Annotated in this window: 101 protein-coding genes, 1 tRNA gene and 1 pseudogene (2 of these 103 running past the window's edge); 45 read left to right on the top strand and 58 right to left on the bottom strand. The window is 72.3% G+C overall.

Going from position 1 to position 112,610, the window contains the following annotated elements; translation table 11 throughout:
* From ACIRDU_RS01055 to ACIRDU_RS01065, 3 genes are all read left to right on the top strand, one after another.
* Positions 1–479: the 3' portion of a DUF2293 domain-containing protein gene (locus ACIRDU_RS01055; protein WP_403572611.1), read on the top strand. It extends 220 nt beyond the left edge of the window; the window shows 479 of its 699 coding nt (coding positions 221–699); the start codon falls outside the window, past its left edge; its stop codon occupies positions 477–479.
* A 174-nt stretch (positions 480–653) separates the two neighbouring features.
* Positions 654–1,133, top strand: a complete 480-nt coding sequence (locus ACIRDU_RS01060; protein WP_403572614.1) for a DUF1772 domain-containing protein — start codon at positions 654–656, stop codon at positions 1,131–1,133.
* A gap of 132 nt (positions 1,134–1,265) precedes the next feature.
* Entirely contained in the window at positions 1,266–2,756 is a 1,491-nt protein-coding gene (locus tag ACIRDU_RS01065) for a glutamate synthase subunit beta (RefSeq protein WP_403572616.1), read from the top strand.
* 46 nt (positions 2,757–2,802) lie between these two features.
* Here ACIRDU_RS01065 and ACIRDU_RS01070 read toward each other — a convergent pair whose 3' ends face one another.
* A complete protein-coding gene (locus ACIRDU_RS01070) occupies positions 2,803–3,288 on the bottom strand; it encodes a carboxymuconolactone decarboxylase family protein (RefSeq protein ID WP_403572619.1) in 486 nt (161 codons plus the stop codon).
* A gap of 47 nt (positions 3,289–3,335) precedes the next feature.
* Here ACIRDU_RS01070 and ACIRDU_RS01075 point away from each other — a divergent pair, with 47 nt between their 5' ends.
* Positions 3,336–4,748 carry a PLP-dependent aminotransferase family protein gene (locus ACIRDU_RS01075; RefSeq protein WP_403572621.1) on the top strand — a complete coding sequence of 471 codons (1,413 nt, stop codon included), beginning with the start codon at positions 3,336–3,338 and terminating at the stop codon, positions 4,746–4,748.
* A 21-nt stretch (positions 4,749–4,769) separates the two neighbouring features.
* On the opposite strand, the gene ACIRDU_RS01080 is transcribed toward ACIRDU_RS01075, so the two are convergent.
* The 4 genes from ACIRDU_RS01080 to ACIRDU_RS01095 form a co-directional block, all read right to left on the bottom strand.
* Entirely contained in the window at positions 4,770–5,582 is an 813-nt protein-coding gene (locus tag ACIRDU_RS01080; protein ID WP_403572623.1) for an SAM-dependent methyltransferase, read from the bottom strand.
* 100 nt (positions 5,583–5,682) lie between these two features.
* Positions 5,683–5,937, bottom strand: coding sequence for a DUF397 domain-containing protein (locus ACIRDU_RS01085; protein WP_030852880.1), 255 nt, complete (start codon positions 5,935–5,937; stop codon positions 5,683–5,685).
* Positions 5,938–6,798, bottom strand: a complete 861-nt coding sequence (locus ACIRDU_RS01090; protein WP_403572626.1) for a helix-turn-helix transcriptional regulator — start codon at positions 6,796–6,798, stop codon at positions 5,938–5,940. It lies immediately after the preceding gene.
* Positions 6,791–6,994: a hypothetical protein gene (locus ACIRDU_RS01095; RefSeq protein WP_403572628.1), complete on the bottom strand. Its 204-nt coding sequence runs from the start codon at positions 6,992–6,994 to the stop codon at positions 6,791–6,793. Before ACIRDU_RS01095 ends, ACIRDU_RS01090 begins: the two co-directional genes overlap by 8 nt.
* Positions 6,995–7,043: 49 nt before the next feature.
* On the opposite strand from ACIRDU_RS01095, the gene ACIRDU_RS01100 reads away from it, so the two are divergent.
* The 3 genes from ACIRDU_RS01100 to ACIRDU_RS01110 all read left to right on the top strand — a co-directional run bounded on the left by ACIRDU_RS01100 (position 7,044) and on the right by ACIRDU_RS01110 (position 10,487).
* Positions 7,044–7,706 (top strand): ATP-binding protein, encoded by a 663-nt coding sequence (locus ACIRDU_RS01100; RefSeq protein ID WP_403572631.1) that lies wholly within the window; start codon positions 7,044–7,046, stop codon positions 7,704–7,706.
* On the top strand, positions 7,703–8,137 hold the full coding sequence (locus tag ACIRDU_RS01105; RefSeq protein WP_403572635.1) for a hypothetical protein: 435 nt from the start codon (positions 7,703–7,705) through the stop codon (positions 8,135–8,137). The genes ACIRDU_RS01100 and ACIRDU_RS01105 overlap by 4 nt, the downstream gene beginning before the upstream one ends.
* Positions 8,138–8,531: 394 nt before the next feature.
* The gene (locus ACIRDU_RS01110) at positions 8,532–10,487 is read left to right on the top strand and encodes an ABC transporter ATP-binding protein (protein ID WP_403572638.1); all 1,956 of its coding nucleotides are present in this window, start codon (positions 8,532–8,534) and stop codon (positions 10,485–10,487) included.
* Between the two features lie 9 nt (positions 10,488–10,496).
* Here ACIRDU_RS01110 and ACIRDU_RS01115 read toward each other — a convergent pair whose 3' ends face one another.
* Positions 10,497–10,679 (bottom strand): hypothetical protein, encoded by a 183-nt coding sequence (locus ACIRDU_RS01115; protein ID WP_184912631.1) that lies wholly within the window; start codon positions 10,677–10,679, stop codon positions 10,497–10,499.
* Positions 10,680–10,928: 249 nt separating this feature from the next.
* The gene (locus ACIRDU_RS01120) at positions 10,929–12,293 is read right to left on the bottom strand and encodes an amidohydrolase (RefSeq protein WP_403572641.1); all 1,365 of its coding nucleotides are present in this window, start codon (positions 12,291–12,293) and stop codon (positions 10,929–10,931) included.
* Positions 12,294–12,427: 134 nt separating this feature from the next.
* Between ACIRDU_RS01120 and ACIRDU_RS01125 the strand changes: the two genes are divergently transcribed.
* A complete protein-coding gene (locus tag ACIRDU_RS01125) occupies positions 12,428–13,381 on the top strand; it encodes an endonuclease/exonuclease/phosphatase family protein (RefSeq protein ID WP_403572644.1) in 954 nt (317 codons plus the stop codon).
* Between the two features lie 68 nt (positions 13,382–13,449).
* Here the strand turns inward: ACIRDU_RS01125 and ACIRDU_RS01130 are convergent, their stop codons facing one another.
* Positions 13,450–15,342: an FUSC family protein gene (locus ACIRDU_RS01130; RefSeq protein WP_403572647.1), complete on the bottom strand. Its 1,893-nt coding sequence runs from the start codon at positions 15,340–15,342 to the stop codon at positions 13,450–13,452.
* Positions 15,343–15,594: 252 nt separating this feature from the next.
* Here ACIRDU_RS01130 and ACIRDU_RS01135 point away from each other — a divergent pair, with 252 nt between their 5' ends.
* A complete protein-coding gene (locus ACIRDU_RS01135) occupies positions 15,595–16,545 on the top strand; it encodes an expansin EXLX1 family cellulose-binding protein (RefSeq protein WP_403572650.1) in 951 nt (316 codons plus the stop codon).
* On the opposite strand, the gene ACIRDU_RS01140 is transcribed toward ACIRDU_RS01135, so the two are convergent.
* A complete protein-coding gene (locus ACIRDU_RS01140) occupies positions 16,532–17,311 on the bottom strand; it encodes a nucleotidyltransferase domain-containing protein (protein WP_403572653.1) in 780 nt (259 codons plus the stop codon). The two genes, ACIRDU_RS01135 and ACIRDU_RS01140, sit on opposite strands and share 14 nt — an antisense overlap.
* A 142-nt stretch (positions 17,312–17,453) precedes the next feature.
* Here ACIRDU_RS01140 and ACIRDU_RS01145 point away from each other — a divergent pair, with 142 nt between their 5' ends.
* Together ACIRDU_RS01145 and ACIRDU_RS01150 are read left to right on the top strand one after the other, a co-directional pair.
* Positions 17,454–17,867 carry a RidA family protein gene (locus tag ACIRDU_RS01145; RefSeq protein WP_403572656.1) on the top strand — a complete coding sequence of 138 codons (414 nt, stop codon included), beginning with the start codon at positions 17,454–17,456 and terminating at the stop codon, positions 17,865–17,867.
* Between the two features lie 10 nt (positions 17,868–17,877).
* The gene (locus ACIRDU_RS01150; protein ID WP_403572659.1) at positions 17,878–18,483 is read left to right on the top strand and encodes a gamma carbonic anhydrase family protein; all 606 of its coding nucleotides are present in this window, start codon (positions 17,878–17,880) and stop codon (positions 18,481–18,483) included.
* A 1-nt stretch (position 18,484) separates the two neighbouring features.
* Here ACIRDU_RS01150 and ACIRDU_RS01155 read toward each other — a convergent pair whose 3' ends face one another.
* Complete coding sequence (locus ACIRDU_RS01155) at positions 18,485–19,207, bottom strand: aspartate/glutamate racemase family protein (RefSeq protein ID WP_403572662.1); 723 nt, start codon at positions 19,205–19,207, stop codon at positions 18,485–18,487.
* 5 nt (positions 19,208–19,212) lie between these two features.
* Positions 19,213–20,664 carry an NCS1 family nucleobase:cation symporter-1 gene (locus tag ACIRDU_RS01160; RefSeq protein ID WP_403572665.1) on the bottom strand — a complete coding sequence of 484 codons (1,452 nt, stop codon included), beginning with the start codon at positions 20,662–20,664 and terminating at the stop codon, positions 19,213–19,215.
* A gap of 176 nt (positions 20,665–20,840) precedes the next feature.
* On the opposite strand from ACIRDU_RS01160, the gene ACIRDU_RS01165 reads away from it, so the two are divergent.
* Positions 20,841–21,494 carry a GntR family transcriptional regulator gene (locus ACIRDU_RS01165; protein ID WP_403572667.1) on the top strand — a complete coding sequence of 218 codons (654 nt, stop codon included), beginning with the start codon at positions 20,841–20,843 and terminating at the stop codon, positions 21,492–21,494.
* On the opposite strand, the gene ACIRDU_RS01170 is transcribed toward ACIRDU_RS01165, so the two are convergent.
* The 3 genes and pseudogenes from ACIRDU_RS01170 to ACIRDU_RS01180 all read right to left on the bottom strand — a co-directional run bounded on the left by ACIRDU_RS01170 (position 21,491) and on the right by ACIRDU_RS01180 (position 24,264).
* On the bottom strand, positions 21,491–22,195 hold the full coding sequence (locus ACIRDU_RS01170; RefSeq protein ID WP_403575080.1) for a uracil-DNA glycosylase: 705 nt from the start codon (positions 22,193–22,195) through the stop codon (positions 21,491–21,493). The two genes, ACIRDU_RS01165 and ACIRDU_RS01170, sit on opposite strands and share 4 nt — an antisense overlap.
* 267 nt (positions 22,196–22,462) lie before the next feature.
* Positions 22,463–23,572, bottom strand: a pseudogene (locus ACIRDU_RS01175) (MFS transporter); the annotation flags it as partial.
* Positions 23,573–23,580: 8 nt separating this feature from the next.
* The gene (locus ACIRDU_RS01180; RefSeq protein WP_403572670.1) at positions 23,581–24,264 is read right to left on the bottom strand and encodes a helix-turn-helix domain-containing protein; all 684 of its coding nucleotides are present in this window, start codon (positions 24,262–24,264) and stop codon (positions 23,581–23,583) included.
* 122 nt (positions 24,265–24,386) lie between these two features.
* On the opposite strand from ACIRDU_RS01180, the gene ACIRDU_RS01185 reads away from it, so the two are divergent.
* The gene (locus tag ACIRDU_RS01185) at positions 24,387–24,995 is read left to right on the top strand and encodes an RNA-binding S4 domain-containing protein (RefSeq protein WP_403572673.1); all 609 of its coding nucleotides are present in this window, start codon (positions 24,387–24,389) and stop codon (positions 24,993–24,995) included.
* Positions 24,996–25,110: 115 nt separating this feature from the next.
* Here ACIRDU_RS01185 and ACIRDU_RS01190 read toward each other — a convergent pair whose 3' ends face one another.
* The 3 genes from ACIRDU_RS01190 to ACIRDU_RS01200 form a co-directional block, all read right to left on the bottom strand.
* The gene (locus ACIRDU_RS01190) at positions 25,111–25,563 is read right to left on the bottom strand and encodes a DoxX family protein (protein WP_403572676.1); all 453 of its coding nucleotides are present in this window, start codon (positions 25,561–25,563) and stop codon (positions 25,111–25,113) included.
* A 122-nt stretch (positions 25,564–25,685) separates the two neighbouring features.
* A complete protein-coding gene (locus tag ACIRDU_RS01195) occupies positions 25,686–26,366 on the bottom strand; it encodes a class I SAM-dependent methyltransferase (protein ID WP_403572678.1) in 681 nt (226 codons plus the stop codon).
* 115 nt (positions 26,367–26,481) lie between these two features.
* Positions 26,482–27,393 carry an acyltransferase domain-containing protein gene (locus ACIRDU_RS01200; protein ID WP_403572681.1) on the bottom strand — a complete coding sequence of 304 codons (912 nt, stop codon included), beginning with the start codon at positions 27,391–27,393 and terminating at the stop codon, positions 26,482–26,484.
* 73 nt (positions 27,394–27,466) lie between these two features.
* Between ACIRDU_RS01200 and ACIRDU_RS01205 the strand changes: the two genes are divergently transcribed.
* Positions 27,467–27,730, top strand: a complete 264-nt coding sequence (locus ACIRDU_RS01205) for a DUF6343 family protein (protein ID WP_403572684.1) — start codon at positions 27,467–27,469, stop codon at positions 27,728–27,730.
* 19 nt (positions 27,731–27,749) lie between these two features.
* On the opposite strand, the gene ACIRDU_RS01210 is transcribed toward ACIRDU_RS01205, so the two are convergent.
* From ACIRDU_RS01210 to rpsA, 4 genes are all read right to left on the bottom strand, one after another.
* On the bottom strand, positions 27,750–28,130 hold the full coding sequence (locus ACIRDU_RS01210) for a tetratricopeptide repeat protein (protein WP_352116715.1): 381 nt from the start codon (positions 28,128–28,130) through the stop codon (positions 27,750–27,752).
* 49 nt (positions 28,131–28,179) lie between these two features.
* Positions 28,180–28,800: a dephospho-CoA kinase gene (gene coaE / locus ACIRDU_RS01215; RefSeq protein WP_403572688.1), complete on the bottom strand. Its 621-nt coding sequence runs from the start codon at positions 28,798–28,800 to the stop codon at positions 28,180–28,182.
* A 54-nt stretch (positions 28,801–28,854) separates the two neighbouring features.
* Complete coding sequence (locus ACIRDU_RS01220) at positions 28,855–29,793, bottom strand: PAC2 family protein (RefSeq protein ID WP_403572691.1); 939 nt, start codon at positions 29,791–29,793, stop codon at positions 28,855–28,857.
* 161 nt (positions 29,794–29,954) lie between these two features.
* Entirely contained in the window at positions 29,955–31,454 is a 1,500-nt protein-coding gene (gene rpsA, locus ACIRDU_RS01225) for a 30S ribosomal protein S1 (protein ID WP_403572694.1), read from the bottom strand.
* A gap of 223 nt (positions 31,455–31,677) precedes the next feature.
* On the opposite strand from rpsA, the gene ACIRDU_RS01230 reads away from it, so the two are divergent.
* Positions 31,678–32,670, top strand: a complete 993-nt coding sequence (locus ACIRDU_RS01230; RefSeq protein WP_403572696.1) for a class I SAM-dependent methyltransferase — start codon at positions 31,678–31,680, stop codon at positions 32,668–32,670.
* Positions 32,671–32,715: 45 nt separating this feature from the next.
* The gene (hrpB, locus tag ACIRDU_RS01235; RefSeq protein ID WP_403572699.1) at positions 32,716–35,238 is read left to right on the top strand and encodes an ATP-dependent helicase HrpB; all 2,523 of its coding nucleotides are present in this window, start codon (positions 32,716–32,718) and stop codon (positions 35,236–35,238) included.
* Here the strand turns inward: hrpB and ACIRDU_RS01240 are convergent.
* The 3 genes from ACIRDU_RS01240 to ACIRDU_RS01250 form a co-directional block, all read right to left on the bottom strand.
* Entirely contained in the window at positions 35,228–36,220 is a 993-nt protein-coding gene (locus ACIRDU_RS01240) for a DUF3068 domain-containing protein (protein WP_403572701.1), read from the bottom strand. The two genes, hrpB and ACIRDU_RS01240, sit on opposite strands and share 11 nt — an antisense overlap.
* A 25-nt stretch (positions 36,221–36,245) precedes the next feature.
* Positions 36,246–36,380 carry an SPW_0924 family protein gene (locus ACIRDU_RS01245; protein WP_114251457.1) on the bottom strand — a complete coding sequence of 45 codons (135 nt, stop codon included), beginning with the start codon at positions 36,378–36,380 and terminating at the stop codon, positions 36,246–36,248.
* A 148-nt stretch (positions 36,381–36,528) separates the two neighbouring features.
* The gene (locus tag ACIRDU_RS01250) at positions 36,529–38,283 is read right to left on the bottom strand and encodes a lytic transglycosylase domain-containing protein (RefSeq protein WP_403572704.1); all 1,755 of its coding nucleotides are present in this window, start codon (positions 38,281–38,283) and stop codon (positions 36,529–36,531) included.
* A 337-nt stretch (positions 38,284–38,620) separates the two neighbouring features.
* Between ACIRDU_RS01250 and ACIRDU_RS01255 the strand changes: the two genes are divergently transcribed.
* A complete protein-coding gene (locus tag ACIRDU_RS01255) occupies positions 38,621–39,478 on the top strand; it encodes a DUF4184 family protein (protein WP_403572707.1) in 858 nt (285 codons plus the stop codon).
* Here the strand turns inward: ACIRDU_RS01255 and ACIRDU_RS01260 are convergent.
* Positions 39,396–39,890, bottom strand: a complete 495-nt coding sequence (locus ACIRDU_RS01260; RefSeq protein WP_403572711.1) for a hypothetical protein — start codon at positions 39,888–39,890, stop codon at positions 39,396–39,398. The genes ACIRDU_RS01255 and ACIRDU_RS01260 overlap by 83 nt on opposite strands.
* A gap of 359 nt (positions 39,891–40,249) precedes the next feature.
* On the bottom strand, positions 40,250–42,976 hold the full coding sequence (gene polA, locus ACIRDU_RS01265; protein WP_403572714.1) for a DNA polymerase I: 2,727 nt from the start codon (positions 42,974–42,976) through the stop codon (positions 40,250–40,252).
* A 192-nt stretch (positions 42,977–43,168) separates the two neighbouring features.
* Between polA and ACIRDU_RS01270 the strand changes: the two genes are divergently transcribed.
* The 8 genes from ACIRDU_RS01270 (at position 43,169) to ACIRDU_RS01305 (ending at position 53,557) form a co-directional block, all read left to right on the top strand.
* Positions 43,169–45,448, top strand: coding sequence for an FdhF/YdeP family oxidoreductase (locus ACIRDU_RS01270; RefSeq protein ID WP_403572717.1), 2,280 nt, complete (start codon positions 43,169–43,171; stop codon positions 45,446–45,448).
* Between the two features lie 56 nt (positions 45,449–45,504).
* Complete coding sequence (locus ACIRDU_RS01275; RefSeq protein WP_403572720.1) at positions 45,505–45,993, top strand: PaaI family thioesterase; 489 nt, start codon at positions 45,505–45,507, stop codon at positions 45,991–45,993.
* Positions 45,994–46,129: 136 nt separating this feature from the next.
* Positions 46,130–47,002, top strand: coding sequence for a trypsin-like serine protease (locus tag ACIRDU_RS01280; protein WP_403572723.1), 873 nt, complete (start codon positions 46,130–46,132; stop codon positions 47,000–47,002).
* Between the two features lie 835 nt (positions 47,003–47,837).
* Positions 47,838–49,067, top strand: coding sequence for a branched-chain amino acid ABC transporter substrate-binding protein (locus tag ACIRDU_RS01285; RefSeq protein ID WP_403575082.1), 1,230 nt, complete (start codon positions 47,838–47,840; stop codon positions 49,065–49,067).
* A 138-nt stretch (positions 49,068–49,205) separates the two neighbouring features.
* On the top strand, positions 49,206–50,135 hold the full coding sequence (locus tag ACIRDU_RS01290; protein ID WP_403572726.1) for a branched-chain amino acid ABC transporter permease: 930 nt from the start codon (positions 49,206–49,208) through the stop codon (positions 50,133–50,135).
* A gap of 4 nt (positions 50,136–50,139) precedes the next feature.
* The gene (locus ACIRDU_RS01295; RefSeq protein ID WP_403572729.1) at positions 50,140–51,957 is read left to right on the top strand and encodes a branched-chain amino acid ABC transporter permease; all 1,818 of its coding nucleotides are present in this window, start codon (positions 50,140–50,142) and stop codon (positions 51,955–51,957) included.
* A 5-nt stretch (positions 51,958–51,962) separates the two neighbouring features.
* The gene (locus tag ACIRDU_RS01300; protein WP_403572732.1) at positions 51,963–52,844 is read left to right on the top strand and encodes an ABC transporter ATP-binding protein; all 882 of its coding nucleotides are present in this window, start codon (positions 51,963–51,965) and stop codon (positions 52,842–52,844) included.
* Positions 52,841–53,557, top strand: a complete 717-nt coding sequence (locus tag ACIRDU_RS01305; protein ID WP_403572735.1) for an ABC transporter ATP-binding protein — start codon at positions 52,841–52,843, stop codon at positions 53,555–53,557. The genes ACIRDU_RS01300 and ACIRDU_RS01305 overlap by 4 nt, the downstream gene beginning before the upstream one ends.
* 70 nt (positions 53,558–53,627) lie before the next feature.
* On the opposite strand, the gene ACIRDU_RS01310 is transcribed toward ACIRDU_RS01305, so the two are convergent.
* Complete coding sequence (locus tag ACIRDU_RS01310; RefSeq protein ID WP_403572738.1) at positions 53,628–54,284, bottom strand: ANTAR domain-containing response regulator; 657 nt, start codon at positions 54,282–54,284, stop codon at positions 53,628–53,630.
* Positions 54,285–54,386: 102 nt separating this feature from the next.
* Between ACIRDU_RS01310 and ACIRDU_RS01315 the strand changes: the two genes are divergently transcribed.
* Together ACIRDU_RS01315 and ACIRDU_RS01320 are read left to right on the top strand one after the other, a co-directional pair.
* Positions 54,387–54,473: transfer RNA gene (locus ACIRDU_RS01315), tRNA-Leu, on the top strand.
* Positions 54,474–54,557: 84 nt separating this feature from the next.
* A complete protein-coding gene (locus ACIRDU_RS01320; RefSeq protein WP_403572741.1) occupies positions 54,558–55,346 on the top strand; it encodes a helix-turn-helix domain-containing protein in 789 nt (262 codons plus the stop codon).
* Positions 55,347–55,351: 5 nt separating this feature from the next.
* On the opposite strand, the gene pyk is transcribed toward ACIRDU_RS01320, so the two are convergent.
* Positions 55,352–56,773 (bottom strand): pyruvate kinase, encoded by a 1,422-nt coding sequence (gene pyk / locus ACIRDU_RS01325; RefSeq protein WP_403572744.1) that lies wholly within the window; start codon positions 56,771–56,773, stop codon positions 55,352–55,354.
* A 164-nt stretch (positions 56,774–56,937) separates the two neighbouring features.
* Positions 56,938–57,654, bottom strand: a complete 717-nt coding sequence (locus ACIRDU_RS01330; RefSeq protein WP_403572747.1) for an SIMPL domain-containing protein — start codon at positions 57,652–57,654, stop codon at positions 56,938–56,940.
* Positions 57,655–57,815: 161 nt separating this feature from the next.
* Here ACIRDU_RS01330 and ACIRDU_RS01335 point away from each other — a divergent pair, with 161 nt between their 5' ends.
* Positions 57,816–59,612 carry a bifunctional metallophosphatase/5'-nucleotidase gene (locus ACIRDU_RS01335; RefSeq protein ID WP_403572750.1) on the top strand — a complete coding sequence of 599 codons (1,797 nt, stop codon included), beginning with the start codon at positions 57,816–57,818 and terminating at the stop codon, positions 59,610–59,612.
* Positions 59,613–59,625: 13 nt separating this feature from the next.
* On the opposite strand, the gene ACIRDU_RS01340 is transcribed toward ACIRDU_RS01335, so the two are convergent.
* The 6 genes from ACIRDU_RS01340 to ACIRDU_RS01365 all read right to left on the bottom strand — a co-directional run bounded on the left by ACIRDU_RS01340 (position 59,626) and on the right by ACIRDU_RS01365 (position 66,770).
* On the bottom strand, positions 59,626–61,038 hold the full coding sequence (locus ACIRDU_RS01340; protein ID WP_403572753.1) for a lysine N(6)-hydroxylase/L-ornithine N(5)-oxygenase family protein: 1,413 nt from the start codon (positions 61,036–61,038) through the stop codon (positions 59,626–59,628).
* Positions 61,035–62,435 carry a pyridoxal phosphate-dependent decarboxylase family protein gene (locus ACIRDU_RS01345; RefSeq protein ID WP_403572756.1) on the bottom strand — a complete coding sequence of 467 codons (1,401 nt, stop codon included), beginning with the start codon at positions 62,433–62,435 and terminating at the stop codon, positions 61,035–61,037. The genes ACIRDU_RS01340 and ACIRDU_RS01345 overlap by 4 nt, the downstream gene beginning before the upstream one ends.
* Positions 62,436–62,672: 237 nt before the next feature.
* Positions 62,673–65,165 (bottom strand): aminopeptidase N, encoded by a 2,493-nt coding sequence (pepN, locus tag ACIRDU_RS01350; protein ID WP_403572759.1) that lies wholly within the window; start codon positions 65,163–65,165, stop codon positions 62,673–62,675.
* Between the two features lie 67 nt (positions 65,166–65,232).
* On the bottom strand, positions 65,233–65,784 hold the full coding sequence (locus tag ACIRDU_RS01355) for a two-component system response regulator (protein ID WP_403572762.1): 552 nt from the start codon (positions 65,782–65,784) through the stop codon (positions 65,233–65,235).
* Positions 65,785–65,922: 138 nt separating this feature from the next.
* Positions 65,923–66,273 (bottom strand): chorismate mutase, encoded by a 351-nt coding sequence (locus tag ACIRDU_RS01360; protein ID WP_403572765.1) that lies wholly within the window; start codon positions 66,271–66,273, stop codon positions 65,923–65,925.
* A 20-nt stretch (positions 66,274–66,293) separates the two neighbouring features.
* Positions 66,294–66,770, bottom strand: a complete 477-nt coding sequence (locus ACIRDU_RS01365) for a GNAT family N-acetyltransferase (RefSeq protein WP_403572768.1) — start codon at positions 66,768–66,770, stop codon at positions 66,294–66,296.
* Between the two features lie 123 nt (positions 66,771–66,893).
* Here ACIRDU_RS01365 and ACIRDU_RS01370 point away from each other — a divergent pair, with 123 nt between their 5' ends.
* On the top strand, positions 66,894–67,781 hold the full coding sequence (locus ACIRDU_RS01370; RefSeq protein WP_403572771.1) for a hypothetical protein: 888 nt from the start codon (positions 66,894–66,896) through the stop codon (positions 67,779–67,781).
* A 35-nt stretch (positions 67,782–67,816) separates the two neighbouring features.
* Here the strand turns inward: ACIRDU_RS01370 and ACIRDU_RS01375 are convergent, their stop codons facing one another.
* Complete coding sequence (locus ACIRDU_RS01375; RefSeq protein WP_403572774.1) at positions 67,817–68,722, bottom strand: SDR family oxidoreductase; 906 nt, start codon at positions 68,720–68,722, stop codon at positions 67,817–67,819.
* A 1-nt stretch (position 68,723) separates the two neighbouring features.
* Positions 68,724–69,482 carry an SDR family oxidoreductase gene (locus ACIRDU_RS01380; RefSeq protein ID WP_403572777.1) on the bottom strand — a complete coding sequence of 253 codons (759 nt, stop codon included), beginning with the start codon at positions 69,480–69,482 and terminating at the stop codon, positions 68,724–68,726.
* A gap of 55 nt (positions 69,483–69,537) precedes the next feature.
* Between ACIRDU_RS01380 and ACIRDU_RS01385 the strand changes: the two genes are divergently transcribed.
* Genes ACIRDU_RS01385 through ACIRDU_RS01400 form a run of 4 tightly spaced genes read left to right on the top strand, consistent with a single transcriptional unit; the run spans position 69,538 to position 72,948 of the window.
* Positions 69,538–70,299, top strand: a complete 762-nt coding sequence (locus tag ACIRDU_RS01385; RefSeq protein ID WP_403572780.1) for an enoyl-CoA hydratase family protein — start codon at positions 69,538–69,540, stop codon at positions 70,297–70,299.
* The gene (locus ACIRDU_RS01390; RefSeq protein ID WP_403572782.1) at positions 70,296–71,132 is read left to right on the top strand and encodes a CoA transferase subunit A; all 837 of its coding nucleotides are present in this window, start codon (positions 70,296–70,298) and stop codon (positions 71,130–71,132) included. Before ACIRDU_RS01385 ends, ACIRDU_RS01390 begins: the two co-directional genes overlap by 4 nt.
* Positions 71,129–71,848 (top strand): CoA-transferase subunit beta, encoded by a 720-nt coding sequence (locus tag ACIRDU_RS01395; protein WP_403572785.1) that lies wholly within the window; start codon positions 71,129–71,131, stop codon positions 71,846–71,848. The genes ACIRDU_RS01390 and ACIRDU_RS01395 overlap by 4 nt, the downstream gene beginning before the upstream one ends.
* Before the next feature lie 47 nt (positions 71,849–71,895).
* Complete coding sequence (locus tag ACIRDU_RS01400) at positions 71,896–72,948, top strand: NAD(P)H-dependent flavin oxidoreductase (RefSeq protein WP_403572788.1); 1,053 nt, start codon at positions 71,896–71,898, stop codon at positions 72,946–72,948.
* Here the strand turns inward: ACIRDU_RS01400 and ACIRDU_RS01405 are convergent.
* Genes ACIRDU_RS01405 through ACIRDU_RS01415 form a run of 3 tightly spaced genes read right to left on the bottom strand, consistent with a single transcriptional unit; the run spans position 72,932 to position 75,555 of the window.
* Complete coding sequence (locus tag ACIRDU_RS01405) at positions 72,932–74,089, bottom strand: acetyl-CoA C-acetyltransferase (protein WP_403572790.1); 1,158 nt, start codon at positions 74,087–74,089, stop codon at positions 72,932–72,934. The two genes, ACIRDU_RS01400 and ACIRDU_RS01405, sit on opposite strands and share 17 nt — an antisense overlap.
* Positions 74,090–74,103: 14 nt before the next feature.
* The gene (locus ACIRDU_RS01410) at positions 74,104–74,724 is read right to left on the bottom strand and encodes a TetR/AcrR family transcriptional regulator (RefSeq protein WP_403572792.1); all 621 of its coding nucleotides are present in this window, start codon (positions 74,722–74,724) and stop codon (positions 74,104–74,106) included.
* A gap of 42 nt (positions 74,725–74,766) precedes the next feature.
* On the bottom strand, positions 74,767–75,555 hold the full coding sequence (locus tag ACIRDU_RS01415) for an SDR family oxidoreductase (protein ID WP_403572794.1): 789 nt from the start codon (positions 75,553–75,555) through the stop codon (positions 74,767–74,769).
* A 49-nt stretch (positions 75,556–75,604) separates the two neighbouring features.
* Here ACIRDU_RS01415 and ACIRDU_RS01420 point away from each other — a divergent pair, with 49 nt between their 5' ends.
* Both ACIRDU_RS01420 and ACIRDU_RS01425 read left to right on the top strand, forming a co-directional pair.
* Positions 75,605–76,744, top strand: a complete 1,140-nt coding sequence (locus tag ACIRDU_RS01420) for an acyl-CoA dehydrogenase family protein (protein WP_403572797.1) — start codon at positions 75,605–75,607, stop codon at positions 76,742–76,744.
* The gene (locus ACIRDU_RS01425) at positions 76,744–77,703 is read left to right on the top strand and encodes an acyl-CoA dehydrogenase family protein (RefSeq protein ID WP_403572800.1); all 960 of its coding nucleotides are present in this window, start codon (positions 76,744–76,746) and stop codon (positions 77,701–77,703) included. Before ACIRDU_RS01420 ends, ACIRDU_RS01425 begins: the two co-directional genes overlap by 1 nt.
* Here the strand turns inward: ACIRDU_RS01425 and ACIRDU_RS01430 are convergent.
* The 3 genes from ACIRDU_RS01430 to ACIRDU_RS01440 all read right to left on the bottom strand — a co-directional run bounded on the left by ACIRDU_RS01430 (position 77,678) and on the right by ACIRDU_RS01440 (position 80,913).
* Positions 77,678–79,333: a cytochrome bc complex cytochrome b subunit gene (locus ACIRDU_RS01430; RefSeq protein WP_403572803.1), complete on the bottom strand. Its 1,656-nt coding sequence runs from the start codon at positions 79,331–79,333 to the stop codon at positions 77,678–77,680. The genes ACIRDU_RS01425 and ACIRDU_RS01430 overlap by 26 nt on opposite strands.
* Positions 79,334–79,433: 100 nt before the next feature.
* A complete protein-coding gene (locus ACIRDU_RS01435; protein ID WP_403572805.1) occupies positions 79,434–80,168 on the bottom strand; it encodes a vWA domain-containing protein in 735 nt (244 codons plus the stop codon).
* 13 nt (positions 80,169–80,181) lie between these two features.
* Positions 80,182–80,913 (bottom strand): ABC transporter ATP-binding protein, encoded by a 732-nt coding sequence (locus tag ACIRDU_RS01440; RefSeq protein WP_403572808.1) that lies wholly within the window; start codon positions 80,911–80,913, stop codon positions 80,182–80,184.
* Positions 80,914–81,050: 137 nt separating this feature from the next.
* On the opposite strand from ACIRDU_RS01440, the gene ACIRDU_RS01445 reads away from it, so the two are divergent.
* The 3 genes from ACIRDU_RS01445 to ACIRDU_RS01455 are packed head-to-tail and all read left to right on the top strand — an operon-like array spanning position 81,051 to position 88,106.
* Positions 81,051–84,386, top strand: coding sequence for an FtsX-like permease family protein (locus tag ACIRDU_RS01445; protein WP_403572810.1), 3,336 nt, complete (start codon positions 81,051–81,053; stop codon positions 84,384–84,386).
* Between the two features lies 1 nt (position 84,387).
* The gene (locus tag ACIRDU_RS01450; protein WP_403572813.1) at positions 84,388–87,117 is read left to right on the top strand and encodes an ABC transporter permease; all 2,730 of its coding nucleotides are present in this window, start codon (positions 84,388–84,390) and stop codon (positions 87,115–87,117) included.
* Positions 87,114–88,106, top strand: a complete 993-nt coding sequence (locus ACIRDU_RS01455; RefSeq protein ID WP_403572816.1) for an ABC transporter ATP-binding protein — start codon at positions 87,114–87,116, stop codon at positions 88,104–88,106. Before ACIRDU_RS01450 ends, ACIRDU_RS01455 begins: the two co-directional genes overlap by 4 nt.
* Before the next feature lie 101 nt (positions 88,107–88,207).
* Here ACIRDU_RS01455 and ACIRDU_RS01460 read toward each other — a convergent pair whose 3' ends face one another.
* The 3 genes from ACIRDU_RS01460 to ACIRDU_RS01470 all read right to left on the bottom strand — a co-directional run bounded on the left by ACIRDU_RS01460 (position 88,208) and on the right by ACIRDU_RS01470 (position 95,408).
* Positions 88,208–89,671 (bottom strand): glutamate synthase subunit beta, encoded by a 1,464-nt coding sequence (locus tag ACIRDU_RS01460; RefSeq protein WP_403572818.1) that lies wholly within the window; start codon positions 89,669–89,671, stop codon positions 88,208–88,210.
* Entirely contained in the window at positions 89,664–94,262 is a 4,599-nt protein-coding gene (gltB, locus tag ACIRDU_RS01465; RefSeq protein ID WP_403572820.1) for a glutamate synthase large subunit, read from the bottom strand. Before gltB ends, ACIRDU_RS01460 begins: the two co-directional genes overlap by 8 nt.
* Before the next feature lie 414 nt (positions 94,263–94,676).
* Complete coding sequence (locus ACIRDU_RS01470) at positions 94,677–95,408, bottom strand: VIT1/CCC1 transporter family protein (RefSeq protein ID WP_403572822.1); 732 nt, start codon at positions 95,406–95,408, stop codon at positions 94,677–94,679.
* Between the two features lie 215 nt (positions 95,409–95,623).
* On the opposite strand from ACIRDU_RS01470, the gene ACIRDU_RS01475 reads away from it, so the two are divergent.
* From ACIRDU_RS01475 to ACIRDU_RS01500, 6 genes are read left to right on the top strand one after another with little or no spacing between them, the layout of a single operon-like run.
* Positions 95,624–96,631, top strand: coding sequence for an ADP-ribosylglycohydrolase family protein (locus ACIRDU_RS01475; protein WP_403572824.1), 1,008 nt, complete (start codon positions 95,624–95,626; stop codon positions 96,629–96,631).
* Complete coding sequence (locus tag ACIRDU_RS01480) at positions 96,628–97,866, top strand: ADP-ribosylglycohydrolase family protein (protein WP_403572826.1); 1,239 nt, start codon at positions 96,628–96,630, stop codon at positions 97,864–97,866. Before ACIRDU_RS01475 ends, ACIRDU_RS01480 begins: the two co-directional genes overlap by 4 nt.
* 7 nt (positions 97,867–97,873) lie before the next feature.
* The gene (locus ACIRDU_RS01485) at positions 97,874–99,043 is read left to right on the top strand and encodes an ADP-ribosylglycohydrolase family protein (protein WP_403572829.1); all 1,170 of its coding nucleotides are present in this window, start codon (positions 97,874–97,876) and stop codon (positions 99,041–99,043) included.
* Positions 99,031–100,389 carry an ADP-ribosylglycohydrolase family protein gene (locus ACIRDU_RS01490; RefSeq protein ID WP_403572831.1) on the top strand — a complete coding sequence of 453 codons (1,359 nt, stop codon included), beginning with the start codon at positions 99,031–99,033 and terminating at the stop codon, positions 100,387–100,389. The genes ACIRDU_RS01485 and ACIRDU_RS01490 overlap by 13 nt, the downstream gene beginning before the upstream one ends.
* Positions 100,386–101,585 (top strand): CaiB/BaiF CoA transferase family protein, encoded by a 1,200-nt coding sequence (locus ACIRDU_RS01495; RefSeq protein WP_403572834.1) that lies wholly within the window; start codon positions 100,386–100,388, stop codon positions 101,583–101,585. The genes ACIRDU_RS01490 and ACIRDU_RS01495 overlap by 4 nt, the downstream gene beginning before the upstream one ends.
* Positions 101,582–102,397: an HpcH/HpaI aldolase/citrate lyase family protein gene (locus ACIRDU_RS01500; RefSeq protein ID WP_403572836.1), complete on the top strand. Its 816-nt coding sequence runs from the start codon at positions 101,582–101,584 to the stop codon at positions 102,395–102,397. The genes ACIRDU_RS01495 and ACIRDU_RS01500 overlap by 4 nt, the downstream gene beginning before the upstream one ends.
* Positions 102,398–102,458: 61 nt before the next feature.
* On the opposite strand, the gene lgt is transcribed toward ACIRDU_RS01500, so the two are convergent.
* The 11 genes from lgt to hisI all read right to left on the bottom strand — a co-directional run bounded on the left by lgt (position 102,459) and on the right by hisI (position 111,179).
* On the bottom strand, positions 102,459–103,406 hold the full coding sequence (lgt, locus tag ACIRDU_RS01505; protein WP_403572838.1) for a prolipoprotein diacylglyceryl transferase: 948 nt from the start codon (positions 103,404–103,406) through the stop codon (positions 102,459–102,461).
* Between the two features lie 84 nt (positions 103,407–103,490).
* Entirely contained in the window at positions 103,491–104,267 is a 777-nt protein-coding gene (locus tag ACIRDU_RS01510; protein ID WP_403572841.1) for a DsbA family protein, read from the bottom strand.
* An 86-nt stretch (positions 104,268–104,353) separates the two neighbouring features.
* Positions 104,354–105,172: a tryptophan synthase subunit alpha gene (gene trpA / locus ACIRDU_RS01515; protein WP_403572844.1), complete on the bottom strand. Its 819-nt coding sequence runs from the start codon at positions 105,170–105,172 to the stop codon at positions 104,354–104,356.
* Complete coding sequence (trpB, locus tag ACIRDU_RS01520) at positions 105,169–106,452, bottom strand: tryptophan synthase subunit beta (RefSeq protein WP_403572847.1); 1,284 nt, start codon at positions 106,450–106,452, stop codon at positions 105,169–105,171. The genes trpA and trpB overlap by 4 nt, the downstream gene beginning before the upstream one ends.
* Before the next feature lie 77 nt (positions 106,453–106,529).
* Positions 106,530–106,757 carry a tryptophan biosynthesis modulator TrpM gene (gene trpM, locus ACIRDU_RS01525; protein WP_403572850.1) on the bottom strand — a complete coding sequence of 76 codons (228 nt, stop codon included), beginning with the start codon at positions 106,755–106,757 and terminating at the stop codon, positions 106,530–106,532.
* 21 nt (positions 106,758–106,778) lie between these two features.
* Positions 106,779–107,588 (bottom strand): indole-3-glycerol phosphate synthase TrpC, encoded by an 810-nt coding sequence (gene trpC, locus ACIRDU_RS01530; protein ID WP_030848367.1) that lies wholly within the window; start codon positions 107,586–107,588, stop codon positions 106,779–106,781.
* A 139-nt stretch (positions 107,589–107,727) separates the two neighbouring features.
* A complete protein-coding gene (locus ACIRDU_RS01535) occupies positions 107,728–108,162 on the bottom strand; it encodes a DUF2752 domain-containing protein (protein ID WP_403572854.1) in 435 nt (144 codons plus the stop codon).
* 83 nt (positions 108,163–108,245) lie between these two features.
* Positions 108,246–108,497 carry an HGxxPAAW family protein gene (locus ACIRDU_RS01540; protein ID WP_403572857.1) on the bottom strand — a complete coding sequence of 84 codons (252 nt, stop codon included), beginning with the start codon at positions 108,495–108,497 and terminating at the stop codon, positions 108,246–108,248.
* 110 nt (positions 108,498–108,607) lie between these two features.
* Positions 108,608–109,249 carry a TIGR02234 family membrane protein gene (locus ACIRDU_RS01545; RefSeq protein ID WP_403572859.1) on the bottom strand — a complete coding sequence of 214 codons (642 nt, stop codon included), beginning with the start codon at positions 109,247–109,249 and terminating at the stop codon, positions 108,608–108,610.
* 41 nt (positions 109,250–109,290) lie between these two features.
* Entirely contained in the window at positions 109,291–110,772 is a 1,482-nt protein-coding gene (locus ACIRDU_RS01550; RefSeq protein WP_403572862.1) for an anthranilate synthase component I, read from the bottom strand.
* A gap of 11 nt (positions 110,773–110,783) precedes the next feature.
* The gene (gene hisI / locus ACIRDU_RS01555) at positions 110,784–111,179 is read right to left on the bottom strand and encodes a phosphoribosyl-AMP cyclohydrolase (protein ID WP_403575085.1); all 396 of its coding nucleotides are present in this window, start codon (positions 111,177–111,179) and stop codon (positions 110,784–110,786) included.
* A 75-nt stretch (positions 111,180–111,254) separates the two neighbouring features.
* Here hisI and ACIRDU_RS01560 point away from each other — a divergent pair, with 75 nt between their 5' ends.
* Positions 111,255–111,890 (top strand): TIGR03085 family metal-binding protein, encoded by a 636-nt coding sequence (locus ACIRDU_RS01560; RefSeq protein ID WP_403572864.1) that lies wholly within the window; start codon positions 111,255–111,257, stop codon positions 111,888–111,890.
* A gap of 55 nt (positions 111,891–111,945) precedes the next feature.
* Here the strand turns inward: ACIRDU_RS01560 and hisF are convergent, their stop codons facing one another.
* Positions 111,946–112,610: the 3' portion of an imidazole glycerol phosphate synthase subunit HisF gene (gene hisF, locus ACIRDU_RS01565; protein ID WP_403572867.1), read on the bottom strand. It continues 91 nt past the right edge of the window; 665 of the gene's 756 nt are visible here — the last part of the coding sequence; its start codon lies beyond the right edge, outside the window — the gene reads right to left on this strand; it ends in the stop codon at positions 111,946–111,948.

A 112,610-nucleotide genomic window follows, 5' to 3' on the forward strand; every position in this document is an offset into this window, starting at 1 on the left:
CGGCGGTGGTCGTGCGGTTCAACCGGCGCAAGGGCCGGTACGAGCGGCAGGGCGTGCTGGTCGAGGAGGCGGCACTCGCGAGGGCCGAGCAGCGCTGTCTGGCCGACGCCGAGGCGAGACGGCGGCGCCGGGTGCGGGACGCGCGGCGACGGGCGGCTCAGGACGCCCTGTTCGCCCAGGCGTTCGCGAAGGAGATACTGCGGCTGTTTCCCGGGTGCCCGGCCGATCGGGCGCGGACCATCGCCCTGCACGCCTCGGAGCGGGGCAGCGGGCGGGTGGGCCGCAGCGCGGCGGGGCGTGCGCTGACCGAGGGGGCGGTGACCTCGGCGGTCGTGGCGTCCGTACGGCATCTCGACACGCCGTACGACCGGCTGCTGATGAGCGGCGTGCCGAGACACGAGGCGCGGCGGCGGATCGCGGCGACGGTGGCGACGGTGCTGAGGGGGTGGACCGAGGCGGGGCTCGGTTCCGCGGGGTGACGTGAGGTCCCGGGCGTCGAGCCGTCATGCCGTCGACACGGCCGTTCGACGGGCCGTGGACGTTCGCTTATGGCGCCGCGCCCCTCGGCCATGGTCACTGCGGTCGTACGGGAATTCACTGGTGGCGAGGAAGGGTGCCGGGCCCGGACCCCGGCTCGACGGCGGGAGAGGGACATGATCGACGGACCGTACTTCGTGCTGACGGTGCTGGGTGTGCTCGGGACCGGCCTGGTGGCCGGGGTGTTCTGCGGGTTCTCGACCTTCGTGATGCGGGGCCTCGGCATGCTGCCGCCCGCCCAGGGGGTCGCCGCGATGAAGGCGATCAACGTGGCGGCGGTGACGTTGCCCTTCATGATCGTGTTCCTGGGGTCGGCGGTGCTGTGCGCGGTGATCGCCGTGGTGACGTTCGTGCTGTGGCCGGACGAAGGGACGGTGGAGCTTCTGGTGGGCAGCGCGCTGTACCTGTTCGGCGCGTTCGGGCTGACCATGGTCGCGAACGTGCCGCGCAACGACGCGCTGGCCGAGCTGGAGCCGGGCACCCCGGAGGCGGCGGAGTACTGGCCGGCGTATGTGCGCGAGTGGACGATGTGGAACCACGTCCGCACGGCCGCCTCGGCCGGGGCGGCGCTGGCGTACCTGCTGGCGCTCACCTGACACCCACGCCACGCGGCGACAGGCACCGGCCGGGAGGCGGACGTATCGTGGCGAGAAGAGTGCCGCACGACGAGTGAGAAGAGTGCCGCCCGACGCGCACGGCCTGTCACAGCGCACGCAAGGAAGACGGCCATGGCCGATCCCAAGGGTTTCATGACCACGCCCCGCCAGGACTGGCCGCGCAGGCCGGTCGCGGAGCGGGCGCGGGACTGGGACGAGGTCTATGTCCCCGGGGCGCTGCTGCCGATCATCAGCAAGCAGGCCGACCGGTGCATGGACTGCGGCGTCCCCTTCTGTCACGACGCCTGCCCGCTGGGAAACCTGATTCCCGAGTGGAACGACCTGGTGTCCAGGGAGGACTGGCGGGCGGCCGCCGACCGGCTGCACGCCACGAACAACTTCCCGGAGTTCACCGGCCGGTTGTGTCCGGCACCGTGCGAGGCGGGCTGCGTGCTGGCGATCAACCAGCCGGCCGTCACCATCAAGAACGTCGAGTGCGCGATCGCCGACCGCGCCTGGGAGGAGGGCTTCGCGCCGCCGAGGCCACCCGAGCGGCTGTCCGGCAAGACCGTCGCGGTGATCGGTTCGGGCCCGACCGGGCTGGCCGCGGCCCAGCAGCTGACCCGGGCCGGGCACACGGTCGCCGTGTACGAGAGGGACGACCGGCTCGGCGGGCTGATGCGGTACGGCATCCCCGCGTTCAAGATGGAGAAGCGCCATCTGGAGCGGCGGCTGGAGCAGATGCGGGCCGAGGGGACGAAGTTCCGGACCTCGACGGCGGTCGGACGGGACATCGGAGCCGACGGGCTGCGGACCCGCTACGACGCCGTGGTGCTCGCCACCGGGGCGACCGCATGGCGTGAACTTCCGGTGCCGGGGCGGGAGCTGACGGGCATTCACCAGGCGATGGAGTACCTGCCGCTGGCCAACCGGGTGCGCGAGGGTGATCTGGAGACGTCTCCGCTGTCGGCCGCGGGGAAGCACGTCGTCATCATCGGCGGCGGCGACACCGGGGCGGACTGTCTGGGCACGGCCGTCCGCGAGGGTGCCGCGTCCGTGACCCAGCTGGACATCTACGCGCTGCCGGACGCGGAGCGCGACGAGGACTCCGAGCCCTGGCCGACGTACCCGATGCGGGTCTACCGGCTGTCCGCCGCCCATGAAGAGGCCCGGGACCTGCGGACCGCCCCGGTCGCCGACGCGGACGCGCGGCTGTTCGCGGCGTCCACACTGCGCTTCGACGGTGACGCGCGGGGGCATGTGCGGTCGCTGCACCTGGTCGAGGTGGACGCGCGGCGCCGCCCGGTGGAAGGCACCGGGCGCACGCTCCCCGCCGACCTCGTGCTGCTCGCCCTCGGCTTCTCCGGGCCCGACCGGGAGGACGGGCTCGTCGACCAGCTGGGGCTGGAGATGGAGTCCCGCGGGACGATCGCGCGGGACTCCGGTTTCGCCACGAACGTGCCCGGGGTGTTCGCCGCGGGGGACGCCGCCCGGGGGCAGTCGCTCATCGTGTGGGCGATCGCCGAGGGGCGGGCGGTGGCGGCGGCCGTCGACCGTCATCTGACGGGCGGTTCGAGGCTGCCGGCACCGATAGGGCCGTACGACCGGCCCATGGCGGTGTAGGCCGTGGACCCGCTCGACGGACGGTCACCGCCCACCCGAAGGACGATCACCGCTCGTCGGTCCCCGCCACCTTCCCCGTCGACAGCGCCACCCGGTTCCATGTGTTGATCGTGCAGATCAGGGCGAGGACCTGGGCCAGTTCCCGCTCGTCGAACCGTGCGGCGGCCTGCGCGTAGACGTCGTCCGGGACGCCGGCGTCGGCGATGAGGGTCATCGCGTCCGTGAGGGCCAGGGCCGCCTGCTCCCGCTCGGTGAAGAAGTGGCGGGCCTCGCGCCACACGGCGACCATGTGCAGCCGGTCCTCGCTCTCGCCGGCTTTGCGGGCGTCGTTGGTGTGCATGTGCAGGCAGTACGCGCAGTGGTTGAGGTGCGAGGAGCGGATCTGGATCAGCTCCACGAGGGCCGGGTCGATGCCCTCACGGGCGGCGGCGTCGAAGGCGATGAGGGCCCGGAAGGCCTTCGGGGCCGACTTGCCGAACTCCAGGCGGGCCGCGGTCCCGTGGGTGCTGTTCGTGTTCGTGTGCGTCGTCATGTCCTTCAACCTACGAGCCCGAAAGACCCGCTGTAGGGTGCATTTCCATGGCGACATCGTGGGTCAATTCCGCAGAACGAATCGGGTCCGACCTGCATCTGGAGCTCACCGGCCCGGGCGGCCGGAGGGCGGCCCTGACCCGGGCCCTGCGGGAGGCCGTACGCAGCGGGCGGCTCGCTCCGGGGACGCGGCTGCCCCCGTACCGCTCGCTCGCGGCGGACCTCGGCGTCGCCCGCAACACGGTGGCGGACGCGTACGCGGAGCTCGTCGCGGAGGGCTGGCTCATCGCCCGGCAGGGCTCGGGCACCCGGGTCGCGGAGCGCGCCGAGCCGCTGAGGCCCGCCGCTCGCGTGCCCAAGAAGGCACCTCCCCGCGCGCGTGGACCCCGGCACGACCTCATGCAGGGCACGCCGGACGCCTCGGCGTTCCCGCGCACCGCCTGGCTGGCCTCCTACCGGCGGGCCCTCCAGCAGGCGCCCAACGAGGTGTTCGGGCCGGGCGACCCCGCCGGGCGACCGGAACTGCGGGAGGCACTCACGGAGTACCTGGCCCGCGCGCGCGGCGTGCGGACCGAGCCGGGCCGCATCGTCATCTGCTCCGGCTTCGCCCACGCCCTGCGGCTGCTGTTCGGGGGCGGCGTCCTGCGCGGGCCGCTGGCGGTGGAGGCGTACGGGCTCGGGTTCCACCGGGAGGTCCTGGCCGCGGCCGGGGTGCGCACGGTGCCGCTCCCCCTCGACGAAGACGGCGCACGGGTCGACCGGTTGGGGCGCGAGCGGGCGGTGCTCCTCACGCCCGCGCACCAGTTCCCGACCGGTGGCCCGCTGCATCCCGCGCGCCGCGCCGCCGTGATCGACTGGGCACGCGCGCGTGACGGACTGGTCCTGGAGGACGACTACGACGGGGAGTTCCGCTACGACCGCAAACCGGTCGGTGCCGTCCAGGGGCTCGATCCCGAGCGGGTGATCCACATCGGCTCGGTCAGCAAGAGCCTGTCGCCGGCGGTGCGGCTGGGCTGGATGGTGCTCCCGGAGCGGTACGTCGGCGCCGTCCTGGCCGCCAAGGGCGAGCGCGAGGCGTGGGCGAGCGTCCTCGACCAGTTGGGCCTGGCGGACTTCATCGCCTCGGGATCGTACGACCGGCACGTGCGGCGGATGCGGCTGCGGTACCGCGGCCGCCGGGACCGGCTCGTCACGGCGCTCGCCGAGCACGCGCCGCACATCGAGGTCACTGGCATCGCGGCCGGGCTGCACGCGGTGCTGCGGCTGCCGCCCGGTACCGAGGCGTCCGCGGTCAAGGCCGCCGCCTGGCAGGGCATCGCCCTCGACGGCCTCGCCGCGTTCCGGCACCCCGAGACGGACATGCCGGCGGGCGACGGCCTCGTCGTGGGGTACGCGACCCCCTCCGAGCACGCCTACGGACCGGCCCTGGAGGCGCTGTGCGGTGCGCTGCCGCCGCCGTGACCGGCCCGTGAAGCAAGGTGGCTACGGCTTGCGTCCCACCGCCCCGTACCCGGGGATCACCCCGTCGTCCTGCCCGGGCACGGGCTCGCCGAGTTCGGGGTGCCAGCGGTGGGGTACCTCGACGCCGGGGTCGACGAGGTCGAGGCCGTCGAAGAAGCGGGTGAACTCCTCGCGGGAGCGCAGGGCCAGGGTGACGCCTGCGGCGCGCAGCTTCTCGGTGGCCGCCTTCGACTCCTCCGGGGTGAAGTCTGCGGTCGCGTGGGTCATCACCAGGTGGCTGCCGGAGGGCAGTTCGTCGAGCAGCCGGCGGACCAGGTCGTGGGCCCCGTCCTCGTCGGAGACGAAGTGCAGCAGCGCGACGAGCGAGAGTGCGACGGGCCGGGTGAGGTCCAGGACCTTCCTCGCGCCCTCCAGGATGGCGTCCGGGTCGCGCACGTCGGCCTGGAGGTACTCTGTCGCGCCCTCGTCCGTGCCGCGCAGCAGGGCCGCCGCGTGGGCCAGCACGATGGGGTCGTTGTCGCAGTAGACGACCCGGGCGTCGGGGGCGGTCTCCTGGGCGATCTGGTGAAGGTTGGGCACGGTCGGTATGCCGGTGCCGATGTCCAGGAACTGCCGCACACCGCTCCGGGCCAGCCATCGCGTGGCCCGGTGCATGAACGCGCGGTTGACCCGCGCCATCACCGGCACCCTCGGGTCGAGGGTGAGCATCTGCCGCCCCATCTCCTCGTCGACCGGATAGTTGTCCTTGCCGCCGAGGTACCAGTCGTACATCCGCGCGGGATGAGGTCGGGTCGTGTCGATCTGGACGGCCGACGTGGGGTCCTGCCCGGTCATGAGGCACTCCATAAGGCGCGGCGGGTGGTCAGTTCAGCACCAGCGATTCAGTGACAACGTGAGGAACGGAAGGTATCGAGCGACAGCAACGGCAATCACGTCAGGACAGCAGGAAGTCCGCCTCCCCCGCCTTCGCTCCCTCGATGAAGGCCGTCATCTCGTCCGTGGTGTAGATCAGCGCCGGACCGTCCGGGTCGGTGGACTGCCGGAGGGCGATCCGGCCGTCGGCGAGCTTCATCGCCTCCAGGCAGTTGCCTCCGTTTCCGCCGCTCCACGGCTTGTGCCAGCCTTCGCTGCCCAAGTCACGCGCGGGCATGCCGTTGTAGACGTGTTTGCGCGGCTTGATGCGATCCATTCACAGCTCCTTGCGGAGATCGCGGAGGATCTCCTTCGTGCGATGTGCCGAGGCGGCCTGCGCCGCCATGCGGTCCATGACCTCGAGGTGGGTCGCCACCTCGGTGCGCGCGTCGAGATAGACCGCGCCGGTCAGGTACTCGCTGTAGACCATGTCCGGCAGTTCGGCCACGGCGAATCGGAACAGCACGAACGGCCCGTACGTGCCCGGGTGCGGCCCATTGGCGAACGGGGCGATCTGCAGCGTCACGTTGGGCAGCTTCGTGGCGTCGAGCAGTTTGTCGATCTGGGCACGCATCACCTCCGGGCCGCCGACCGGGCGCCGCAGCGCGGTCTCGTCCATCACGACCCACAGCCGGGGCGCGTCCTCGCGGGTGAGCAGGTCCTGGCGCCGCATGCGCAGGGCGACATGACGCTCGATGTCCTCGGGCCGGGTCTGGCCGATGGCGCCGGATTGCAGCACCCCGCGCGCGTAGTCCTCGGTCTGGAGCAGTCCGGGGACGAAATGGGGCTCGTAACTGCGGATGACGCCGGCCGCGCCCTCCAGGCTCACGTACATCGAGAACCAGCCGGGCAGGATGTCGTGGAAACGCTGCCACCAGCCGGGCCTGTTGGCATCCTCGGCCAGCCGGACGAAGGCTTCGGCCTCCTCGTCGGAGATTCCGTACGCCTTGAGGAGCAGTTGCAGGTAAGGGATTTTGAGCGCGACCTCGGCCATTTCCATACGGCGGACCGTGGCGGGGGCGACGCGGAGGATGCGCGCGGCCTCCTCGCGCTTCATCCCGGCGCGTTCCCTCAGGTCCAACAGGCGTCGGCCGAGTACGACCTGACCGACCGTCGGCGCGGACCGCGGTTCACTCACGCTCCACCTCCACGAAGAGTTCTGACGAGCCGGCCACGAAAAAGACGCTGACAGCCCGGCGGCGCCATTCGAAGACCTTTTCGAAGAGCTGATCCGAACAAAGCGTTTCGAACGAATCTTCGACGATCTCAACTGGCGCCGCGCGGAGTGCTGTTGCGAGCAGTGTGCCACGGCCTTCCAGACCGTCACACGGCACTCTGCAATTTTCAGAGTGACACTTGCCAAGTGTTCACGGCGGGGCGATAGTGGCAAGCGTGATTCCGTCCGCGCCCTTAGGAACAGATGCCGCCGCAGGCCCCCTCGGGCTTGGCGCCGCCACGGGAGAGGCCCCCCTCGGGGTCGCTGCCGAGCGCCGGTTCCGTTTCGAGCTGGCCGCACATCCGGGTTCTCCCGCTCGGGCCAGACGCCTGACGCAGGCCCGGCTGACCGGCTGGTCGGTGTGCGAGGACACGTGCGACAGCGCGGCCCTGGTGGTTTCCGAGCTGGTCACCAACGCCATCGTGCACACGGCGAGCACCCACATAGTGTGCGAGCTGCACGACGGCGACGACCTGGTGCGGATAGCCGTACGTGACGAGGGCTGCGCCCCGGGCCAGCCCCACGCCGCCGGCCGGACACGGCCCGAGGAGGAGCACGGGAGGGGACTGCTTCTCGTCGACGCCCTCTGCCGTGCCTGGGGTGCCCATGAGGACGGCCCCGGGCTGCTGGTCTGGGCCGAGCTGCCGCGCACGGCGGACACCCCGCAGGATCCGGCCGAACCCCGCAGCGACCTGGGCTGGGGCGCCCGCCCGAAGCGGGGCCCGTCCGACGACCCGGGCGACGGGGACGGAACCCATCAGGCACGCCACGTACGGGGTACCCCGGAGGTTCCCCAGCAGGAGCGCCGCCGAGAGCGGGGGCGCGCATGAGCCCCGTGCACGGAGGCGGCGTGCTGAACCTCGACACGCTGGTCCGCGTCCGGCGCGGACTGCGCACGCCCGGCCCGGCGCTGCGTCTGCCCGTGCCCGACGGCATGACCGCCCCGCTCGGCTGCGACGCGGTCGCGGTTCCCGCCCGCTTCGGCCCGCTGGTGATGCCCCGGCTGCCCCGAGTGGGCTGCGTCTACGCCGACGAGACGCACTGGTGGTGGCTGGTGCCGTCCGACTCCGACCACGCCCTGGAGTGGCCCGCCCCGGCGCACTACGTCACCGGCGCGATCGTCCCGGACCTGCTGGTGATCCCCGACCTGATCCACCGCCCGGACGGCACGTTTCCGTACACCCCGCCGATACCCCTCTACCTGGCGCTGTGCCGCGTGACGGGGACGGCCCCGTCCTGGTCACGCCCGGTCAGCGCGTAGGCCGGACCCGGCAGACCTCCACGCGAGTCCCTCCGCACGATCGCCCACGGCACGGCCGGCCCAGCGCGAGCGCCCTTCGCACGACCGCTCGACCGCTCGACGCACGATCAGCCCGCACACGGCAGACCCCCGCACGATCAGCCCGCCCACGGCAGACCCCCGCGCACGACCGCCACCCCCCGCGAACCCTCGCCCCGCCTCCCCCTTCCCCCCGGCGCAGCCCCCTCGCCCCCGCACCACCCCACACCCCCGCGCCGCCACCCACCTCTCCCCGGTCGCGTCGTGCGCCCGCGCGCATCCGGCGCCCCGGGCTGCGCCCTGCCCGGGCGAGCGCCCGCCCGGCGATAGTGGCCGTTCGGTCACGAGCGGGCCCGAGCTGGGAGGTCGGTGGACGGTGGGGAAGAAGCGGACCGCGCCGGAGGTGTCCGAGTCGGAGCGGCTGCTCTTCGGCGGGCCGCTGCGCTACGACATGGGCTGGAACCAGCACGCCGACGCGTTCCTGGAGCTGAACTTCCGCGCCATGATCACCCGGCTGCCGTCCCTGCTGGCGTCCAGCCTCCGGCTCGCTCGGCAGGCCGACAGGGGCGCCGCACGGATCGTGCTGGCCGCCGAGGCGGGCCGGGGCGCGGCGCAGGCGGTGAGTCTGCTCGCGGTCAACAGTGTGCTGGCCCGGCTGATGGGCGGCGGCCCGATCGACGACCGTCTGCGCGGAGCCGTCCCCGCCCTGGTCACGGTGGCCGTCGTGATGTTCCTCGCGGCCCTGCTGCGAGCCGCGAGCACCTACGCCACCGGCCGGCTGGAGCCCAAGGTGGAGCGAGTGGCGACCGAGCGGTACCTGGAGCGGGCCGCGGCCGTCGAGCTGGCCGCGATCGAGGACCACGCCTTCCACAAGCTGCTGGACACCGCGCAGTACGGCGCCGCCTCCGCACGCCGGATGATCTCCTACGGCACGCGTGTGATCAACGCGATGATCTCGCTGGTCGCGGCGGCGGGCGTGCTGACCGTGCTGCACCCCGCCCTGCTGCCGCTGCTGGTCACGATGACCCTGCCGAGCGCCTGGAGCGCGCTGACCGTCGCCCGGCGGCGCTACGAGTCCTTCCACGCCTGGGTGCAGCACGCCCGCGCGGGCCGGCTGCTCGGCAGCCTGCTGATCGAGCCCGAGGCGGCCCCCGAGATCCGGGTGCACGGGGTGGGCTCCTTCCTGCTGCGGCACTTCCGCGCGATGTCGGAGACGGCCGAGGCCGAGCAGGCCCGCCTGGCCGGGCTCGCGGCGCGCACGGGCCTGATCGCGGCGGCATGGACGGGCCTGGCGACGGTGGCGACGTACGCGACGCTGGGCGGGCTGCTGCTGGCGGGGGCGATGGCCCTGTCCGTCGCGGGCACGGCCGTGATCGCGATCCGGACCGGCTCGCAGAGCCTCGACACGCTCGTGGTGGAGGTCAACGCGCTGCACGAGGAGGCGCTCTTCGTCGGCGACCTGCATCGGCTGTACACCGAGGCGGACCAGTGGGCGATCCCGGCGGGAGGGGTGCCGCTGCCGGAGGATCCGCGCGAGATCCGCTTCGAGAACGTCACGTTCCGCTACCCCGGCGACTCGGCCCGGCCCGCCCTCGACGACGTGACGCTCAGCCTGCCGCTGGGCCGGATCGTGGCACTGGTCGGCGAGAACGGCTCCGGCAAGACCACCCTGGTCAAGCTGCTCGCCGGGCTGTACACACCGGAGCGGGGCCGGATCCTGTGGGACGGCGTGGACGCGGCGACCGCCGACCGGCACCGGCTGGCCGAGCGGATCGCGATGGTGGCGCAGGACTTCAAGCGGTGGCCGTTCACGGCCCGGGTGAACGTCGCCCTGGGGCGCCCCTCGGTGCCGGTGTGCGAGGACCGGCTGGCCGCGTCGGTCGCCGACGCCGGGGCGGAGGCGGTGGTCGCGGACCTGCCGCGCGGGCTGGACACGCTGCTCGCCCGCAATTTCAGCGGCGGGCACGAACTGTCGGGCGGCCAGTGGCAGCGGCTGGGCATCGCCCGGGCGGCCTACCGCAGGGGCCGCATCCTCATCGTGGACGAGCCGACGGCGGCCCTGGACGCCCGGGCCGAGCTGGAGGTCTTCGAGCGGATCCGCGCCCTGGCCGACAGCGGCCAGACGGTCGTGCTGATCACGCACCGGCTGGCGTCCGTACGGCACGCGGACCTCGTGCACGTCCTGGACCACGGCCGGGTCGTGGAGTCCGGGACGCCGGACGAGCTGCTGGCCACCGGCGGGCTCTACGCCGAGCTGTACGCGCTCCAGGCGGAGCAGTTCGCCTCGTCCCCCGCACCGGTCAGGAAGGTGCCGGCGCCGAAGGCGGGCTGAGGGCACACGTCAGGCCGTGGCGTCGGCCACGTCCCCGCTGCGCACGATCACCAGGAACATGTCCGTGGCGAGGTCCATGACCACCTCGGCGGGCAGGCCTTCCCGACGCCGCGCCTGCGCGAACTCCTCCGCAGGCCAGGACCCGCGCGGCCCACCTGCGGGAAAGCGCTCGAGCACCGTTCGCCCGTTCACCCTGCACCTCCATGTAGCGCTGTACTCGTAGAGTTAAACGCCAACCATGGGGTGAACGGCTCGCGAAGTGACGGTTCTGAGACGTAGTTGACACGCGTTCACCGCCAAGTGTGACCAACCTCTCAGCCCCTTGGCGTATGTGTTCACTTTCCGTATCAGTCGTCGCACTCGTCGTGATACCGCATGCGCTCACTTCGCACAGGCGCACCAAAGGCCGACGCGCGCCCCTTGGGCTCCCTCCGCGTGCCGTCAGGTGTCGTACCGCTGGACGCGCCGGCCGTGGCTGCGGTCGACCAGGGCGGGCAGCCGCTCCTGAAGCTCCCCCACCACCGCCGGGACGTCGACGGTCAGCAGTTCGCGGTCGCGCATCAGGATCCGTCCGTCGACGATCGTGGTGCGGACGTCGGCGGAGCGGGCGCTGTGCACGAGGGTGGCGGCGAGGTCGTGGACGGGCTGGGTGTGCGGCCCGGTGAGGTCGACCAGGACGATGTCGGCCCGCCGGCCGGGGGCGATGCTCCCGGCGCTGTCCCCGAGGCCGACGGCACGGGCGCTCTGCAGGGTGGCGTGGTGCAGGGCCTGGCGGGAGGTCAGCCAGCGCGGGTCGCCCTCGGCCGACTTCTGGACCAGTGAGGTGAGGGCCATGGCCTCCCACACGTCGAGGGAGTTGTTGGAGGCGGCGCCGTCGGTGGCGAGTCCGACGTCGACGCCGATGTCGCCGAGGGCGCGGACGGGTGTGGTGTCGGGCCAGGCGAACTTGAGGTAGCCGCGGGGCGCGCTGGCGACGGCCGTACGACCGCCCGCCCGCCGCAGGACGGGCAGGTCCCCGTCGGTGATGCCGGTGCCGTGGGCGAGGAGCACGTCCGCGTCGAGGATGCCGGTGCGTTCCAGCACCTCGATCGGGGTGACGCCGTGGCGGGCGAGGCTGGTGTCGGTCTGGTCGCGGTTCTCGGCGGCGTGCAGGTGCACGGGCAGGCCGTGCTCGCGGGCGAGCCGGGCGGTGGCGGCGAGGTCGGTGTCGTCGACCGTGTAGGGGGCGTGGGGCGCGAGCGCGGTGGTGATCCGGCCGTCGGCCGCGCCGCGGTGCCGCAGCGCGAACTCCAGTGACCGCTCGCGGCCTTCGGGGCCCTGCGAGGAGAAGAAGGCCTCGCCGAGCAGCGCCCGCATGCCGGTTTCCGCGACCACTTGGGCCACCGCGTCCATGGCGAAGTAGTGGTCGGCGAAGCAGGTGACGCCCGCGCGGATCATCTCGGCGCAGGCGAGCCGCGCCCCCAACTCGACGTCCCGTGCCGTGAGGTTGGACTCGACCGGCCAGACGACGTCGTTGAACCACTCCTCGGTGGGGAGGTCCTCGGCGAGGCCGCGCAGCGCGACCATCGGCGCGTGCGTGTGACAGTTGATCAGGCCGGGCAGGGCGACCTGGCCGGGGGCGTCGATGCGCTCGGCGGCGGGCAGCTCCGCGACCTCGGCGGAGGTCGTGACCGCCTCGACGACGCCGTGCCGTACGACGATCGCGGCGTCCTGCGCGAACCCGATCCGCTCTTGATCGTCGTGCACGAGGACCGTACATGCGCTGATGATGAGGTCGGCGGGACTGTTCGCGGCAGAAGGCGTCACCACGCCAACGTACGACGGCGTCGTAGGGCGGCATGACCCGGACCGCACATCCCGTCACGGCTCTGTCGCGGGGCGGGCCGGGCGCGCACCCTGGCCTCACCACCCCGTCTGTCGGCTTCTGAAAGGAGCCCGGCATGCTCCTCGGCACCTGGAATCTGGAGAACCTCTACCGGCCCGGCGGCCCCTACGGCCCGAAGGACGAGGCCGGGTACGCGGCGAAGCTCGCCTCGCTCGCCGCCGTGATCACGGAACTCGATCCGACGCTGCTCGGCGTGCAGGAGGTCGGGGACCCCGAGGCCCTGAAGGACCTGGCAGGGATGCTCGACGACGACTGGCACGTCGCCCTGTCCGAGCATGCGGACAGCCGGGGCATACGGGTCGGGTTCCTGAGCCGTACGGCCGTCACGGTGGTGGCCGACACGCGGGCGTTCCCGGCGGAGCTGCGCCCGGTCCAGGCGGACGATTCGGGGCTGACGGCGGGGCAGGCCGGGCGGGGCGTCCTGGCGGTCGAGGTCGAGAGCGGGGACGGACCGCTGCGGGTGGCGGTCTGTCATCTGAAGTCGAAGCTGCTGACGTATCCCGACGGCCGGTTCCAGCCGCGCGACGAGGGCGAGCGGGCCCGCTACGGTGCCTACGCCCTGTACCGGCGGGCGGCCGAGGCGACGGCCCTGCGCGCCCTCGCGGACGAGCTGCTGGCCGGTGACGGACAGGGGCGGGACGTGGCGATACTGGGCGACCTGAACGACGAGGTGCGGGCGGCGACCACGCAGATCCTGCTCGGCCCGCCCGGCTCGGAGATCGGCACACCGGGCTACGACCGGTCCGACCGGGGCGACGCGACGCGGCTGTGGGACGTGGCCCCGCTCATCCCGCCCGGGCAGCGCTGGTCCCGGGTGAACTCCGGGCGGCGCGAGCTGATCGACCACGTGCTGCTGAGCCACCGCCTGGTGCACCGGGTGACGGCGGCGGGCACGGGTCTGCCCGGCGAGGGCCCGCCCGGTCTGCCGTCGGTCGGCCCGGATCCGGCGGAACGCCGGGGCGAGCCCGGCTCGGACCACGCTCCGGTGTGGGTACGGGTCGGCGGCTGAGCACGCTGCCGTGCCCGGGCGCCCGCTGTGGCCAGGGGCGGAGGGGCGGCAGCCCGGTGCCGGGCGTCCTACCCGGCGAGGGGTGTCCGGGGCGGCCGTAGTCCCACCCGGTTTCCGTGGTCGGCGAGTTCGGCGAGGACGGCCGCGAGGCGTTCCTCGTGGCGGGGCCCGATCCGGCCCGTGTCGTCGAGGTGCACGGCGCACGCGGTCGTGGTGTCGACGAGGCGTTCGAGGAGGTCGGCCACCTCGTCCGCGCCCTCGGTGTGCCGGGCGAGGGCGGGCAGTTCGTGCGCGGCGAGGGAGATGGCCGAACGGGCCTCGGCGAGGGTGCGATAGGCCTCGCGGCGCAGGGTCCAGCGGGTGGTGCGGTGGTCGGAGGGGGTGCCGGAGGTTCCGATGCGGGGGGCGTCGGCCTCGTCGAGGACGTGCGTCAGGTAGGCGTAGGCGGCCTCGGTCGCCGTCGCGAGCCGGGCCCGTACGCCCCCGCCGCGCTGGCCGGGCATCGGCAGGTGCCCGACGATCAGCACGATCGCGCAGGCCAGCAGCGTCTCGCCGATCCGGCCCGCGGAGGCCTGGGCTTCGCCGCCGACCATGACGAGCGCGAGGACGAGGACGGTGGCGACGGCGGTCTGGGCGGCGAAGTGCCGGGTGGCGACGGGTATGAGCGCTCCGCTGAGGGCGACGAGCGCGATGAGCCCTTCCGGACGGGGCAGGACGGCGGCCAACCCGGCGAACAGCAGCGCCCCGAGGACGGTCCCGGCGGCCCGGTTCAGCACCCGTGACGCCAGCGGCCCCAGGTCCGGCTTGACGAGGAAGACGGCCGTGGCGGGCAGCCAGTACCAGTGCTCGTGCTGCCCGTACCACTGGCTCTGGTGCAGGGCCTGGGCCACCGCCGAGCTGGCCCCGAAGCAGAGGGCGACGCGCAGCCCGTACTCACGTCCGGCACTGCCGAACGCGGCGCGCAGCCGGTCCCCGGCGCTGCGGGGCCGGGTGTGCAGATCGCCGCCCCGGCCCCGGTCGAAGACCTCGGCGGCGTGCAGGAGGGCGTCGTCGAGGGCGCGCAGGGCGGGCGCCGAGCGGGACGGCGCGGGCAGCGGCCCGGTGTGGGTGTTGCCGCGTACGGCGGCGGCGAGCCGCCGGGGGCCTTCGGAGGCGCGTTCGGCGACGGCCTCCTCGGCCCAGGCGAGAGCGGTGGCGGCCTCGGCCAGGGGCAGGGCCGCGGCGTACTGCGCGTGCAGCCGCCGCTCGGTGGAGGAGGAGGCGTACCGGCGCAGCCGCGGCCCGGCGAGGGCGTCCTGGGCGTGGTCGAGGGCGGCGGTCAGCGCGGCCCGGCGGCGGATGGCGTCCGGCCCGCCGACGGCGTCGAGCAGTTCGGCGACGGCCTCGTACACACCGGCCACGGCCTCCCGCTCCCCGTCGAAGCGGAAGTCACCGGCGAGGGAGCCGGGCGTGGGCAGGACGAGCCGCAGCGCGAGCAGCCACCCCGCCCCGGCGAGATAGGCGAGCGCCCGCTCCCATCCCGGCTCCGGCAGGGGCATCCCGGCGCCGATCGCCGCGCCGACGAGCAACTGCGTCCCGACGGCGGACGCGACGGGCCCGACGGCGCTCATCCCTCCGGCGACGAGCCCGACGATCGTGAGCACCACGGTGAGCACGACCGCCCCTGTCCCCTGCCCGGTGTACGTCCCGACCACGAGCCCCACGGCACCGCCCAGGGCGGGCACTCCGATCCGCTGGACCGAGACGCGGCGGCTGCCGGGCCGGTCGTTGATCCCGGCGAGCATGGCGGCGACGGCGGCGACGACGCCGAGGGAGGTGAGACCGCTCTGCACGGCCACGAGCAGCAGGGGTCCGGCGGACAGGGCCCCCCGCGTCACCGCGCTCCAGGGCACGGGCCCCCGCTGGGCACGCAGGGCGTGCGCGAGCCAGGGCGGAAGGTGCGGGGCGATGCGGCGGGACACGGGGCTCCTGTCGTCTCGACGAGGGCAGGGGAAGCCTTCGGGCGACGGTGGCCGGGGCGGGGCGGGGCTGTCCACGCTAGGTGGGGTTCCTGGAGGATAGGTGTCCGGAACGTGTCGGGCGGCTCGAAACCGGCGTTCTTTATGTACGCAATCAAGAACCGAGACCCCGGCAACCTTTTCGGCCACGGCGACCACTGGTGGGTCGTGAGCGCGCGTTCTCCTGAACCACGCAAGGACTCGAAGGACTCATCCGTGGCATCCGCATCCCACCGCCGTCCCCTCCGCAAGCGGCGCACGGCCCTCGTCTGGGCCGTCGCCGTGGCAGCGGTGGGACTTCTCGTCTCCCTCGTGATCGCCCTGCGCCCCGGCAGCGAACCGGACACGGTGCGGACGGCGGCCGCGACCGCCACCGGCACCCGGCCGAGCGCCCCGCCGACGACACACAAGCCCACACCGGCGCCGAAGCCCTCCGCGGACTCCCCGGCCTCGTCGACTCCGACACCCGCGCCGGCCACCACGTCGGCGCGGCCCTCGCCCGCCGCCACCCGGTCGTCCGCACCGCGTCCGGCGTCCGGCACGGCAGCCCTGGCCGGACGGATCAAGCCCGGAACCACCTACAACGGCGTCGCCACCCACTACGACGCCAAGGACGGTGACGGCGCCTGCCTGTACGGCCCGAGCCCCGACCTGATGGTCGCGGCGATGAACCACGCCGACTACGAGACGTCCCAGGCGTGCGGGGCGTACATCCTCGTCCGCGCGGCGAGCGGCGCCTCCGTCACCGTCCGGATCACCAACGAATGCCCCCTGCCCTGCGCCCCCGGCCAGCTCGACCTCAGCAAGGAGGCGTTCGCGAAGCTCGCCGGCCTCTCCGTGGGCCGGACAGCGGTCACCTGGAGCCTGCTGAGCCCCGGCACGTCCGAGAAGATCTCGATCCGCTACAAGACCGGTTCCAGCCGCCACTGGTGCGGCATCCAGGCACTGGGCCACCGCAACCCGCTGGCCCGGCTGGAGGTCAGGACCGGCAGCGGCTGGAGCCGACTGACCCGTACGGAGTACAACTACTTCCTCTCCCCCGACGGCACCGGCTGCGGCGGCTCCCTCAGGCTCACCGACATCTACGGCGAACAGCTCACCGTCGACGGCATCGCGGTCCGCCCGGACGCCGTCCAGCCGACGCGCGTCCAGTTCACCCGTCGGTGACGGCGTTCACGGCACGGGCGAGGAGCGTCTCGGCGTCGGTGACGGTCCGGGCGAGGGCGGCCGGATCGTCGGTGAGGTTCCGTACGACCGCGTCCACCTCCCGCAACCCCGCACGTGCCACCAGCCCCTTGTCGTTGGTGACCCATTCGCCGCGCGCCGCCAGCACCGCGTGCGCCGTCTGTGTCGCGGCGAGGGCGATCGCGCCCGCGACCTGGGTGACGGCGCTCTTGGGGGCGTGGCCGGCCTTGGCGTAGGCGAGGGTGGCCGTGGCCATGCCGTGCCAGTGCGCCGGGGCACTCGCGCGCAGCGCCCGCGGATAGGACCCCGGACGCGGCAGTTCGCCCCGCAGCACCTGGTTGATCGCGAGTTCGGCGACGAGGAGGTACGTCGGGATGCCCGCCAGGTGGAACATCAGGGGCTCCACACGGAAGCGGCCCTGCTCCGCCTCGGCCAGCTCGTGTTCGACCACGTCCAGATCGCGGTAGTGGACGTCCACCTTCCTGCCCTCGATCGTCAGCCAGGCGCCTGAGTCGAAGACGCCGCCGCCCCACGCGCCGATCTCGCAGACCTCGCCCTCCCAGCCGACCGCGCGGAGATCGGCCGGGTCGAAGGCGCCGCGGTAGTAGACCGCCAGGTCCCAGTCGCTGTCGGGCCGTTCGGTGCCCTGGGCGCGGGAGCCGCCGAGGGTGACGGCTCGAACGGCGGGGAGGGCGGCGAGGCGGTCGGCGGTGGTGTCGAGGAAGGTGTGGTCCGGGACGGCGGGCACGGCGGGCTCCTGGGCAGGCGGGGTCCAGGGAAGCGTAGGGGGACGGTCCGGCCGCCGGGAACCGAAATACGGGTGCGTGCGCGTGCCGGGCCCCTCATGATCGGGGGTTGTCCTGTCGCCGCCCGCAGATCGGAGACCTCACGTGATCCGCCGCGTCACCGTCCCGAGCCTCTTCCCGCCGCCCGCCTACTCCCATGCGTCCGTCGTCGAGGCCGGCACGCGGCTGGCGTTCCTCGCCGGGTCCGTGCCGCTGGGCCCGGACGGCACACTCGTCGGGCCCGGAGATCCCGTGCGGCAGGCCGAGCAGGTCATCGGCAACCTGCGGGAGCAACTGGCCGCCGTGGGGAGCGATCTGGCGCACGTCGTGGCGACCGACGTGTACGTGGTGAGCGATGAACCAGCCGTGCTGTCCGCCGTCTGGAGTGTGGTCGAGGCGTCCGGCCTCAGTGCGGGCCCGCACTCGTCGACGCTGATCGGCGTGGCGTGTCTCGGATACGCGGGACAGCTGGTGGAGATTACGGCGACAGCCGTCGTGCCCGACGGGCCGCCTGCCTGAGGAGGACTCCATGTTGATCGAGCACCGCGGGCAGCGCCCTGTCGTCCCCGAGTCCGCGTACGTCGCTCCGACGGCCGTCGTGTGCGGGGCCGTCGTCCTCGGGGAGCGCAGCCGGGTGCTGCACGGGGCCGTGCTCACCGCGGAGGACGGGGAGGTGCGGGTCGGCTCGGACGTCGTCGTCATGGAGAACGCGCTGGTGCGGGGGCGGTCCGCGCACCCGGCCGTGATCGGTGACGCGGTGCTCGTCGGCCCGCACGCCCATGTCAACGGGGCGACCCTGGAGGACGAGGTCTTCGTGGCCACCGGCGCCTGCGTCTTCCCGGGGGCCGTCGCGGGCGTCGGCTCGGAGCTGCGGATCCACAGCGTGCTGCACGTCAACTCGGTGCTGCCGCCCGGCACCGTCCTGCCCATCGGCTGGATCGCGGCGGGCGCACCCCGGGCCCGGCTCTTCGCACCCGGGGAGCACGACGAACTCTGGCAGATCCAGGAGGCGCTGGACTTCCCGGGCACGGTCTACGGCATCCCGCGCGGCACCTCCATGCGCGAGGTCATGGCCCGGCAGGCGGAGCTCTACGGGGCCCACCGCGACGACGTCACCCTCGACGGCCCGGCATGAGCTACCGCCCTCCGGGCCTGCCCCACACCCTCCGTTTCGGCAGCGGCTCGGCGTAGCTCCCCACCCGGCTCGTGGTCAGGCCCAGCGCCACCAGCGACTCCGCCAGTCTGACCGCCGCGGCGACCCCGTCCACGACCGGCAGGCCCAGCTTCTCCCCGACCACCCGCTGCAGCCCGGTCATGCCGGCGCAGCCCAGCACCAGGACCTCCGCCCCGGCCGCGCAGGCCCGTTCCGCGGCGGCCAGGAACGCCGTCTCGGTCCGCTCGTCGTCGCCGAGGTCGAGCACGTTCAGGCCCGTGCCGACGATCGCCGCACAGTTGCGTGCCACACCCGCCGTCTCCAGGCTGTCCTCGATCTGGCCGCGCGAGCGCTCCAGCGTGGTCACCACGCCGTAGCGGCGGCCCAGCAGGCAGGCGAGATGTGCCGCGGCCTCGGTGATGTCGACGACCGGCACGCCCACCAGCTCCCGTGCGCCCTCCCGCCCGTGCTCCCCGAATCCGGCCATGACCACGGCGTCGTACGGCGGTCCGTCGTAGGTCCGCAGCGTGTCCAGGACGGCCGCGGCGGACAGGTAGCTGTCGAGCCAGCCCTCCGCGGACGCCGGTCCCCAGTCGGGGGTCAGTCCGGTCACGGTGGTGCCCGGGCCTGCGGCGGCCCGGGCACCTCGCACGATCTCCTCGGTCATCTCCTGCGTGGTGTTGCAGTTGGTGACGACGATCCGCACGTCTCTCAGACCTCCGCGGTGGCGCGCTCGGGACGGCACAGGGCGGCGTAGATCGCGGCGGCGAGCGCCGTGCCGATGAACCAGGAGTACGGGGCGACGTCGCTGAAGGTCTTCACCAGCGCGAGCACCGCCGCGACACCGGCCGCCGGCAGGAACGCCCACAGCGCCTTGGGGTTGAAGCCCCTGCGGTAGTGGTAGCGGGCGCCGGGCGAGGCGTCGAACAGCTCGTCCACGTTCACGCGGCCGCGCTTGACCCAGTAGTAGTCGACCATGATCACGCCGAACAGCGGGCCGAGGAAGGCGCCGAGGCCGCCGAGGAAGTAGTTGACGACGGTCGGGTTGGAGAAGAGGTTCCAGGGGGTGACGAGCAGCGCCGCGACCGTGCTGATCATGCCTCCGACCTTGAAGGTGATCTTCTGCGGCCAGACGTTGGCCAGGTCGTACGCCGGTGAGACGAAGTTGGCGACGATGTTGACGCCCATGGTGGCGATGGCGAAGGTCAGCGCGCCCAGCACCAGCACCCAGGTGTTGCCGATCTCGGCGACGAGGTAGGCCGGGTCGGTGATCTCCTTGCCGAAGACCTCGAAGGCTCCCGCGGTGACGATGACCGACACGATCACGAAGGCCGTGGAGTTGACGGGCAGACCCCAGAAGTTGCCGCGCCGGACCGCCTTGTAGTCGGGCGCGAAGCGGGAGAAGTCGCAGAAGTTGAGCATCAGGGTGCCGTACGTGGCGAGGACCAGGCCGATCGCGCCGAACCACTGACGCCACTGCTCACCGACGGAGACCGGGTGCGGGGTGGAGGTGAGCGAGATCGTCCAGCCGGCCTTGGCGAGAATCCACACGGCCAGCGCGATCATCACGAGCCAGATCGCCGGGCCGCAGAAGTCCTGGAACTTACGGACGGACTCCATGCCCCGGCTGATGATCGCCGCCTGGACCAGCCACAGCGCGACGAAGGAGAACCAGCCGAGCGCGTCCAGGCCCAGGAAGGAGTGGTGCGTCCACGACTCCAGGCCCGGCCAGGCCGCCAGCAGCATCACGTTGACGGCGACGGAGGCGAGGTAGGTCTGGATGCCGTACCACATGATGGCGATCACGGCTCTGATCAGCGCGGGGATGTTGGCGCCCCAGACGCCGAACGCGATCCGGCTGACCACCGGGAAGGGCACGCCGTGGCGCTGGCCGATCTTCCCCATCCAGTTCATGCCGATGTAGATGATCACGAACCCGACGAGCAGGGACGTGAAGATCTGCCAGACGTTCATGCCCAGGAAGAGCAGCCCGGCGGCGAAGGTGTAGTTGCCGAGGTTGTGGACGTCGGACATCCACATGGCGAAGAGGTCGAAGACCTTCCAGTTGCGCTTCTCGGCGGGCGCCAGGTCCTCGTTGGTGAGCCGGGGGTCTGGGACGAACGCTGGGGTGCCGGTGGTTGCGGCACGGTCGGCGAGGGACACGGGGGCCTCCAGAGCAAGGGGACGACGGAGGACTGCTCGGCAGGACTGCGGACGGCCGCCCCGCGAGGCGTTTGGTATACCAAACTGCGTCATGGTCTCCCCGTCAACCGTTCCGACCGATGTCGCTCTTGTTAACGCTGCGTAAAAGACACCTCGCGTCGACGAAGATGGGCTTCATGACGAAGATCGAACCCCTCGGAGCGGTACGCGAACGCGTCACGGCCGATCTGCGCCAGGAGATCATCGCGGGCAGCCTCCGTCCCGGAGACCGCCTGGTCGAACGCGAGCTGGCGGAACGTTTCGGTGTCTCGCGCGTGCCGGTCCGGGAGGCGATCCGGGCCCTGGTGGCCGAGGGCTTCGTCCACTTCGAGACACCCCGCCGGACGGTAGTACGCCGCCTCACCCCGACCGACGTCAAGGAACTGTTCGAACTGCGAGAAGCCCTGGAGGTCTACGCCGCCGGACTCGCCGCGTCCCGCGCGACCCGGGAGGAGCTGGCCGAGGTCCGGGAGCTGATCGACCGCGCGGCCGCCGCCACGGAGGCCGGGGACGCCGAGGCGATCACCGACGTCAACAGCCGGCTGCACGACCGCATCGTGGCGATGGCCGGCAACAGCCTGCTGACCGAGGCCCTGGAACCGGTCGCCGGCCGGCTGCGCTGGATGACCCGGCGCAACGAGGAGTGGCCCCAGCTCCTCGTGGAACACCGCGAGTTGTACGAGGCCATCGCCTCGGGCGACCCGGAGCGGGCCCGCGCGCACGCGCTGACGCACGTACGGACCAACTACCGTTCCACCGTCCGTCACCTGTTCGGCGACGAGGCTCCCTAGTCGCTTCGGGCCGGCAGCTCCGCCGCCCGCCCGGCCGTCCGCAGGACGTCGCGCAGCATGGCGGGGGTGAGCCGGCCGGTGAAGGTGTTGCGCTGGCTGACGTGGAAGCAGCCGAACAGCTCCAGGCCGTCGAGGGCGAACCGTGCGCCGTGGGAGAAGGCGGGACGCGGCCGGGGCACCGGCCAGCCGGCCTCGGCGAACGCGGGCAGCGCGGCCTGCCAGCCGAAGCCGCCGAGCACGACCACGGCCCGCAGCGTCGGTCGCAGCAGCCGCAGTTCCTGCACGAGCCAGGGGCGGCAGGTGTCCCGCTCCTCGGGGGTGGGCTTGTTGGCGGGCGGGGCGCAGTGCACGGGCGAGGTGACGCGCACTCCGTACAGCTCCAGACCGTCGTGGGCGTGCACGGCGGTCGGCTGGGAGGCGAGACCGACGTCGTACAGCGCCTCGAAGAGGACGTCCCCGGAGCGGTCGCCGGTGAACATCCGGCCGGTGCGGTTGCCGCCGTGGGCGGCGGGGGCGAGTCCCACGATCAGCAGCCGGGCGTCCGCCGGCCCGAAACCGGGCACCGGCCGGCCCCAGTACGTCCAGTCCGCGAAGGCGGCTCGCTTGGCGCGTGCCGCCTCCTCGCGCCAGGAGACCAGCCGCGGGCAGGCCCGGCAGTCCGCTATGCGCCGGTCGAGGAGGGGAAGGCCGCTCGCATCCATCACTCCACGGTAGGGGCAGGTGGGGGGTCGTAGTCGTCGCGGGGGCGAGATCGGCGGGGACCGCTCCCCACACGTCGGTACGCCGGTGACCCGCACGGCCCGTTCATCGCTCCGCCGCAGCCAGAGCAGGGCCCCGGCCAGCAGCACGGCACCCGTCAGCAGCCAGGGCAGCGGGCCGGGGCGCAGCACCCCGACGGCCAGGCCGGTGAGCGCGCCGGCCAGTTGCTGGGCGAGGGACTGGACGGACAGGGCGGTGGCTCGGCCCGGGCCGGCGACCCGGCGGTGCAGGAGGTCGTTCTCGTTCGGGCCCGCCGCGCCGAAACCGAGGTAGACCAGTCCGAAGCCGACGACCGCGAGGGCCGTGGCCGCCGGATGGGCCGACGACGCGGTGACCCCGAGCAGCAGCAGGCCGCCCGCACCGGCCGCGAGACCGACCAGCACGGCCCGTTCGCCGCTGCCCGCGACCCGGGCGGTGAGCGGCGCGAGGTGGCTGCCGGCACCGGAACAGACGAAGCCCGCGCAGGACAGCCCGGCGTAGACCATCGCTGCGGAGCCGGCCGCGCCGGTCAGTGCGGCGGCACGGCCCGGTACGAGCAGTTCGATGGCGGCCAGGGCGCTGCCGGCGGCCGCGGAGGCGAGCAGGATCCGGCGGACAAGCGCGTCCCGGCCGCCCAGCCGCAGCCCGTCCAGCACTGTGGCGGGAACGCCGCGCAGCACGGAACGCAGGGTGGCAGGCGGTCGCGGGGGTTCCCGCAGAGCGGCCGGCACGTACACCACGAAGACGATCCTCAGCGCGGCTCCCAGCAGCAGGGGAACGGACAGGGGCAGCACCGCCCCGGACGTCGCCTGGCTCAGCCGGGCACCGAGGTCGGGTCCCAGGCCGAGCAGCCAGGGCAGGGCGCCGCCGAGCAGGATGCCGGCCGCCAGCGCGGCGGAGGTCGCGGAGCCGCCACGGGCCAGGCCCGTGCGCAGTTCGGCGTCGAAACCGGAGCATGCCTGGACGGTGTCGACGTACCAGGCCTCGGCGGTACCGCTGGCCAGGGCCCGGGCCGCGCCCATGAGCACCATGCCGGCGGTGAGCGAACAGGCGGTGGTGCCGAGGCCGACCAGAACGAAGGCGACCGCGCCGAGCGCACCGGCCGCGGCGAGGACCGGCCGGCGTCCGAGGACGTCCGAGAGCCCTCCGGTGGGTAGCTCCAGCGCCGCCACGGTGAGCGAGTGCGCGGCGAACAGCCCCGCGATCGCGGCGAGGGACATGCCACGCTCACTGAACAGCAGGACCATCGTGGCCATACTCAGGCCCGGCGGCAGCCAGAGGAGCGCGCAGACGGTGACGTACCGGCGGCGGGCGGCCTGTGTCCCGGGCGGCTCGGTCATCAGCCGCGTCACGAGGCGCCTTCGCTGCCGGGGTTCTCGGGGTTCTCGGGGTCCTTGCGGTCTTCGGGGTCGGAATCCTCGGAGTCTTCGGGGGCGGGGCCGGCAGCTTCGTGCGGGGCGAGCGGCAGCCCGGCGGTGAGGAACACGACGTGTTCGGCGCGCGGATCGTCCGCGTCCCGGGCGGTCAGCTCCGCCAGCTTCCCGGCGACGGTGTCGAAGAGCTCGGTGAGCGACGCCGCCGTCAGCCGGGGCATGAGGTCGCTGATCCCGGACGGCTCCACCCACTCCTGGCCGAGGCGCCCGGCGGCCATGTCCGCTTCGTGCCGGGCGAGGGATCTCTCCAGGTGCTCGATCTGCCGCCGCCGCGCCAGGCTGACGAAGGCCCGGCCCGCCGCGGTGGCCTCCATCGTCTCGTTGCTCCAGGAGGTGACGGTGTGCAGTGCCCGCCAGCGCCGCTCCCGCCCGTCGCGGTGCTCGGCCTCGGCGATGAACGCGTACTTCGCCAGCACGCGAAGGTGGTAGCTCGTCGACGCCGAGGACTCCCCCGTCCGCGCGGCCAGTTCACTCGCCGTGGCGGGCCCGTCCTGCCGCAGCAGCCCGAGCAACTGGATCCGCAGGGGGTGGGTGAGGGCCTTCAGGGCGGCGGTGTCGTGCTCGGGATCGAGTACGCGCTTGTGCTCGTCGCTGTCCATGCCGGGAGGTTAGGCCCCCATGCCACTTAGCAAAAGAGTTTTTGCAAAACTTGTTTGGCAGAGTTGGTTCGGAGGGCGATATCCCGCCCGGGAGGGCGACGCGGAGGACTAAGGTCGGGGACATGGCTTCTCAAGGTGCGGAGAACGAGGGGACGGACGGGGTCGAAGTCGCGGTGCCCGAGTCCCCGGAGGCCGCGGCCGGCTCCCGGAGCGGCGCCGCGCAGCCCCTGGACCCGAAGGTCGCCTCGGCGATCGCCGCTGCCGAGGCCGCAGGCCCGCAGGGCGGCACGACCGTCCGCGTCGACAGCTGGATCTGGTCCGTACGCCTCGTCAAGACCCGCTCCATGGGAGCCACCGCCTGCCGGGGCGGCCACGTGCGCGTCAACGGCGAGCGGGTGAAGCCCGCTCACGCCGTCCGCGTCGGTGACGAGGTGCGTCTACGGCACGAGGGCCGCGATCGGGTCGTCGTCGTCACGCGGCTGATCCGCAAGCGGGTCGGGGCGCCCGTGGCCACCCAGTGCTACATCGACAACTCCCCGCCGCCCCCGCCCCGCGAGGCCGTCGCACCCGCCGGTGTCCGCGACCGCGGCGCGGGCCGCCCGACGAAGCGCGACCGCCGGGAAATGGAACGCCTCCGCGGCGTGACGGCCCCGGGCAGCATGCCCGGGCCTGGCCCCGGCCCTGGTCCCGGCGGAGGCTTCGGCAGCGGCTCGGGCAGACCGAGGCCGTGAGCAGCCCGAGGAGTCCGCGTCACCGAACGGACGGACCGGACCGGACCGGCGCCCGGGACGGGCCCCTGGGCCCTCCCGGACGCCGCCGGAGCCATGAGCGACAGGTCGCACCCGGTCACGCCCGTCGCCGAAGCAGCCGGAGCAGATCCGCGTTGTGCCCCCGCCGCGCCCACGCAATGAGGGCGAGCGGCACGATCAGGATCAGCGGCGTCGCCGCGTACTCCCCGTCGAAAGCGGCTGTCTGCACGATGAACGCGCCCACCATCAACGCGCTCAGCGCCATCGCCGCCACCGACTGGAGCAGCGGTGTCAACAGGGCGACGGCCCCGGCCAGTTCGAGCGCGCCGATGGTGTACATCCCCGCACTGCCCCAGCCGAGCTGCTCGAAGGACTCGGCAGCCGACGCGTGCCCGATCAGCTTGGGCAGAGCACTCGCGATCGCGTAGAAGAGCGCGAGCAGCACCTGAAGAGCGCGCAGCACGATCCGGGCACGCCGCCCTCGAACGGTCGCGGACTCGGCGACGACGCCGGCCGGGGCGGAGGCGGTGGGGGCGGTGGTCTCGGACATGGAGGTCTCCTGGGGGAAGCGGTCCGTGGTGGTGTCGCAGGGGTAGACCGCCCCTCGCCCTCGAACTCATCGCCGGACGCCGGACGACTTCGGCCTGGCCGATGTCCCGCCGGTGCCGGTGCCTAGAGCGCCGGCACCGCCCGCACCCATATCCGGTCCTCCGTCAGGTACCGGTCCACCTTCAGGCCCGCCTCCCCCAGCGCCTCCTCGAACTGTTCCTTCGTCAGCGGGCGGGCGCGGAACGTCTGGGTCCAGACCGCGTCCGGGAACTCGTACTCCGCGCGCACCGAGTTGACTCCGTCGCCGGCCGGCTCCGACGACGCGATCCGCACGGTGAAGCCGCTGGGATCCTTGCGCTCGCGCGGCACGTTCTCGTGGTAGTCCTCGCCCTCACGCTGGATCAGTACGCAGCCGCCCTCCGCGACATGCCGTACGCACGTGCGCAGCATGCCGCGCCGCACCTCGACGTCTCCCGCATGTACGAGGAACGACGCGAGCAGCACCACGTCGAACGTCTCGCCCAGGTCCAGTTCCTCGATCGGGCCGCATATCGTCCGCGCGCCGCGCACACGCTCCAGCATCGGGGCGGACTCGTCCACCGCCGTGACCGTGAACCCGCGGTCCACAAGGGCGTGGGTCATGCGTCCGACCCCACTGCCGAGCTCCAGGATGTGCGCGCCCCGGGGCACCGCGGCGGCGATCACATCCGGTTCGTCTCCGACGGGCAGCCGTGAGTAGAGCTCCACCGCGCAGCCGTCCGGGGTGATGGCCCCGGGTCCCGTCCCCTCGTACCCCTCACGCATTTTCATCTCCATGCCCGTCCAACGGGCCGCATCCGCACGGCCGTTCCCCTGACAACCGTCTTCACTCGACCGAGTGAACAGGGGGGCGGGGCGCCGGAGTCGAGGACCGCGGAGGTCACAGCGGGAACCAGCCGTGCCCGATGTACCAATGGCCACCCGCCCGCAGATGGTCCCCCACCGCCCGCTCCACCGATGTGCGCCTCGGCAGACCGCCGACCGGCAGGTCCGGGTCTCCGAAGACGAAACGGACGGGCTCGGTGTCCGCCGGTTCCGGCTCCTCACCGGCGTCGCGGCCGGGCTCGAAGCGCTCCTGGAACCGGACGATGTTGGAGTCCGGGTCGAGATGGCGCTTCAGCTGTGGGTCGAGCAGCCAGGAATGGCACACCGCCACCCGGTACCGCTCGTGCGGAAAACAGCGGGCGAAGAACTCCCGCGCCAGGTCCAGGGAACGGTCGCAGGCAGCCGGTGACAGCGACCCATAGAAGTCCGGAATGTGCAGGTTCAAGCAGGGCTCCGCCGGCATGGCCTCCAGGCCGGTCACCGCCACCGCCCGCCCGGTCCGCCGCCCGAGGCGGGCCCGCTCGAACTGGAGCCGTCCCAGCTGGTACAGCTCGCCCCGGAAGTGGTGCGTGAGCCACTGTGGGACCTCCACCCCTCCCGTGCCGTGCCGACGTCGGTGGAACGCCATGTTCCGCCCGAGGTCGGCGAGGGTGCGGCGGCTGACGTCGGCCGTGACACCCCGCTCGCGGTGGTACGCCCGCGTGTGCGGCAACGCCGCGACGAACACGTACACGGTGAAGTACGGGCCCAGCGCGGCCGGGGCTTCGGCGACGCGCTCGTGGAGCGGAACCTCGACACCGACCTCCCCGATGTCCCGTATCAGCTCCTCGACGCACTCCTCCAGGAGCCTCACGACCCCGGTGTCCGCGGTGACCGTCCGCCGCAGGGCGACCAGATCGTTGATGTCCTGGTGCGGCACCGCCAGGTCGAGCAGGATCTCGGGCAGTGTGTCGGCGTCCGGCAGCATGCGCGGCTCCCCTGTCGACCTTGGTGAACACTCGCCACGAAGAGTACGTTGCAAGCAGGAGCGGTGATCGAACATGCGGACAGGCAGTGAACCGCGGACCGCGCGCAGTGCCCTGCGGGCGCGCTTCTGGCTGGGCCTGTGGGGGCTGGTCTGGGCCCTCTTCGGGACGGTCGCGTTCGTGATCGCCGGGCGGACCGGGTGGGCCATCGCCTGCGGTGTGCTGCTGCTGATCGTCACGATCGACCTGGCCGTCGTCCTGCGGCACATCCGGCAGGGCCCGCACTACCAGCCGGGCCCCGACATCCCGCCCTACCGGCCGCCGGACGAACGCCCTTGAAGCAGACCTGAGCGGCCGGTCACGCGTCGAAGCGCGCGGCTTTCAGGAACTCCGGATTCGGGTCCAGCGCGGCCGCCAGGCGGAAGTGGCGCTTCGCCTGGTCGGGACGGCCCTGCCGCTCATACGTACGGGCGAGCGCGAAGTGCGCGAACGCGTTGTCCGGCTCCCGCTCCAGGACGATCTGGAACTCGAGCTCCGCCGGCCTCAGCTGTGCCGCCGCGAAGAAGGCACGCGCCCGCAGCAGCCGCGCCGCGGTGTTCTCCGGGTGCGTGGCGATGACGCCGTCCAGCAGCTTCACCGCGCCCCGCGGGTCCCGCGCGGCGAGCAGTTGCTCGGCGGCACGGAAGTCGATGACATGCGTCTCCGGGGTACGTCCGGTCGAACCGCTGGTCTCGGGCACGGCAGAGTCCTTCCCTCACTGCGGTGGTTCAACGCCCCACGGGGTGCCGCTATTCCGCGGGAGACGGCCGGGATGCCTGCGACCTGCGCAGCAGCTCGGCCCATACGTCCTGCACACGCTGCTCCAGCTCGCCCAGCGGGACGTCGTTGTCGATCACGATGTCGGCGATCTCCCGGCGCTGCTCGCGCGTCGCCTGGGCGGCCATCCGCGCGCGGGCGTCCCCCTCGGTCATGCCGCGCAGTCGCACCAGCCGGTCGAGCTGGGTCTCGGGGGCCGCGTCGACGACGATCACCAGGTCGTAGAGAGGCGCCAGGCCGTTCTCCGTGAGGAGGGGGACGTCGTGGATGACGACCGCGTCCTCGGCGGCGGCCTCCTCCAGCTCGCGCGATCGGGCGCCCACCAAGGGGTGCACGATCGAGTTGAGGGTGGCGAGTTTCTCCGCGTCGGCGAAGACGATGGCGCCGAGGCGGGGCCGGTCCAGGCTGCCGTCGGCGGCGAGGATCTCCTCGCCGAAGGCCTCGACGACCGAGGCCAGCCCCGGCGTCCCTGGGGCGACGACCTCCCGCGCGATGCGGTCCGCGTCGATCAGCACGGCTCCGCACGCGACGAGCAGCCGTGACACCTCACTCTTGCCGGCACCGATGCCGCCGGTCAGGCCCACCTTCAGCATGTCCCGCAGCTTAGGCCCTGCCCGGGCAGGGCCTTCGCCCAGGCCCTGCCGTGATCAGTTGTCGCCTTCTCGTTCCGCCAGGAACTTCTCGAACTCCAGGCCGATCTCGTCCGCCGACGGGATGTCCACCGGCTCGGCGAGCATGTTGCCCCGGGTCTCGGCGCCCGCGACGGCGTCGTACTGGTGCTCGAGGCCCTCGATGAGCGCGGTGAGGTCCTCGTCGCCCTCGCGGATCTGCCGGTCGATCTCCGTCTGGGTGCGGTGGGCGTCCGAGCGCAGGGCGTGGGCGATGCCCGGCAGGACCAGTCCCGTCCCCGCCGTGATGGCCTCCAGGACCGTCAGAGCCGCGTCCGGGTACGGGGAGCGGGCGATGTAGTGCGGGACGTGGGCGGCGACGCCCAAGACGTCGTGCCCGGCTTGGAGCAGGCGGTACTCGACGAGGGACTCGGCGCTGCCGGGCACCTGCGCCTCCTCGAAGGGGCTGAGGTGGCCCGGGACGAGGTCGGTGCGGTTGCCGTGCGGGGTGAGGCCGACGGGCCGGGTGTGCGGGACGCCCATGGGGATGCCGTGGAAGTTCACGGAGAGGCGGACGCCGAGCCGCTCCACGATCTGCCTCACCGCGGCGGCAAAGCGCTCCCACTCCACGTCCGGCTCGGGGCCGGACAGCAGCAGGAAGGGCGCGCCGGTGGCGTCCTGCACGAGCCGCACCTCGAGGGCGGGGTCCTCGTAGTCGCTCCAGCGGTCGCGCTTGAACGTCAGCAGCGGGCGGCGGGCGCGGTAGTCCACGAGCCGGTCGTGGTCGAAGCGGGCGACGACCTGGTGGGGCAGGGTGTCCAGCACCCGGTCGACGATCTGGTCGCCCGTCTCGCCCGCGTCGATGTATCCGTCGAAGTGGTAGAGCATGACAAGTCCGGCCGACTCCTGGGCGAGCGCCATGTCGACGACGGCCAGCCCCTTCGGCTCCCAGGCGTACAAATCCTGCGGATCAAGCACAGTGACCGCTCCTCCTCGTGTTCACACTCCACAACGCCGTTGCGGGCGTGGGCATTCCCGGAGAAGGAGATTCATGATCTTGGCAGCGACACGACTGAGGGGCCGCACCCCGAAAGGTACGGCCCCTCAAGCCTTCAACTGCCCTCAGCTAGAAGCCGACGTCAGCTCTGACCACCGGCCAGCTTCTCCCGCAGAGCGGCAAGCGCCTCGTCCGAGGCCAGCGCACCGGAGTTGTCCGGGCCCTCGGAGGAGTACGAACCGCCACCGCCGCCGGACGCGGCCGGAGCGGCGGCCTCGCCACCCTCGGCGGCAGCCTTCTCGTCCGCCTCGCGGGACTTGATGACCTGCGCCTGGTGCTGCTCGAAGCGCTGCTGCGCCTCGGCGTACTGGGTCTCCCAGGCCTCGCGCTGGGTCTCGTAGCCCTCGAGCCAGTCGTTGGTCTCGGGGTCGAAGCCCTCGGGGTAGATGTAGTTGCCCTGGTCGTCGTAGGACGCGGCCATGCCGTACAGGGTCGGGTCGAACTCGACCGCCGACGGGTCGGCACCGAAGGACTCGTTGGCCTGCTTCAGCGAGAGGCTGATGCGACGGCGCTCGAGGTCGATGTCGATGACCTTGACGAAGATCTCGTCGTTGACCTGGACGACCTGCTCCGGGATCTCCACGTGGCGCTCGGCCAGCTCGGAGATGTGGACCAGACCCTCGATGCCCTCGTCCACGCGGACGAACGCACCGAACGGAACCAGCTTCGTGACCTTGCCGGGCACGACCTGGCCGATCTGGTGGGTGCGGGCGAACTGCTGCCACGGGTCTTCCTGGGTCGCCTTCAGCGACAGGGAGACACGCTCGCGGTCCATGTCGACGTCGAGGACCTCGACGGTGACTTCCTGGCCGACCTCGACAACCTCGGACGGGTGGTCGATGTGCTTCCAGGAGAGCTCGGAGACGTGGACCAGACCGTCGACGCCACCCAGGTCCACGAAGGCACCGAAGTTGACGATCGAGGAGACGACGCCGGAACGGACCTGACCCTTCTGGAGGGTGGTGAGGAACGTCTGGCGGACCTCGGACTGGGTCTGCTCCAGCCAGGCACGGCGGGACAGGACCACGTTGTTGCGGTTCTTGTCCAGCTCGATGATCTTGGCCTCGAGCTCCTTGCCCACGTAGGGCTGGAGGTCGCGAACGCGGCGCATCTCGACCAGGGAGGCCGGGAGGAAGCCACGGAGGCCGATGTCGAGGATGAGACCACCCTTGACGACCTCGATGACGGTACCGGTGACGATCCCGTCCTCTTCCTTGATCTTCTCGATGGTGCCCCAGGCACGCTCGTACTGGGCGCGCTTCTTCGAGAGGATCAGGCGGCCTTCCTTGTCCTCCTTCTGGAGAACAAGGGCCTCGATCTCGTCACCCACGGCGACGACCTCGTTCGGGTCGACGTCGTGCTTGATCGAGAGCTCGCGGCTCGGGATCACACCTTCGGTCTTGTAACCGATGTCGAGCAGGACCTCGTCCCGGTCGACCTTCACGATGACGCCGTCGACGATGTCGCCGTCGTTGAAGTACTTGATCGTCTCGTCGATCGCGGCGAGGAAGGCTTCCTCGTTACCGATGTCGTTGACCGCTACCTGCGGGGTGGTGGCGGTGGTCTCGGTGCTGCTCGTCATGTGGGAAAGGGCTCCGGTACGGACATTGAAGTCGTAGGTACTGCTACGCCGGGAGCCCGTTTCGCTCTGCAGAAGCCGGACAGCCAAGGAAGCGCCACGCAAAAACGGTGGCGCCTCGACAACCGAGGGGACATACATACAGATGCGAGCGCAGCCTGCTACGTCTGAGGTGCGCAGGCCCGCAGCGCAACTTGTAGCATACGGGGGCAGCCGGGCGGGGTCAATGCGCGAAGCCGCCCACGCGGGGCGGATCGCCGCATTCCCGGCACAAGTCGTGTCGTCCGAGGCCACGCGGGCCGTACGACGTCCCCTTTGTGACACACCGCCGGGACCGGCTGAACGGAAGAGTACGACGAGGGAGCCGATCATCCAAGAGTCCGAAGCGTCCGAACCCGAGGCCACCCGGCGTGACGCCGGGGCCACGGAGAGCTCCCGCGCCAATCGTGGCTGGTGGGACCGCAACGCGGACGAGTACCAGATCGAGCACGGCACGTTCCTCGGCGACGACCGCTTCGTGTGGGGCCCCGAGGGTCTGGACGAGGTGGAGGCCGAGCTGCTCGGCCCGCCGGAGGGGCTGAAGGGCCGGGACGTCCTGGAGCTCGGTGCCGGCGCCGCCCAGTGCTCGCGCTGGCTGACCGCCCAGGGGGCGCGACCGGTCGCCCTGGACATCTCGCACCGGCAGCTCCAGCACGCGCTGCGGATCGGTGGTTCCTTCCCCTTGGTGTGCGCCGACGCCGGCGCGCTCCCCTTCGCGGACGGCTCGTTCGACCTGGCCTGCTCGGCGTACGGGGCGCTGCCCTTCGTCGCCGACCCGCGTCAGGTCCTGCGGGAGGTGCGCCGGGTGCTGCGGCCCGGGGGCCGGCTCGTCTTCTCGGTGACGCATCCGATCCGCTGGGCCTTCCCGGACGAGCCGGGCCCGGAGGGCCTGTCGGTGTCGGCCTCCTATTTCGACCGCACTCCTTATGTCGAGCAGGACGACGAGGGCCGCGCGGTCTACGTCGAGCACCACCGCACGCTCGGCGACCGCGTCCGGGACGTCGTCGCGTCGGGCTTCCGCCTGGTCGACCTGGTGGAGCCGGAGTGGCCCGTCTGGAACACGTCCGAGTGGGGCGGCTGGTCGCCGTTGCGCGGGAACCTGATCCCGGGGACGGCGATCTTCGTGTGCGAGCGAAGCGAGATGGGGGCACCCCCGGCCGAAGGCTGCGGGAGGGACTGACCCACGCGCGCGGGGCCCTCTTCCCGGGCGTACGACACTGATGACGTGATCCGTTACGACGCCCTGGAAGCCCTGCCCGTACGCGGTGCCCTGCCCGCCCTGGACGACGCCCTGGAGGGGCACGGCACCGCCGTCCTCGTGGCGCCGCCCGGCACCGGCAAGACGACCCTGGTGCCACTGGCACTGGCGGGACTGCTCGGGGAGGGGTCCGGGCGGCGGGTGATCGTGGCCGAGCCGCGGCGGATCGCCGCCCGGGCCGCGGCACGCCGGATGGCCTGGCTGCTGGGCGAGAAGCCCGGCGGGAGCGTCGGCTACACCGTGCGCGGGGAACGGGTCGTCGGGCGGCACACGCGCGTGGAGGTCGTCACGACCGGTGTGCTCCTCCAGCGGCTGCAGCGGGACCAGGAGCTGGCCGGTGCCGACGTGGTGGTGCTCGACGAGTGCCACGAGCGGCACCTGGACGCGGACACGGCTGCGGCGTTCCTGTGGGACGTACGCCAGACCCTGCGGCCGGAGCTGCGGCTGGTGGCCGCCTCGGCGACGACGGACGCGCGGGGATGGGCGCAGTTGCTGGGCGGGGCGCCGGTGATCGAGGCGCAGGGGGCGGCGTACCCGGTCGAGACCGTGTGGGCGCCGCCGGTGCGTCCGGTACGGCCGCCGCACGGGATGCGGGTCGACCCCGCGCTGCTGGCGCATGTGGCGTCCGTGGTCCGGCGGGCGCTGGCCGAGCGGGACGGCGACGTGCTGTGTTTCCTGCCGGGCGTGGGCGAGATCGCCCGGGTCGCCGGGCAGCTCGGTGAGCTCGGTGACGTCGAGGTGCTCCAGGTGCACGGGCGGGCGCCGGCGGCCGTGCAGGACGCGGTGCTGGCGCCCGGGGAGCGGCGGCGGGTCGTGCTGGCCACGTCCGTCGCGGAGTCGTCGCTGACGGTGCCGGGGGTCCGGGTCGTCGTGGACTCGGGGCTGGCGCGCGAGCCGCGGGTGGACCACGCGCGCGGGCTGAGCGCGCTGACCACCGTCCGGGCGTCACAGGCGGCCGGACGGCAGCGGGCCGGACGGGCCGGGCGGGAGGCGCCGGGGGCGGTGTACCGCTGCTGGACGGAGGCCGAGGACACGCGGCTGCCGAGGTATCCGTCGCCGGAGATCAAGGTGGCCGACCTGACGGCGTTCGCCTTGCAGGTGGCGTGCTGGGGGGATCCGGACGCGTCCGGGCTGGCGCTGCTGGACGGGCCGCCGGGCGGGGCCATGGCGGCGGCGCGGGAAGCCCTGGTGGCGGTGGGGGCGGTGGACTCCGCCGGACGGGCCACCGAGCGGGGAGTGCGGCTGAGCCGGATGGGCGTGCATCCCCGGCTCGGGCGGGCGCTCCTGGACGGGTCCGGCTCGCTCGGGGCGGAGAGGGCCGCTGAGGTCATCGCGTTGCTCAGTGAGGAGGCTCCGCGGGAGTACGGGGACGATCTGGCGGGTGCGTTGCGTCGTGCCCGGCGCGGGGGTGACGCCTATTCCTCCCGGTGGCGGGCGGAGGTTCGGCGCCTGCGGGCCGTCGTCTCCGGGGTTCCCCACACGGCAGGAAAAGAAGTCGAGGGGCGGGAGAGCCTCTCCCCGGAGCAGCAGGCCGGGCTCGTCGCCGCTCTCGCCTTTCCCGAGCGGGTCGCCAAGGCCGACGGCGGGTCGTATCTCATGGCGTCCGGAACCCGTGCCGAGACCGGCGACGGGAGCGCGCTGCGCGGTTCCCCCTGGATCGCTGTGGCCATGGCCGACCGGCCCGTCGGCAAGGGGCACGCGCGCGTGCGGCTCGGGGCCGCCGTCGACGAGGAGACGGCCCGGCTCGCGGCCGGCGCGTTGCTGGAGGAGCGGGACGAGGTCGGGTGGGACGACGGGGACGTCGTGGCGCGGCGGGTGCAGCGGCTGGGGGCCGTGGAGCTGGCGGTGCGGGCGCTGAAGGACGCCGACCCCGGGCTCGTGCGCGACGCGCTGCTCGACGGGCTGCGGCGGGAGGGGTTCGGGCTGCTGCGGTGGTCGGCGGAGGCCGGCGTCCTGCGGCAGCGGCTCGCGTTCCTGCGGTTGCATCTCGGGGAGCCCTGGCCGGACGTGTCCGACGACGCGCTGCACGCGCGCGTGGAGGAGTGGCTGGAGCCTGAGCTCGGCCGGGCGCGGCGGCGGGCCGATCTGGCGCGGATCGACGCCGGGGACGCGCTCGCCCGGCTCCTGCCCTGGGCCTCGGGAGAGGCGGGGCGGCTCGACGAACTGGCCCCGGAGCGGATGACCGTGCCGAGCGGGTCGAGGATCCGGATCGACTACTCCCGGCCCGAGCAGCCCGTGCTGGCGGTGAAGTTGCAGGAGATGTTCGGGCTCCAGGAGTCGCCCCGGGTCGCCGGGGTGCCGCTGCTCGTGCATCTGCTGTCCCCGGCCGGGCGGCCGGCCGCCGTCACCGCCGATCTCGCCTCGTTCTGGCGGGACGGCTACAAGGGCGTACGGGCGGAGCTGCGGGGGCGCTATCCGAAGCATCCGTGGCCCGAGGACCCGGCGGGGGCCGAGCCGACGCGGCACACCAACGCGCGGCTCAGGCGCTGACGGACGACGGTTCCTCGGCCGCCGTGGAGGCCCGTCCGGAGGGGCGGCGGCCGCGGGCCTCCAGGTACAGCGCGAGGGCGAGCAGGACGACGCCGAGGGCCAGGAAGCCCCACGGCAGGTAGGACGTCATCAGCGCGATGAGCAGACGCTGGGACTTCACCAGGTCGACGGTGTGCGTGATGTAGTCCTCGCGCATCTTCACGTGGCCGGCGAACGCGGTCACCTTGTCGCGGTCGCCGAGCAGGGTGCCGCCGCGCAGTTCCTCCCGGTGGATCTCCTCTCCGTACACAGGAGCGCCGGTGAGGGGTTCGACCCAGAACCTGCGGACCGTGGTGTACCAGCGGGTCGTGCCGGTCTGTGCCACCGCCTCGGGGGTGAGGCCCTCGACCGGCAGGGTCTTCGGGATCTTCACCTTGGTCCAGGGGATGGTCTGCTCGAAGTAGTAGACCTCCAGGCCGCGGAAGTCCTGGGTTCCCTTGTATTCGATGGGCGCGGTGACGCGGGCCTGGGCGTCGAAGTAGTCGTAGTCCCGCTTCTCCGTGAGGAACGGCCACTTGAACTCGATGCCCTGGCGGCGTACCGGGTCGCCGTCGACCATCTCGCCGGTGGCGTGGACGGGTTCCTGGGTGTGGGCGTCGAAGATGTAGCGCTCGGGGATCTTCGACACCATCGTGCCGTCGGGGCCGACGACGTAGGACAGGCCGTCCCAGACGACGACGTCCCGGCCGGCCGACTCCTCGATCCGCTCGGAGGCCTCCACGTTGCCCTTGAGCGTCTGCACGATGGTGACCTCGGAGACCTTCTTCGCCCGCATGGTGCCGTAGTCGAGGAGGGTGGCGTCCTTCGCCTCCAGAACCATGTCCTGGTACTGGTGCGCGGGGACCTTGGCGAGGCGCGGGAAGGCGTACCAGCGCAGCAGCGGGGACAGGGCCGCGAAGAACACGGCGAGGGCGAGCAGGACCAGGCCGGCCTTGCGGCGCATCTCGGCCTCCCTCCCGGGCGGGCGGTCAGGGGTGTGCGGGCACGGTCGTCAGCAGCGGCTTCGGGGACGTCCCGCCCGAGGGGGAGCCGAGGGCGGTCAGCGTCAGGACCACGGCGAACGCGACGGCGAGACCGGTGGCGGCGGCGATGAGGGCACGCATACGGAGCCTCCCCACGGGTCGTGACGGCAAGAGCTGATACTCCGTCAGGTTTCTCGGCACCGTAGCAACGCGCGGCGGAGATGAGAACACGTTGCACACACAACGACGCCCCTCTTGTAAGAGGGGCGTCGTCGGTCGCACTCGAGAGCTACGCGCTCGGACTGGCCGACGGGCTCGGCGAGGACGCCTCGGCCGCCGCCACGGTCAGTTCGACGGTGAGCGTCGCGCCGCCTGCCGTGGTGATGCGGAGCAGGAACGTGCCGGTCGTGTCGTCCGCGTACAGCTTGGGCAGCTTCAGCAGGCCCTTCGCGTCCGTCTTCAGGCCCGTGAGGGTGCGGACGGTCTTGCCGTCGGCGTCCTTGAAGTAGGGGCCCTTGTCGTTGGCCGTCGGGTCGTCCGCCGATGTGACCAGCGTGGCGGTGGCCGCGACACCGTCGGCGACGGCGCCGTTGTACGTGGCCTTCACCTCGACCTGGTTCGCGAACGCGCCGCCCGGGGCGCAGGTCAGCGCGGCGTCACCGGTGCGGGCGAGGGCGTCGGCGACGCGCTCGGTGACGGTGGCCTTGTAGTCGAGGCCCGGAACGGCACGGCCCACCACGGTGGCGCGGACGGTGACGGAGCCGGTCTTCTCCCCCGCCTGGAGCACGGGAGCCACGGCCACGCCGGAGCTGTTGGTGGCGACCGTGGCCACGCTCTCGCCGCCGGTGAAGGTCGTGTCCGTGTCGCCGACGATGGTGAAGCGGACCCTGACCTTGGCGACGGCCTTGCCGGCCTCCGTCTCGGCGCGGGTGCTGATCCGCCGGCTGAACGCGTCTCCGGCCATGGCGGTGAGCTTCGCCGTTCCGGCGTCCTCCAGGTGGTCCACCGTGTCGGTGGGGGTGGGGGGCGTCGTAGGCGGAGGGGCCGGGGTACCGGGCGGGGTGGTGGGCGGCTTCGGAGTCGCCGTACCGCCGCCGGGCTTCTCGGGCTTCCCGGGCTTCTGTGGCTTTTCGGGCTTGGGGCTCGGCTTGGGTGTCGAGCCGCCCGGAGCGGTCGTGCCCGGTGTGGTGGGCGTCGGGCTCGCGCCCGCGCCGTCGTCGCTGCGGTTGTCGGGCAGCGTGCCGGTGCCGTCCGGGACCTCGTGCGTGCCCTTGCGGTAGTACTCCAGCCACCTCATGACGAGGTTCAGGTAGTCCCGCGAGTTGTTGTAGCTGAGGATCGCCCGGTCGAGATCGCCCTGCTGGGACAGGTCCCAGTTGTTGCGGCACAGGTAGTGGCCGGCGGCGAGTGCGGCGTCGTAGATGTTGTTGGGGTCCTTCTTGCCGTCGGCGTTGCCGTCGCGGCCGGCCCAGGCCCAGGTGGAGGGGATGAACTGCATGGGGCCGACGGCTTGGTCGTACGAGCTGTTGCCGTCGTACGCGCCGTCGTCGGTGTCCTTGATGAGGGCGAAGCCGTTGCCGTCGAGCTGTGGGCCGAGGATCGGCTTGAGGGTGGTGCCTTCGGCGTCGACGCGGCCGCCACGGGCCTGGCCCGACTCCACCCGGCCGATGGCCGCGAGGAGTTGCCAGGGCAGGTTGCAGCCGGGCTTGGCCTCGCGCAGCGCGCTCTCGGCCTTCTTGTAGGCGTCGAGGACGGTCGCGGGGATGCCGGCTTCCGTCGTGCCCGTGCCGCCGGGGGCGGGGCCCGTGGACGGTGACGGGTTCGGGCTCTTGAGCGGGGGCAGGTCCGTGTAGTACGGCGAGTTGCCGGTGGCGCTGCCGTCGGAGGCACTCGCTTCGGGTGCGGGCGTGGCGTCGGCGGCGGTCTGTCTGCCGTGGTCGTTCACGCCCGGAGCCTGGGAGGCGGACAGGGCCGCGACCGCTACCGCGGCCACGGCGGTGGTCGCCGCCCCCTTGCGCAGCCTCCTGCCGAATTGCGCCGCCATAGAGTGAACCCCTCCCGTGGACGCCGAGCGTCCGGTCTACGTCTGTGTTCGCCCTGTTGTGACGATCCAACCGCCCGAGAGGTTGCCCTCCGACGGCCACAACTCTGTTCTCTTGCGTGCTCTGCTCTTCACCGGGATCGCGCATGTGACACGCTCCCGGCGCGGAGACTCTGGCGACCCTACGACAACTTCCTTTGCTCGGGCACCCGTTCGTGCCCGTTTTTCACCGGTTGGTCATGCGCGATCGCGACGCCGTCGGTGTGGTGGCTCCCGCATACTGGGCCACTGGCCGCCGGGCACGCCCGGCCTGGTGCAACAACCGTCGCGAGGAGCCGAGTTGCCGTTCACGCTGAGCCATGCGGCAGCCGTACTGCCCGCCGTCCGCACCGACGGCACCGGCCGGGGCCCGCTGGTGCCCGCCGTGCTCGTGGCGGGGTCCTTCGCGCCCGACATGACCTACTACGCGGCGAGTGTGCTGTCCGGGGCGATGGAGTTCGGTGACGTCACGCACGCGTTCCCGGGCGTCCTCACGGTCGATGTGCTCATCGCCTGGGCGCTGGTGGGGCTGTGGCTGCTGGTGCGTGAGCCGCTCGTGGCGTTGCTGCCGCGGGCCCGGCAGGGACGGGTGGCGGCCCTGCTGCGGTGCGGGGCGCCACGCGCGCGGGTGCGGCCGTCGCTGGTGGCGCGGTGGTACGTGTCCGCGGTGCTCGGTGCGTCGACCCACGTCGTGTGGGACGCGTTCACGCATCTCGACCGGTGGGGGATGCGGCTGTTCCCGGTACTGGGCCGCGAGGTGGCGGGCTCGCCGCTGTACTGGTACCTGCAGTACGGCGGTTCGGCGGTGGCCGCGGTCGTGATCGCCGTGTTCGTGGCGCACGCGCTGCGACGGGCGCCGATGGGCGAGCCGGTGGGGGTCCCCGTGCTGGCGGTACGGGACCGGTGGGCGGCCGCTGTCGTGATCGGCGGCTTCGCGCTGGTGGGGGCGGTGCAGCGGGCGTCGCGGTGGTGGGCGTACTGGGGCTCGGAGGCGAAGCCGTGGGAGATCATCCCGACGGTGTGCTTCGGCGCGGGCGCGGGGCTCGTCCCGGCGCTGCTGCTCTACTCCGTGGGAGTCAGGGTGCGGCGTCCGGTTCCGGCCCCCGCCGGTCCCGCCCCGGTCGCCGAGACGGAGCCGAGCCGCCCGGCCGCTCGCTGACGACGCTGTCGGTCGTCGTGAGGTACACGGTGATGGTGATGGTGGGGGTGTGCGCGGGGCGGGGGCGCGGGAGCAGGGTGAGGACGAGAGTCAGGTAGCCGCGGGCCAGTCGGGCCCAGGGGCGGGAGGATCTGCCAGGGGTTCCGGGAGTGCCGGGAGCGCCATGGGTGCCGGCCGGCACGGTGTCGACGCCCGGGAAGGCCTTCGCGGCGGAGAGGTCGCCGGTACCGGAGGAACCGGTGGGCCGCCGTCCGCGGGTGGCGAGACGCTGCCGGAGGTCCGCCGTCGCCCGGCGCAGGGCCGTGGTGAAGGGGACGGGGACGCGAACCGTGCTCGCGGCGGCCTCGAACGCCGGGACCGGCGCACGTGCCACGCCTGATGCCGTGCGGCTGAGGTGCGTGCGTATACCCATGCCCCGCATCCTCGCGACCGCCGGGGGCGGGGGCGCCTTCTCGGGGGCCACGCGAGTGACGGTTTCCGCGGGGGCCGGGGGCAAAGGGTGCGGCGCCTCGGTGCCCTGGCTGCGGGACCGGGCGGGCGGAGAGTACCCACGCGGCCGGTCCCGCCTCGCTGGTGCGTCGGGGCCCGGCTGAGCCGGGGCATCGGGGTCCGCCTCAGCTGGGGCACTGGCGTCCCGCCCGAGCCGAAATCGGGGCCTCGCCGCGGCTGTCGGTCCTCGCCCCGGCCTGGGCCCGATGCTCCGGCCAAGGCGGAACCCCCGTGTCTCGGCCGAGGCGGAACCTCAGCGCCCCGGCCGAGCCGCGCAGCGGACTAGTGGGCCGCCGACTCCCAGTCCGGGCCCGCGCCCACCGAGACGCCGAGCGGGACGCGGAGGTGGACGGCGTTCGACATCTCGCGGCGGACCAGTTCCTCGGCGGCGGCCCGCTCCCCGGGGGCGATCTCCAGCACGATTTCGTCGTGGACCTGGAGGAGCATGCGGGAGGCGAGGCCGGCCTCCTTCAGGGCGTCGTCGACCTTGAGCATGGCGATCTTGACGATGTCGGCCGCCGTGCCCTGGATCGGCGCGTTGAGGGCCATCCGCTCGGCGGCCTCGCGGCGCTGGCGGTTGTCGCTGTTGAGGTCGGGGAGGTAGCGGCGGCGCCCGAAGAGCGTCGCCGTGTAGCCCGTCGCCCGGGCCTCGTCGACCGCCCGGCGCAGATAGTCCCGTACGCCGCCGAACCGCTCGAAGTACGCGTCCATCAGAGCGCGGGCCTCCGCCGCCTCGATGTTCAGCTGCTGGGAGAGGCCGAAGGCGGACAGTCCGTAGGCCAGGCCGTACGACATGGCCTTGATCTTGCGGCGCATCTCGGCGTCGACCGCGGTCGGCTCGACCGCGAAGACCTGGGAGGCGGCCGTGGTGTGCAGGTCCTCGCCGGAGGTGAACGCCTCGATCAGGCCCGCGTCCTCGGAGAGGTGGGCCATCACACGCAGTTCGATCTGGCTGTAGTCGGCCGTCATGAGGGACTCGAAGCCCTCGCCGACGACGAAGCCGCGGCGGATCGCGCGGCCCTCGTCGGTGCGGACCGGGATGTTCTGGAGGTTCGGGTCGGTCGAGGACAGGCGGCCGGTGGCGGCGACGGTCTGGTTGAACGTGGTGTGGATCCGGCCGTCCGCGGCGATCGTCTTGATCAGTCCCTCGACGGTCACGCGGAGCTTGGCCTGCTCGCGGTGGCGGAGCATGATCACCGGAAGCTCGTTGTCCGTCTGGCCGGCGAGCCAGGCGAGGGCGTCGGCGTCCGTGGTGTAGCCGGTCTTGGTCCGCTTGGTCTTGGGCAGGGCCAGCTCGCCGAAGAGGACCTCCTGGAGCTGCTTGGGGGAGCCCAGGTTGAACTCGTGCCCGGCTGCCGCGTGGGCCTCCTTGACCGCCTGCTGGACGGCTCCGGCGAACATCTGCTCCATGGCCTCCAGGTGGGGCCGGTCGGCCGCGATGCCGTGCCGCTCCATGCGGGCGAGCAGGGCGGACGTGGGCAGCTCCATGTCGCGCAGCAGGTCGGCGGCGCCGACGTCGGCCAGGCGGCTCTCGAAGGCCTGGCCCAGGTCGAGGACGGCGCGGGCCTGGATCATCAGGGCCTCGGCCTCGGCGCCGTCGTCCGCGCCGAAGGCGAGCTGGCCGTCGGCCGCGGCGGCCGGGGTCAGCTCGCGGTGCAGGTACTCCATGGACAGCGCGTCCAGGTCGAAGGAGCGGCGGCCCGGCTTGACCAGGTAGGCGGCGAGCGCGGTGTCCATGCGCACGCCCTCGACGCTCCAGCCGTGCTCGGCGAAGACGCGCATGGCGCCCTTGGCGTTGTGGAAGATCTTGGGCCGGGCGGCGTCGGCGAGCCATGCCGCGAAGGCCCGCTCGTCGGCCTCGTCCAGCTGGGAGGGGTCGAACCAGGCGGCGGGGCCGCCGGGCGCGGCCAGGGCGACCTCGGCGACCGAGCCGGTGCCCAGTGCCCAGGTGTCGACCGTGGCGATGCCGAGGGGCTGCTTGCCGTGCTCGGTGAGCCAGGCGGGCAGCTCGCCGGTGTCGAGCACCGTGCCGTCCAGCTGCACGCCCTCGGTGCTGATCGGTGTGGTCTCGGCCTCCTCGGCGCCGGGGTCGACGGCGAAGAGCCGCTCGCGCAGCGACGGGTTGCGGATCTCCAGGGTGTCCAGGACCATCGCGACGGCCTTGCGGTCGTAGGCCGCCCGCTCCAGGTCGTTGACGCCCTTGGGCAGCTCCACCCGGCGCTCCAGCTCGGTGAGCCGGCGGTTGAGCTTGACGGACTCCAGGTGGTCGCGGAGGTTCTGGCCGGCCTTGCCCTTGACCTCTTCGACGCGCTCGACGAGCTCGGCGAAGGAGCCGAACTGGTTGATCCACTTCGCGGCGGTCTTCTCGCCGACGCCGGGGATGCCGGGGAGGTTGTCGGAGGGGTCGCCGCGCAGGGCCGCGAAGTCGGGGTACTGCGCGGGCGTCAACCCGTACTTCTCGAATACCTTCTCCGGGGTGAAGCGGGTCAGCTCGGAGACGCCCTTGGTCGGGTACAGCACCGTGGTGTGCTCGCTGACCAGCTGGAACGAGTCGCGGTCGCCGGTGACGATCAGCACTTCGAAGCCCTCGGCCTCGGCCTGGGTGGCGAGCGTGGCGATGACGTCGTCCGCCTCGAAGCCGTCCACCGCGAAGCGCTGGGCGCCCATCGCGTCCAGGAGCTCGCCGATCAGCTCGACCTGGCCCTTGAACTCGTCCGGGGTCTTGGAGCGGTTCGCCTTGTACTCCGTGAACTCCTGGGAGCGCCAGGTCTTGCGGGAGACGTCGAAGGCGACCGCGAAGTGCGTGGGCGCCTCGTCGCGCAGCGTGTTGGCGAGCATCGACGCGAAGCCGTAGATCGCGTTCGTCGGCTGGCCCGTCGCGGTGGTGAAGTTCTCCGCGGGCAGCGCGAAGAACGCGCGGTAGGCCAGCGAGTGCCCGTCCATGAGCATCAGTCGCGGCCGGCTGCCGCCGGAGGTCTGGTCGGTCGTCTTCGATGCTGTCTCTGCCACGCCCCCGATCCTGCCACGCCCCACTGACACCCGGCCCCGGCCCCGCGTGTGCCGGGGCCGGGCGCACCCGCGCCCGGGACACCGCGCACCTCCGCGCCGTAGGCCTCTCCCCCGGCCCGCCCGCACCCGCTGTCACCACCGCGTGCGAGGATCGGAGACGTACCTCACAGCGCGTTCGAAGAGGAGTGTGCGATGGCGTCGAAGCCGCCGAAGAGTGATCCGGTTCAGGACGCGCCGCAGGTCGCAGAGCCGAAGCGGGCGGCCGCGGGGCTCCCGGCGATCGGGCACACGCTGCGGATCGCCCAGCAGCAGATGGGTGTGAAGCGCACCGCGCTGACGCTGCTGAGCGTGAACCAGAAGGACGGCTTCGACTGCCCGGGGTGCGCCTGGCCGGAGCCGGAGCACCGGCACAAGGCGGAGTTCTGCGAGAACGGCGCGAAGGCTGTGGCCGAGGAGGCCACCCTGCGCCGGGTCACGCCCGAGTTCTTCGCCGCGCACCCCGTCGCCGACCTGGCCGGCCGCAGCGGCTACTGGCTGGGGCAGCAGGGCCGGCTCACCCACCCCGTGTACCTCCCCGAGGGGGGCACCCACTACGAGCCGGTCACCTGGGAGCGCGCCTTCGACATCATCGGCGAGGAGATCGCCGCGCTCGGCTCCCCGGACGAAGCCGTCTTCTACACATCGGGCCGCACGAGCAACGAGGCCGCGTTCCTCTACCAGTTGTTCGCCCGCGAGCTCGGCACGAACAACCTGCCCGACTGCTCGAACATGTGCCACGAGTCGTCCGGTTCGGCCCTGTCGGAGACGATCGGCATCGGCAAGGGCAGCGTCCTGCTGGAGGACCTGTACAAGGCCGACCTGATCATCGTCGCCGGGCAGAACCCGGGGACGAACCACCCGCGCATGCTGTCCGCGCTGGAGAAGGCCAAGGCCAACGGCGCGAGGATCATCAGCGTCAACCCACTGCCCGAGGCGGGCCTGGAGCGCTTCAAGAACCCGCAGACCCCGCAGGGCATGGTCAAGGGTGCCGCGCTCACCGACCTGTTCCTGCAGATCCGCATCGGCGGCGACCAGGCCCTGTTCCGCCTCCTGAACAAACTGATCCTTCAGACGGACGGCGCGGTCGACGAGGCGTTCGTGCGGGAGCACACGCACGGCTACGAGGAGTTCGCCGAGGCCGCCCGCGCCGCCGACTGGGACGAGACGCTCACGGCGACCGGTCTGGCCCAGGAGGACATCGAGAAGGCCCTGCGCATGGTCCTCGGCTCCCGGCGCACCATCGTGTGCTGGGCGATGGGCCTCACCCAGCACAAGCACTCCGTCGCGACGATCAGGGAAGTCGTCAACTTCCTCCTGCTGCGCGGCAACATCGGCCGCCCGGGCGCGGGCGTGTGCCCGGTGCGCGGGCATTCGAACGTGCAGGGCGACCGCACGATGGGCATCTTCGAGCGCCCCGCCCCGGCGTTCCTGGACGCCCTGGAGAAGGAGTTCGGCTTCGCGCCGCCCCGCGAGCACGGCTACGACGTCGTACGGGCCATCCGCGCCCTGCGCGACGGCGAGGCGAAGGTCTTCTTCGCCATGGGCGGCAACTTCGTCTCGGCGTCCCCCGACACGGACGTCACCGAGGCGGCCATGCGCCGGGCCCGGCTGACCGTGCACGTGTCGACGAAGCTGAACCGCTCGCACGCGGTCACCGGCGCGCGGGCCCTGATCCTGCCGACGCTCGGCCGCACCGAGCGCGATCTCCAGGGCGGCGGCGAGCAGTTCGTGACGGTCGAGGACTCGATGGGCATGGTGCACGCCTCCCGGGGCCGGCTGGAGCCCGCGAGCCGGCACCTGCTGTCGGAGCCGGCCATCGTGTGCCGCCTTGCCCGCCGCGTGCTGGGCGAGAGCAGCCGTACGCCGTGGGAGGAGTTCGAGAAGGACTACGCGACGGTCCGGGACCGTATCGCGCGTGTGATCCCGGGCTTCGAGGACTTCAACGCGCGCGTGGCGCGCCCCGGAGGCTTCGCGCTCCCCCACGCCCCGCGCGACGAGCGCCGCTTCCCCACGGCCACCGGCAAGGCCAACTTCACCGCCGCGCCCGTGGAGTACCCGGAGCTGCCCGAGGGCCGCCTGCTGCTCCAGACGCTGCGCTCGCACGACCAGTACAACACCACGATCTACGGCCTCGACGACCGTTACCGCGGGATCAGGAACGGCCGCCGGGTGGTGCTGGTCCACCCCGAGGACGCGCGGGCCCTGAAGCTGGCTGACGGCGTCTACGTCGACCTGGTCAGCGAGTGGAAGGACGGCGTGGAGCGCCGGGCGCCCGGTTTCCGCGTCGTGCACTACCCGACGGCCCGGGGCTGTGCCGCCGCGTACTACCCGGAGACCAACGTGCTGGTGCCGCTGGACGCCACGGCGGACACCAGCAACACCCCGGCCAGCAAGTCCGTCGTGGTGCGTCTGGAACAATCGGCGACCGACTGAGCGTTCGCTCAGTGACACAGGCAGCCGAGTGACGAGGACGAACGGAGCCGGGCCCGATGGGTGAGCAGCAGCATGTGAAGTTCCCGCAAGAGGTCATCGACGAGTACGCCGCGCTCGGCGTGGACCTCCTGGCCCTGTTCTCCGCGGGCCACCTCGGGAACCGGATGGGCGTCCAGATCTCCGAGGCGTCGGCGGACCGGGTCGTCGGGACGATGCCGGTGGAGGGCAACACCCAGCCCTACGGGCTGTTGCACGGCGGGGCGTCCGCGGTGCTGGCCGAGACGCTCGGCTCGATCGGATCGATGCTGCACGGCGGCAGCTCCAAGATCGCCGTGGGCGTCGACCTGAACTGCACCCACCACCGCGGAGTGCGCTCCGGGCTCGTCACCGGTGTGGCCACGCCCGTGCACCGGGGGCGGTCGACCGCCACCTACGAAGTCATCATCACGGACGAAAACGACAAAAGGGTGTGCACGGCCCGGCTGACCTGCCTCCTGCGCGACGTAAAGCCGGCAGACGAGGAGCTCATCCGCGCCGCCAACTGAGCGACGCAGGCCGACGGAGGCCGACATAGGGAAAACCCTGGAGGGGCGGGCGCGCTCTTGTCGCGGCCGCCCCCGGGCGCTTCACTGGCGCTCCCCCCACAGGAGAAGACCCGTCCCACCCCCAGAAGGGTTTCTCTTGACCTCCGTACGCGCCTTCGCCGTCACCGCAGCGGCCTGTGCCGCCGTGCTCGCCACCGCACTGCCGTCCTCCGCCATCAACTCCTACAACGCCGCGCCCGCCCCCGAACGCACCGAGGTCGGCGCCCTCGTGGCCACCTGGGACGACGACGGCGACCCCGCGACCCCCGACCGGGCCGACTGGGTCTGCTCCGGCACCATGATCGACGCGGACACCTTCCTGACCGCCGCGCACTGCACCTCGGACTGGCCCGACAACGTGCGGTTCTACGTCTCCCTCGACCAGGACGTGCAGTCCGGGCTCGACGCGGCGGCGAAGAAGTACCCGGGCGACCCGGCCGCGCAAGCCGCCGCCGTAGCCGTTCCGGGCACCGCCCACACCCACCCCGGCTACCCGGGGCCCGCCTCCGACACCCACGACATCGCGGTGATCCAGCTGCCCGCCGCTCAGGTCAAGGCCCGCTGGAGCTTCACCCCGGCCGCCCTGCCCACCGCGAACCAGCTCGGCAGACTCGGCCCGCAGGGCCTGAACGCCACCGACTGGCTCGTCGCCGGGTACGGCACCCAGGAGGCCGTCAACGGCCCGGGCGGCCAGACCCACCCCGGCGGCGGTGTCCGGATGAAGGCACCCGTCACCTTCAACGCCCTCAACGACTCCTGGGCCCGGCTCGCGATGACCGCGCCGCAGGGCAACGGGGGCGCCTGCTACGGCGACTCGGGCGGCCCCAACTTCGCCGTGATCGACGGCAGAAGCATCCTCGCCGCCACCACCATCACCGGCGACACCCCCTGCTACGCGACCAACGTGACGTACCGCCTGGACACCCCCGGGGCCCGCGCCTTCCTCTCGCCGTTCGTGAAGCTGCCGTAGCCCGTGACGCCGCAACCCGTGACGCCGTAACCCCTGACGCCGCACTCCGCGTCACCGACCACACGGCACGGCCGACCGCCCCCGCAGAACCCGCCGCCCCCGCCCTCCGCCGGAGCGGCGGGGCGGCGGGGGCGTTCGGCCCCGCAGAACCCGTCAACTCGGCGAACGTAGAGCAGAGTTGGGGCGCCATCAGCAGCGACGCGCCGCGCCTGACCGACCGGCTCGCGGGCCGCTGGAACCGGGCTCCCGCCCGCACGGAGAAGGGCGGTCGTCACGGCGGCCGTGACCGCCGTCGCCGCAGCCTCGGCCGCAGCACTCCCCAGGCCCTCGCGCCCGCCCGGCACCGCCGGCCGCTGCGCCGCGCCCGTCGAACGCACCCCGCCGTTCCCCGCCAGGGCACCGGCACCGGAACTCCCCCCGGACGCCGACCACCCCTCTCTCGGAGTAACGCTCCGTAACGCGCGCGCAATACAACACCGAAGTCTCATCTTCGGCCGCGTCTGCGCCCGGGGCCTTTCCGATCTCTTTCGGGCCGCATACGGCCCGACCACCGCATGATCTCAGCCAGGGCCAACCGGAAGTGCGGGTTCTCAGAATGCGGACCTCGGCGAAAATCCACCAAACCCGCCGAGAGGGTCCCCGGCCGGGACCCGGCATCCACGGCGTCATAACAAGAAAGTCACAAGCCAGCCCACGCCGCTGACCCTGCCCTTACCCCGGGCTTAGAGTCACGGCCAGTCACCGCCTCCATCGGGAGTTCGGTACCAGCGCGGCACTCACCCCCCGACCAGGGCGGGGCCTGCCTGTGAAAGGACTGATTGTGCGACAGCGTTCCTTGGTGATTCTTACCTCCGTTCTCACGACCGGAGCTCTGACTCTCACCGCCTGCGGCTCCCGAGACGACAGCGGTGACAAGGGCGGAGACGGCGGGAGCGGCACCACGCTGACCATCGGCGTCGACGCCCCCCTCTCCGGTGAGAACTCCACCACCGGCCTCGGCATCCAGTACGGCGCCCAGATAGCCATCGACGACGCCAACAAGAACAACTGGGTCCCGGGCGTGAAATTCAAGCTCAAGGCCCTGGACGACAAGGCGCAGCCCGCCACCGGCCAGTCCAACGCCACCAGCATCGTCGGCGACAAGACGGCCGTCGGCGCCGTCGGCCCGCTGAACTCCGGCGTCGCCCAGACGATGCAGCAGGTGTTCGCCTCGGCCAACATGGTCCAGATCTCCCCCGCGAACACCGCCCCCGAGCTGACCCAGGGCAAGAACTGGCAGACGGACAAGAAGCGTCCGTTCAAGACGTACTTCCGCACCGCCACCACCGACGAACTCCAGGGCAGCTTCGCGGCCGGCTACGCCTACAACGGCCTCAAGAAGAAGAAGGCCTTCGTCGTCGACGACAAGCAGACCTACGGCGCCGGTCTCGCGAAGATCTTCAACGAGCAGTACAAGAAGCTCGGCGGCAAGGTCGTCGGCACCGACCACGTCAACACCGGTGACAAGGACTTCGGCTCCCTCGTCACGAAGATCAAGAACTCCGGTGCCGACCTCCTCTACTACGGCGGCCAGTACGACGAGTCCGCGCTGCTCACCAAGCAGCTCAAGGACGCCGGCGTCAAGATCCCGCTGTTCGGCGGTGACGGCATGTTCGCCACCACCTACATCGAGGCCGCCGGCAAGTCCTCCGAGGGCGACCTCGCCACCGCCATCGGCGTCCCCGCCGACACCCTGCCCGCCGCCAAGACGTTCATCCAGACGTACAAGGACAAGGGTTACAAGGGCGACTACGGCGCGTACGGCGCCTACGCCTACGACGCCACCACCGCCATCATCAAGGCCGTCAAGGCCGCGGCCGACGCCAACGGCGGCAAGGTGCCCACCGACATCAACGACCTGCGCTCCAAGGTCGTCGACGGTGTCCAGAAGTCCGACTTCGAAGGCCTCACGGGCAAGATCTCCTTCGACCAGTACGGCGACACCACCAACAAGCAGCTGACGGTCTACCAGGTCGAGAAGGGTGCCTGGAAGGACGTGGAGACCGGCACCGCCGACCTGCAGTAGCCCGGCCCGCCACAACGCCGCACCACGGGCCGCGCGGAAGGGGACCCCGACCGCGCGGCCCGTTTCCACACCCCCACACAGCACACGACCACGCACACATCCAGTGCACACGACCACCAGCGACATGGAGGCCATGCGGTGAACACCCTGCCGCAGCAGCTGGCCAACGGGCTGCTTCTCGGCTCGATGTACGGGCTGATCGCCATCGGCTACACGATGGTGTACGGCATCGTCCAGCTCATCAACTTCGCGCACGGCGAGATCTTCATGACCGGGGCGTTCGGCGCCCTCACGGTCTACTTCTACATCCTGCCCGACGGCACCTCGATGGCCATCGCCGTACCCCTCATGCTCCTCGGCGGAGCCCTCGTGGCCATCCTCATCGCCGTCGGGGCGGAACGGTTCGCCTACCGACCACTGCGCGGAGCACCACGCCTGGCACCGCTCATCACGGCCATCGGCCTCTCCCTGGCCCTCCAGGAGGTCGTGCGCAACTTCTACCCCGGCGCCGACCGCGCCCGCGCCTTCCCCGGCCTCGACGCCACCCATGACATCGGCTCCGTCACCATCAAGGACGCCGACATCTTCCTCATCCTCGCCGCGATCGGCTGCATGGCCGCCCTCGCCTTCTTCGTGCGCCGCAGCCGCACCGGCCGCGCCATGCAGGCCACCGCGCAGGACCCCGACACCGCGCAGCTCATGGGCATCGACACCAACCGCATCATCGTCATCGCCTTCGCCATCGGCGGCTTCTTCGCCGCCGTCGCCGCCGTCGCCTACGGACTCAAGTACGGCAACGTCGACTACCGCATGGGCTTCCTCATGGGCCTCAAGGCCTTCACCGCGGCCGTCCTCGGCGGCATCGGCAACATCTACGGCGCCATGCTCGGCGGCGTCGTCCTCGGCATCGCCGAAACCCTCGCCTCCGCCTACATCGACGAGATCCCCGGCATGCAGCAGCTCGGCGGCCAGAGCTGGGCGAACGTCTGGGCCTTCTGCCTCCTCATCCTCGTGCTCCTCTTCAGGCCACAGGGCCTGCTCGGCGAGCGCGTCGCGGACAGGGCGTGATCACATGACCGAGACGACCAAGAAGACCCCAGCGCCGGACGCCGCCCCCACCCCGACGCCCGCCCTGCGCGGTCTCATACCCCTGCCCGCCGCGGCCGCCCGCGCCCTGCTGCTCGCCGGCGGCATCGCCACCGCCGCCTCCGCGTTCCTCGCCTGGACCTGGACCGCCGAGTTCCCCGGCGACCTCACCATCAACGGCTACCCCGGCGGCCTGCAGTGGCTGACCTTCACCGCCGGCATCCTCACCGCGCTGTTCGCCCTCGCCGGCTACGGCGTCCGCGGCCTCGGCTGGCTGCTGCCCGCCCGCAACAACGCGCCGCTCGTCCTCACCGCCCTCGGCGGCTTCGCCGTCACCTGGTTCACCGTCATCGCCATCAGCACCACGCTCGGCGGCGTCGTCAACCTCGAACCCGGTGGCTGGATCGCGGCCGTAGTCTCCCTGCTTCCCGTCATCGGCGCCTTCGCCCTCCCCCAGGAGCGCACCGGCGCCGACAGCACCAAGGAAGTCCTCAAGGCCTACATCGCCAAACCCGACCGCATCCCCGCCCCCCAGGCCACCGCGCCCTGGATCCAGCGGGCCATCATCACCGTGGTCACCATCATCGGCCTCGGCGTCTTCACCTACGGCATCGACACCGAGTACGGCGAACTCTTCATCGGCTACCTCTTCGTCGTCACCTTCGCCATCTGGGCACTGCACACCGCCGGCCTCCTCGACCGCTTCTCCGCCCTGGTCGCCGGCAACCGCAGCTTCACCCTCGCCATGGGCTTCGCCGCGGCCATCGCCTTCCCCTTCACCCAGACCGACGACCACTACGCCAACATCGGCGTCAACATCCTGATCTTCGGGACCGTCGCCCTCGGCCTCAACATCGTCGTCGGCCTCGCCGGACTCCTCGACCTCGGATACGTCGCCTTCCTCGGCGTCGGCGCCTACACCGCCGCCCTCGTCTCCGGCTCCGAGTTCTCCACCATCTCCGGCGTCCACCTGCCCTTCTGGGCCTCCGCCCTCGCCGGCGCCGCCGCCTCCCTCGTCTTCGGCGTCCTCATCGGCGCCCCGACCCTGCGACTGCGCGGCGACTACCTCGCCATCGTCACCCTCGGCTTCGGAGAGATCTTCCGCATCGCCGTCAACAACATGGACGGCGACTCCGGACCCGACGTCACCAACGGGCCCAACGGCATCGCCAACATCCCCGACCTGAACCTCCTCGGCTTCAACTTCGGCCAGGCCCACGACATCGGCGGATTCACCCTCGGCCGCTTCGCCAACTACTACCTGCTGATGGTCCTCATCATGGCCATCGTGGTCCTCGTCTACACGCGTGCAGCGGACTCCCGCATCGGCCGCTCCTGGATCGCCATCCGCGAGGACGAGACCGCCGCAACCGCCATGGGCATCAACGGCTTCCGCGTCAAACTCGTCGCCTTCGCCCTCGGCGCCGCCCTCGCCGGCCTCGCCGGCACCGTCAGCGCCCACGTCACCTACAGCGTCGTCCCCACGCCCTACCAGTTCGCCGGCTCCACCCCGCCCAACTCCGCGTTCCTCCTGGCCGCGGTCGTCCTCGGCGGCATGGGCACCGTCGCAGGACCCCTCCTCGGCGCAGCCCTGCTCTACCTGCTCCCCGAGAAGCTCGTCTTCCTCCAGGAGAAGTCACTCCTCGCCTTCGGCATCGCGCTCATCCTCCTCATGCGCTTCCGCCCCGAAGGCATCATCGCCAACCGCCGGCGCCAGCTCGAATTCCACGAGACCGGCCAACTCGACGTACCGAAACAGACCACGCTGACCGACGAACCGGCCGTCACCAAGGCGGGGGCATAGCCACGATGACAACACAGCCCACACCTGTACTCGAAGCACGCGGCGTCACGATGCGCTTCGGCGGCCTCACCGCCGTACGCTCCGTCGACTTCACGGTCAACGCCGGCGAGATCGTCGGACTCATCGGCCCCAACGGCGCCGGCAAGACCACCTTCTTCAACTGCCTGACCGGCCTCTACGTCCCCACCGAGGGCACCGTCTCCTACAAGGGCACCGTCCTCCCCCCCAAGCCCCACCTGGTCACCCAGGCCGGCATCGCCCGCACCTTCCAGAACATCCGCCTGTTCGCCAACATGACGGTCCTGGAAAACGTCCTCGTCGGACGCCACACCCGGACCAAAGAAGGCCTCTGGTCCGCCCTCCTGCGCGGCCCCGGCTTCAAGAAGGCCGAACGCGACAGCGAGGAACGCGCCATGGAACTCCTCGAGTTCATCGGCCTCGCCCACAAGCGCGACCACCTGGCACGCAACCTCCCCTACGGCGAACAGCGCAAGCTGGAGATCGCACGGGCCATGGCCTCCGAGCCCGGCCTGCTGCTGCTCGACGAGCCGACCGCCGGCATGAACCCCCAGGAGACCCGGGCGACGGAGGAACTGGTCTTCGCCATCCGCGACAAGGGCATCGCCGTCCTCCTCATCGAGCACGACATGCGCTTCGTCTTCAACCTCTCCGACCGCGTCGCCGTCCTCGTCCAGGGCGAGAAGCTCGTCGAAGGCACCTCCGACGTCGTCCAGGCCGACGAGCGCGTCATCGCCGCCTACCTCGGCGAAACCTTCGAAGGCGACCCCGGCGAAGCCGAAGCCGCCGAGGTCGAGGCCGCCGAAGCCGCCGCCGACGCGACCAGCACCACCAGCAGCACCAGCAGCACCAAGGGAGAAGCCCAGTGACCGCACTCCTCGAGGTCGAAGACCTCCGGGTCTCCTACGGCAAGATCGAAGCCGTCAAAGGCATCTCCTTCAGCGTCGAAGCCGGCCAGGTCGTCACTCTCATCGGCACCAACGGCGCCGGCAAGACGACCACCCTGCGCACCCTCTCGGGCCTGCTGAAGCCCACCTCCGGGAAGATCCTCTTCGACGGCAAGCCCCTCAACGGCGTCCCCGCCCACAAGATCGTCGCCCTCGGCCTCGCCCACTCCCCCGAAGGCCGGCACATCTTCCCCCGCCTCACCATCACCGAGAACCTCCAGCTCGGAGCGTTCCTCCGCAAGGACAAGGAAGGCATCGAAAAGGACATCCAGCGCGCCTACGACCTCTTCCCCATCCTCGGGGAACGCCGCAAGCAGGCAGCGGGGACGCTGTCGGGCGGCGAGCAGCAGATGCTCGCCATGGGCCGCGCCCTGATGTCCCAGCCCAAGCTGCTCATGCTCGACGAGCCCTCCATGGGCCTCTCCCCGATCATGATGCAGAAGATCATGGCGACCATCTCGGAGCTGAAGTCCCAGGGCACGACGATCCTCCTCGTCGAACAGAACGCCCAGGCCGCGCTCTCCCTCGCCGACCAGGGCCACGTCATGGAGGTCGGCAACGTCGTCCTCTCCGGGACGGGGCAGGACCTGCTGCACGACGAGTCGGTACGCAAGGCGTACCTGGGCGAGGACTGAGGTCACGCCCGAATACGAAGAGGCCCGCCCCCCTTCCCAACCGAAGGGGGGCGGGCCTCTCGCGTTGCACTCAGCCCTTGCTGGCCTTCTTCTCGTCGGCGTCCTGAATGACCGCCTCCGCGACCTGCTGCATCGACATCCGCCGGTCCATCGACGTCTTCTGGATCCACCGGAACGCCGCCGGCTCCGACAGTCCGTACTCGGTCTGCAGAATCGACTTCGCCCGGTCCACCAGCTTGCGCGTCTCCAGCCGGAGCGTGAGGTCCGCGACCTCCTTCTCCAGCTCCTTCAGCTCCGTGAACCGCGACACGGCCATCTCGATCGCCGGCACGACGTCGGTCTTGCTGAACGGCTTCACGAGGTACGCCATGGCACCCGCGTCCCGAGCGCGCTCCACGAGATCGCGCTGCGAGAACGCGGTCAGCATCAGCACCGGCGCGATGCTCTCCTCCGCGATCTTCTCCGCCGCGGAGATGCCGTCCAGCTTCGGCATCTTCACGTCCAGGATCACCAGATCGGGCCGGTGCTCCCGGGCCAGCTCCACCGCCTGCTCACCGTCACCGGCCTCACCGACGACGGTGTACCCCTCCTCCTCCAGCATCTCTTTGAGATCGAGCCGGATCAGCGCCTCGTCCTCGGCGATGACGACCCGCGTCGTCATCGGGGGCACGTGCGACTTGTCCTCTTCAGGCACGTCAACAGGCTGGGGCGACTCGGGGGCACTCACGTGGGCTCCTTGGTAGGGGCAGGCCGGTACTGCTCCCAAGCAGCGTACCTAGCAGCAAGGCCCCACACTCAACCGGTACACTGCTCATCGGTCCCCTGACTTGCCCGGTTGGAGGAACTGGTCAGACTCGCGGCACTCAAAATGCCGTGCCCTTTGGGCATGTGGGTTCGAATCCCACACCGGGCACCACAAGATCAGAAGCGGAGGATCACGTTCGCGTGATTCTCCGCTTTTTGCTGCCCACGGTCACTGCCTGCGACACACAGTGGTCGCATGAACTTCCATGGCACTGACGTGCGACAGAAGGCCATCACTCTTCTGCGCGGGGGCGCGAGGAACGCGGAGGTGGCCCGTAGCCTCAATGTGCCACTGGGGACGGTCGGCTACTGGAAGCATCTGGACCGCGCGAAGCGCGGCGAGTGTCCCGGGCGCCACGATCCGAAATGCCCCCGGTGCGACGGTCGGGATCTGGACGAGCCCGCCTATTCCTATCTGCTGGGTCTGTATCTCGGGGACGGACACGTCAGCCACTACTCCGAGCACCGCGTACCCAACCTCATGATCGCCTGCACGGAATCATGGCCCGGCCTCATGGACGCCTGCGAAGCGGCCATGCGGGCGGTCTTTCCCGCGAACTCGACCTGCCGTGTCCGCAGAACCGGCTGCAGCAACGTGAAGGTCTACTCGAAGCACCTGCACTGCCTGTTCCCCCAGCACGGCCCCGGCAAGAAGCACGACCGCCTCATTGCCCTCGAACCCTGGCAACAAGCCATCGTCGACGCCCACCCCTGGGAATTCATCCGCGGGCTCATTCACTCCGACGGCTGCCGGATCACCAACTGCACGACCCGGATGGTCGCCGGTGAGCGGAAGCGGTACGAGTATCCCCGGTACTTCTTCACCAACGTCTCCGATGACATCCGGCGGCTCTACACCGACACCCTGGACAAACTCGGGGTCGAGTGGACGCACTGCACCCGCAACGGCAACCCGTTCAACATCTCCGTCGCCCGCAAAGCCTCAGTCGCCCTCATGGACGCCCACGTCGGCCCCAAGTACTGACATGGCTACTCCGCGATGTGGTGGACCCGGACCATGTTCGTCGAGCCGGAGATCCCGGGCGGGGAGCCGGCCGTGATGACGACCGTGTCGCCCGGGCGGCAGCGGCCAAGACGGAGGAGCAACTCGTCGACCTGGTCGACCATCGCGTCCGTGGAGTCCACGCACGGGCCGAGGAACGTCTCCACGCCCCACGTCAGGGCGAGCTGCGAGCGGGTCGCCTGGTCGGGGGTGAAGGCGAGGAGGGGGATCGGGGAGCGGTAGCGGGAGAGGCGGCGGGCGGTGTCGCCCGACTGGGTGAAGGCGACCAGGAACTTCGCACCGAGGAAGTCGCCGATCTCCGCCGCTGCGCGGGCTACCGCTCCGCCCTGGGTGCGGGGCTTGTTGCGTTCCGTCAAGGGCGGGAGGCCCTTGGCGAGGATGTCCTCTTCCGCCGCTTCGACGATGCGGGCCATGGTGCGGACCGTTTCGATCGGGTGTTTGCCGACGCTCGTCTCGCCGGACAGCATCACCGCGTCGGTGCCGTCGATGACGGCGTTGGCGACGTCGGAGGCTTCGGCCCGGGTCGGGCGGGCGTTGTCGATCATCGAGTCGAGCATCTGGGTGGCAACGATGACCGGCTTTGCGTTGCGCTTGGCCAGTTTGATGGCGCGCTTTTGCACGATGGGGACCTGTTCCAGCGGCATTTCGACGCCGAGGTCTCCGCGGGCCACCATGATGCCGTCGAATGCGGCGACGATGTCGTCGATGTTCTCGACGGCCTGGGGTTTCTCGACCTTGGCGATGACGGGGAGGCGGCGGCCTTCCTCGTCCATGATGCGGTGGACGTCCTGGATGTCGCGGCCGGTGCGGACGAAGGAGAGGGCGATGACGTCGAAGCCGGTGCGCAGGGCCCAGCGGAGGTCGTCCTCGTCCTTCTTGGAGAGGGCGGGGACGGAGACGGCGACGCCGGGGAGGTTGAGGCCCTTGTGGTCGGAGATCACGCCGCCTTCGAGGACCGTGGTGTGGACTCGGGGGCCGTCGACCGAGGTCACCTTGAGGCAGACCTTGCCGTCGTCGATGAGGATGCGTTCGCCGGTGGTGACGTCGTCGGCGAGGCCGGCGTACGTGGTGCCGCAGGTGTCGCGGTCGCCTTCGACGCCTTCTTCGACGGTGATGGTGAAGCTGTCGCCGCGTTCGAGGAGTACGGGGCCTTCGGTGAAACGGCCGAGTCTGATCTTCGGGCCTTGAAGGTCGGCGAGGAGGCCGACGCTGCGGCCGGTCTCGTCGGCGGCCTTGCGGACCCGGTGGTAGCGCTCCTCGTGTTCGGCGTGGCCGCCGTGGCTGAGGTTGAGGCGGGCTACGTCCATTCCGGCGTCGACCAGGTTTTTGATCTGGTCGTACGAGTCGGTGGCGGGTCCAAGGGTGCAGACGATTTTGGCTCGGCGCATGAAACGAGCCTATGAGTTACCGACTGGTAGTGAATTGGTCGGGCATGACGACTCAACAGACTTTGCGTGAAGCGTTATTGACAAGTGTTGAATTGTGCGGCAGGGCGCTCCGATGAGCACCCGAGGGAATTCGGTCGCACTTTCGGGATTTCGCCCGGCGGGGATCACAGCTGCGGCGGCACCATGGTGAAGCGGGCGTTGATCTGGGCGTGGACGCGCTGGCGCTGGGGTTCGAGGTCGAGGGGGGCGGGGGTGTCCTCGGCGGCGCCGGCGAAGGCCGCGGAGCGCATGCGGCCGGGAGCCTGGGGGTAGGCCGGCGGGGCGCTCTCGGCACCGATGTCGGCGAGTTCGACCAGGGCGGAGAGGCTGGTGCCGAGGGCTTCGGCGTACTCGCGGGCGCGCTGGACGGCTTCGCGTACGGCCTTCTTGCGGGCTTCGCGGTGGGCGGGCGAGTCGGGGCGCAGGGCCCACCAGGGGCCGTCGACGCGGGTGAGGTCGAGGTCGGCGAGGCGGGTGGTGAGTTCGCCGAGGGCGGTGAAGTCGGTGAGTTCCGCGGTGACGCGGACGCTGCCGTGGTAGGTGCGGACGCGTTCGCCGCGGCCGTGTTTGGTCAGTTCGGGCGTGATGGAGAAGGCGCCGGTCTCCAGGCGTTCGACGGCGTCGCCGTAGGACTTGACGAGGTCGAGGACGACGGCGTTACGGCGGGTGAGGTCGTCGAGGGCGGAGCGGCGGTCGCGGCCGCGGGCGGCGACGGTGATGCCGATGCGGGCGATCTCGGGGTCGACTTCGAGGCGGGCCTCGCCGCGGACGGCGATGCGGGGGGCCTCGGGTGTGCCGTAGGGGACGGCGGGCTGGGAGGCGTCTGGGGTGGCCGCGGTCATACGCCCCACTCTGTCATGTCTGGGCTGGTTGGCGGCTCGGGATTCGAGGGCCGAGTCATCAGATCGCAACCTGGCGGGTCTGTTGCGTCCGGTCATGGCCGGGTCAGAATCTACGCGCGTTATCTACGCGCGTCGTTCACAGATTCCGCGAGGAGCCAGACATGCCGTTGAACCGCCGGAAGTTCCTGGAGAAGTCCGCCGTGACCGGGGCGGGGGTGGCGCTGGCCGGTGCGGTCGCAGCGCCGGGTGCGCAGGCGGCCGAGGCGAAGGGCGGCACCAAGCGGTACGCGTTCACCGTGCTGGGGACGACGGACCTGCACGGCAACGTCTTCAACTGGGACTACTTCACGGACAAGGAGTTCGACGACAAGGACCACAACGACGTGGGCCTCGCGAAGGTCTCGACGCTCGTGAACCGGATCCGTGAGGAGAAGGGCCGCCGCAACACGCTGCTGATCGACGCGGGCGACACCATCCAGGGCACGCAGCTGTCGTACTACTACGCCAAGGTCGACCCGATCACGGCCGAGGGCGGCCCGGTGCACCCGATGGCGCAGGCGATGAACGCCATGGGCTACGACGCGGCGGCGCTCGGCAACCACGAGTTCAACTACGGCATCCCGGTGCTGCGGAAGTTCGAGCAGCAGTGCCGTTTCCCGCTGCTGGGCGCGAACGCGCTGGACGCGAAGACGCTGCGGCCGGCGTTCGCGCCGTACAGCATGCACCGGCTGCGCACGCCGTTCGGGCGGGACGTGAAGGTGGCGGTGCTGGGCCTGACCAACCCGGGCATCGCGATCTGGGACAAGGCGAACGTGCAGGGCAAGATGACGTTCCCGGGTCTGGAGGAGCAGGCGGCGAAGTGGGTGCCGAAGCTGCGGTCGATGGGCGCGGACGTGGTCATCGTGTCGGCGCACAGCGGTTCGTCGGGGACGTCGTCCTACGGTGATCAGCTGCCGTACATCGAGAACGCGGCCGGTCTGGTGGCCGAGCAGGTGCCGGGGATCGACGCGATCCTGGTCGGGCACGCGCACACGGAGATCCCCGAGTACTTCGTCACCAACAAGAAGACCGGCAAGCAGGTCGTGCTGTCGGAGCCGCTGAAGTGGGGGCAGCGGCTGACGCTGTTCGACTTCGAGCTGGTCTGGGAGAAGGGCTGCTGGAAGGTCGAGAAGGTGGGGGCGAAGGTCCTCAACTCCAACACGGTGGAGGAGGACCCGAAGATCACGAAGTTGCTCGGGGACGAGCACGAGAAGGTCGTGGCGTACGTCAACCAGGTCATCGGCACCAACGCGGCGGAGATGACGTCGGCCGAGGCGCCGTACAAGGACGTGCCGATCATCGATCTGATCAACCACATCCAGGCCGACACGGTGAAGCAGGCGCTGGCGGGCACGGAGTACGCTGCGCTGCCGGTGCTGTCGCAGGCGGCGTGTTTCTCGCGCAGCGCCCGGATCCCGGCGGGCCAGGTGACGATCCGGGACGTGGCCGGTCTGTACGTCTTCGAGAACACGCTGGAGGCGCGTCTGATGACGGGCGCGCAGATGAAGGCGTATCTGGAGTTCTCGGCGAACTACTTCGTGCAGACCGCTCCGGGCGCCCCGGTGGATCCGGCGAAGCTGACGAACGCGAACGGCACGCCGGACTACAACTACGACGTGGTGAGCGGTCTGGCGTACGAGGTCGACATCGCGAAGCCGGCCGGGTCGCGGGTGACGAATGTGCGCTTCGGGGGGCAGCCGCTCGCGGACGACGCGAAGTTCGTGTTCGCGGTGAACAACTACCGGGCCAACGGCGGCGGGAACTTCCCGCACGTCGCCGCCGCCCAGTTGCTGTGGTCGAACTCGGAAGAGATCCGCAACACCATGATCGCCTGGGTGAAGGCGAAGGGTTCGATCGACCCGGCCGAGTTCGCCGGGGTGGACTGGAAGCTCACGCGCGAGGGCACGCCCGTCTTCTGAGCCGCGTGCTTCGTCACCTTCGGTCGTCGACCAGCGGGGTCAGTGCCGGTGCCTCGCGGGGTGGCGGGACGTGCCCCCGCTGGGTGAGACCGAAGGTGGTGAAGGCGGTGCGGGCGGGGAGTCCGTAGGCCTCCCTGCCCGTCAGGGAGTTGAGGATGATCGCGCTGCGCCAGGCCGCCAGGCCGAGGTCGGGGGCGCCGACGCCGTGGGTGTGGGTCTCGGCGTTCTGGACGTGGACGGTGCCGGTGACGGACGGGTCGAGGACGAGCCGGTACTCCTCGTCGACGCGTGGCCGCTCCCGGTTGTCGCGGCGCATGTAGGGGTCGAGGCCGGCGAGGATCCGGTCGAGGGGGCGTTCGCGGTAGCCGGTGGCGAGGACGACGGCGTCGGTGGTGAGGCGGGAGCGGCTGTTCTGCGGGACGTGTTCCAGGTGCAGTTCCACCTTGGTCGTGGCGACCCGGCCGGCGGTGCGGACGTGGACGCCGGGGGTGAGGACGGCGTCGGGCCAGCCGCCGTGCAGGGTGCGGCGGTAGAGCTCGTCGTGGATGGCTGCGACGGTGGCGGCGTCGATGCCTTGGTGCAGCTGCCACTGGCCGTCGACGAGCCGGTCGCGGGTGGACTCGGGCAGGGCGTGGAAGTAGCGCGTGTGGTCGGGGGTGAAGTGCTCCAGGCCGAGCTTGGAGTACTCCATCGGTGCGAAGGCCTCGGTGCGGCCGAGCCAGTGCAGTTTCTCGCTGCCGGCGGGCCTGTTGCGGAGCAGGTCGAGGAAGACCTCGGCGCCGGACTGTCCGATGCCCACGACCGTGACGTGCTCGGCGGCGAGGAGGGCGGCGCGGTGGTCGAGGTAGTCGGCGGCGTGCACGACGGGCACGCCGGGGGCTTCGACGAGGGGCTTGAGGGGCTCGGGGACGTGGGGCTCGGTGCCGATGCCGAGGACGACGCGCCGCGCGTAGGTCCGGCCGAGGGCTTCGGCTTCTCCGTCGGCGTCGAGCTGGGTGAAGTCGACTTCGAAGAGGTCACGTTCGGGGTTCCAGCGGACGGCGTCGACCTGGTGGCCGAAGTGGAGCCCCGGGAGGTTCTCGCAGACCCAGCGGCAGTAGGCGTCGTACTCGGCGCGCTGGATGTGGAAGCGCTCGGCGAAGTAGAAGGGGAAGAGCCGCTCGCGGGACCTGAGGTAGTTGAGGAAGGTCCAGGGGCTGGTGGGGTCGGCGAGGGAGACCAGGTCGGCGAGGAACGGGACCTGGATGGTGGCGCCCTCGATGAGCAGGCCGGTGTGCCAGCCGAAGGCGGGGCGCTGGTCGTAGAAGACGGTGTCGAGGTCGCCGAGCGGGTGGGCGAGCGCGGCGAGGGAGAGGTTGGCGGGGCCGATGCCGATGCCGACGAGGTCGCGGGGGGCGTCGGGGTCGGGGGTCGGTGTGGGGTTCATCGAGGGGTGTGTCCTTCCACGAGTGTGGCTCGGCTCGCTGCTACGAGGTGCAGCAGGGCGGCCAGGTCTGCGGGCCCGGTGACGGGGTTGAGGAGGGTGGCCTTGAGCCAGAGCCGGCCGTCGAGGCGGGCCCGGCCGAGGACGGCACGGCCGGCGGTGAGCAGTGCGCGGCGTACGGCGGCCACGGTGGCGTCGGTGGCGCCCGTGGGCCGGAACAGCACCGTGCTGATGACGGGCGGGGCGTGCAGCTCGAAGCCGGGGTGGTCGTCGACGAGGGAGGCGAACTCCCGGGCGTGGGCGCAGACCTGGTCGACGAGCGCGCCCAGCCCGCTGCGTCCCAGGGTCTTGAGGGTGACGGCGAGTTTGAGGACGTCGGGGCGGCGGGTGGTGCGCAGGGACCGGCCGAGCAGGTCGGGCAGCCCGGCCTCGGTGTCGTCGGCGGCGTTGAGGTAGTCGGCGCGCTGGCGCAGGGCGGCGAGGTCGCGGGCGTCCCGGACGGCGAGGAGGCCGGCGGCGACCGGTTGCCAGCCGAGTTTGTGCAGGTCGAGGGTGACGGTGTCGGCGGCGTCGAGTCCGGTGAGCCGCGTGCGGTGCCGGTCGCTGAAGAGGAGGCCTCCGCCGTAGGCGGCGTCCACGTGCAGCCGGGTGCCGTGGGCCGCGCAGCGGGCGGCGATCTCGGGCAGCGGGTCGATGAGTCCGGCGTCGGTGGTGCCGGCGGTGGCGGCGACGAGCAGCGGGCCGGGCGTGCCGGTGAGGGCGTCGTCGAGCGCGCCGGGGTCGAGTGTTCCGCGTGGGGCGGGTACGACGACGGGGTCGGGCAGTCCGAGCAGCCAGGCGGCGCGGGGCAGGGAGTGGTGGGCGTTGGCCCCGCACACGAGCCGGACGGATCCGCCGTGGGCCTCCCGGGCGAGGAGCAGGGCGAGCTGGTTGGCCTCGGTGCCGCCGGTGGTGATGAGGGAGTCGGCGGGCGCGGGCTTCCCGGTCCCGTGGATCTGCCGGGCCAGCGCCTGCGCGACGAGCCTTTCCAGTTCCGATGCTCCGGGTGCCTGGTCCCAGGAGTCCATGGACGGGTTGAGGGCGCAGGCCGCGAGGTCGGCTGCCGCGGCGACGGCGAGCGGGGGGCAGTGGAGGTGGGCGGCGCACAGGGGGTGGGCCGGGTCGGCGGCGGTCTCGGCGAAGGCGTGGACCAGGGTGCGGACGGCGTGCGGGTCGCCCTGGTCGGGGAGGACGTCGCCGACCGCCTGTCTCGTCCGGGCCGCGACCGCCTCCGGGCCGCCCGCCGGCAGCGGTCCGCCCCGGGCCCGGGCACCGGTGTCCAGCGCTTCGAGGACGGTGTCGAGCAAGGGCCGCAGGGCGCGGGGCCCTTCGGGGCCTGAGGCGAGGGGCGGGTTGCTCATGGGACTGTCCTCCGGGGCGCGGGGCGGCGCGCCCGAAGAGTCCAACGACATAACCCGGGTGGAGGTACTTCCGTACCGGAAAACCTGCCGGAGCCGGGCGGCCCCCGGGGCCCGGTCCTGACGTCGGCCGTGTGGTCTCGGCCCGGGTCCGCGAAGGGGCGGGCCGGCCTGCCGCTGCCCCGGCGTGCGGGGACGGAAAGGGGCCGGCCGCCCCCCGAGAGGCCTGCGTCGCCGCCCCTACTCCTCCCCGATCCCCTGGACCCGCAGCGCCCGTGCCAGGTCGTCGAGTTGGTCGACGAGCTTGCGGCGCAGCGCGGGGATCGGGTCGGCGTCGCGCAGGCATTCCTCGCCGAGGCGGAGGGTGTCGGCGTCGACGGCGTGCGCGGGGAAGGCCCAGCGGCCGGCCGCTTCGGCGATGGCGGGGCCGCGGCGGTCGGCGACGGCGACCGCGTCGGCGTAGTAGCGCGCGACGTACTCGCGTACCAGGTCGGCCTGTTCGGGTTGCCAGAAGCCCCGGGCGGTGGCGGTGAAGAGGTAGTTGGACAGGTCGTCGGAGCCGAACATCGCCTGCCAGGCGCGGGCCTTGGCCTGCGGGTCGGGCAGGGCGGCCCGGCAGCGGGCGGCGCCCTCCTGGCCGGTGGCGCTCGGGTCGCGTTCCAGTTCGGCGGCGATGGCGGCCTCGTCGGTCGCGCCGAGGACGGCGAGCCGGGCCAGCACGCGCCAGCGCAGCTCGGGGTCGAGCTCCGGGCCGCCGGGGACGGTGCCGTCGGCGAGCCAGGCGGCGATGGTGTCGGGGTGGGCGGCCACGTCGATGCGGTGGCGTACGGCGATCAGGCGCAGGCCGGGGTTGTCGCCGTCCTCGGTGCGGCGGATGAGGTCGCGGCACAGTTCGGAGAGGGTGGCGAGCGCGGCGGGCCGCTCCTCGGGCGTGAGGTAGCGGTCGGTGACGTACGTGGACGCGAAGGCGAGCACGCCTTGGACGATGGCGAGGTCCGTCTCCAGCGGCAGGTGGGCCCTGGCGGTCTCCAGGTAGGCGGCGGGGGCGAGTGCGCCGTCGCGGACGGCGTCCCTCAGGGCGTTCCAGACGACCGCGCGGGTGAGCGGTTCGGGCAGGCCGGACAGCTCCTTGCGGACGGTCTCGAAGGACTCGGGGTCGAAGCGGACCTTCGCGTAGGTGAGGTCGCCGTCGTTGAGGAGGAGCAGGGCCGGCCGCTTGCCGATGGGGTGGGTGTCGGTCTGCGGGAGGTCCAGGTGGAGGCGTTCGCGCAGGACGAGCTGGCCGCCGTCGTCGCCGAGGTCCCGGTCGTAGAGGCCGGCGGCGATGCGGTGCGGGCGGCTGCCCGCGCGGTCCACGGTGAGGGCGCAGGTGCCGTGCTCGCCGGGGGCGATGCGCGGGGTGAGGGTGTCGACGCCGGTGGTGCGCAGCCAGGCGTCGGCCCAGGCGTGGACGTCGCGGTCGGTGGCGCCGGCGAGGTTGTCGATGAAGTCGGCGAGGGTGGCGTTGGCGAACCTGTGCCGGGCGAAGTGGGTGTTGATGCCGGCGAGGAAGTCCTTCTCGCCGAGCCAGGCGACCAGTTGCCGCAGTGCGCTGGCGCCCTTGGCGTAGGAGATGCCGTCGAAGTTGAGCAGTGCGGAGGCGGTGTCGTCGACGGCTTCGGGGGCGACGGGGTGGGTGGAGGGGCGCTGGTCGGCGTCGTAGCCCCAGGACTTGCGGGTGACTCCGAAGTCGGTCCAGGTGTCGGTGAAGCGGGTGGCTTCGGTGAGGGTCTGGTAGCCCATGTACTCGGCGAAGGACTCGTTCAGCCAGATGTCGTCCCACCACTTGAGGGTGACGAGGTCGCCGAACCACATGTGGGCCATCTCGTGGGCGATGACCATGGCGCGGGTCTGGCGTTCGGTGTCGGTGACGGCGGAGCGGTAGACGAACTCGTCGCGGAAGGTGACGAGGCCGGGGTTCTCCATGGCGCCCGCGTTGAACTCGGGGACGAAGGCCTGGTCGTAGGAGTCGAAGGGGTAGGGCTCGTCGAACTTCTCGTGGTAGCGGTCGAAGCAGGCGCGTGTGACGTCGAGGAGTTCGTCGCAGTCGGCGTCCAGGTAGGGGGCGAGGGAGCGGCGGCAGTGCAGTCCGAAGGGCAGGCCGCGGTGCTCGGTGCGTACGGAGTGCCAGGGGCCTGCGGCGACGGCGACCAGGTAGGTGGAGATGAGCGGCGTGGGGGCCGCCTTCCATACGCCGTCGGCCTGTTCGGTGACGCCGTTGGCGAGGACGGTCCAGTTCTGGGGGGCCTTCACCGACAGCTCGAAGACGGCCTTCAGGTCGGGCTGGTCGAAGGCGGCGAAGACGCGCTGGACGTCGTCGAGGAACAGCTGGGTGTAGACGTAGGTCTCGCCGTCGGTGGGGTCGGTGAAGCGGTGCATGCCCTCGCCGGTGCGGGAGTAGCGCATCCGCGCGTCCACGCGCAGTTCGTGCTCGCCGGCGGTGAGGTTCGTCAGGGCGAGCCGGTTGCCGTCCAGGGTTTCCGGGTCCAGGGCGTGTCCGTCGAGGGTGACGGAGCGCAGCTCGGCGGGCTTGAGCTCGACGAAGGTGTCCCCGTCCACGCGGGCACCGAACCTGATCAGGGTGTGGGAGTCGAAGGTGTCGTCTCCGCCGGTCAGGTCGAGTTCGATCGTGTAGCGGTGGACGTCGAGGAGCTCTGCTCGGGTCTGCGCTTCGTCGCGCGTCAGTACGGACATGCGTGACATGCTGCCTGATGGCGTCGGCAAGGCACAGAGGCGGATCGGTACGCGCCCAATGTCCGGTCTAGGTGCGGTCCTTTTCGAGCTCCCCGGCGTGCGCCCCCTGGGGGCGCTGGACGGGGACGTGCGCGTCGGGGTGGGGCAGTACGGGGCCCGGGGGGTGTGCGGCGGTCCCGGTGTGCTCCCGGACCAGGGTGCGCAGCCGGCGGACCTCCCGTTCCAGGGCGAGGTGGCGGCGGTGGGCGTCGTAGAGGTAGCGGACCTTGGTGCGCAGCGCCCATGGGTCGACGGGTTTCAGGACGAGGTCGGCGACGCCGAGGCGGAAGGCGGCGGTGGTCAGTTCCTGGTCGACGCCGAAACCGGTCAGCAGGATGACCGGGATGTGCTGAGTCTGCTCGACGCGTCGCATGTAGCGCACGACCTCCAGCCCGCTGACACCGGGCATGCGCACGTCGAGCAACAACAGGCCGACCTGGCCGCGGAGTACCTGTTTGAGCGCCTCGTCGCCGCTGGTGGCCCGGCTGAGCTGGTAGCCCAGCGGGGCCAGGGCGCTCTCCAGCGCGTACAGCGTGTCCTCGTGGTCGTCGACGATGAGGATCCTGGTATCCGACGGCATGGCCCGACGCCCCTCCCTCGTGGAGGACCAGAGTAGTCCGGGACACTGACGCGCAGTGCTCGTCAGCTGACATGCTGTGTACAGCGCAGCATGCCGCGAGCGGGCCGCCGTGTCACTCCCCCCGGGGGTCGCGCGCGGTCAGTTGCCGCTTGTGGTGGAGCCGTTGAGCGCCGCGTCCGCGATGCGCTCGTGGTGGCGGATGACCTCGGCGACGATGAAGTTCAGGAACTTCTCGGCGAAGGCCGGGTCCAGCTTGGCGTTCTCGGCGAGGGCGCGCAGCCGGGCGATCTGGCGGGCCTCGCGGGCCGGGTCGGCGGGCGGAAGCTGGTGCTCGGCCTTGAGGTGGCCGACCTGCTGGGTGCACTTGAAGCGTTCGGCGAGCATGTGGACGACGGCCGCGTCGATGTTGTCGATGCTGTCGCGCAGCCGGGCGAGCTCTTCACGCACGGCGGGGTCGACGTCGCGGGAACCGGTGTTGCTGGTGGTCATGGGGCGTCAGCCTACGGGGATCACGCCGGGGGGCCGCCGGCCGTCTCATTCTTCGGCGATGGGAGTCGCTTGTGGAAGTAGACGTCCTCGTGGCCGCCGGGCACGCCCTGGATGCGGGCCCGCTCCCGGAAGCCGAGCCGCGGGTAGAAGCCGGGTGCCTGGAAGCTGTACGTGGAGACGATCATGTCGGTGCAGCCGCGCCGGGCGGCCTCGGCCTGCGCCGCGCGCATCAGCCGGCCGCCCCAGCCGGCGTGCCGCTGGTCCTCGCGGACCCAGAGCATGTCCACGGAGCACAGGGTGCCCCAGGTCCAGGCGGTGAGCCCGCCGACCAGTTCGCCGCTCTCGTCGGTGACGCGGACGGAGAGGGGCTCGGTGACGGCGCCGTCGGCGGCGGCGGTGTTGAAGGCGGTCAGCTCCTCGTCGAGCCGCTTCTCGAGGTCGTCGTCCTGGCCGCCCACCCGGAGCGAGGCGGCGACGGTGCGCTGTTCGCTGGTCACGGCCCGGATTCTGCCGGAGGCCCCCGGCGGTGACGACCGGTTTTCGCCGTGGCACGGCCCGTCCGCCGCGGGTCGCGTCCTCGTACAGTGGAACCGGGTTCCGGGGCGTCTTGGGGGTGAGGCGTGGCGAACGACGGGCCGGTCGAGCACGGCTACCCGCATCTGGAGACGGTGCGGGCCGCCATCACGGCGCTGTACAGGCGACTGTCGAACGACACCATCCAGACGTTCGAGGCCAGCGTGGTCCCCGCCGACGTGGCGTTCTGCGACACCGACGACCTGTATCTGGGGGCGCAGCGGGTGGCGCACGAGCTAGTGCGGCACTACCGGCTGCCGGATGCCCGGCTGATCGTGAGCTTCCGGGAGATGCGGCACGCGGCGAACGTGGAGCTGGCGGCCGGGCCGGAGTACTTCGTGGAGCTGAACGACCGGTTCCGTACGCATCGGCGGGACATCGGGGCGGCTCTCGCGCACGAGGTGATGCACGTGTACCTGCATCGTCTGGACCTGTCCTTCCCCGGTGTCCGGGACAACGAGATCCTCACGGACACGGCGACGACCTACCTGGGTGCGGGGTGGCTGCTGCTGGACGCGTACCGGGAGGACGGGGCGTCGTCGCAGAAGCTGGGGTATCTCACGCCGGAGGAGTTCGGGTATGTGCTGGCCAAGCGGGCGCTGGTGTTCGGGGAGGACCCGTCGGTGTGGTTCACCAGTGCGCAGGCCTACACGGCATACGGGAAGGGGATGGAGCTGGCCCGCCGCGACGAGCAGCAGCCGCCGCTGACGGCGGCGGGGTGGGCGGGGCGGCGCCGGTACGCCCGGGACCGTCGGCATGCTGCGGCGGGCCCGCCGCAGCCGGGGGTGCGGTACGCGTTCTCGCCCGACGGGGGCGGGCGGTTGCGGGTGTCGTTTCCCTGCCCCACGTGTCATCAGCGGATCAGGGTGCCGGTGCGGGGGCGGGTCCGGGCGCGGTGCGCGTTGTGCCGGAGCGTGCTGGAGTGCGACACGTGAACGCCTCGTGCTGACCGGACAGGTCGGTGACGCCGCTAGGTGCCGTACACCGGCCGGGGCTCTGACGCTTCCGCGAGCAGTTTCCGTGCCTGCTCCCCCGCTTCGGCCGGGCTCCACCGCCCGTCCTTGTCCGCGCTCGGCCCGGGCCTCCATCCCTCCATGACCGTGATCCGGCCGCCCTCCGCCTCGAAGACCCGGCCGGTCACGCCTGTGCTCGCCGCCGAGCCCAGCCAGACGACCAGGGGCGAGACGTTCTCCGGGGCCATCGCGTCGAAGCCGGAGCCGGGGGCGGTCATGGCGTCCGCGAAGGTGCGTTCCGTCATCCGGGTCCGGGCCGCGGGGGCGATCGCGTTGACCTGGACGCCGTAGCGGTGCAGTTCGGCCGCCGCGACCAGGGTCAGAGCGACGATTGCGGCCTTGGCGGCGCTGTAGTTGCCCTGTCCGACCGAGCCCAGCAGCCCGGCTCCGCTGCTGGTGTTGATGATCCGGGCCTCGGGCCGGCGGCCCGCCTTCGCCTCGCGGCGCCAGTGCGCGGCCGCGTGCCGCAGGGGCAGGAAGTGGCCCTTGAGGTGGACGCGTACGACGGCGTCGAAGTCGTCCTCGTCGAGGTTGACCAGCATCCGGTCGCGCAGGAAGCCCGCGTTGTTGACGAGGGTGTCGAGCCGGCCGTACGTCTCCAGCGCCGTGCGGACCAGGGAGGCGGCGCCCTCGCCGGTGGCGATGTCGCCGCCGTGCGCCACGGCCTCGCCGCCCGCCGCGCGGATCTCCGCCACGACCCGGGCGGCGGGGCCGTCGGGTTCGGGTGTGCCGTCGAGGCCCACCCCGAGGTCGTTGACGACCAGCCGGGCCCCCTCGGCCGCGAACGCGAGCGCGTGGGCCCGGCCGAGCCCCCGCCCCGCGCCCGTGACGACGACGACCCGGCCCGCGCAGATTCCGCTCATGTCAGCTCTCCTCGTCCGTGGCAGGCGTGTGGGCGGCGGTGGCCGCGTCCAGGAACGCCGGCCGTTCCCCGCCCCCGTGCACCGCCAGGCTCGCTCCGCTGATGTAGGCGGCGGCGCCGGACGCCAGGAACACCGCCGCGCGGCCCACGTCGGACGGCTCGGCGAGACGGCCCAGCGGGACCGTGCGGGCGATCGCGGTGATGCCGTCCTGGTCGCCGTAGTGGAGGTGGGACAGTTCGGTGCGGACCATGCCCACGACGAGGGTGTTGACCCGGATCTCGGGCGCCCATTCCACGGCCATCGAGCGGGCGAGGCTCTCCAGGCCGGCCTTGGCGGCACCGTAGGCGGCGGTCCCGGGCGAGGGGCGGCCGCCGCTGACGCTGCCGATCATGACGATCGAGCCCCTGGAGCGGCGCAGCCGGTCGTACGCGGCGAGGGACACGGTCAGCGGCGCGAGCAGGTTGAGCTCCACCACGCGCGCGTGCCGGTCCGCCCCCGCCTCGGTGAGCAGGCGGTGGGGTGCGCCGCCCGCGTTGTTGACCAGGACGTCCAGCCGGGGCAGACCGGCGAAGAGGCACCCGACGGCGTCGGAGTCCCGGACGTCCAGCGGCAGGAACTCGGTACCGGGGAGCGGGACTTCCGGTGGCCGGCGGGCGCAGACCACGACCTCGGCACCCGCCCGTACGAAGGCATGTGCGATGCCGGCGCCGACGCCCCGGGTCCCGCCGGTGACGACGGCGACCTTTCCGTCCAGCTCCATGCGCTGCTACCTTTCCACCTAACAAACGTTTGGTGGAAAGGTAGCTGATGCGGCCATGGGTGTCTCCACCTCGAGCGGGGAAAAGGGCATCGCCGTCGTCACGGTCGACTTCCCGCCGGTGAACGCCCTGCCGGTGGCGGGCTGGTTCGCCCTGGCCGACGCGGTGCGCGCGGCCGGGCGCGACCCGGGGGTCAGGTGCGTGGTGCTGGCCGCCGAGGGGCGCGGGTTCAACGCGGGTGTGGACATCAAGGAGTTGCAGGCGGACGACCGGGAGCACAGCGCGCTGCTCGGCGCGAACAGCGGCTGCGCGCAGGCCTTCGCTGCGGTCTACGAGTGCGAGGTGCCGGTCGTGGCGGCGGTGCAGGGCTTCTGCCTGGGCGGCGGCATCGGCCTGGTGGGGAACGCGGACGCGATCGTGGCGAGCGAGGACGCGGTGTTCGGGCTGCCCGAGCTGGACCGCGGCGCCCTCGGAGCGGCCACACACCTGGCCCGGCTGGTCCCCCAGCACCTGATGCGGGCGCTCTACTACACGGCGCGTACGGCGAGCGCGGCCGACCTGCACGCGCACGGGTCGGTGTGGCGGGTGGTGCCGCGCGCCGAACTGCGCGCGGCCGTCCTGGAGCTGGCCCGGGAGATCGCCGCCAAGGACGGCCGGCTGCTCCGCCTGGCCAAGGCGGCGCTCAACGGCATCGACCCCGTGGACGTGCGCCGCAGCTACCGCTTCGAGCAGGGCTTCACCTTCGAGGCGGGTCTCAGCGGGGTGGGCGCGCGGGTGCGCGGCACCTTCGGCGGCGCGGGGCGGGAGGGAGCGCGATGAGGGACAAGACGATGTCGGCGGACGAGGCCGTGTCCCGGCTGTCCAGCGGCATGACCCTCGGCATCGGCGGCTGGGGCTCGCGCCGCAAGCCGATGGCCCTGGTGCGAGCCCTGCTCCGGTCGGAGATCACCGACCTCACGGTCGTCTCGTACGGCGGCCCCGACGTGGGCATGCTGGCGGCGGCCGGGCGGATCCGGAGGCTGGTCACGGCCTTCGTCACCCTCGACTCGATCCCCCTGGAGCCGCACTACCGGGCGGCCCGTGAGCGGGGCGCCTTCGCCCTGACGGAGATCGACGAGGCGATGTTCCTGTGGGGTCTGCGGGCGGCGGCGAACCGGCTCCCGTTCCTGCCGGTGCGGGCCGGGTTCGGCTCGGACGTGATGCGGGTCAACCCGGGTCTGCGGACGGTCACCTCGCCGTACGAGGACGGGGAGACGTTCGTCGCCGTGCCCGCCCTGCGGCTGGACGCGGCCCTGGTGCACATCAACCGCGCGGACCGGTCGGGCAACGGGCAGTACCTGGGCCCCGACCCGTACTTCGACGACCTGTTCTGCGCGGCGGCCGACACGGCGTACATGAGCTGCGAGCGGATCGTCGACACGGCCGAGCTGACGCAGGAGGGCCCGCCGCAGACCCTCTTGATCAAACGCCACACGGTCACCGGTGTCGTCGAGTCCCCGAACGGGGCGCACTTCACGTCCTGCGCGCCCGACTACGGCCGGGACGAGGCCTTCCAGAGGACGTACGCGACCACGCCGTGGCCCGACTTCGAGGCCGGGTTCCTCGCCGGGGACGAGCAGACCTACCAGGCGGCCGTGCGGGAGGGGACATGACCGGGCCCACCCGCGCGGAGTACTGCGTGATCGCCTGCGCCGAGGCCTGGCGGGACGACGGCGAGGTACTGGCGAGCCCCATGGGGCTGATCCCCTCGATCGGCGCCCGGCTGGCCCGGCTCACCTTCGCGCCGGACCTGCTGCTGACCGACGGCGAGGCGCTGCTCGTCCGCCCGGACGGGGCACCCGAGGGCTGGCTGCCGTACCGCGAGCATCTCGCCTGGGTCACCGCAGGGCGGCGGCACGTGATGATGGGCGCGAGCCAGATCGACCGGTTCGGCAACCAGAACATCTCGTGCATCGGCGACTGGGAGCGGCCGACACGGCAGCTGCTCGGGGTGCGCGGCGCACCGGTCAACACCTTGAACAATCCGACCAGTTACTGGATCCCGAGGCACTCCCGGCGGGTCTTCGTCGAGCGGGTCGACATGGTCTGCGGCGTCGGCTACGACCGTGCGGCCGGTGCGCGTCACCACCGCATCCCCCGGGTCGTCTCCGACCTGGGTGTCTTCGACTTCGCCACCCCCGACCACTCGATGCGGCTGGCCTCGCTGCACCCGGGCGTCACGCTCGGGCAGGTCAGGGAGGCGACCGGCTTCGAACTGACCGTGCCGGACGAGGTGCCGCCGACCCGGGAACCGACCGGTGAGGAACTCCGGCTGATCCGCGAGGTCGTCGACCCGGCCGGGGCCCGGACGAGGGAGGTCGCCGCATGAAGGGGGTCGCCGCATGAAGGGGGTCGCCGCGTGAGGGGGGCCGCCGCGTGAGGGGGACGGCGCTCACCCGGCTGACCGGCGTCCGCCATCCGCTCGTGCAGACCGGGATGGGCTGGGTGGCCGGACCCCGTCTGGTCTCCGCCACGGCGAACGCGGGCGCCCTCGGCATCCTGGCCTCCGCCACGATGACGCCCGCCCGCCTGCGGGCGGCCGTCCGGGAGGTGAAGGCCCGGACCGACGCGCCGTTCGGGGTGAACCTGCGCGCGGACGCGGCCGACGCGGGCGACCGCGTCCGGATCCTGATCGAGGAGGGCGTCCGCGTCGCCTCCTTCGCCCTCGCCCCCTCCCGTGAGCTGGTCGGCGAACTCAAGGAGGCCGGTGTGGTGGTCATGCCGACGGTGGGGGCGCGGCGGCATGCCGAGAAGGTCGAAGCGTGGGGCGCGGACGCGGTGCTCGTGCAGGGCTCGGAGGGCGGCGGGCACACCGGCGAGGTGGCCACGACCGTGCTGCTGCCGCAGGTGGTGGACGCGGTGCGGATCCCGGTCGTCGCGGCGGGCGGCTTCTTCGACGGGCGCGGGCTGGCCGCGGCCCTCGCCTACGGAGCGGCAGGCGTGGCGATGGGCACGCGGTTCCTGCTGACCTCGGACTCGACCGTGCCGGACGCGGTGAAGGCGAGGTATCTCGCGGCGACCGTGCGGGACGTGACGGTGACCCGGGCGGTGGACGGGCTGCCGCACCGCATGCTGCGTACGGAACTGGTGGCCGCCCTGGAGGACGCCGGCCGGGCCCGGGCGCTGGTGCGGGCCGTGCGCGCGGCGGCCGGATTCCGGCGGCTGTCCGGGCGGACCTGGCCGCAGCTGGTGCGCGACGGGCTGGCCCTCAGGCACGCCAAGGACCTGACCTGGAGTCAGGTGCTGCTCGCCGCGAACACGCCGATGCTGCTGAAGTCGGCGATGGTGGACGGCCGCACGGACCTGGGGGTGATGGCGTCCGGGCAGGTCGCCGGGGTGATCGGCGACCTGCCGTCGTGCGCGGAGCTGGTGGAGCGGATCATGAAGGAGGCCGACGAGACGCTGGCGCGGCTCACAGCCGTTCGATGATCGTCACATTGGCTTGGCCGCCGCCCTCGCACATGGTCTGCAGGCCGAACCGGCCGCCGGTGCGCTCCAGTTCGTGCAGCAGGGTCGTCATGAGCTTGACGCCGGTCGCGCCGAGGGGGTGCCCCAGGGCGATCGCGCCGCCGTTGACGTTGACCCGCTCCGGGTCGGCGCCGGTCTCCTTCAGCCAGGCCAGGACGACCGGCGCGAAGGCCTCGTTGATCTCGACGAGGTCGATGTCGTCGATGGTCAGGCCGGTCTTCCTCAGGGCGTGCGCGGTGGCCGGGATCGGGGCGGTGAGCATGCGGATCGGGTCCTCGCCGCGCACGGAGAGGTGGTGCACGCGCGCGCGGGGGGTGAGCCCGTGGTCGCGCACGGCCCGCTCGGAGGCCAGCAGCATCGCCGCCGCCCCGTCGGAGACCTGCGAGGAGCAGGCGGCGGTGACGGTGCCGCCGTCCAGGACCGGCTTGAGTCCGGCCATCTTCTCCAGGGAGGTGTCACGGCGCGGGCCCTCGTCGGCGGTGACCTCCCCGTACGGCACGGTCTCGCGGCCGAAGCGGCCCTCGTCGATCGCCCGCACCGCCCGGCGATGGGAGCGCAGGGCGAACTCCTCCTGGTCCTGCCGGCTGATCCCCCACTTCGCGGCGATCATCTCGGCGCCCACGAACTGGTTGACGGGCTTGTCCCCGTACCGGGCCCGCCAGCCCGCGCTGCCCGCGAACGGGCCCTGTGTCAGCCCGAGCGGTTCGGCGGCCTGCCGGGTGGCGAAGGCGATGGGGATCATCGACATGTTCTGCACCCCGCCGGCCACCACCAGGTCCTGGGTGCCGGACAGGACGGCCTGCGCGGCGAAGTGCACGGCCTGCTGCGAGGAGCCGCACTGCCGGTCGACGGTCACGCCCGGCACCTCCTCGGGCAGCCCGGCCGCCAGCCAGCAGGTCCGCGCGATGTCCCCGGCCTGCGGCCCCACCGCGTCCAGACAGCCGAGGACGACGTCCTCCACGGCGGCCGGGTCGGCGCCCGAGCGGTCCATCAGCGCCGTGAGGACGTGCGCTCCGAGGTCGGCGGGGTGGACCGCGCTCAGCCCTCCCCCGCGCCGCCCGACGGGCGTCCGCACCGCTTCGACGATGTAGGCCTCGGCCATGACGACTCCTCCGCTTATAGGGGCTGTTCGCGTACGGCGATCCCGTCCAGCACCATCGACAGGTACTGCCGGGCGATCTCGTCCGGGCTGTGCTGTCCGCCCGGCCGGTACCAGGAGGCGGCGACCCACACCGTGTCGCGCACGAACCGGTAGGTGAGCCGGACGTCGAGGTCGGCCCGGAAGGCCCGCTCGGCGACGCCGCGCTCCAGCGTGGACAGCCAGGCCTTCTCGAACCTGCGCTGCGACTCGGCGAGGAACGCGAACCGCTCCTGCGCAACCAGCTGCCTGCTCTCCTTCTGATAGATCGCGACGGCCGCCCGATGCCGGTCGATCTCCCGGAACGACTCGGTGACCAGGGCCTGAAGCGTCTCGCGCGGGCCCAGCCCGGCGGCCAGGACGGTGTCGTAGCCCTCCCACAGCTCGTCGAGGAAGCTGCGCAGGATCTCCTCCAGCATCGACTCCTTGGAGTCGAAGTGGTAGTAGAGGCTGCCGGCGAGCATCCCCGCGTGGTCCGCGATCTTGCGGACGGTGGTGGCGTTGTAGCCCTGCTCGGCGAAGACCTCGGCGGCGGTGCCGAGGAGTTCGCCGCGGCGGTCGCGAGCGGCGGCGGCAGCCGCGGGCTCGGTGGCGGTCACCTGGGGATTCTTCTTCGTAGGAGGCACGGGTCCATTGTCGTCCTAGGCATGCCTGCTGCTGACGGACACCACTTCTCCCGTCATGTACGAGGAGTAGCCGGAGGCGAGGAACACGATGACGTTGGCCACTTCCCAGGGTTCGGCGTACCGCCCGTAGGCCTCGCGGGCGGTCAGCTCGGCGAGCAGCTCGGGTGTGGTCACCTTCACCAGGTGGGGGTGCATGGCGAGGCTGGGCGCCACGGCGTTGACCCGCACCCCGTACCCGGCCGCCTCGACCGCCGCGCACCGGGTCAGCGCCATCACGCCCGCTTTGGCGGCGGCGTAGTGTGCCTGACCTGCCTGGGCGCGCCAGCCGGCGACGGAGGCGTTGTTGACGATCACCCCGCCGCCGGTGCCCTTCATGTGCCGGAGCGCGGCCCGGACACACCGGAAGGTGCCGTTCAGCGTCACGTCCAGGACGCGGGACCACTGCTCGTCGGTCATGTCGACGAGCTCCGCCGTGCCGCCGAGACCGGCGTTGTTGACCACGACGTCGAGGCGCCCGTGCTCCGCCGCGGCCGTCTCGAAGAGCACGCGCACCTGCGTCTCGTCGGTGACGTCACAGGGCACGGCGGCGACCGACGCCCCGCCGAACTCGCCGGCCAGCCGCGCCTCCAACTCCTCGAGCCGCCGCGCATGGGCGTCGCTGATGAGCACGCGCGCGCCCTCCTCCAGGAAGCGCCGCGCCGTGGCCCCGCCGATGCCCGCGCCGGCCGCCGCGGTGACGACGGCGGTCCGCCCCTTCAGCAGGCCGTGGCCGGGGACGTACGACGGACTCTCGACGTCTGTCATGGGCTCACGCTAACCTACCAAACACTTGTTAGGGAAGGAGGGAGTGGTCGTGGACCTGGCGTTCTCCCCGGCGGACGAGGAGTTCCGCACCGAGGTGCGGCAGTGGCTGCACGCGCACGTGCCGCGCGCCCCGCTGCCTTCCCTGGAGACCGAGGAGGGCTTCGCCGCGCACCGCGTCTGGGAGGCGGAGCTGGCCGCGCACCGCTGGTCGGTCGTCACCTGGCCCTCGCGTTACGGCGGGAGGGACGCGGGGCTCCTGCGGTGGCTGCTCTTCGAGGAGGAGTACTGGGCGGCGGGCGCACCGGGCCGCGTCGGCCAGAACGGCATCCAGCTGCTCGCCCCGACCCTCCTCGACCACGGCACCGAGGAGCAGCGGGCCCGGGTCCTGCCTCCGATGGCGTCCGGCGAGGTGATCTGGGCGCAGGCCTGGTCGGAGCCGGAGGCCGGTTCGGACCTGGCGTCCCTGCGGGCGAAGGCCGTGCGCACGGACGGCGGCTGGCTGCTGTCCGGCCAGAAGACCTGGTCGTCCCGGGCCGCGTTCGCCGACCGCGCCTTCGGCCTCTTCCGCAGCGACCCGGACACCGCGAAGCCCCACCAGGGCCTGACGTACCTCATGTTCGGCCTGCGCGCCCCCGGCGTCACGGTCCGCCCGATCGCCCGCCTCGACGGCAGGCCCGCCTTCGCGGAGCTGTTCCTGGACGAGGTCTTCGTGCCCGACGAGGACGTGATCGGCGAACCCGGCCAGGGCTGGCGCCTCGCGATGTCGACGGCGGGCAACGAACGCGGGCTGATGCTCCGCTCCCCCGGCCGCTTCCTCGCCGCCGCGCGCCGCCTGGAGGAGCTGTGGCGGGAGCAGGGCGGTCCGGTGTCGATGCGGGGCCGGGTGGCCGACGCCCTGATCGGCGCCCGCGCCTACCAGCTCTTCGCGTACGCGGCCGCCTCCCGCCTCCTGGAGGGCGAGGCCGTCGGCCCCGAGTCGAGCCTCAACAAGGTCTTCTGGTCCGAACTGGACATCGCGCTGCACGAGACGGCCCTCGACCTGCTCGGCCCCGAGGGCGAGAGAGCCGACACCGACTGGGCGGAGCGGTACGTCTTCGCCCTCGCCGGCCCCCTCTACGCGGGCACGAACGAGATCCAGCGCGACATCATCGCCGAGCGCCTGCTCGGCCTGCCGAAGGGACGCCGCTGATGCGCCTCCTCCTCGACGCCGAGCAGCGGGCCTTCGCCGCGTCGCTGGACGCCCTGCTGACGGCGGCGGACACCCCGGCGGTGATCCGCGACTGGAGCCGGGGCGACCATGCGAGCGGGCGTGCGCTGTGGTCCCGCCTGGCTCGGGCGGGCGTGTTCGCGCTGGCGGTGCCGGAGGCGTACGAGGGCCTCGGCCCGCACCCCGTCGAACTGGCCGTCGCGTTCGTCGAGCTGGGACGCCATGCGGCGCCTGGGCCCCTGGTCGAGACGGTCGTCGCGGCGGCGCTGCTCCGGGGGGCCGACCCGGGGGTCGCCCGGCGGCTGCTGCCCGCGCTGGCGTCCGGGGAGACGATGGCGACGGTGGCCCCCGACGGCGCGTACGCCCTGGACGGCGACGCGGCCGCCCTCCGCATCTCCTGGGAGCGCGGCCGCATCCGCCTCTCCCCCGGCCACGGCCCCGTCCGCCCCTCCCTCGACCCGGCCCGCCGCCTCACACTCCTCGCCCCCGGCGGCGAACTCCTCGAGCTCGCCACGGGACAGGCCCTCACCTGGGCCCGCCTCGCCACCGCCGCCCAAGCCCTCGGCGTGGGCTTCGCACTCCTCGACAGAACCGTCGGACACGTCCGGCAGCGCACCCAGTTCGGCGTGCCCGTCGGCTCGTTCCAGGCGGTCAAGCACCGGCTGGCCGACGCGAAGACGGCCCTGGAGTTCGCGCGTCCCCTGCTCTTCGGTGCCGCGCTCACGCTGCGTCCGTCCGACGTCGCCGCCGCCAAGGTGGCCGCGTGCGAAGCGGCGTACGCCACCGCCCGCACCGCGCTGCAACTGCACGGGGCGATCGGCTACACCGCGGAGTACGGCCTGTCGCTGTGGCTGACCAAGGCCCGGGCCCTGCGCACGGCCTGGGGCGATCCGCAGGCGTGCCGGGCCCTGGTCGTCAGTGCCGGTGATCGCCGCTGGTGATCTCCCGGTACTCCTCCACCGTCGGCTTCTCGATCCGCGCGTCGGGCCCGAACATGGCCTTGGCGAGCCGGGCGCGCAGCCGCTCGGACCGCTTGACCCTGCGGCGCACACCCCCCGCGTCGACCTCGCGCCCGGCCTCGTACGGCGGGTTCTGCTCGTGCTGGGTGAGCGTGAACAGCTCGGCCTGCGCGAGGGGCTCGTGCACCTCGGTGTACTCGCCGGTCGGCAGCCGTCTGATGGTGCCGGTCTCCCTGCCGTGCAGCACCTTGGCCCGGTCGCGGCGCTGAAGGCCCATGCAGATCTTCTTCGTGACGATGAAGGCGGCGACCGGCAGCACGAAGACGCCGATCCGCACGAACCAGGTGATCACGTTGATGGACAGATGCAGATGGGTGGCGACGATGTCGTTGCCGCCGCCGATCAGCAGCACCGCGTACAGCGTCAGCCAGGCCACGCCGAGGCCGGTGCGCACGGGCGCGTTGCGCGGCCGGTCCAGGATGTGGTGCTCGCGTTTGTCGCCGGTGATCCACGCCTCGATGAAGGGGTAGACGCCGAGGGCGAGCAGGATCAGCGGGAAGAGCGAGAAGGGGATGAACACGCCCAGGGCGAGCGTGTGGCCCCAGAAGTTGATCTCCCATCCCGGCATCACCCGGATCAGGCCCTCGGAGAAGCCGAGGTACCAGTCGGGTTGAGCGCCGGTGGTGACCAGGTCGGGGCGGTAGGGGCCGAAGGCCCATACGGGGTTAATCTGGGCGATGGCGCCCATCACCGTCAGGACGCCGAAGACGAGGAAGAAGAAGCCGCCGGCCTTGGCCATGTAGACCGGCAGGAAGGGCATACCGACGACCGACCGCTCCTGGCGTCCGGGGCCCGGGAACTGGGTGTGCTTGTGGTAGAAGACCAGGATCAGATGGGCGGTCACCAGGCCCAGCATGATCCCGGGCAGCAGCAGCACATGGATCGGGAAGAGCCGCGAGATGATGTCGTCCCCGGGGAACTCCCCGCCGAAGAGGAAGAACGCCAGGTACGTCCCGACGATCGGGATCGACAGGATCGCGCCGTGCGCGAAGCGCAGACCGGTGCCGGACAGCAGGTCGTCGGGGAGCGAGTAGCCGGTCAGACCGGTGATGATGCCGAGCATCAGCAGCGTCCAGCCGAACACCCAGTTCAGCTCGCGCGGCTTGCGGAAGGCGCCCGTGAAGAACACCCGCATCATGTGCACCAGCATGCCGGTGATGAAGACCAGCGCCGCCCAGTGGTGGATCTGCCGGATCAGCAGCCCGCCGCGCACATCGAAGCTGATGTCCAGCGTGGACTCGAACGCCCTGCTCATGAGGACGCCGTTGAGCTCCGTGTAGGAGCCGTTGTAGACGACCTCCTGCATGCTCGGCTCGAAGAAGAGGGTGAGGTAGACGCCGGTGAGGATCAGCACGATGAAGCTGTAGAGGGTGACCTCGCCCAGCATGAAGGACCAGTGGTCCGGGAAGACCTTGCGCATGTTGGCCTTGGCCAGGGCGTAGAGCCCGAGCCGCCCGTCCGCCCAGTCGGCGAGCTTCTCGCCCTTGCCTGCGGGAGGTCGCCTGTCGGCGGAGTCCGTCCCGTACACCCGTCGTGCGCCGTCGTCGCCCATACGTCGTCGCCTCCCCGTCGGATCCTTCCCAGCGTGGCACGGCGTCGCGGCCGTGCAAACGGGGCGTGGGGACGGCTGGGCCAAGGGGGCGAGCGACCGGTCAGCGGCTGCCGGGGTCCCCGACGATCCCCTGCGCCCGTGCGGCCACGAGCCACTTCGGGAACTCGCCCACCAAACGGTCGTACAGCTCGGTGTCCGAGACCTTCCGCGGATCCTCTCCCGCGTGGAAGAACCCGGCGTTGTCGACGACCCGCTTGCCCGGCACGGCCAGCTCGTCGAGCTTGCGCAGGAAGTCGAACTGCTTGCTGCCCGGGTCGCCGAACCCGATGAACTGCCAGAACAGCGGAAGCTTCGCCGCCTTGCACAGATACCGCTCCGCGGCGAGCTTGTTGATGGGCCCGCCGTCGGTCTGGAACACCACGAGGGCGGGCTCGGCCGCCCCGCTGTCCAGGTAGTGGTCGATCACGGCGTCCATGGCCAGGTGGTAGCCGGTCTTCCCCATGTGCCCGAGCCCGGCGACGATCCGCTCGATCCGTCCCCGGTGGTCGGCGAGCGCGATGTCGGTGACGGCGTCGACGTCGGTGGAGAAGAACACCACGGGCACGCTGCCGTCGTCGTCCAGGTGCGCCGACAGCCCGAGCACCCGGTCGGCCAGCGCCTGCACACTGCCGTCCTTGTAGTACGGCTTCATCGAGCCGGAGTAGTCGATCACGAGGTAGACCGCGGCCCGCAGCCCGTCGAGGCCGTGCTTCGCGAGACGGACGCCGGCGGTCTTGTAGAGGTTCACCAGGGCGGGCGCGGTCTCCTGGACCTTGCTCAGACTGATCGCGGCCATGGCCCGCATCCTCTCACTCCTCGACGACCACTCCGTCGCTCAGTTCCAGCACCCGGTCGGCCAGACCGAGGAGTTGGGGGTCGTGGGTGGCGACGAGGGCCGTGACACCCTCGCTGCGGACCACCGCCCGCAGCAGCTCCATCACCGCCAGTCCGGTGGCGGCGTCGAGCTGGCCGGTCGGCTCGTCGGCGAGGAGCAGGGCGGGGCTGTTGGCGAGGGCCCGGGCGATGGCGACCCGCTGCTGCTGGCCGCCGGACAGCTCGGCCGGCCGCTGTGCCTCGTGACCGGCCAGTCCCACCAGGGCGAGCAGCAGTGCCACCCGCTCCTCCCGCTCCCGCGGCCCGGCCCGGCGCAGCCGCAGCGGCACGCCCACGTTCTCGGCGGCGGTGAGGATGGGGATGAGCCCGAAGGACTGGAACACGAAACCGATGCGGTCGCGGCGCAGTTCCAGCAGCTCGCTCTCGCTCAGCGCCGACAGATCGGTGCCGGCCACGACGACACGGCCGCTCTGCGGGGAGTCCAGGCCGCCGATCAGGTGGAGCAGCGTCGACTTGCCGGAGCCCGAACGGCCCTTGAGAGCGACCAGCTCGCCGCGCCGGACGGTGAAGGACGCCCCGCGCAGCGCGTGCACGGCCGCGGCACCCGTGCCGTAGGAGTGGTGCACATCCTCCACGCGTAGCATCGGCCCGCCGGACGGGTCGTCGGCCAGGGCGGCACCGGGGCCCGGGCTGGTGTTCTCGGTCATCACCGCATCCCATACGGAACCGGTCCGGACGGTCAAGAGCCGGACGACCCGCGTTCGAACTCACGTGCTGGGCCGGTGACTCCGTGATATGCATGCCGGGTTGGGGAACGGCGGCTCGGGATTCGGGTGGGGGAAGAGTGACGGGCTTACTGCTGCTGCGCCTGCGCGCGCATCGGCTGCTGCTCACGGCCGCCCTGCTCGCCGTCCTGCTGACCACCTCGGTTCTCGCCACCCTCGCGGCCTTCTCCGGCTCTGTCGGGGACGCGGCGCTGCGCGGCACCCTGAGCGGCCGGGCCGCCGCGTCCGCCTCCCTCGTCGTCGAGGCGGACGTGCCCCGGCAGCGGCGGGACGCGGCGCACCGGGCCGTGGTGCGCGGGGCGCGGGACGCCTTCGCCGGGCTGCCGGTGACCGTGCGGAGACTGGAGCGGTCCGGGCCGTACGCACTGCCCGGGTCCCTGCGGAACGCCGACGCCAGGGCCGGGCAGCCCGACCTCACGTATCTCGCCGCCCTCGACCGGTCCCGGATCCGGCTGGTCTCGGGCGTCCTGCCGGGCCCGGCCCGGGCGGGCGATGGGACCGCCGTGCCCGTCGCCCTGCCCGGGGCGGCCGCCGACCGGCTGAAGCTGCGGCCCGGAGCGCGCCTGACGCTCACCGACCGGCTGGGCGGCGCACCGCTCGAGGTGCGGGTGAGCGGGGTGTACCGGGCGGCCGACGGCTCGGACCCCTACTGGCAGGCGGACACCCTCGGCGGCCAGGGCGTACGCACCGTCGCCTTCACCACCTACGGACCGCTGCTGGCCGACGCGTCGGTGCTCGCCTCCGGCCGCGCCAGCGGGGACAACACCGGCTGGGTGGCGACGGCCGACTACCGCACCCTCACCACCGACGGCATCGGCGCGCTCCGCGCGGATACCGTCCGCGCGGCCGGGGCGCTGCGCAAGGACCCGGCGCTCGGGGGCGACGCGACCGTGCGCACCGGGCTGCCGGAGGTGCTCGACCGGACCGGGCGGACCCTGCTGGTGTCCCGGTCCACCCTGATGATCGTCTCCGTGCAGCTGGTGCTGCTCGCCGGGTACGCGCTGCTGCTGGTGGCCCGGCTGCTGGGCAGCGAACGGGCGGGCGAGACCGAGCTGCTGCGCGCCCGGGGCGGCTCCCGCGGGCGGATCGCGGGGCTCGCCGTGCTGGAGGCGCTGCTGCTGGCGGTACCGGCCGCGGTCTGTGCCGCGCTGCTGTCCGGCCCGCTGGCCCGGCTGCTGGCCCGCTGGTCCTCGCTCGACCGGATCGGGCTGCGGCTCGACACCGCCCCCTCGGGCCGGGTCTGGCTGGTCGCGGGCGGCGTGGCGCTGGCGTGCGCGGTGGCGGTCGTGGCGCCCGCGCTGGCGGCGACGGCAGGCGCGCCGGTACGGCTGCGGCGCGTCCGTGCCGCCACGGCGGCCGCGCCCGTGCGCGCCGGAGCCGATGCCGGGCTGCTGCTGATCGCGGGCGTGGCGTACTGGCAGCTGAGGCGGCAGACCGATGCGACGGGCGGCGGTGTGCTCAGCCGGGACCGGGCCGGTCGGCTCGGCATCGATCCGCTGCTGGTCGCGGCGCCCGCCCTGGCGCTGCTCGCGGGCACGGTGCTGACCCTGCGTCTGCTGCCGCTCGCGGCCCGGCTCGCGGAGCGGCGCTCGGCGAGCGGGCGGGGGCTGCCGGCGGCGCTCGCCGGGTGGCAGTTCAGCCGGCGCCCGCTGCGCGGGGCGGGTCCGGTCCTGCTGCTCGTCATCGCCGTGGCGACCGGGATGCTGGCGATCGGGCACGGCGCGTCCTGGGACCGGTCGCAAGGCGACCAGGCCGACTTCAGAACGGGCGCCTCCGTAAGGGTTCTCGACCCCAGGCCGGGCAGTCCCGGGCAGACCGGCCTCTACGCCGCGCTGCCCGGGGCCCGGGACGCCGCTCCCGCGCACCGCACCGCCCTGAGCCTGTCCGGCGGGCGCGACGCGACGGTCCTGGCCCTGGACACGGCCCGTGTCGCGGACGGGATGCTGATGCGCGGCGACCTCGCCGACGAGCCCCCGGCGAAGCTGCTGCGGGCACTGGCCCCGCCCGAGCAGGACGAGGACCGGGCCGTACGGCTGCCCGACGGCACCCGGCGGCTCGGCCTCGACGTGCGGATCACCAACCTGCGGGCCCGCACGGGACGGTCCCCCTCCGGCCGCGCGCCCCAGCTCACGGTGGTCGTCGAGGACCGGTACGGCATCGCCTACCGGCTGGGCGCCGGGGAAGTCCCGGTGGACGGCCGGGTCCACCGGATCGCGCTCGATCTGGACGTGACGGCGGCGGGCCGCCGCGCCGCCCCGGCCGGACCGCTGCGGCTGACCGGCCTCCAGCTCGACGGCACCTCGCCGGTCGGCCGCCCGGAACAGCACCGGTTCACCGTCGAACGGCTGCGCGCCACCGGCTCCGACGGCGCCGCGCGGACCGTTCCCGCGCCCGCCGGGACGCGCTGGCGGGGCGGCCGGACCGTGACGGAGAACGGCACCGTCCTCGCCCGGGCGGCCACGAAGCCCACCGTGTCGGGGACCGCGCCGCTGACCGTGTCGTACGGCACCGGCGCCGACCCCGACGAGAGCTTCAACGCCGCCCCTCTCTACACCGTCTTCGTCGCCACCGCCGGGGGCGCGGCGCCGCGGAGGATCGCCGCCGTCGCCACCCGGGACTTCCTGCGGGCGGCGGGGGCCGGGCCCGGTGACACCATCGACGTACCGCTGTCCGGGGAGCAACTGCGGGTGCGGATCGTCCGGGCGGTCGAGGAGCTGCCCACCACCGGTGCCGGACTGGACGGCGAGACCGCGGCCGGCGGGGCGCTGCTGCTCGATCTGCGGACCGTGGACGCGGTGCTGGCCCGGCGGGGCGCCGCGTCGCTCAGCCCCACCGAGTGGTGGGTGAGCACCGCCCCCGGCAAGGCCGCCGAGGTCACCGCCGCGCTGCGGGCACGCCCCGACCTGGAGGCGCAGCAGGTACTGGTGCGGGACGAGACCGCGGCCGCACTGCTGCGGGATCCGCTCGGCGCCGGGCCGCGCTCGGCACTGACGGCGGTGGCGGTGGCCGCCGTGGCCCTGGCCGCCGGGGGCTTCGCGGTGAGCGCCGCCGGTGCGCGGCGGGAGCGCTCCGGGGAGTTCGCGGTGCTGCGCGCCCTGGGCACGCCCCGCCGGGAGCTCGCCCGGCTGGTCGCGACGGAGCAGAGTCTGCTCGTCGGCGCCGGGCTGCTCGCCGGGCTGGGTCTCGGCACCGTCCTGACCAGGGCCGTCGTGCCGCTGATCGTGCTGACCTCCGATGCGGCACGGCCGGTCCCGCCCGTCCTCGTCGAACTCCCGGTGTACCGGGTGGCCCTGCTCCTCGCGGGGATGGCCGCCCCGCTCCTGCTGATCACCGCCGCGTCGGCGCTGCGCCGCGCCGAGCCGGCGGTCGCGCTCCGCCACCAGGGAGAGGACTGAGATGCCGCCGAGCGCGCGGGGCGCGCCCTGGGTGCGGACCCGGCTGCGGGCCGCGCCCGTGTCCACCGTCGCCTTCGCTGTGCTGGTGCTCGTCACGGCGTTCCTCGCGGCCGTCCTGCCCCGGGCCGTCGAGGCGTACGAGACGGACGGGCTGCGCGAGGCCGTCGCCGTCGCCGCCCCGGAGTCCACCGTGCTGGAGCTGAAGGCTCCGCAGCCCGGTATCGAACAGCCGGACGAGGCCCGTGCGAACGAGGTCCGGCCGGAGGCGCTCGCGGCGGTCGAGGCTCAGGCGAGGGCCCTGCTTCCCGCACCGCTGCGGGCGGACCCGGGCGAGTCGGCGTACGGGGTGCGGACCGGGAAGAGCCTGGAGGCGCTGGACGCGTCGCTGCCCCGGCCCGACGGGTTGCCGCCCCGGTTCACCCTGGCCACGCAGTCGGCCGTGGCCGGCCACGCCACCGTGCGGGAAGGCCGGCTGCCCACCGCCGGTCCGGTGTCCGTGGACACCAGGGTGGTGGAAGGTGCCGTGACCACCCAGACGGCCCGCACACTGCGGCTGCGGGCCGGCTCCACGCTCACCCTGGCCGGCTTCCCGGACGGCCCGCTGACCGTACGGATCACCGGCATCCTCGAACCCCGGAATCCCCACCGGAGTTACTGGTCCGCGGAACCGGTCCTGCGCACAGCGGCACTGGCCTCGGCCGGCAGCCGCCCGCCGCAGTTCTACTGGGAGGCGGGCGTCCTGCTGGCGCCCGGGGCCGCGCCGGCGCTGCTCGGCGGGCAGGGCGAGCCGGAGAAGTACTGGCGGTTCGCGCCCGCGACCGGGCGGCTCGCCGGGGCGGACACCTCCGCGCTCGTCGAGGCGGTCGCGTCCCTCGAGGACGGACCCGGACTGGTGCGCATGCGCGGGGTCGCCGGCCCGACGGCGCAGCTGTCCACCGGCCTGGAGCAGGTCGTCACCTCCTACACACAGACGCGTGACGCGATCACGCCCGTGGTCGCCGTCGCGGCCTTCGGGATCGCCGCGGTCGCCTTCGTCGTCCTGGTGATGAGCGGTGGTCTGGCCGCCGCCCGCCGCGACGACGAACTCGCCCTGCTGCGGGCCAGGGGCGGCTCCCTGCGCGGCATCGCCGGGCGGCTGCTGACCGAGAACGCGGTGCCGGCGCTGCCCGCCGCGGCCTGCGGTCTGCTGCTCGCCGTGCTCGTCGTGGACGAGGCCCGGCTGCTGCCCGCCGTGCTCGGGGCAGGTGTCGTGGCGCTGCTCGCCTGTGCCGCGCTGCCGGTGCGCGCTGCCGTGGCACATCGCAGACCGCGGGCGCACCGGGAGCGCGACGACCTCGCCGACGCCCGGCCCGGCGGGCGCCGCGCGGTCGCGGAACTGACGGTGCTGGTGCTGGCCGCCGGCTCGGTGCTGACCCTGCGCCGCCGCGGCACGGACGGGGCGGGCGATCTGCTGGTGAGCGCCGCCCCGGTGCTCGTCGGGCTGGTCGCGGCGCTGGTCCTCGTCCGGCTGTATCCGCTGCCGCTGCGGTGGGCCGCCGGCCCGGCCGGGCGGCTGCGCGGCGTGGTCGGGTTCCTGTCGCTGGCCCGCGCGGGCCGCTCACCTGCGGCGGTGGCCACACTGCCGCTGCTCGCCCTGCTGACGGCCCTGACCACGGCCGCGTTCGGCGGATCCGTGCTGACGGGCGTGGCGGACGCCCGGGACCGTGCCGCACTGCTGGAGACGGGCGCGGACGCGCTGATCTCCACGACCGACGCCACCCCGCTCCCGGCAGGACTGACGCGGACGGTACGGAACGTGGCGGGCGTACGGCAGGTCACGGCCGTGAGCATCGGGTACGCCTCGGAGCGCGCGTCCGACGAGACGCAGTCGCTGAGGGTGGCCGGCGTCGAACCGGACTCGTACGCGGAACTGGCCGGGCGGACGGGACTCGGGGGCTTCGCGGCCGACCGGCTGCGGATCCGGGGCGGGGTGCTGGACGCGGTCGCCTCCCCCGAGGTCGCCGAGCGGCTCGGGCGGGCCCCACGCCGGATCGTGACCGACGGCGGACCTGTCACGGTGCGGATCACCGCCGTGCGCCCCCGCACCCCGGCCGTCCCCGAGGGCGAGTTCCTTCTGGTCGACGCGGCGGGTCTGAAGGGCTCCGGCGGCCCCACGATCCTGCTGGCGGCCGGTGCCGGACTCGACACGAAGGCGCTGCGGGCGGCCGTGCGCGGCGCCGGGCCGAACCTCTCCGTGACGCTGCGGAGCGAGGAACGCGCGGCGCTGTCCGACTCCCCGTTGCAGGCGGGCGCCGAACGGATCTACGTCTGGGCCGTCGCCGCGGGCGCGGGGTACGCCGTACTCGCCCTCGTGCTGGGTCTGCTGAGGTCGGCGCCGGAACGAGCCGCGCTGCTGGCCCGGCTGCGCACCCTCGGCATGACGGCCCGCCAGGGCCGCCGCCTGCTCGGCCTGGAGGCCCTGCCCCAGACGCTGCTCGCGGCCGGCGGGGGCATGGCCGTCGGCTGGGCGACGGTACGGCTGCTCGCCCCCGGCATCGACCTGGACCGGCTCGCCCTGGCCGGCACCTCCGGTGTCACGGCGCCGGATGCCGTGCTGCGGGCCGACGTGTGGTCGCTGGCCCTGCCGGCGTCCGGCGCGGTGCTGCTGGCGGGCGCGGTGGCCGTCGCGCAGGCCTGGTGGGCGGGGCGCCGGACACCGATCACTCACCTCAGGGCAGGAGACATGCGATGAGCGGGACGACGAAGTCGCTCGAGGAGCTGGAGCGGCAGGTGGCGCGGCACCGCGACCGGCCCGCGTACGGGCATGACGCCCTGATCGCCTGCGACCGGCTGGTGCGGATCTTCGCCAGGCGCGGTGGTGGGGACGCCGTGGAGGTGCAGGCGCTCCAGGGGCTCGATCTCCTGGTGCGCGAGGGCGAGTTGATGGCCCTGGTGGGGGCGTCCGGCAGCGGCAAGTCGACGTTGATGAACATCCTCGCCGGCTTGGACGTCCCGACCGCGGGGGCCGCGAAGGTCGCGGGGCGCGATCTGCTGACGATGGACGCGAAGGCGCGGTTGCGGTACCGGCGTGAGGTGGTCGGCTTCGTCTGGCAGCAGACGGCACGCAATCTGCTGCCGTATCTGACGGCGGCGCAGAACGTCGTCCTGCCTCTGCAGCTGGCGGGCGGTTCCCGGCGGAAACGGGCCGGACGCGCGGACGAGCTGCTGAACCTGCTCGGTGTCGCCGACTGCCGGGACCGGCGTCCGCACCAGATGTCCGGCGGCCAGCAGCAGCGCGTCGCGATCGCCGTCGCGCTCGCGGGCGCCCCCGCGGTCCTGCTCGCCGACGAGCCGACCGGCGAGCTGGACTCGGCGACCGGGCAGCAGGTCTTCGCGGCGTTCCGCCGGGCCAACGAGGAGCTGGGCACGACGATCGTCATCGTCACGCACGACCAGGCGGTCGCCGGTGAGGTCCGCCGCACGGTCGCGATCCGCGACGGCCGCACCTCGACGGAGGTGCTGCGCCGCACGGAGGTCGACGAGGCCGGCCGGGAGTCTGTGGTGGCCCGTGAGTACGCGATGCTCGACCGCGCGGGCCGCCTGCAGCTGCCGGCCGAGTACACGGCGGCCCTGGGCATGGCGGACCGGGTGCTGCTGGAGCTGGAGGAGGACCACATCCAGGTGTGGCCGGACGAGCACGGCAACGGCAACGGCAACAGCAACAGCAACAGCAACGGCTGAGGACATGCGACAGCGCCTGCCCGGTCGTCCGGTCGGGGACTGTTGGGCAGGCGCCGTCTGTGTTCCGCACGCCGTTGTACGGGACGTCTTGTGGGGTGCGGTCAGACCATCAGCGCCCGGTCCGTCGGACGGATCGGTGCCGGCAGCTCGCTCGCACCCGTCAGCGCACGGTCCACCCCGCGCGCCGCCGAGCGGCCCTCCGCGATCGCCCAGACGATGAGCGACTGGCCACGGCCGGCGTCACCGGCGACGAACACGCCCGGCACGTTGGTCTGGAAGTCGGCGTCGCGGGCGATGTTGCCGCGCTCGTCGAGCTCCAGGCCGAACTGCTCGACCAGGCCGTTGTCCCGGTCGGTGCCGGTGAAGCCCATGGCGAGGGTGACCAGCTGGGCGGGGATCTTGCGCTCGGTGCCCGGCTTCGGGGTCAGCTTGCCGTCGATGAACTCCACCTCGGTGAGGTGCAGCCACTGGACGTTGCCGTCCTCGTCGCCCTCGAAGTGGGTCGTCGAGACCGAGTAGACCCGCTCGCCGCCCTCCTCGTGGGCCGAGGTGACCTTGTACAGCATGGGGAAGGTCGGCCAGGGCTGGTTGACCGGGTGCCGCTCGTCGTTCGGGCGGGGCATGATCTCCAGCTGCGTGACGGAGGCCGCGCCCTGGCGGTGGGCGGTGCCCACGCAGTCCGCGCCGGTGTCGCCGCCGCCGATGACCACGACGTGCTTGCCCTCGGCCGAGATGGGGGGCGCCACGAAGTCGCCCTCCTGGACCTTGTTGGCCAGCGGCAGGTACTCCATGGCCTGGTAGACGCCCTTGAGCTCACGGCCCGGCACCGGCAGGTCACGGGCCATGGTGGCGCCGACGGCCAGGACGACCGCGTCGTAGCGCTTCTTCAGGTCCGTGGCCTTCAGGTCGCGGCCGATCTCGATGCCGGTGCGGAAGCGGGTGCCCTCCGCGCGCATCTGCTCGATACGGCGGTTGATGTGCCGCTTCTCCATCTTGAACTCGGGGATGCCGTAGCGGAGGAGGCCTCCGATGCGGTCCGCGCGTTCGTAGACGGCGACGGTGTGGCCGGCGCGGGTCAGCTGCTGGGCGGCGGCGAGGCCCGCCGGGCCCGAGCCGATGACCGCGACGGTCTTGCCGGACAGGCGCTCGGGGATCTGCGGGGCGACGTCCCCGGTCTCCCACGCCTTGTCGATGATCGAGACCTCGACGTTCTTGATGGTGACCGGCGGCTGGTTGATGCCGAGCACACACGCCGACTCACAGGGAGCGGGGCACAGGCGGCCGGTGAACTCCGGGAAGTTGTTGGTGGCGTGCAGACGCTCCTGCGCGGCCGCCCAGTCCTCGCGGTAGGCGTAGTCGTTCCACTCGGGGATGAGGTTCCCCAGCGGACAGCCGTTGTGGCAGAACGGGATGCCGCAGTCCATGCACCGGCTGGCCTGCTTGCTGATGATGGGCAGCAGCGAGCCGGGAACGTAGACCTCGTTCCAGTCCCGGACGCGCTCCTCGACGGGGCGGGACTTGGCGAGCTCGCGCCCGTGGTTCAGGAAGCCCTTCGGGTCAGCCATTGATCGCCGCCTCCATCATCTTCTCGTGGGTCTCGGTCTCGGAGAGACCGGCTCGCTCGGCGGCGTCCTTGGCGGCGAGCACTGCCTTGTACGTGCTGGGGATGATCTTGCTGAAGCGCTCGACAGCGGTGTCCCACTCGGCCAGGAGCTTCTCGGCGACGGTGGAGCCCGTCTCCTCCCGGTGGCGGCGGACCACGTCGTGCAGCCACTGCTTGTCGGTGTCGTCCAGCGCCTCGACGGCGTCCAGGTTGCCGACGTTGACGTTGTCGCTGTCCAGGTCGATCACGTAGGCGACACCGCCGGACATGCCGGCCGCGAAGTTGCGGCCCGTCTCGCCGAGCACCACCGCGTGGCCGCCGGTCATGTACTCGCAGCCGTGGTCGCCCACGCCCTCGGAGACGACCGTCGCGCCGGAGTTGCGGACGCAGAACCGCTCGCCGACCTTGCCGCGCAGGAACATCTCGCCGCCGGTGGCGCCGTAGCCGATGGTGTTGCCGGCGATGACGCTGTACTCGGCGAGGTGGTCGGCCGCGCGGTCCGGGCGGACGACGATCCGGCCGCCGGACAAGCCCTTGCCGACGTAGTCGTTGGCGTCGCCCTCCAGGCGCAGCGTGACACCGCGCGGCACGAAGGCACCGAAGGACTGGCCCGCGGAGCCGGTGAAGGTGATGTCGATGGTGTCGTCGGGCAGGCCCGCGCCACCGAACTTCTTCGTCACCTCGTGGCCGAGCATGGTGCCGACCGTGCGGTTGATGTTGCGGATCTGCACCTGGGCGCGCACCGGCTGGGCGTCGGTGGCGCCGGACGCGGCGAGGGCGTCGGCGGCCAGCTTGATCAGCTGGTTGTCGAGCGCCTTCTCCAGGCCGTGGTCCTGCGCGATGACCTGGTGACGCACCGCGCCCTCGGGCAGCTCGGGCACGTGGAACAGCGGCGCCAGGTCCAGACCCTGTGCCTTCCAGTGGTCGACGGCCCGCGTGACGTCCAGGGTCTCGGCGTGGCCGACGGCCTCCTCGATGGAGCGGAAGCCCAGCTCGGCGAGGATTTCGCGGACCTCTTCGGCGATGTACTTGAAGAAGTTCACGACGTACTCGGCCTTGCCGTTGTACCGCTCGCGCAGCACCGGGTTCTGCGTGGCGATGCCGACCGGGCAGGTGTCCAGGTGGCAGACGCGCATCATGACGCAGCCGGAGACGACGAGCGGCGCGGTCGCGAAACCGAACTCCTCGGCGCCGAGCAGCGCGGCGATGACCACGTCACGGCCGGTCTTCAGCTGACCGTCGGTCTGCACGACGATGCGGTCGCGCAGGCCGTTGAGCAGCAGGGTCTGCTGGGTCTCGGCCAGGCCGAGCTCCCACGGACCGCCGGCGTGCTTGAGCGAGGTGAGCGGCGAGGCGCCGGTGCCGCCGTCGTGCCCGGAGATGAGCACGACGTCCGCGTGCGCCTTGGAGACACCCGCGGCGACCGTGCCGACGCCGACCTCGGAGACCAGCTTGACGTGAATCCGCGCCTGCGGGTTCGCGTTCTTCAGGTCGTGGATCAGCTGGGCCAGGTCCTCGATGGAGTAGATGTCGTGGTGCGGCGGCGGGGAGATCAGGCCCACGCCCGGCGTCGAGTGCCGCGTCTTGGCGACCCACGGGTAGACCTTGTGGCCGGGCAGCTGGCCGCCCTCGCCGGGCTTGGCGCCCTGGGCCATCTTGATCTGGATGTCGTCGGAGTTGACCAGGTACTCGGAGGTCACGCCGAAGCGGCCGGAGGCGACCTGCTTGATGGACGACCGGCGGGCCGGGTCGTACAGGCGCTCCGGGTCCTCGCCGCCCTCACCGGTGTTGGACTTGCCGCCCAGCTGGTTCATGGCGATGGCGAGGGTCTCGTGCGCCTCCTGGGAGATGGAGCCGTACGACATGGCGCCGGTGGAGAAGCGCTTGACGATCTCGGAGACCGGCTCGACCTCGTCGATGGAGATCGGCTGCCGGTCCGACTTGAAGCCGAAGAGGCCGCGCAGCGTCATGAGCCGCTCGGACTGCTCGTTCACGCGCTCGGTGTACTTCTTGAAGATGTCGTAGCGGCCGGAGCGCGTGGAGTGCTGGAGGCGGAAGACGGTCTCCGGGTCGAACAGGTGCGGCTCGCCCTCACGGCGCCACTGGTACTCGCCGCCTATCTCCAGCGCGCGGTGCGCCGGGGCGATGCCGGAGGCCGGGTAGGCCTTGGCGTGCCGGGCGGCGACCTCCTTGGCGACGACGTCGATGCCGACACCGCCGATCTTGGTGGCCGTGCCGTTGAAGTACTTCGCGACGAAGGCCTCGTCGAGGCCGACGGCCTCGAAGACCTGGGCGCCGCGGTAGGAGGCGACGGTCGAGATGCCCATCTTGGACATGACCTTCAGCACGCCCTTGCCGAGGGCGTAGATCAGGTTGCGGATGGCCTGCTCGGGCTCGATGCCGGGCAGGAAGGTGCCGGCGCGGACCAGGTCCTCGACGGACTCCATCGCCAGGTACGGGTTGACCGCGGCGGCGCCGTAGCCGATGAGCAGGGCGACGTGGTGGACCTCGCGGACGTCACCGGCCTCGACCAGCAGGCCCACCTGGGTGCGCTGCTTGGTGCGGATGAGGTGGTGGTGGACGGCCGCGGTGAGCAGCAGCGACGGGATCGGCGCGTGCTCGGCGTCCGAGTGGCGGTCCGACAGGACGATCAGGCGGGCGCCGTTCTCGATGGCGGCGTCGGCCTCGGCGCAGATCTCGTCGATACGCGCTGCCAGCGCGTCACCGCCGCCGTGCACCCGGTACAGGCCGGACAGGGTCGCGGCCTTGAAGCCGGGCATGTCGCCGTCGGCGTTGATGTGGATGAGCTTGGCCAGCTCGTCGTTGTCGATCACCGGGAAGGGCAGCAGGACGCTGCGGCAGGACGCGGCCGACGGCTCCAGCAGGTTGCCCTGCGGGCCCAGCGAGGAGCGCAGGGAGGTGACCAGTTCCTCACGGATGGCGTCCAGCGGCGGGTTGGTGACCTGCGCGAACAGCTGCGTGAAGTAGTCGAAGAGCAGCCGCGGGCGGTCCGACAGCGCGGCGATCGGCGAGTCGGTGCCCATCGAGCCGATCGGCTCGGCACCGGCCTTGGCCATCGGCGCGAGGATGACGCGCAGCTCCTCCTCGGTGTAGCCGAAGGTCTGCTGGCGGCGGGTGACCGAGGCGTGCGTGTGCACGATGTGCTCGCGCTCGGGCAGGTCGGACAGCTCGATCTCGCCGGCCTCGACCCACTCCGCGTAGGGGTTCTCGGCGGCGAGCTCGGCCTTGATCTCGTCGTCCTCGATGATGCGGTGCTCGGCGGTGTCCACGAGGAACATGCGGCCGGGCTGGAGGCGGCCCTTGCGGACGACCTTGGAGGGGTCGATGTCCAGGACGCCGACCTCGGAGCCGAGGACGACGAGGCCGTCGTCGGTGACCCAGTAGCGGCCGGGGCGCAGGCCGTTGCGGTCGAGGACCGCGCCGACCTGGGTGCCGTCGGTGAAGGTGACACACGCCGGGCCGTCCCAGGGCTCCATCATCGTGGAGTGGAACTGGTAGAAGGCGCGCCGGGCCGGGTCCATGGAGTCGTGGTTCTCCCACGCCTCCGGGATCATCATCAGCACGGAGTGCGGCAGGGAACGGCCGCCCAGGTGCAGGAGTTCGAGGACCTCGTCGAAGGAGGCGGAGTCGGAGGCGTCCGGCGTGCAGACCGGGAAGATCCGGTCGATGGCCTTGTCGTCGGAGCCGAACAGATCGGAGACGAGCTGCGACTCGCGGGCGACCATCCAGTTGCGGTTGCCCTTGACGGTGTTGATCTCACCGTTGTGCGCGACGAAGCGGTACGGGTGGGCCAGCGGCCACGACGGGAACGTGTTCGTCGAGAACCGGGAGTGCACGAGCGCGATCGCGGAGGCGAAGCGGCGGTCCGACAGGTCCGGGAAGAAGGGCTCCAACTGGCCGGTGGTCAGCATGCCCTTGTAGACGATGGTCCGTGCGGACAACGACGGGAAGTACACGCCGGCCTCGCGCTCGGCCCGCTTGCGCAGCACGAAGGCCTTGCGGTCGAGGTCGATGCCCTCAGAAGCGCCGTCACTGACGAAGATCTGGCGGAAGACCGGCATGGTCGACCGGGCGGTGGCACCCAGCAGCTGGGGAGCGACCGGCACCTCGCGCCAGCCGAGGACGGTCAGTCCCTCGTCGGACGCGATCGTCTCGATCTGCGAGACCGCGTCGGCGGTGGAGTCCTCCGGCAGGAAGGCGATACCGACGGCGTAGGAACCGGCGTCGGGCAGTTCGAATCCGGCCACGTCACGGAAGAAGGCGTCCGGGACCTGCGACAGGATGCCGGCGCCGTCGCCGGAGTCGGGCTCGGAGCCGGTGGCACCGCGGTGTTCGAGGTTGCGCAGGACGGTCAGAGCCTGCTCGACCAGGGTGTGGGACGCCTCGCCGGTGAGGGTGGCGACGAAGCCGACGCCGCAGGCGTCGTGCTCGTTGCGGGGGTCGTACATACCCTGCGCAGCAGGGCGAGCATCCATGAACGACCAGTTCTGGCCATTCGCGGAGTGCTGGGACGGCTGGCGCGGCGTACGCATCGGCTCTCCCGTCGTCGTCAGGTGGCTGGGGGCACCTCCCAGGCCCTTAAGGCTCTGGGGGAGCAAGTGCCGAGGGACGACGTTGGCCCTCGCGTGATCGCAAAATTTCGTGCAGGTTACATGATGGAGCGGTTCTCGGGAACCGGGATAATCCGTTCCAGCATGCGGACACTGCGGGTTCGCGGTGGGGGTGCCGCGCCAGCAGTGGAAGCTATGGAGGGACCGCGCGGATCGATCGGGTCAGATCGCCTTCCGCCGGGCCGAGGGGCGGGACGGGCGCCTTCGCCCAACCCGCCAGGGGTGCGCGGCGAGCGTCATTGCCCGCAGCGCTTACGGCTCATGCCCGGTGGTCGCACATCCGAAACCAACGAGTAACGACTACCTATGCAGCCTCTTGCATAGGTCCGAGCCGCGCTATCCTACGGCCGTTCCGAACAAGGTGCCCAGGGCGTACGTCACACCGGCCGCCGCGCCTCCCAGGAGCAGCTGCCGCAGCCCGCTGTACCACCAGGTGCGCGCCGTCACCTTGGCCACCACCGCACCGCACAGGAAGAGCCCGAGCAGCGCCAGCAGCACGGCCGGCCACATGCTGCTCGCCCCCAGCAGATAGGGCAGGACGGGAATGAGCGCGCCCAGCGCGAAGGAGCCGAAGCTGGACACCGCGGCCACGGTGGGCGAGGGCAGGTCGCCGGGGTCGATGCCCAGTTCCTCGCGGGCGTGGATCTCCAGGGCCTGCTCGGGATCCTCCGACAGCTGCCGGGCCACCTCGCGGGCCAGGTGCGGCTCGACGCCTCTCGACTCGTAGAGCGCGGCGAGCTCCGCCTCCTCGTCCTTGGGGTGCTTGCGCAGCTGGCGCCGCTCCACGTCCAGCTCGGCCTCGACGAGCTCGCGCTGCGAGGCGACGGAGGTGTACTCGCCGGCGGCCATGGAGAAGGCGCCGGCCGCCAGACCCGCGAGTCCGCTGAGGACGACGGTGTGCTGACCCACCGCCCCGCCGGCGACACCGGTCATCAGAGCGAGGTTGGAGACGAGACCGTCCATCGCACCGAACACCGCGGGACGCAGCCAGCCGCCGTTCACGTCCCGGTGCGTGTGGTTGTCCCGGTGCGCCTCGTGCAGCGTCGCCTCGGTCTCGATGATGGCCATGGAAGATCCCCACTCCCCGTTCTTTGGACAGATTCCAGAGTTTTACAACGCCAAAACTACGCCTCGGATTTCCTCGCCGCCAGCAAGGAAAGGCTGCGCTAACCTGCGGTTTCACCGTTTCGCGCTCACTTGATCATCAGTGTGCGCAGATGTCGACCGGGTGATGCTGGGGCTCTCGAGGCTCGTCGGAGTCAACGGAGTGGGACACATGCCGTATGGCATCGATCGCCTGCATCCCCTCCGTCCCGGCACCCGGGGACGCCGCCGGGCTTCGCGAACGGGCCCGCGGCGCGCTGCTGGGCCTGGCCGTCGGTGACGCGCTCGGGGCCCCGGCCGAGAACATGAAGCCCTCCGAGATCCGCGCGCGGTGGGGCCGGATCACCGGGTACGTCGCCGAGAAGCCGGCGGGCACCGACGACACCGAGTACGCGATCTTCTCCGGCCTCCTCCTGGCCCGGCACGGCTCCTCGCTCACCACGGCCCATGTGGAAGCGGCCTGGCACGAGTGGATCGCCGACCGCGACGAGGGCCGCTTCCGGGGCGCCGGCTTCAGCGAACGCGGCACCCTGGAGAACCTGCGCCGGGGCCTGGCCGCCCCGATCTCCGCCCAGCACCGGCACGCCTGGAGCGACGGCCTGGCCATGCGCGCGGCCCCCTTCGGCGTCTTCGCGGCGGGCCGCCCGGCGGAGGCGGCCCGGCTGGTCGCGATCGACGGCTCGGTCAGCCATGACGGCGAGGGCATCTACGGCGGCCAGGCGGTGGCGGCGGGCGTCGCGGCGGCAATGGCGGGCGCCCCGTCCACCGCGGTGGTGGCCGCGGCCCTCGCGGTCGTACCCGACGACTCCTGGACGGCCCGCAGCCTGCGCCGCGCGGTGACCGTCGCCCACCGCGGCGAACGAGCGGTCCGCTCCGCGGTCGTCATCGGCGGCTACCCCTGGACCGACCTGGCCCCCGAGGCGGTCGCCCTCGCCTTCGGCGCGTACGCGGCGGCGGACGGCGACTTCGAGCAGTCCGTCCTGACAGCGGTGAACATGGGCCGCGACGCGGACACGACGGCAGCGGTGGCGGGGGCGCTGGCGGGTGCGACGCGTGGAGTGTCGGCGATCCCGCGGGCCTGGGCGACCCCCATCGGCCCGGTCCACGGCAGATGCCTCCCGGCGATGGCGGGCTACCACGTCCTGGACGTGGCGGACCTGCTGACCCCGGCGGAGGTTGTCTCATGACGACGTACGAAGTGGAAGCCGCCGACGGCGAAGCCGCCCCACGGAAGACCAGGACCCCCCGGGTGACGGTTACGGGCGGTGCGCGGGCGGCGGACGAACAGGCCGAAGGCGAAGCCGAGACCACAAGAAGGACCGAAGGCCTCCTGCTCGGACTAGCCGCCGGTGACGCCGCAGGCTGGCCCGCCGCCCGCCACAGAGCCGCCCGCATGCCCGACTGGACCCGCCGCCTCACCCGCGAACTGGACACCTTCGCCGAGCACAACGCCACGACCACCCTCCCCGTCCCCATCGCCCTGAACCAGCCCTCCGAGCCGCTCCGCCTCGGCCCCTCCGACGACGCCGAGTGGGCCGCCTTCGCCGCGGAAGCCCTCCTGCGCGCAGGCGACGACACCGTCCTGAACGACCTCAGCCGGGAACGCCGCACCCGAGCCGCGATCGACCTCACCTGGAACGCCATCGCGAGCGAGGTGGCCGCCGCAGCGGACCGCGCCCCCGAGATCGAATCCGCCGTCCTCCCGCTGCGCGCCCGCATCTCCGTCCGCGCCGGCCTCGGCAACCTCGCCACCGGCCTGCGCCCGCCCGCCACCGGCCACGACAACCCGCACTACTTCGACGACGCCGCCTGCGTACGCGCCTGCGTCCTGGCCGTGGCCCACCCCGGCGACCCCCGGCGCGCCGCCGACCTCGCCGAGTTCGACGCCCGGTACACGCAGGACGGAGACGGCGTACACGGTGCCCGCGCGATGGCGGCGGCGCTCGCCCTCGCCCTGGCCGGCGCACACGTCGACGCCTGCGTCACGGCGGCCCTGGCCGAACTCCCCGAGCAGACGGAGATCGGCCGCAACGCCCGGCACGCCCTGAAGCTCGCCGCCGACGCGCACGGCGCCTTCGCCCTGGTCCCGCCCCTGGAGCACCAGATCGTCGACCACGTCTACAGCTACGGCATCGCCGCCGCCGAAACGGTCCCGGTCGCCCTCGCCCTGGCCACCGCCGCGCGCGGGCGCGTCGCGGAGGCGATCCCCGCCGCGGCCTGCCTCTCCCGGGTCGCGGACTCCGCGCCGGCCCTGGCGGGCGCCCTCACCGGCGCCCTCGGCGGCGGCGCCTCGATCCCCGCCTCCTGGCGGGAGACCTGCCGCACCCTCTCCGGCTGCGTCCTCCCCCGCCTCACCGGCACGGACCTCGTGGAACTCGCCGAGCTCCTGGAAGCCGCACAACCGGCCCGCCCGGGTGGATGATGCGGCCATGCAGCCCAAACCACACCAAAACGCCTCTCTGGACGAGCGGATCACGGGCGCCCTCGTAGGCGCCGCGGTCGGCGACGCTCTCGGCGGCCCCGTCGAGGGCTACTCCCCCGAGCAGATCGTCGAACGCCACGGCGGCCGCGTCCACGGCATCGTCGGACCCTGGCACGGCGACGACTGGCGCACCGCCCGCCCCCTCGCCCCGTATCACAAGGGCGACGGCCACGTCACCGACGACACCCTGATGACCCACGCCCTGGTCCGCGTCTACGCCCAGGTCCGCGACCACCTCGACGCCTACGCGATCGCCGACCACCTGGTCCCGGACCTGATGACCGAGCCGCGCTGGATCCCGGAACTGCAGACCGAGGCCCTCCCCCTCCAGCGGATCTTCCTGGCCGAGAAGTGGCTGGTGACGAGGATCCACTACGGCCATGCCGACCCGCGCGAGGCCGGCACCGGCAACATCGTCAACTGCGGCGCGGCGATGTACACGGCCCCGGTCGGCCTGGTCAACGCGGCCGACCCACGGGCCGCGTACGCCGAGGCCCTCGACATCGCCGGCGCGCACCAGTCGTCGTACGGCCGTGAGGCGGCGGGTGTGCTGGCCGCGGCGGTGGCGGCGGCGTGCACGCCCGGCGCGAGCCCGGACTCGGTCGTCTCGACGTGCCTCTCCCTCGCGAAGGACGGCACCCGGACCGCGATCGAGCGGGTCTGCGAGGAGGCGTCCCGCCACACGGAATTCGAGTCGGCACTGCGCCCTCTGCGGGAGGCGGTGGCCCCCTACGACACGGTGGGCCCCGACTACCGCGCCCCCTCGCTCGGCGCCCGCCGCCCCTCCCGCCTCCACTCGATCGAGGAACTCCCGGTCGCGCTGGGCATGGTGCTCGTGGCGCGGGGCGACTACCGCCACGCGGTCCTCGGCGCGGTGAACTACGGCCGCGACTGCGACTCCATCGCCACGATGGCCGGCGCGCTGGCAGGCGCCCTGGGCTCCCCGGTCCCGGAGGACTGGGCGAAATCGGTCGCGGAGGCGAGCCGACTTGACCTCTGGGAACCGGCGGCCACCCTCACCGCCGTCACCCGCGAGATCTTCACCCGTGACGTGGCCCGCCGCCGCGCCCACGAGCACGCCTTCGCCTTGCTCGGAGGCCAGGAATGCTCCGACTGACCTGGGTCCAGCCGGAGGACCTGATCGGCCACGAACTCCGCCAGGCGGCGCAGGACGGCCGCGAGCCGAAGGCGATCGCGGCCCGCTGGCGAGCGGCAGGCGGACCGGAGGCCCCGGCCACCGCGGGCGCGTCCCCCACCCCCGCCTCCCGTTACCTCCGCCAACTGGCCGAAGACCTCCTGGACGAACTGGCCGACCTCCCGAGCGCGCTGGCCGACGACGAACCGACGGACCTGGAGAGGGTCAGATCCGCCTGCCCCGATTGGCCCGAGCCCTCGGGCATCCCGGCCACGACCCCGCAGCGCCTCGAAGCCGCCTGGCTGGGCAGAGCCACCGGCTGCCTCCTGGGCAAACCGGTCGAGAAGCTCCCCCTCGACGCCATCCGCCGACTCGCCAGGGCCACCGGCAACTGGCCCCTCACCACCTACTTCACCGCCCGGGGCGTCCCCGAGGACCTCCTGCGGCAACACCCTTGGAACCGCCGCTCGGCAGGCACCTCCCTCGCCGAGAACATCGACGGCATGCCCGAGGACGACGACCTCAACTACCCCCTCCTCAACCTCGTCCTCCTGCAACGCCACGGCAGGACCTTCACCACCACGGACGTAGCCCGGACCTGGCTCGACGAACTCCCCGCCGGCCGCACGTTCACCGCCGAGCGCATCGCCTACCGCAACCTCCTCTCCGGCCTGGAGCCCCCGCACACCGCCCGCCACCGCAACCCCTTCCGCGAATGGATCGGCGCCCTGATCCGCGCCGACGTCCACGGCTGGACCAACCCCGGCGACCCGGCCGCGGCCGCCGAACAGGCCCACCGGGACGCCACCCTCACCCACACCGCCAACGGCGTCTACGCGGCGATGTTCGCGGCGGCCACCATCGCGACGGCGGCGACCGGCGCACATGACATCCACACCTGTCTGCGCACCGGCCTCACCGTCGTCCCCCCACGCTCCCGCCTGGCCCGGGCCGTCCGCCAGGCCGTCCGACTGGCGCACGAGCACGAGGACTTCGACACGGTCGTCGACGCACTCCACGCCCTCCACGGCACCGTCCACTGGGTGCACGCCGTCCCCAACACCGCCCTGATCGCCGCCGCCCTCACCCATGCGAACGGCGACTTCGCCGGCTCCGTCTGCCGTGCCGTGAGCGGCGGCTGGGACACCGACTCAGTCGGCGCGACGGCCGGCGGCATCGCCGGCCTGCTGGCCGGACACCCCGCGGCGCTTCCCGACCGCTGGACGGCGCCCCTGAAGAACCGGCTGGCGACGTCCGTCGGCGACTTCAACGGCATCGGCTTCGACACCCTCGCCCACCTCACGCACCGGGAGACCCACCGCCCATGACCGCGCCCACGACCGCGCCCCTCACCGGCCTCCGCGTCCTCGACCTCGCCACCCTCTTCGCCGGCCCGATGGCCGCCACCCTGCTCGGCGACTTCGGCGCCGAGGTCGTCAAGATCGAGCACCCGAAGAAGCCGGACCCCTCCCGCGGCCACGGCCCTTCGAAGGACGGCGTGGGCCTGTGGTGGAAGACGCTCGGCCGCAACAAGCGCACCATGACCCTCGACCTGTCGAAGCCCGGCGGCCGCTCCACCCTCCTGCGCCTGGCCGAGACCGCCGACGTGGTCATCGAGAACTTCCGCCCCGGCACCCTGGAGAAGTGGGACCTCGGCTGGGCGGAGCTGTCGGCCGTCAACCCCCGGCTGGTGCTCGCCCGCGTCACCGGCTTCGGCCAGTTCGGCCCCTCCGCGCACCGCCCCGGCTTCGGCACCCTCGCCGAGGCGATGAGCGGCTTCGCCGCGATCACCGGCGAACCGGACGCGCCCCCGACCCTCCCGCCGTTCGGCCTGGCCGACTCCATCGCGGGCCTGACGACGGCGTACGCGGTGATGACGGCGCTCGCGGCCCGCGAGCACACCGGCGAGGGCCAGGTCGTCGACTTGGCCCTGATCGAACCGATCCTGGCCGCCCTCGGCCCCCAGCCCCTCTGGTACGACCAGCTCGGCCACGTCCAACCCCGCACCGGCAACCGCTCCCCCAACAACGCCCCGCGCGGCGTCTACCGCACCGCGGACGGCACCTGGGTCGCCGTCTCCACCTCGGCCCAGTCGGTCGCGGAACGCGTGATGCACCTGGTCGGCCGCCCGGAACTGATCGACGAGCCCTGGTTCGCCTCGGGCGCCGACCGCGCCCGCCACGCCGACGTCCTGGACGAGGCGGTCGGCGGCTGGATCGCCGCGCGCACCCGCGGCGACGTCATGGCCGCCTTCGAGAAGGCGGAGGCGGCGGTGGCCCCCGTCCAGGACGTCCGGGACGTGATGGCGGACCCGCAGTACCAGGCCCTCGGCACCATCACCACGGTCGACGACCCCGAACTCGGCCCGCTGCGCATGCAGAACGTCCTGTTCCGGCTCTCCGCCACGCCCGGCGCGATCCGCTGGGCCGGCCGCCCGCACGGCGCGGACACCGAAGAGGTCCTCACCGAACTGGGCCTCACACCGGCCGACCTCACGGCGCTGCGTGCGGAGGGCGCCCTGTGACGGCGTTCCCGCTCACCTGGCTCTACGCCCCGGGCGACCGCCCCGACGTGGTGGCGAAGGCCCTCACCTGCGGCGCCGACGTGGTCGTCGTCGACCTGGAGGACGCGGTCGCCCCGGGCCGCAAGGCCTACGCCCGCGCCGCCACCGCCGACCTCCTCGAAGACCCGCCGGCCGTCCCGGTCCACGTACGCGTCAACCCCCTGGACGGCCCCTGGGGTGAGCAGGACATCGCGGCCCTGGCCCGGGCTCCCGGGCTCTCCGGCCTCCGCCTGCCCAAGATCACCTCACCGGCCGAGGTCATCCACGTGGCACGCCGGGCCGCTCGGGCCGATCTGTACGCCCTGCTGGAGACGGCCCTCGCCGTGGAGCAGGCCTACGCCATCGCCGGCGCCCACCCGCACCTGCGCGGCATCGCGCTCGGGGAGGCCGACCTGCGGGCCGACCTCGGCGTACGCGACGACTCGGGCCTCGACTGGCCCCGCTCCCGGGTGGTGGTGGCGGCCCGGGCCGCCGGTCTGCCCCCGCCGTCCCAGTCCGTCCACCCGGACACCCGCGACCTGGACGCGCTGGCCGCCTCCTGCGCCCACGGCCGCGCCCTGGGCTTCCTCGGCCGCGCCGCGATCCACCCCCGCCAGCTCCCGGTGATCGAACGCGCCTATCTGCCCACCGAGGCGGAGATCGAGCAGGCGGAGACGGTGATCAAGGCGGCCGCGGCGGAGCGGGGCGCCCAGGCCCTCCCGGACGGCCGTTTCATCGACGCGGCGGTGGTGACGGCGGCCCAGCGCACCCTGTCCCTGGCACGCCGCCGCTGACATGCCGAGAGCGCCCGGGAATCTCCGCGGGCGCTCTCGGACCGTCACACAGGGCAGGCCGTCAGGTCTTCTTCCCCGACCCGGCCTCGTTCCTGGCCGCGTCCGCCTCGGCGTCGGTCTCGCCGACGGCCTCGTCGTCCTTGCCGGCGTCGTCGGACTTCTCGCCGCTGCCGGTCTCGTCACCGGAGGGGGCGGCACCCGGCTCCACGACGTCCTCCCGCCCGGGCCGCTTCTTCGCCGACAGCACCAGGTACGTCACCGCGAGCAGGAACACGAGGATCGCGGTCCAGACGTTCAGCCGGACGCCCAGGATGTGGTGGGCGTCGTCGACCCGCATGTACTCGATCCACGCCCGGCCCGTGCAGTACGCGGCGACGTACAGCGCGAACGCCCGGCCGTGTCCGAGCCGGAAGCGGCGGTCCGCCCAGATGACCAGGAACGCCACGCCGATGCACCACAGCGACTCGTACAGGAACGTCGGGTGGTACGTGCCCGGCACCCGCCCGTCCGACGAGGAGGTGATCTCCAGGGCCCACGGCAGATCGGTGGGCTTGCCGTACAGCTCCTGGTTGAACCAGTTGCCCCAGCGGCCGATCGCCTGGGCGAAGGCGATGCCCGGCGCGACGGCGTCGGCGTAGGCGGGCAAGGGGATGCCCCGGCGCCGGCAGCCGATCCACGCGCCCAGCGCGCCCAGTGCGATCGCGCCCCAGATGCCGAGGCCGCCTTCCCAGATCTTGAAGGCGTCCACCCAGTCACGGCCCTCGCTGAAGTACAGCTCGTAGTCCGTGATCACGTGGTAGAGCCGGCCGCCGACCAGGCCGAAGGGCACGGCCCAGACAGCGATGTCGGCCACCGTGCCGGCCCGCCCGCCCCGGGCGATCCAGCGCTTGTTGCCGAGCCAGACGGCAACGAAGACGCCGATGATGATGCAGAACGCGTAGCCGCGCAGCGGAATGGGGCCGAGGTACAGCACCCCGCGCGACGGGCTGGGAATGAAGGCAAGTTCCATGGCAGGGTCGACGCTACCGTGCCGCGCCGGGCGCGCGGCAGGCAGCCCGGCTACGGGTCCATAACGGGGACGTGAGAACGACCCTCACCCCTTGCTCGCCTCCTGCACCATCCGCTTCAGCTTGGCCGGGGTCATCGTCCGGTCCTGGTAGATGTTCTCGCCGTCGAACAGCACGGTGGGCGTGCCGGAGAAGCCGCCCTTGTTGAAGGCCTGGTGGGACTTGGCGACCCAGCCGTTGTGCGTGCCCTTCTCGACGCAGGTGCGGAAGGCGGGGGTGTTCAGGCCGTCGACCTTGCCGGCCAGCTCGATCAGCTTGGCGTTGCCCGCGTAGGCGTCGTCGACTTCCGGGGGCTGGTTGTCGAAGAGCACGTCGTGGTACGCGGGGAACTTCCCGGCGTCCTGGGCGCAGGCCGCGGCGTTGGCCGCGTTGCGGGAGCCCGTGCCGCGCATGTTGCCGTCGATCAGGGTGACCAGGTGGTACTCGACCTTCAGCCGGCCGGCGTCGGTCAGCTCGTGGATCACCGGCCGGTACGCCGTCTCGAACGACTTGCAGGCCGGGCAGCGGAAGTCCTCCCACACCGTGAGCGTGGACTTGGCGCTGTCCTTGCCTACCGGGATGGCCAGACCGTCCTTGCCCTGGGCTCCCGAGGGCGCCACGACCGGGCCCGACGCCTCGCCGCCGTCGTCCTTGCCGGCGTTGGCCGCGACGACGCCGATCACCGCCGCGAGTCCCAGGACGGCGACGACAGCGCCGCCCACGACCAGCGCGCGGCGGCGCTTGTCCGCGGACTTCTGCTTCTCGCGCTCGACCGCCAGCTTCTCCCGGGCGGTGCGCTTTCCCTCACGGTTCTTCTCGCTCACACCCCGGAAACGAACCGGGGAGGCGCACCGCGCCTCCCCGGCCCCAGGTCCACCCGTACGAGGGACCTGTATGACTTCCCGCCTTCTTACGCCTGTCCGCGCACGCCCTTGGCGAGGTCGCCCGCGAGCGCGCGCACGGCTTCACGACCGGCCGCCTCGTCCGGGGCGTCCAGCATCGCCTTGACGAAGGCCGAGCCGACGATCACGCCGTCGGCGAAGCCCGCGACCTCGGCGGCCTGCGTGGCGTTGGAGACGCCGAGCCCCACGCAGACGGGCAGGCCGGTGCCGGTGGCCCGGGTGCGTTCCACCAGGTCCTGGGCCTGCGAGCTGACGGTCGCACGGGTGCCGGTGACGCCCATGAGGGAGGCGGCGTAGACGAAGCCGCTGCCCGCCGCGGTGATCTGCGCGAGCCGCTCGTCCTTGCTGCTCGGCGCGACGACGAAGACGGTGGCGAGCCCGTGCTTGTCCGCGTGCTCCCTCCACAGCTCCGACTCCTGCACGGGCAGGTCGGGCAGGATGCACCCGGCGCCGCCCGCCTCGGCGAGCTCGGCGGTGAACCGCTCGACGCCGTAGCGGTCGATGGGGTTCCAGTACGTCATGACGAGGATGGGCTTGCCGGTGGCCGCGTGGGCCTCGCGGACCGTGCGCATCACGTCGGCGATCTTGACGCCGCCGCGCAGGGCGATGTCGTCGGCGGTCTGGATGACGGGGCCGTCGAGGACGGGGTCGCTGTGCGGCAGGCCCACCTCGACCACGTCGGCGCCGCCGTCGATGACGGCCTTGATCGCGTCGATGCCGCCGTCCACGGTCGGGAACCCGGCCGGGAGGTAGGCGATGAGCGCGGCGCGCCCTTCGGACTTGGCGGCGGCGAGGGTGTCGCTCAACAACCGGATGTTCCCGCTCACTTGGCGTCCCCCTCGATCTCGGCGGTGCCGGAGGCGTCCTCGGCGACCTCGGCGTCGGTGTCGTACAGGCCGAAGTAGCGGGCGGCGGTGTCCATGTCCTTGTCGCCGCGGCCGGACAGGTTGACCACGATCAGCCCGTCCTCGCCCAGTTCCCTGCCGACCTCCAGGGCGCCGGCCAGCGCGTGGGCGCTCTCGATGGCCGGGATGATGCCCTCGGTGCGCGACAGCAGGCGCAGGGCCTGCATCGCCGCGTCGTCGGTGACCGCGCGGTACTCGCCGCGGCCGGAGTCCTTCAGGTACGAGTGCTCCGGGCCGATGCCCGGGTAGTCCAGACCGGCCGAGATCGAGTACGGCTCGGTGATCTGGCCCTCCTCGTCCTGGAGGACGTAGGAGCGCGAGCCGTGCAGGATGCCGGGCTCGCCCGCGGTGAGGGTCGCCGCGTGCTCGCCGGACTCCACGCCGTGCCCCGCCGGCTCGCAGCCGATGAGGCGGACATCCGTGTCCGGGATGAAGGCGTGGAAGAGGCCGATGGCGTTGGAGCCGCCGCCGACGCAGGCGACGGCCGCGTCGGGGAGGCGCCCGGCCCGCTCCAGGAGCTGCCGGCGGGTCTCGACGCCGATGACCCGGTGGAAGTCGCGGACCATCGCCGGGAAGGGGTGCGGTCCGGCGACGGTGCCGAAGAGGTAGTGGGTGTGGTCGACGTTGGCGACCCAGTCGCGGAAGGCCTCGTTGATGGCGTCCTTCAGCGTGCGGCTGCCGGACTTCACGGCGATGACCTCGGCGCCGAGCATGCGCATGCGGGCCACGTTGAGGGCCTGGCGCCGGGTGTCGATCTCGCCCATGTAGATCGTGCACTCGAGACCGAACAGCGCGCAGGCGGTGGCCGTGGCCACGCCGTGCTGGCCCGCGCCCGTCTCGGCGATGACCCGGGTCTTGCCCATGCGCTTGGTGAGCAGGGCCTGGCCGAGGACGTTGTTGATCTTGTGGGAGCCGGTGTGGTTCAGGTCCTCGCGCTTGAGGAAGACGCGGGCGCCTCCGGCGTGCTCGGCGAAGCGGGGTACCTCTGTGAGGGAGCTGGGGCGGCCGGTGTAGTTGACCAGGAGGTCGTCGAGTTCCTTGGCGAACTCGGGGTCGTGCTTGGCCTTGTCGTACTCGACGGCCACCTCGTCGACGGCTGCCACGAGGGCCTCGGGGATGAACTTGCCGCCGAAGGCCCCGAAGTAGCCTTCGGGGTTGGGGGTTCGACCCTCGGGGTCGGGGATGAAGAACTGGCTGGGCATGCGGATACCTCACGGTGAGTGTGTGTGGAGTGCACTGGTCGCCGTGGGGGCGGGGATCGTTTGTCGGCCGCGGGCCGTCAGTGGCTTGTCGCGCTCGCGCGGCGGTAGCCGCACGTCAAACAGAGCCCCGCGCCCCTGATGGGGCGCTGCTGCCATCGCATGCCGTTGACCTGCCCGGGTTCGTCACCGATGACGTACCGGACGCGGCGGCCGTGTACGCGGCGCGCGGGCGCACGGCAGCCGCGGGGGCGGCAGCCGCGCGCGAGGCGGGCGTACCGGTCCACGGTCGTCATGGTGAGAGTCATCGGGGCAAGCCTAGCGGGTGATCAGCTCCGGCCGTGCCGGAGTGCGGGGTGCTCGCCGGCCGCCACCAGGTCCGAGACCGCCGTCCTCGGGTCCTTGCCGGTGACGAGGGACTCGCCGACCAGGACCGCGTCGGCGCCGGCGTTGGCGTAGGCGATGAGGTCGTGCGGGCCGCGGACGCCGGACTCGGCGATCTTGATGATGTGGTCGGGGATCTCCGGTGCCACGCGCTCGAAGGTGCCGCGGTCGACCTCGAGGGTCTTGAGGTTGCGCGCGTTGACGCCGATCACCCGGGCGCCGGCGTCCACCGCACGCTCGACCTCGTCCTCGTCGTGCACCTCGACGAGCGGCGTGAGCCCGATGGACTCGGCGCGCTCGATGAGGGACTCCAGAGCGGGCTGGTCGAGGGCGGCGACGATCAGCAGCACGACGTCGGCGCCGTAGGCGCGGGCCTCCCACAGCTGGTACGACGTGACGATGAAGTCCTTGCGCAGCACGGGGATGTCCACCCGGGCGCGGACCGCCTCGAGGTCGGCGAGCGAGCCGCCGAAGCGGCGCTCCTCGGTGAGGACGGAGATGACGGCCGCGCCGCCCGCCTCGTAGTCCGCTGCGAGTCCGGCCGGGTCGGCGATCGCGGCCAGCGCGCCCTTGGACGGGCTGGAGCGCTTGACCTCACAGATGACCTTGACGCCGTCGCCGCGCAGTGCGGCCGCGCCGTCCTTGGCCGCGGGGGCCTTCGCCGCGCGCTCCTTGAGCTCGTCGAGGCTCACGCGCGCCTGCCGCTCCGCGAGGTCGGCACGGACTCCGTCGATGATCTCGTCGAGCACACTCACGCGAGCGGCCCCCTTCCAGACTCTTGACAGTTCCAGCGACCGATCGGAAACCGATGGTCACTGCGATGGTATCCGCAGCGGGGCGTAGGCCTCGCATCCGGTTGACGCCGGTCCCACTACCTGGACATCCGCCCGTTGATCAAGGATGGAGCCAGCCACCGAAGGGCAGGTTCCGGACAACGGTGAAGACCAGCAGCAACGCTCCGAGGCTCCACACCAGCCCCGGACGGGGGTCGATCCGCAGCGGGCGCCCGCGCACCGCGTGCACCACCCATACGGTCCACAGCACGGCGAGGACCAGATAGCCGAGGGTCGCGAGCGCGTTGGCGTGCAGCGCCGCCAGGACGTCCCCGTGGACGAAGGCGTGCGCGCTGCGCAGTCCGCCGCAGCCGGGACAGTAGAGACCGGTGTAGCGCAGCAGCGGGCAGGCGGGGTAGTGGCCGGGTTGGTTGGGGTCCACGGCGCCCACGTAGGCGAAGGCGGCGGCGACGGCCGCGAGCACCCCGGCGGGGACGGCCAGGCGGCTCGGGACGCTCGGCGTCACCCTTCGGCTCTCGGCGTTCACGGTAGGCATTGTGCCCCGCACGCGCGTGAGGGGCGGCTCCGGCACTCGGGTGCCGGCCGCCCCTCACACGAGGACGTGCTGTTCCGCGGGGGTCAGCTCCCGGCGCCGGCCGGCTCGCGGTCGCCGGTCATCCGGTGCGGCTGGTGCAGTTCCTTGGGCTGGCCGAGGCCCATCATCCGCATGATGCCGCCGACGACACCGCCGAGGAGCACGACGACCATGCCCGCCCAGAAGCCCACCGGCTGGTCCATCACCATGAACGCGCCCGAGACGCAGAAACCGATGAAGGCGATCGTGACACCGGTCCAGGCGGCCGGGGTGTGACCGTGGCTGCTGCCCGCCATTGCTTGCTCCTCGTTGCTGTGTGCGTGTCTGAGCAGGACGCTCGGACCCATTGTCCCGCACGCGCGCCCGCGGGGTGAGCGGGGGTGCTCCCCCGGTCCCCCGGGTGGGCTCAGGCCCCGGTCGGGTCCTCGCCGCGGTCCAGGGCCTTCCACAGGTCCTCGGGCCGGTCGGGGTCGACGGCGGGGGCCTTGCGGCGCGTCCGGGCGGTACCGGCCCGCTCGTAGCGGCCGGACATGGCGGGCCACAGCCGGCCGTAGCGCAGGGCGAGCAGCCCGGCCAGGAGGATCAGCACACCGCCGACGACCGCGACGTACGGCCAAGCGGTGTGGCCGAGGGCGTCGACGGAGGCCGAGGTGTCGCCGGTGGCCTGGGCGGCCTGCTCGTCGAGCGCGGAGCTGTCGGAGGCGCCGAGCAGGGCCGCGACGACGATGCCGACGCCGGAGAGCGCCAGCAGCGCGGCGACGACGAAGCGGCCGGCGCGGCGGACGGCGAAGACGGCGACGAGCGCGGCGAGGCCCACTATGGCGAGCGCCGCGGGAACGCCCGTGACGTCGCTGCCCTTGGCGGTCAGGGGGAAGGCGCCACCGGCCACCGTCGCGGTGCCCTGGGACCATTGCTGCCGGGTGGCGAGCAGCGCGACGGCCGCGCCGAGCGCGCCGCTCAGCAGCGCGACGGCGAGGCTCAGGCGGCCGGCCCGGGCGGATCCGGGGGCTTCGGAACGGGGGTGAGGTACAGCAGTCACGTACCCCACTATCGCCTGAACCCCGGGCGAACCGTCACCCGGGGTTCATCTCAGGCCTTTCCCAGCCGGTTCGCCGTGTGCACGGCCCGCAGGACCGCCGCCGCCTTGTTGCGGCACTCGGTGTCCTCGGCGACCGGGTCGGAGTCGGCGACGATGCCCGCCCCGGCCTGCACGTACGCGGTGCCGTCGTGCAGGAGGGCGGTGCGGATGGCGATGGCGGTGTCGGAGTCGCCGGCGAAGTCGAGGTAGCCGACGCAGCCGCCGTAGAGCCCGCGCCGGAACGGTTCGAGTTCGTCGATGATCTGCATGGCGCGGGGCTTCGGGGCGCCGGAGAGCGTGCCGGCCGGGAAGCAGGCGGTGAGGACGTCGAAGGCGGTGCGGCCCCGGGCGACGCGGCCGGTCACCGTCGAGACGATGTGCATCACGTGCGAGTACCGCTCGACGGACATGAAGTCCACGACCTCGACCGAACCGGGCTCGCAGACCCGCCCCAGGTCGTTGCGGCCCAGGTCGACCAGCATGAGGTGCTCGGCGCGCTCCTTGGGGTCGGCGAGCAGCTCCTCGGCGAGGGCCTGGTCCTCCTGGGGGGTGGCGCCGCGCCAGCGGGTGCCGGCGATGGGGTGGACCATGGCCCGGCCGTCCTCCACCTTGACCAGGGCCTCGGGGGACGAGCCGACGACGTCGAACCCGTCGAAACGGAACAGGTACATGTACGGGGACGGGTTGGTCGCCCGCAGGACCCGGTAGACGTCCAGCGCGCTCGCCGTGCACGGCGTCTCGAAGCGCTGGGAGGGGACCACCTGGAAGGCCTCACCGGCCCGGATGCGCTCCTTGATGTCCTCGACGGCCACCTGGAAGTCGGGACCGCCCCACAGCGCGGTGTACTCGGGGAGCTCGGAGGGCGGGAGCACGGCCGGGGGCTGGGCGACCGGGCGGGAGAGGTCGGCCTCCATGGCGTCGAGGCGGGCCACGGCGTCGGCGTGGGCCTCGTCGACGCCCGTGTCCAGGTCGTTGTGGTTGATCGCGTTGGCGATCAGCAGGACCGAGCCCTCCCAGTGGTCCATGACGGCCAGGTCGCTGGTGAGGAGCATGGTCAGCTCGGGCAGCTTCAGGTCGTCGCGCTCGCCGGGGCCGATCTTCTCCAGGCGGCGGACGATGTCGTAGCCGAGGTAGCCGACCATGCCGCCGGTGAAGGGCGGCATGCCGTCCTGGTGGGGCGTGTGCAGGGCTTCGATGGTGGCGCGCAGGGCGGCGAGCGGGTCGCCGTCGGTGGGGACGCCGACGGGCGGGGCGCCGAGCCAGTGGGCCTGCCCGTCGCGTGCGGTCAGCGTGGCCGCCGACCGCACGCCCACGAAGGAGTACCGGGACCACGAGCGGCCGTTCTCCGCGGACTCCAGCAGGAAGGTGCCGGGGCGCTCGGCGGCGAGCTTGCGGTAGAGCGCGACCGGGGTGTCACCGTCGGCGAGGAGCTTGCGGGTGACGGGGATGACCCGCCGGTCGGTGGCGAGCTTGCGGAAGGTCTCGAGGTCCATGGCCGCTGACCTTACTGATCCGGGGCGGGGCGGCCGGAGCCGCCGTCCTTGAGGAGCACGTCCTCGTCGAAACAGGTGCGGGCGCCGGTGTGGCAGGCGGCGCCGACCTGGTCCACCTTGACGAGCACGGTGTCGGCGTCGCAGTCCAGGGCGACGGACTTCACCCACTGGAAGTGGCCGGAGGTGTCGCCCTTGACCCAGTACTCCCGGCGGCTGCGCGACCAGTAGGTGCACCGGCCGGTTGTGAGGGTGCGATGCAGCGCCTCGTCGTCCATCCAGCCGAGCATCAGCACCTCTCCGGTGTCGTACTGCTGGGCGATGGCGGGCAGGAGGCCGTCGGCACTGCGCTTGAGGCGCGCGGCGATCTCCGGGTCGAGGCGACTGGATGGGCTGGTCATGCCGACCATTGTGCCGCGCGCCACGGACGGGTCCGGTGGAGTGTCCACTGGGCGGACCGTGGGGCCGGTCGTAGGCTGGGCGGCATGTCGACCCATGCCAAGCGTGAACGACTCCTCCTCGCCGACCTGTTGGAGACCGCGGGCCCGGACGCGCCCACCCTGTGCGAGGGCTGGACGACCCTGGACCTCGCCGCGCACGTGGTGGTGCGCGAGCGCCGCCCGGACGCCGCCGGCGGAATACTGATCAAGCAGCTCGCGCCGCGCCTGGACAAGGTGATGGCGGAGTACACCGACAAGCCGTACGAGGAGCTGATCCAGCTCATCCGTACGGGCCCGCCGCGTTTCTCGCCCTTCTCCCTCAAGCCGGTCGACGAGGCGTCGAACATCATCGAGTTCTACGTCCACACCGAGGACGTCCGCCGTGCCCAGCCCGACTGGTCGCCCCGCGACCTCGACCCGGTCTTCCAGGACGCCCTGTGGGCCCGTCTGGAGCGCACCGCCCGCCTGATGGGCCGCGGCGTCCCGACGGGTCTGGTCCTGCGCCGCCCCGACGGCCAGACGGCGGTCGCCCACCGCGGCACCCCGGTGGTCACGGTGACCGGAGAGCCGTCCGAACTGGTCCTGTTCTGCTACGGCCGCCAGAGCGCGGCCAAGGTCGACCTGGACGGCGACGAGAACGCGATCGCGAAGCTGCACGAGACGAAACAGCTCGGCATCTGAGCGGCATGCGGGAGCCCCGGCCGCAGCGCGCGACCGGGGCTCCCGCCCGCAGGTGTCACCGCACCGGGTGACCCGCCCCCCGCAGCGTCTCCTTGACCTCGCCGATGCGCAGGTCGCCGAAGTGGAACACCGACGCGGCCAGCACCGCGTCCGCACCGGCCGCGACGGCCGGAGGGAAGTCGGTGAGCCGGCCGGCGCCGCCCGAGGCGATGACCGGGACCGTGACGTGCCCCCGGACGGCCCGGATCATCTCCAGGTCGTAGCCGTCCTTGGTGCCGTCCGCGTCCATCGAGTTGAGCAGGATCTCGCCCGCACCGAGCTCGGCGGCCTCGTGGGCCCATTCGACGGCGTCGATGCCGGTGCCTTTGCGGCCGCCGTGGGTGGTGACCTCGAAGGAGCCCGACTCGGTGCGGCGGGCGTCCACCGACAGGACCAGGACCTGGCGGCCGAAGCGCTCGGCGATCTCGCGGATCAGCTCCGGGCGGGCGATGGCGGCGGTGTTGACGCCGACCTTGTCCGCGCCCGCGCGCAGCAGCTTGTCCACGTCCTCGGCCGTACGGACGCCGCCGCCGACCGTGAGCGGGATGAACACCTGCTCGGCGGTGCGCCGCACCACGTCGTACGTGGTCTCGCGGTTGCCCGACGAGGCGGTGATGTCCAGGAACGTCAGCTCGTCGGCGCCCTCGGCGTCGTACACCTTGGCCATCTCGACGGGGTCGC

It is taken from the genome of Streptomyces sp. NPDC093598 (genome assembly GCF_044764825.1).
GTDB lineage: Bacteria > Actinomycetota > Actinomycetes > Streptomycetales > Streptomycetaceae > Streptomyces.

Bases quoted from the DNA above. Each gene is read 5' to 3' on its own strand.
- ACIRDU_RS01230 (WP_403572696.1), top strand. From the start codon at position 31,678: ATGCGCGAAGCCGCCCACGCGGGGCGGATCGCCGCATTCCCGGCACAA.
- ACIRDU_RS01460 (WP_403572818.1), bottom strand. From the start codon at position 89,671: ATGGCTGACCCGAAGGGCTTCCTGAACCACGGGCGCGAGCTCGCCAAG.
- ACIRDU_RS01550 (WP_403572862.1), bottom strand. From the start codon at position 110,772: ATGGACCTCGAGACCTTCCGCAAGCTCGCCACCGACCGGCGGGTCATC.
- ACIRDU_RS01430 (WP_403572803.1), bottom strand. From the start codon at position 79,333: ATGGGCGACGACGGCGCACGACGGGTGTACGGGACGGACTCCGCCGAC.
- ACIRDU_RS01060 (WP_403572614.1), top strand. From the start codon at position 654: ATGATCGACGGACCGTACTTCGTGCTGACGGTGCTGGGTGTGCTCGGG.
- ACIRDU_RS01170 (WP_403575080.1), bottom strand. From the start codon at position 22,195: ATGGATGCGAGCGGCCTTCCCCTCCTCGACCGGCGCATAGCGGACTGC.
- ACIRDU_RS01125 (WP_403572644.1), top strand. From the start codon at position 12,428: ATGCTCCTCGGCACCTGGAATCTGGAGAACCTCTACCGGCCCGGCGGC.
- ACIRDU_RS01330 (WP_403572747.1), bottom strand. From the start codon at position 57,654: ATGACCGCGGCCACCCCAGACGCCTCCCAGCCCGCCGTCCCCTACGGC.
- ACIRDU_RS01200 (WP_403572681.1), bottom strand. From the start codon at position 27,393: ATGCTGCCGGACGCCGACACACTGCCCGAGATCCTGCTCGACCTGGCG.
- ACIRDU_RS01320 (WP_403572741.1), top strand. From the start codon at position 54,558: ATGAACTTCCATGGCACTGACGTGCGACAGAAGGCCATCACTCTTCTG.
- ACIRDU_RS01205 (WP_403572684.1), top strand. From the start codon at position 27,467: ATGCGGACAGGCAGTGAACCGCGGACCGCGCGCAGTGCCCTGCGGGCG.
- ACIRDU_RS01295 (WP_403572729.1), top strand. From the start codon at position 50,140: ATGACCGAGACGACCAAGAAGACCCCAGCGCCGGACGCCGCCCCCACC.
- ACIRDU_RS01495 (WP_403572834.1), top strand. From the start codon at position 100,386: ATGACCGCGCCCACGACCGCGCCCCTCACCGGCCTCCGCGTCCTCGAC.
- ACIRDU_RS01250 (WP_403572704.1), bottom strand. From the start codon at position 38,283: ATGGCGGCGCAATTCGGCAGGAGGCTGCGCAAGGGGGCGGCGACCACC.
- trpM (WP_403572850.1), bottom strand. From the start codon at position 106,757: ATGACTCTCACCATGACGACCGTGGACCGGTACGCCCGCCTCGCGCGC.
- ACIRDU_RS01185 (WP_403572673.1), top strand. From the start codon at position 24,387: ATGGCTTCTCAAGGTGCGGAGAACGAGGGGACGGACGGGGTCGAAGTC.
- ACIRDU_RS01480 (WP_403572826.1), top strand. From the start codon at position 96,628: ATGACGACGTACGAAGTGGAAGCCGCCGACGGCGAAGCCGCCCCACGG.
- ACIRDU_RS01390 (WP_403572782.1), top strand. From the start codon at position 70,296: ATGAGGGACAAGACGATGTCGGCGGACGAGGCCGTGTCCCGGCTGTCC.
- coaE (WP_403572688.1), bottom strand. From the start codon at position 28,800: ATGCTGAAGGTGGGCCTGACCGGCGGCATCGGTGCCGGCAAGAGTGAG.
- ACIRDU_RS01560 (WP_403572864.1), top strand. From the start codon at position 111,255: ATGTCGACCCATGCCAAGCGTGAACGACTCCTCCTCGCCGACCTGTTG.
- ACIRDU_RS01450 (WP_403572813.1), top strand. From the start codon at position 84,388: ATGCCGCCGAGCGCGCGGGGCGCGCCCTGGGTGCGGACCCGGCTGCGG.
- ACIRDU_RS01475 (WP_403572824.1), top strand. From the start codon at position 95,624: ATGGCATCGATCGCCTGCATCCCCTCCGTCCCGGCACCCGGGGACGCC.
- ACIRDU_RS01150 (WP_403572659.1), top strand. From the start codon at position 17,878: ATGTTGATCGAGCACCGCGGGCAGCGCCCTGTCGTCCCCGAGTCCGCG.
- gltB (WP_403572820.1), bottom strand. From the start codon at position 94,262: ATGCGTACGCCGCGCCAGCCGTCCCAGCACTCCGCGAATGGCCAGAAC.
- ACIRDU_RS01345 (WP_403572756.1), bottom strand. From the start codon at position 62,435: ATGAGCAACCCGCCCCTCGCCTCAGGCCCCGAAGGGCCCCGCGCCCTG.
- ACIRDU_RS01300 (WP_403572732.1), top strand. From the start codon at position 51,963: ATGACAACACAGCCCACACCTGTACTCGAAGCACGCGGCGTCACGATG.
- ACIRDU_RS01440 (WP_403572808.1), bottom strand. From the start codon at position 80,913: ATGACCGAGAACACCAGCCCGGGCCCCGGTGCCGCCCTGGCCGACGAC.
- ACIRDU_RS01470 (WP_403572822.1), bottom strand. From the start codon at position 95,408: ATGGCCATCATCGAGACCGAGGCGACGCTGCACGAGGCGCACCGGGAC.
- ACIRDU_RS01270 (WP_403572717.1), top strand. From the start codon at position 43,169: ATGGCGTCGAAGCCGCCGAAGAGTGATCCGGTTCAGGACGCGCCGCAG.
- hisI (WP_403575085.1), bottom strand. From the start codon at position 111,179: ATGGTCGGCATGACCAGCCCATCCAGTCGCCTCGACCCGGAGATCGCC.
- ACIRDU_RS01540 (WP_403572857.1), bottom strand. From the start codon at position 108,497: ATGGCGGGCAGCAGCCACGGTCACACCCCGGCCGCCTGGACCGGTGTC.
- ACIRDU_RS01455 (WP_403572816.1), top strand. From the start codon at position 87,114: ATGAGCGGGACGACGAAGTCGCTCGAGGAGCTGGAGCGGCAGGTGGCG.
- ACIRDU_RS01380 (WP_403572777.1), bottom strand. From the start codon at position 69,482: ATGGAGCTGGACGGAAAGGTCGCCGTCGTCACCGGCGGGACCCGGGGC.
- ACIRDU_RS01435 (WP_403572805.1), bottom strand. From the start codon at position 80,168: ATGGCCGCGATCAGTCTGAGCAAGGTCCAGGAGACCGCGCCCGCCCTG.
- ACIRDU_RS01355 (WP_403572762.1), bottom strand. From the start codon at position 65,784: ATGCCGTCGGATACCAGGATCCTCATCGTCGACGACCACGAGGACACG.
- trpB (WP_403572847.1), bottom strand. From the start codon at position 106,452: ATGCCCAGCCAGTTCTTCATCCCCGACCCCGAGGGTCGAACCCCCAAC.
- ACIRDU_RS01395 (WP_403572785.1), top strand. From the start codon at position 71,129: ATGACCGGGCCCACCCGCGCGGAGTACTGCGTGATCGCCTGCGCCGAG.
- ACIRDU_RS01360 (WP_403572765.1), bottom strand. From the start codon at position 66,273: ATGACCACCAGCAACACCGGTTCCCGCGACGTCGACCCCGCCGTGCGT.
- ACIRDU_RS01340 (WP_403572753.1), bottom strand. From the start codon at position 61,038: ATGAACCCCACACCGACCCCCGACCCCGACGCCCCCCGCGACCTCGTC.
- ACIRDU_RS01180 (WP_403572670.1), bottom strand. From the start codon at position 24,264: ATGGACAGCGACGAGCACAAGCGCGTACTCGATCCCGAGCACGACACC.
- ACIRDU_RS01485 (WP_403572829.1), top strand. From the start codon at position 97,874: ATGCAGCCCAAACCACACCAAAACGCCTCTCTGGACGAGCGGATCACG.
- ACIRDU_RS01105 (WP_403572635.1), top strand. From the start codon at position 7,703: ATGAGCCCCGTGCACGGAGGCGGCGTGCTGAACCTCGACACGCTGGTC.
- ACIRDU_RS01080 (WP_403572623.1), bottom strand. From the start codon at position 5,582: ATGACCGGGCAGGACCCCACGTCGGCCGTCCAGATCGACACGACCCGA.
- ACIRDU_RS01490 (WP_403572831.1), top strand. From the start codon at position 99,031: ATGCTCCGACTGACCTGGGTCCAGCCGGAGGACCTGATCGGCCACGAA.
- ACIRDU_RS01065 (WP_403572616.1), top strand. From the start codon at position 1,266: ATGGCCGATCCCAAGGGTTTCATGACCACGCCCCGCCAGGACTGGCCG.
- pepN (WP_403572759.1), bottom strand. From the start codon at position 65,165: ATGTCCGTACTGACGCGCGACGAAGCGCAGACCCGAGCAGAGCTCCTC.
- ACIRDU_RS01415 (WP_403572794.1), bottom strand. From the start codon at position 75,555: ATGACAGACGTCGAGAGTCCGTCGTACGTCCCCGGCCACGGCCTGCTG.
- ACIRDU_RS01245 (WP_114251457.1), bottom strand. From the start codon at position 36,380: ATGCGTGCCCTCATCGCCGCCGCCACCGGTCTCGCCGTCGCGTTCGCC.
- ACIRDU_RS01240 (WP_403572701.1), bottom strand. From the start codon at position 36,220: ATGCGCCGCAAGGCCGGCCTGGTCCTGCTCGCCCTCGCCGTGTTCTTC.
- ACIRDU_RS01375 (WP_403572774.1), bottom strand. From the start codon at position 68,722: ATGAGCGGAATCTGCGCGGGCCGGGTCGTCGTCGTCACGGGCGCGGGG.
- ACIRDU_RS01335 (WP_403572750.1), top strand. From the start codon at position 57,816: ATGCCGTTGAACCGCCGGAAGTTCCTGGAGAAGTCCGCCGTGACCGGG.
- ACIRDU_RS01260 (WP_403572711.1), bottom strand. From the start codon at position 39,890: ATGGGTATACGCACGCACCTCAGCCGCACGGCATCAGGCGTGGCACGT.
- ACIRDU_RS01405 (WP_403572790.1), bottom strand. From the start codon at position 74,089: ATGGCCGAGGCCTACATCGTCGAAGCGGTGCGGACGCCCGTCGGGCGG.
- ACIRDU_RS01165 (WP_403572667.1), top strand. From the start codon at position 20,841: ATGACGAAGATCGAACCCCTCGGAGCGGTACGCGAACGCGTCACGGCC.
- ACIRDU_RS01275 (WP_403572720.1), top strand. From the start codon at position 45,505: ATGGGTGAGCAGCAGCATGTGAAGTTCCCGCAAGAGGTCATCGACGAG.
- ACIRDU_RS01535 (WP_403572854.1), bottom strand. From the start codon at position 108,162: ATGCCTACCGTGAACGCCGAGAGCCGAAGGGTGACGCCGAGCGTCCCG.
- lgt (WP_403572838.1), bottom strand. From the start codon at position 103,406: ATGGAACTTGCCTTCATTCCCAGCCCGTCGCGCGGGGTGCTGTACCTC.
- ACIRDU_RS01070 (WP_403572619.1), bottom strand. From the start codon at position 3,288: ATGACGACGCACACGAACACGAACAGCACCCACGGGACCGCGGCCCGC.
- pyk (WP_403572744.1), bottom strand. From the start codon at position 56,773: ATGCGCCGAGCCAAAATCGTCTGCACCCTTGGACCCGCCACCGACTCG.
- ACIRDU_RS01195 (WP_403572678.1), bottom strand. From the start codon at position 26,366: ATGCGTGAGGGGTACGAGGGGACGGGACCCGGGGCCATCACCCCGGAC.
- rpsA (WP_403572694.1), bottom strand. From the start codon at position 31,454: ATGACGAGCAGCACCGAGACCACCGCCACCACCCCGCAGGTAGCGGTC.
- ACIRDU_RS01425 (WP_403572800.1), top strand. From the start codon at position 76,744: ATGCGCCTCCTCCTCGACGCCGAGCAGCGGGCCTTCGCCGCGTCGCTG.
- ACIRDU_RS01085 (WP_030852880.1), bottom strand. From the start codon at position 5,937: ATGGATCGCATCAAGCCGCGCAAACACGTCTACAACGGCATGCCCGCG.
- ACIRDU_RS01385 (WP_403572780.1), top strand. From the start codon at position 69,538: ATGGGTGTCTCCACCTCGAGCGGGGAAAAGGGCATCGCCGTCGTCACG.
- ACIRDU_RS01190 (WP_403572676.1), bottom strand. From the start codon at position 25,563: ATGTCCGAGACCACCGCCCCCACCGCCTCCGCCCCGGCCGGCGTCGTC.
- ACIRDU_RS01075 (WP_403572621.1), top strand. From the start codon at position 3,336: ATGGCGACATCGTGGGTCAATTCCGCAGAACGAATCGGGTCCGACCTG.